This window comes from Amycolatopsis sp. NPDC004368 (genome assembly GCF_053602515.1).
In genome coordinates, this window is sequence record NZ_JBSGDT010000024.1 from 1 (window position 1) to 111909 (window position 111909).

The window sequence follows — 111909 nt, forward strand, 5'->3', positions numbered from 1 at the left end:
AGCAACGGCTCGACCACCTGCCACTGCTCGTCAGTCAACTCATGCCTACGCACCACAACCCAAGATCAAAGCAGGTCGCACCGCCCACTTTGAGGACAGGCCCTAGCGGGCGCTCCGGAACGGCAGAGACCTGTACCAGATCTGGCCGATGATCGAGCCCACTTCCTGGATGCGCTCCGGCCTCGGGGTCACCGGCAGCAGTCCGATGTGGACGTAGGCCATCTGCTCGATCAGCGACCCCAGTGCCTCGGCGTGGAGCTCGTAGTCGGTTTCCTCGATGACGCCGCTCTCGTGCAGCCGGCGCAGCCAGCATTCGGTGCGGTGCACGAAGCCCGACCGCACCTGGAGCCACAGGCGCAGGAAACCCTCGTTCTCGCTGGCGGCCGCGGCTTCGCGCATCACGCGCAGGAGGTGGCGGTTGCGGGCGTAGGAGTGCAGGTACGCGATGGTCTGCTCCACGAGGTGGTGCTGCTCGTCCCCGGAGCGCGGGGCGGTGGCCGAGGCCGCCGCGAGTTCTTCCAGGGCCGGCTGCAGCGCGGCCAGGAAGATGTCGTCCAGGCTGGTGAAGTGGCGGTAGAAGTTGCCCTGCGCGGTGTCGGCGCGGTTGGTGATGTCCGAGACGCGCGTGCGGGTGTAGCCGTACTCCGAGAAGCACGCCGTGGCCGCCTGCACGAGCTTGTCCCGGGTCTGGGCGCCGCGCTTGTTCGGCCGTTTGTCGACGGCGTCGGGTTGCAGCGCGGCGATCAGCTCGCGCACGCGCACGCGCGCGGCCTCCGCCCGGTCCTCGCCGGTCGTCTCCTGCGCTGTCCTGCTCATGCTCTGCTCACCCAACCGGTCATTCGCGTCCGCCGAACCTACCGTGCACCAGCGCCAGCAGTTCGGGCAGCGCGCCGTCGGCGCCGGTGTGCGCCGCCGCCCATTCAGCGCGCCTCGGTGTCGCCGTCGCCCTGCCAGTCGGCCAGCGAAGCGCCGAACGCCTCCGGTGCCTCGGTGAGCGCCCTTGACCGAAGCGCACGCCATTCGCGCCAATCGTCCGCCGTCAGCACCCGGATGTCGGTCACGACGCCCACGATCGCGCCCGGGGCCGCCGCTCGGCAAGGAAATTCCGCCCGTCGACGGTGTCGGCCAGGAACGGTTCTTGCCCGTTCCTCTCGATCACCGGCCCGTGGTCTTCACCTTTTCCGGCGGCCGGCGCAGAGTTCCGTCAAGTGCGCCGCTTGATCGACTTCCCGCCAGCTGACTGTATAACGCCCTATACCGCGCCCCACGGCTCAGCGGACCTCGGAGGCGGCCTCGGGGGCGCTGCCGAGCGTGATGAACGTCTTCGTGCCCACCACGCCGCCCGACACGCGGATCGCGTCGATGACCTGCCGCAGGTGGGTCACGTCCTTCGCGCGGATGTGGCACAGCGCGTCCGGGTCGCCGGCGATGAGGTACACCGCCTGCACCTCGGGCAGGTCGCGCGCGAGCCGTTCGATGTCCGGCGGCCGGGTGCGGCCGGTGTAGCGCAGCTCGGTGAACGCCTCGATGTTCCAGCCCAGCTTCGTGTAGTCGATCTGCGCGGTGAAGCCGGTGATGACGCCGGCGGCCTGCAGCCGGTCGACGCGGCGCTTCACCGCGGGCAGCGAGAGCCCGACTTGTGCCGCCATGTCCGCGTACGACCGGCGCCCGTCGAGGCGCAGGAACTCGACGAGGCGCAGGTCGATGTCGTCGACGCCCGCCATGTCGCCTCCAGGCAAGAATTTAAGGTCGATACCAGGTCCACGTTACATAGTTGCGTCATCGTGGCCAGGCCGCGTACCGATCTTGCGCCGTGAGAGGCTGAGGTTTCTCCTGTGTCCCGCCCCACCCGGTCTCCCGCCCTCGAGAGGAGCGCTCACGTGCTCACCGATCCGGTTTCGCTGGACGACAAGTACGTCGCCGACCACGGGCGAGCGCTGATCTCGGGCGTCCAGGCGCTCGTGCGGCTGACGCTCGAGCAGCGCCGCCTCGACGAGGCCCGTGGCCTCGACACGCGCGTGTTCGTCTCCGGCTACCAGGGCTCCCCGCTCGGCGGGCTCGACCAGGAGCTGGCGCGCGCGAAGAAGTACCTCGACCCGGCCGGGGTCGTGTTCAAGCCGGGTGTCAACGAGGAGCTGGCCGCGACCGCGGTCGCCGGCACGCAGCTGCTCGGCAACGTCCCCGGCCGCCGCCACGCCGGCGTCACCGGCTTCTGGTACGGGAAGAACCCGGGTCTCGACCGCGCGGCCGACGCGATCCGCCACGGCACGCTGGCGGGCACGGCCTCGCTCGGCGGCGCGGTGGCGTGGATCGGCGACGACCCGGCGTGCAAGTCCTCGACCGTGCCCAGCTCGTGCGAGCCGATGGCGCAGAGCCTGGCGATGCCGCTGCTCGCGCCGGGCAGCGTCGCCGAGATCATCGAGTTCGGCCTGCACGCGGTCGCGCTCTCGCGCGCGAGCGGGCTGTGGACCGGGCTGAAGATCGTCGCGGACATCGCCGATGCCTCGGCCACCGTCGACATGGACGCGCTGACCCACGGCATCCCGATGCCGCCGGAGACCATCCGGCCCACCGGGCGCGCGCTGGTCGGCGCGCCGGCGCTCGACGCCGAGCACGACATGTACACCCGCCGCCTCGACCTGGCCCGCGCGTACGCCCGCGCAACCGGCCTCAACCGCGTCACGTTCTCCGCCCGCGCGGCCAAGCTCGGCGTGCTCGCGTCAGGTACCGGCTACGCCGTCCTGCTGCGCGCGCTGCAGGACCTGGGTCTCGACGAAGCCGCGATGGAGGCCGCCGGCCTGCGCCTGATCCGCCTGGCCATGCCCTACCCGGTCGACGCCGACGCGCTGGCCGAGCTCAGCGAGGGCCTCGACGAGGTGCTCGTGGTCGAGGACAAGGTGCCGTTCCTCGAAGGCCACCTCAAGGAAGCCCTCTACCGCCGCCCGGGCGCGCCGAACGTCGTCGGCCGCTTCGCCGAGAACGGCCGGCCGCTGCTCACCGGCCGGGGCCAGCTCGTGGCCGAGGACGTGGCGAATGCGCTGGTCGCGCGCATCGAGACCGTCGTCGGCCCGGATCGGCTGCCCCGCTCGGCGGCCACGCACCTCGCGGCGATCACCCCGCCGCGCCCGCCGCGCATCGCGCTGCCGACGGCGACCGCGCCGCGCACCCCGTTCTTCTGCTCGGGCTGCCCGCACAACGTCTCCACGCGCACGGCCGACGGCACGCTCGTCGGCGTCGGCATCGGCTGCCACGCCATGGTCGCGATCGACGGCGCGGGCCGCGGCGACCAGATCGGCATCACGCAGATGGGCGGCGAGGGAGCGCAGTGGCTCGGTCTCGCGCCGTTCACCGACGACCGGCACTTCGTGCAGAACCTGGGCGACGGCACGTTCCACCACTCCGGCTCGCTCGCGATCCGCGCCGCCGTGGCCGGCGGCGTGACCATGACGTACAAGCTGCTCTACAACGACGCCGTGGCGATGACCGGCGGCCAGCGCGCCGAGGGCCGTCTCGACGTCCCGTCGATCACGCGCCTGCTGGCCGTGGAGGGCGTGCGGCGGATCGTGATCACCACCGAGAGCACCGCCGACTACCGCGGGATCACGCTCGATCCGATCGCGTCGGTGCGCCACCGCGACGACTTCGCCGACGTTGAGGCCGAACTCGCGGCCACCGAGGGCGTCACCGTGCTGATCCACGACGATCGGTGCGCGGCCGAGGAACGCCGGCTGCGCAAGCGCGGTCAGCTGCCGACGCCGGCCGAGCGCGTGGTGGTCAACGAGCGCGTGTGCGAGGGCTGCGGCGACTGCGGTGACGTGTCCACCTGCCTGTCGGTGCGGCCGGTCGAGACGGAGTTCGGCGCCAAGACGCGCATCCACCAGTCGTCGTGCAACAGCGACTTCACCTGCCTCAAGGGCGACTGCCCGTCGTTCCTGCTCGTGACGCCGGGCACGAAGAAGCCGCGCCGCGACGTACCGGAACTGCCGGTGGCACTGGCGGAACCGGCCGCACGGCTGTCCGAAGTGGACACTGTACTGATGCGGATGCCCGGCATCGGCGGCACGGGCGTGGTCACGATCTCCGCGGTGCTGCAGATGGCCGCGCACCTCGACGGCCGCTTCGCCGCGGGCCTGGAGCAGACCGGTCTCGCGCAGAAGGGCGGCCCGGTCGTCTCCGACATCCGGATCTCGAAGACGCCGGTCACCGGCTCGCTGCGCGCCTCGCGGGCGACCGCCGACGTGCTCGTGGGCTTCGACCTGCTGGGCGCGGCCGACGCGGCCAACCTCGCCACCGCGCGGGCGGACCACACCGTCGCCGTGATCAACACGGCGCTCGTGCCCACGGCCGCGATGGTCACCCACCGCGTGGTGCTGCCCGGCTCACCCGACGACGCGCTGGAGAAGATCGCCGCCGCGACCCGCGACCTCGTCGCCCTCGACGCGATCGAGCTGGCCGAGGCACTCTTCGGCGACCACATGCCGGCCAACATGCTGCTCATCGGCGCCGCCTACCAGCACGGCGTGGTGCCGATCTCGGCCGACGCGATCGAGGCCGCGATCCGCCTCAACGGCACCGCCGTGGACAAGACACTCGCGGCGTTCCGCTGGGGCCGCGCCGCGGTCGTCGACCCGGCCGCGGTGCGTGCCGCCGCCATCGCACCGCCCGTCGCCGCGGTCGCGGTGGACGCCGTGGCCGCGACCATCGCCGCCGGCGACCTCGAGCAGGTGCTGTCGCCGCGCGTCGCGGACCTGATCGGCTTCCAGGACGAGACCCTGGCGCGGCGCTACGCCGCGCAGGTCCGCTCTCTTGCCGCCGAGGCCACCGAACGCACCGACGCCGACACCGGCGCCCGCATCGCTGCCGCCTACGCGCGTGGCCTGCACAAGCTGTTGGCCTACAAGGACGAGTACGAGGTCGCCCGCCTGCACCTCGACCCGGTCGAAAAGGCCCGCCGCGAAGCCGAATTCGGCGCCGACGCGGATGTCGCCGTGCTGCTGCACCCGCCCGTGCTGCGTGCGATGGGCATGAAGCGCAAGATCCGCCTGCGCGGCCGCACGGCCACGGTGGCCTTCCGCGCCCTGCGGGGGGCCCGCCGGGTGCGGGGCACGCGGGCGGATGTGTTCGGCTACGCGCGGGTGCGCCGCGTCGAGCGTGCGCTGCCGGGGGAGTACCAGCACTTCGTGGAGCGCGGCCTCGCCCACCTCACGCCGAAGACCGCCGAGGCGTTCGTGGAGCTCGCCGCACTGCCCGATGTGGTGCGGGGCTACGAGGACATCAAGCTGGCGAACGTGGAGACGTTCCGCACCCGCGCGGCGGAACTGCTGGCGACGATCACGGCCTGAGGGTTCCGGGGCTCGGGTCGATCGTGGACTCGAGCCCCGCCGCCGTTCGCTTGCCGCCCCTCACTCCAACGCCACGATGTCCCGCCCCGTGCGGTCCGGCGCGATCGCCGAGAACACGATTCCCGCCAACGGCCCCAGAATCCCCAGCGCCAACGCCAGCGGAATCCCGCCACCCGCCAATGTCAGCGCGAACAGCGGATACACCCCGGCCCCCAGCCCGCGGCCGACGTAGTAGCTGCTGTTCGCGCCCGTCGAGCGGATGCGGGTCGGGTAGTACTCCGACATCCACACACCCAGCACGCCGAACCCGCCGCACGCCGCGGCCGACCACATCAGTGCCCAGAAGGTCGTGGAGCTCCAGAAAGACGCGCCGACGTGGTCGGTGCCCGAGAGCACCTGCGCCAGGAACCACGCGAAGCCCACGACGCCGAACACACACGCGGCCAGGAACGCGTACTTGCGCCGGATCGCGTCGGACAGCACCCCGGTCACCGAGTAGGCGGCGATGGTGAACACGTAGCCGATCAGCACGATCCCGCTCGCCGTGCCCAGCGGCAGGTGCTGCACCTTGAGCAGGTACGTCGACAAATACACACCGACGGAGTTGGTCGTGAGGAACATGGCCGTCGACAGCACCATGAAGATCACGCTGCCGTACACCACCTTCGAGCGGAACACGTCCAGCAGCGGCACCCGCGTGCGGCGCAATTCCGGTGGCACGGTGCCCTCGCGCAGCCGGCGCTGGTACTCCAGCCAGTGGCGCGACTCAGGCAGCAGCCGGAAGGCCGCGAGCCCGATCACCACGCTCACCGCGCCGATCACGACATAACCGGTGCGCCAGCCGAGATCCTTGCCGAACCAGGTGAGGCAGGCGTAGAGCACGCCGACGGTGAGGATCTCGCCGAGGAAGTACATCGACTGGATCAGCCCGCCCATGCTGCCGCGGCGGGTGGTTTTCCAGCACTCGGTGAACATCGAGAACGACAGGCCGAACAGCCCGCCCATGCCGAGCCCGGCCAGCAGCCGGGTGACGAGGAACGTGCCGAAGTTCGGCGCCAGTCCGCCGAGCACGGCGGCGACGCCGAACGCGAGCACGGAGATCGCGTACGTGCGCCGCCGCCCGAGCGTGTCGCCGAGCCAGCCGAACAGGAACCCGCCGGCGATCGAGGCGAAGCCCTGGAACGTCGCCACGCTGACCAGCGCCACCGTGGACACGTGCAGGGAACCGGACAGGTAGGTGAGCGGATAACCGACGAGGTTGATCTCGGCGCCGTCGAACAGCGAGCCGAGGAACGCGAACACGAGGATGAACCGCAGCTCGCGGCGGCTCCCGGTGCGCGGTGCTGCCTCTGCTGACACAGCGGTCATTGGTGTGCCTTCCGAAGCGGAGCGAAACGGTGGGGGAGGGGAGCTTGGGTTGGGGAGGGAGATGGAGTGAGAGTGGGAGGGGAGGGAACTCAGAGCACCTTGCCGAGACCGGCGTGGGCGAGGGCGGCGGCGACCTCGTCGTCGGCTTCCGGCGCCAGCGGCAGCAGGGGCGAACGCACGTAGGCGTTGGGGATCACGCCGCGCTGCACCAGGCCCAGCTTGAGCGCGACGCTGCCTTCCATGTGCGAACCGCGGTGGTACACGGCCTTGGTCAGCGGCAGCAGCCGGTCGTGCACGGCGCGGGCGGCGGCGTAGTCACGGCGCTTGCCGGCCTGCAGCAGCTCCCACATGCCCTCGGGCGCGAGCGCGCCGTAGCCGACGAGCGCGCCGTCGACGTCGAACATGGTGTGCAGCAGGTACTCGTCGTGGCAGGTGAGGATCTGCAGGTCCGGGAACTCCTTGCGCAGCACCGGGACCTCGGTGTCCCAGCGGCGCATGTTGCGCACACCGTTCTTGATCGCGAACACCGAGTCGAGCTCGGCGATCTTGAGCTGCTCGGTGAGGTCGTAGCTGGCTTTGGTCACGTCGGGGTACTGGAACAGGATCTGCGGCAGGCCCGAGATCTCGCCGACGATGCGGTAGCGGTCGGCCGCGGCACCGGGCTGGAACCCGAAGCGCAGCCAGCTGTGCGCGGGGTAGAGCAGCACGCCCGCCGCGCCGGCCTCGCCGTAGCGCTTGGCCTCTTCGCCCGCGACGCGGCTGCCGTCGCTGATCACGCCGGTGATGATGGGCTGCTTGCCCTCCACGGCGTCGACCAGGGTTTTCACCACGGCACCGCGCTCGGCCTCGGTCATGCTCGCGCCCTCGCCGGCGTGGCCGTTGCACACGATGCCCTTCACGCCCGGCAGGCCGGCGAGCCAGCGCCCGTGCACCGCCAGGGCCTCGTGGTCGACGTCGCCGCTCTCGGTGAACGGGGTGACGCAGGCCGGGACGAGGCCGCGCAGATCCAGAGACTTCATGACACTCCCTTGGCTCAGGCTGTGCAATCGATGAGGGAATCGGTTGCACAACGGTAGGCTGCGGGTTGTACGAGAGTCAAGGAGCGGCATGAGTGAAGGAACACCGGACGGGGTCCGCCCGACGATCAGCGACGTCGCCTCGGCGGCCGGTGTCAGCAAGTCGACGGTGTCGCGCGCGCTCAACCCCGAGCACCGGTTCTTCCGCAGCCCCTCGGCCGCGCGGATCCGCGAGATCGCCGAAGGCGTGGGATACGAGCCGAACCCGGTCGCGGCCAACCTGCGGCGGCGGCAGACCAACACGTTCGGCGTGCTCGTGCCCCGGCTCACCGACACGGTGATGGCGATGTTCTACGAGGAGGTCGCCTCGGTGTGCACGCGCCGCGGCTACCACGCGCTGGTCGCGACCTCGCACGACGAGCCGGAGCTCGAACGCGAGAACGGCCGGATGCTGCTCGGCCGACGCGTCGACGGGCTGATCCTCACCACCGCGCGCACCGAGGGTGGGTTCTGCCAGGAACTGCTGGACCGCGGGGTTCCGCATGTGCTCGCGATGCGCACGTTCGGCGACAGCGCCGCGGCGGTGGGCGACGATCGGCTGGGTGGCTACCTCGCCACCCGGCACCTGTTCGACCTCGGGCACCGCCGCATCGCGCTGGTCGCGGGCCCGGCCTACGCGTCGAGCGCGCTCGGGCGCCGGGCCGGGTACGAGGACGCGCTGCGTGAGGCCGGCCTGCCCGCGGTCGTGCTGCCCTCCACGTTCAGCATGGAAAGCGGCGAGGACGCGGGCCGGGCGCTGCTCGCCCTGGACCCGCGCCCGACGGCCGTCTTCGCGGTGAACGACAACACCGCCGTCGGCCTGCTCTCGGCCGTGCAGCGTGCCGGGGTGCGGGTGCCGGACGAGCTGTCCGTGGTGGGGTACAACGACATTCCGCTCGCCGCGCGCCTGCCGGTGCCGCTCACCACGATCCGCGTGCCGTTCTCGGAGATCGCCGGCGCGGCCGTCGACCTGCTGATCGACGCGGGTGCCGGGGTGCCGGCGACCACGCGCCGGTTCGCGCCGACGTTGATCCCGCGGGGGACCACGCTGCGCGTGGGGTGAGCCGGGTCCCGTCCGTCCACAGGGGGCTCGATCGTGCGGAACCGGTGCGGGGTTGTTGCAGAGCCATGACACGACGAGGGCCCGCAGCGGACGAAGCGCGGGCAGTCTCGACAGGGTGAACAACCGAGTGCTGAGCATCGCCTGGCGGCTGACGGCCGCCGCTCTGCTGGTCGTCGCCGTCGGGCTGACGTACGTGCTGCTGGTCCGCACGGAGTCCGGTCAGGAAGCCGACCAGCGGATCCTGGAGACGTTCGACCCGTCGTTCACCCGTGCGTCGGGCGAGGTGCCGCTGCCGCTGGAGGTCCCGGTGCCGGCGCTGTTCGCCCTCGCGCTCGTGCTGGTCGTGGTGATCGGCCTGGCGCGCCGCGCGCACCGGCGCACGGCGGCGGCCGTCGGGCTGATGGTGGTGGTCGCGGGTTTCGCGCAGCTGCTCAAGGCCGCGCTGGAGCGGCCGAACCTCGCCGAGCGCATCCATTCCACCAGCAACAGCTTCCCGAGCGGACACGTGACGGTGGCCGCGATGAGCGTGTTCGCGCTGCTGCTCGTGCTGCCCCGTGCGGCGCGGTTCGTGGCGGCGCCGCTCGGGCTGTCCTGGATCGTCGCGGTGGGGGTGTCGACGCTGACCGTGGGCTGGCACCGCCCCAGCGACTGCCTCGGTGGGTTCTTCCTGGCCGCCGCCGGCTACGCGCTGGCCTCGGCGTGCGCCCTCGAGCGCCGCCCGCAGCGCCTGCCCGCCGATGCCACGACCGTGGTCCTCACCGCGCCGCCGGGGCACCAGGATCGCGCGCGGTTCTCCGTGCCCGGCTGAGGAACCGGCGCGCGGTGGTGACGATCGGGCCGCGACGGAGAACGCGAATCGTGAAAACAAATCGGCCGCACCCTCGAAGGCGGGGACAGCGAGCCCTCTCCGGACACGAGAGGTTCGTGATGGATGAGGTGACCGTGCGGGATTCGGGCCAGGTGTAACTGATCGGCATCGGTGAGGGCGACGCTCGCGGGCCGCACCCATCGAGGCACTGCACGAACGCCGAGTACCTAATTGCGTGGCCGGTGGGAGCGGGTTCGTGCTACGACTTTCGTTCCCGCCGAAAGGACGCTCATGCCCGTTTCCGCGCCGCACCTCGAATTCCTCGACTCCGTGCTCCCGGAGATCCGCCGTGACGCGCGGGTGGCCGGGGTGGCCGTCACGGGTTCGATCGCCCACGGTGAGCCCGACGAATACTCCGATGTGGACATCGTCGTGGCCGTCGACGACCGCGCGTTCGATGCGGTGACGGCCGAGCGGTTCGCGTTGATCGGCTCGTGGGTCGAGCTCCTCGCGGCCTTCACCGGTGAGCACGTCGGCGAACCGAGGCTGATCATCACCCTCACCGGGCCGCCACTGCTGCACGTGGACTTCAAGTTCGTGCGCCTGAGCGACTTCGGCGAGCGCACGAGCGACCCGAAGATCCTGTGGGAACGCGACGGCGCGCTGACCGCGGCCCTCGCCGCGCGACCCGCCGAGCGGGTACCGCTGGACGAGCAGTGGCTCGAGGACCGCTTCTGGGTCTGGGTCCACTACGCGGCCACCAAACTCGGGCGCGGTGAGCTGTACGACGTGCTCGGGTTCCTGGCGTTCCTGCGCGAAACCGTGCTGGGGCCGCTCATCGCCGCCCGCCGCGGCTTCTCGCCCCGCGGGGTGCGGCGCCTGGAGTTCCTCGCATCGGAGGAAGCCCGCGCGCTGCGGGCGACCGTGTGCGGTTACGACGCCGAGCAGGCCGGTGCCGCGGTGCTGGCGAGCGTGCAGCTGTACCGGCGCTGGCGCGGCGACGTCGAGCGGCGGCAGCGGGCGGAGGAGGCCGCGGTGGGGTATCTCGCCGAGGTGCTGGCGGCCGGCAGGTAGCGGACAACCTCGGGAGGGCTCCCGCGCGCCGCGGTTACCGATCCGGCGATCCGGCGGAAGGAGTGGCGGGGTGCGGGTCGCGCGGTGGGTGATGGCGGTGCAGGCCGTGGCGTCGGCCGGGATCTGGGTGGTGCAGCTGCTCACGGTGCGGGCGCGGCTCGACCACGGCCAGGACGTGCCGGGGGCGGGGTGGCTCGTCCTGGTGCTGAACCCGGTGATCGCGGTGCTCGTCGGGGTCGCCGCCGTGTTCCTGCCGCGGGAGTGGGCCGTCACGCTGGCGGTGGCCATGGAAGTGGTCGGCGTGGTGTGCGCGCTGATCAGCGTCATCACCGGCTACGACCAGGCCGTGGTGGCGATCTGGCTGGCCATCGATGTGATCACGCTGGTCGTGCGCCGGCGGCCGGCTGTCGTCTGAGGGGGAGGAGCCCGCCGTGTCCCGTCTGCGTCCGGTTGCCGTGGCCGTCGCTGTCGTGCTGTTCGCTGCCGGCTGTGCGGGTCCGCCGCCGGAGCAGTGCGACGAATTCCTGTGCGAGACCGTCGGTTACAGGCCGAGCACCGGGACCCAGATCGAGAACGGGTTCGTGGCCGTGCTCGGTGCCTTCGGCGTGGTGCCCATCGTGCCCCGCAGCGCCAACGGGCCGGCGCGCCGCACCGTCGGCGAATAGCGTCACGGCCAGGTGGCCGCGCCGCCGCGGCGGCCGCGCACGGCCTTGCCCGTGCCCGGGGGGTAGCCGTGCCTGGCGAGGCGGACTTCGGCCAGCTCGTCGGCGCTGCCGAGGGTGAGGAAGAGACCCAGGACGAGCGCCATGAGCAGGCCGAGCGCCACCAGGCCGGCCGGCAGGGGCGTCAGGAAGACCAGCAGCAGGAACCCGGCGACGAGCCACGGCAGCGCCTCGACCACCACGCGGAACGCGAACCGCAGCACCCACGTCGGCGCGGTCGCGTCGTGCAGGACCCAGGGGCGGTAGCGGTCGGGCAGCCGGGCGCCGTAGACGTAGCGCAGCCACCGGATCGGACCTGGTCGTGGGCTGACCATGACCCCAGTGTGCGCCGGTCGGCGCGGGGAAGCACCCGGCCACGCAGGGTGTTCGTCCGCCGGCACTTCCGCTACGAAGCTTGTCACGCCCGCTAACTAGCATTACGTTACTAACAAATCGCTAGTTAGGAGCCAGTGTGGGCTGCAACGAGCACCCGGACCCCCGGTGGGTCCGGCCGGGACCGCACCGCGTGGTCACGGGCGAAGTCGACGAGTGGGCGACCGCGGACGGGCAGCGGGTCGCCGTTTTCGAGCGGAAACCAGATCATTCCGGGGAAAAGCCGGTGATCGTCCTGTGCCACGGGCTGGGCGGGAGCCACCGCGGCTACGCGGGCCTGGGTCACCACCTCGCCTCGCACGGGTACGAGGTGTTGCACCCGCAGTTCCGCGACGCCTTCGAGATCGCGGGAACGGAGCTCGGGCTGTCCGGTGTGGACGAACAGTCCTGGGTCGCCGATCCCGTGGCGAGACAACGGATGCACGCCCTGCTGTTCGATCCGGAACACTGGCTGTCGCGAGTGGACCGGGTGCATGCGGTGCTCGACGCACTCGCGGACAGGACCGACCGCGTGCTCGTCGCGGGACACTCGTTCGGCGCCTACACCGCGCAGCTGCTGCTGGGCACGCGGCTGACCGGGCACGAAAGCCTCGCACACCCCGCCGTGGCGGGCGGAATCCTGTTGTCACCGCAGGGAAGTGGCGACCGCGGGCTGACGCCGGACTCGTGGCGCGAGGTCGAGCTGCCCCTGCTGGTCGTCACCGGGACCCGCGACTTCGGCGCCGGCGGTGAGGGTGTCGAGTGGCGCCGCGAGCCCTACGACCGGGCGCGGTCACGCTCCAAGCACCTCGCCGTGGTCCACGACGGCGACCACCAGCTCGGCGGAATTCCCGGCCACGGCACCGAAAACAGCCCGGTCGCCGCCGCGATCGCCGCGGTCGCCACGGCGTTCGCCGACCGGGTGCGCGGCGACGAGGTCGCGGGTGAATGGCTCGCGACCGGTCCGTTCCCGAAGATCCTCGCGCACACCCACCAGGAGGAGGCCGCATGTCCGACGTCGTGATCAGCGCGACGGCCGTGGAGCGGACGTTCGTTTCCCGTGGCCACGCGGTCCACGCGCTGGGCCCGGTCGACCTGACCGTCGAAAGAGGACAGTTCGTCGCCATCGTCGGCCCGTCCGGCTGCGGGAAGTCGACGCTGCTGCGCATCGTCGCAGGGCTGGCCGCGCCCTCGGCCGGCGAGATCGTGATCGACCGCGCCGACACGGACTCGCCGCTGTGCTCGATGGTCTTCCAGGACTACGGCATCTTCCCCTGGAAGACCGTGCTCGCCAACGTGCGCCTGCCGCTCGACATCGCGGGCGTCGCGCGGCCCCGGGCCAATGAGGTGGCGCGCGACTGGATCGATCGCGCGGGCGTGGCCGGCTTCGAGTCCGCCTACCCGGCCACGCTGTCCGGCGGCATGCGCCAGCGGGTGGCGCTGGCGCGGGCGTTCGTGGCCAACCCCGAGATCCTGCTGATGGACGAGCCGTTCGCCGCGCTCGACGCGCAGCTGCGCCTGGTTCTGCAGCAGGAGCTGCTGCGGGTGTGGGAGGCGCACCGGCGCACGATCCTGTTCGTCACGCACGCCATCGACGAGGCCCTGCTGCTGGCGGACCGCGTCGTCGTGATGTCGTCGCGGCCGGGCCGCGTCCTCGACGACATCGAGGTGCCGTTCGCCCGGCCGCGCACGCGCGCCGCGCGCTCGGAAGCGGAGTTCGGCGCCCTCGAAGACCACATCTGGCGACTCCTGAAAGGCGAGGTGGAAGAACGTGAGCACGCTCATGACGTCGCGTGACCGGCTGCCCGGTCGCGAGCTCGTGCGGCGCACCCCCGGCGCCGCCGAGCTGGCACCGCAGCGCCACGCCCGGCGCCGCCGCGCGCTCACCCTCACCCTGGCCTGGGCCACGCCGATCGTCATCGTCGTGGTGTGGGAGCTGACCGCCCGCCTCGGCGTCCTCGACACGCGCTTCTTCCCGGCCCCCAGCGTGATCTGGCAGGCGGGCGTGAAGTCCTTCGAGGACGGCACGATGACCGACGCCACGCTCGACACCGTCCGCAAGCTGCTGATCGGCTACGGCACCGGCGTCGTCGCAGGTGTGGCACTGGGTGTCCTCCTGGGACTGTCGTGGCTCGTCCGGGCCGCGCTGGAACACACGCTCGTCGCGCTGTACACGCTGCCGAAACTCGCGCTGTTCCCGGTGTTCCTGCTCGTGTTCGGCCTCGGGTCGCTGCCGCAGATCGTGCTGGTCGGCGTGTCGGTGTTCTTCATCGTCGTGCTCGCGTCCACCACCGCCGTGCTCTCGGTCGAGCAGGGCTACCGCGACGCCGCCGCCGTGCTCGGCGCGAAACGCACGCAGCTGCTGCGCCACGTGATCCTCCCCGCCGCGCTGCCCGCCATCGCGACGTCCATCCGGCTCACCGCCGGCATCGCGATCCTCGTGATCGTCGGCATCGAGATGGTGTCGGGCGACAGCGGCCTCGGGTACCTGATCTTCCAGCGTTCCCAGGTGTTCGACCCCGCCACGATGTACGCGGGTGTGATCATCGCCGGCGTGATCGGCGTGGCCTTCACCGGTCTCGTCACCCTCGCGCTCAAGTTCGCCGTCCCCCAGCAGCGGCCGCGCCTGCGCCGGTCCTGAGTCCCACCCCGTCTCCCCACCCCTTCCTCAGGAGAGCCATGTCCAGAACCACCCGGGTCCTCTGCGCCACCGCCGTCACGGCGGGCCTGGTGTTCGCGAGCGCGTGTGCCCCGTCCGCCCAGCAGAACCAGGCCACCGACGCCAAGCAGGTGTCCGTGCTGCCGGCCGGCCTGAGCCTCGCCGCCGGAAAGACCGGCACACCCGCGCCCAAACCGTTGGGACAGAAGGCCTCGCTCAAGGTCGGCATCCCGTCCAAACTGGAGCTCGAAGCGCCGGCGCTGCTCGCGCAGACCTACGGCGAGTTCGCCAAGGAGAACCTCGACGTCACGTTCGTCACCGACACCGTGCCGAACCTGCTGACCCTGCTGGGCCAGGACAAGATCGACCTCGTCTACGCGGGCGCGCAGGCGCTGGTGTTCAACGCGCTGCGCCACGGCGTCCCGATCCGCTGGGTCTCCGGCGTCGCCTCGTCGTCTCCGGACAGCGGGGTGTACATGAGCACGAAGTACGGCAGCAAGGCAGCCGACTTCAACCCGGCTTCGTTGAAGGGCAAGAACATCGGCGTCAACCCGGGTGGTCTGGCGGCGCCGTCGGAGTACGGGCTCTACGAGCTCATCACCAAGGGCGGCCTCAAACCGAGCGACGTGCGGATGACGCCGTTCAGCGACATCTCGGCGATGGTGCAGGCGCTGAACAACGGCTCGATCGACGGTGCCACCGTCGGCCCGCCGTTCACCGCGGGCATCCAGCCGGGCGTGGCGTTCAACGCCGAGGGCGGCTACCCGGACACGATGCAGATCGCCGGGTACTTCTCGACCACCGATCTGCTCTCCGCGCACCGCGACGCCGGTGTCGCCTTCTTCCGGGCCGTGGAGCGGACCGTGAACACCCACCTGAGCGGCGACTACCACCAGGACGACGAAGTGATGTCCAAGATGGCTCAGCAGCTGGGCACGACGGTCGAGAAGCTGCGGGTGGCGCCGTCGGTGCCGTTCGACTTCAACGTGCCCGCCGAGTCGGTGGCGAGCCTGCAGAAGATGTACCAGTCCGTGCCCAACACGCTGCAGGTGGACTCGCCCGTGAAACCCGAAGAGCTGATCGACCTGTCGCTCGTGATCGACGCGGCACAGGGCAAGTGAAGCAACTCGCGAACAGTACGGAGGACAACCACACGATGAGCGACGCGCTGGCCGGTGTCCGGGTCCTCGACGCCGCGACCGTCCTCGCCGGACCGGTCTCGGCGACGATCCTGGGCGACTTCGGCGCCGAGGTGGTCAAGATCGAAGACCCGAAGGTGGGCGACTTCACCCGCTCCGGCGGGAGGTCCCCGGGCTGGTTGCAGGAGGGGCGCAACAAGAAGTCCGTGGCGCTCGATCTGCGCACGCCCGAGGGCCAGGCCGTGTTCCACCGGCTGGTGCCGCACTTCGACGTGGTGGTCACGAACTTCCGCCCACCCACGCTCGAGCGCTACCGCATGCTGCCCGAGCACCTGCAGCCCCTCAACCCGAGCGCGATCCTGTTGTACCTCACGGGGTTCGGGCTCACGGGGCCCTACCGCGACCGTGGCGCGTTCGACCGGATCGCGAGTGCCTACAGCGGACTGACCTACGCCACGGGTGAACCCGAGCGCCCGCCCGTGCGCAGCGGGTACTCCGTGATCGACTACATGAGTGCCTACCTCGCGGCGTTCTCCGTGGTGTCCGCGCTGTACCACCGCGATCTCGGCTCGGGCTCGGGACAGGTCATCGACCTGGCGCTGTACGAGGCGGCGCTGCGCTCCAGTGAGGACTCGGTGACCGCGTACGGCCTCGACCGCCAGGTGCGCGAACGGCTGGGCAACAAGAACCCGGCCATCGTTCCGGCGTCGGACTTCGTGACGTCCGACGACCGGCGCGTGTCCCTGCACGCGGGCACCGACTCGCTGTTCCGGCGGTTGTCGGTGGTGATGGGGCGCCCGGAGCTGGCCGACGACCCGCGGTTCGCCGACCGGCCGGCGCGGATCCGCCACCAGGACGAGCTCTACCCGCTCATCGGCGCGTGGGTCGCGCGCCTGAGCGCCGACGAGGTGGTGAAACTGCTGAGCGACGCCGACATCCCGGCGTCGCCGATCATGAGCGTGGCGGACCTGATGAACGATCCGCACTGCCGGGCCCGCGGATCCGTCGTCACGGTCGAGGACGAGGAGTTCGGTGAGGTCCCCATGGTCGCGCCACTGCCGCACCTGAGCGCGACGCCCGGCAGCGTGCGCTGGGCCGGGACCACGCTGGGCGCGCACACCGACGAGGTGCTGGGCGAGCTGCTGGGGCTGTCCGGCGCGGAGCTCGCCGCGTTGCGGGACAACGGTGTGGTGTGAGCGGATCACTAGACTGCGGGGGTGCACAGGGGAGATGACGTGAACGACACCGCCGGGCCGGCGTCGAACCGGCGCGGGCGCGACCGGGCCCGCACCGAGGCCGACCTGTTGCAGGCGACTTTCGACCTGCTTCAGCGCGACGGCATCTTCGCCGGGCTGAACCTGCAGGAGGTCGCCGACCGCTCCGGCGTGAACCGCGGCCAGATCTACCAGTACTTCGGCGACCGCCGGTCGCTGCTGCGCGCGGCCGTGGCGCACCGCGCGCGCGAATGGGCGGCGGGCGCGAAACGGCACTGGGAGGCGTCGTTCCTGGGCCGGCGCAAGGCGATGTTCCGCAGCGCACTGGCCAACCCCGCGCCCACCTTGGTCGAAGCCCTCCTCGCCATCGACGGCGACCCGGACTACCACGCCCTGCCCGAGATCGAGAGAACCCGTGCCGCCCTCGACCGCGACCGGGCCACCGGCGCCCTGCCCGCCGCCGGCGACGCCATCGCGATGCACGTGTTCATGGTCGCGGCCTACAAGGGCTACCTGATTTTCCGCGAGGCGCTCGCCCGTGACGTCGGCGTGCCGGTCGAAGAGCTGGACCAGCGGGTGCTGGCGGTGCACGATCAGGTCGCTGCGTCGATGACGGAGGGGGACTGATGGATCTCTACGGCTTCCCGGTGTGTTCGCGGCCGCGATGAATTCGGCGGCGGAATACTGATTGACACCGGGCCGCGGGTTCGCGACCATGTAATGGAACTGAACGGGAAAACGCACGGCGGAAACGGCACCGAAGGAGTCATCGTGGCGAGCAGGAAGATGCGAGCAGCGCAGCGCCGATATCTCGGCGATCTGCGTGCTGCGCTGTGCTCGTCGGATGAGCGACGATCACTTCGGCCGCTCCGTGAGTCGGTGCTGACTGCGTCGGTGCTGCCTGAGCAGCAACTGCTCAGCAACGGGGGCTCCCCACCGTGACGTCGCCGACGTCGTGACCGGGAGCCGCCCATCGGGAAACTGATTCGGGCGGCTTTCTCTATTTCGAGCATCCGAAGTTGATTTATTGGCCTGGATTTGTCGCGCCCATTTATCGCGCTCGTTCTTTCTCAACTGCACAGCGGAGCAGAGACAGGCTCGCCGGCCGCGGCGAGCACTGGTGGGGCTGGGCAACGGTGAGCCCACCCGGCTGTAACCCGGACGCCCCGACGCGGGCTTTGACGGTTCGACTCCGTCCCCCACCACGTCGAGGCCGATCCCCGGATCGGCTGCCACACCCCTGTAGCTCAGCGGGACAGAGCGCCGGACTACGAATCCGGAGGTCCCAGGTTCGACTCCTGGCAGGGGTACGCAGGTTTTCCCGGCTCACGTGGCCCAACTGGCAGAGGCACCGGACCCAGGCTCCGGACAGTCCAGGTTCGACTCCTGGCGAGGGCCCGCTGTGTCGGGTGGTGATTCCCGCGAACACGGCGGACTTCGGCTCCGCAGAGCCAGGTTCGAGCCCCTGGCCCGGGAGCGCCCCCGATGCCCGTTCGTCGAGCGGCAGGCCTGGCGGACAGCCGTTTCTGAAACGGTGGTCGGATGTGGCGAGCACCCGCGCGGGTTGGGCTCCTGCATCCGCCACGACCCCCCGGCCGGGGGTGAAACCGGCCGAAGCCCTCGTGGTCCAACGGACACGACTCCGGCGTCCGAAGCCGGGAACGCAGGTTCGACTCCTGCCGGGGGCACAGCGCCCGCACGGGGCGCACCACGCGCGTGGCCCAGCGGCCGGCCGGGGCTCATATCCCCGGCTCGCCTGGATCGACACCAGGACGCGCGACCACGCTCTGCTCCGCTGTGCGGCCGGGGGCCTCGGCCGTGCGACCGAGGCCGGCGCGGGCCCGCTCGGTCGCAGGTACGAACTTCGCCTTTCCGTGCTGCGGCAGGGAAAACCCGCTCGTAGCGTCGCAGTCATGAACGAATACGACAACGCCCCCGCCACCGTCCTCGGGGCGTTCTGGCTCTACCTCGTGTCCACCGTCGTCGCGATCGCCGGGGCGGGGGTGCTGCTGGCGAACAAACAGACGATCGTCGACGCCGTGCGCGGCGGCGGCCAGGGGCAGCTCACCGAGGCGCAGATCGAGCAGACGGCGAACGTCGGGCTGTGGGTCGCGGTGGCGGTCGCCGTGGTGATCGCGCTGGTGTACCTGTGGCTGGCGGTCAAGCTCAAGGCCGGCCGGAACTGGGCGCGGATCGTGCTGACGATCCTCACGCTCCTGCAGATCGTCTCGCTCGTCGCCGGGCGCGGCGGGAGCCTGCTCGGCTACCTGAGCGCCGGGGCGGCCGTGGTCGCGCTCGTGCTGGCGTTCCTGCCGCCGTCCAACGCCTACCTCGCGGCCCGGCGCTCCTGACCCGGCTGCGGCGCGGATAGTCTTTGCCCACCATGACGAACCTCGACACGATCCGCGCCGAGCTGATCGCCGACCCGGACAACGCGTGGGCTGCGGAAGCCGGCTACGCGCCGCTGTACACGGCGCACCCCGCGGCGAAGGTGGCGCTCATCGGGCAGGCGCCCGGGCGCAAGGCGCAGGAGACCGGCGTCCCCTGGAACGACGCGAGCGGCATGAAGCTGCGCGGGTGGCTCGGGGTCACCGACGAGGAGTTCTACGACCCCGAGCTGTTCGCGATCGTGCCGATGGACTTCTTCTACCCCGGCAAGGCGAAGTCCGGCGACCTGCCGCCGCGCCGGGGCGTGGCGGAGAAGTGGCACCCGCGAATCTTCGCGGAGCTGCCGGAAATCCGGCTGAAGGTGCTCGTCGGCAGCTACGCGCAGAAGTACTACCTGCCCGGTGGCAGCCTCACGGAGAACGTCCGCGCGTACCGGGACTTCCTGCCGTCGGTGATCCCGCTGGTGCACCCTTCGCCGTTGAACGTGGGGTGGCACCTGCGGAACCCGTGGTTCGAGCTGGAGGTGCTGCCGGAGCTGCGGGCGCTGGTGGCGGCGGCGCTGAAGTCCTGACGTCGGTCAGAAGATGCTCAGGCCCGTGACGTCGCCGAACTTCTCGAGCGCCAGCGCGGCCGACACGGAGTTGCCCTTGTCGTCGAGCCCCGGCCCCCACGCGGCGACCGCGCACCGGTCGGGCACGATCGCGAGGATCCCGCCGCCCACGCCGCTCTTGCACGGCAGCCCCACCCGATAGGCGAACTCGCCGGCGGCGTCGTAGGTGCCGCAGGTGAGCAGGATCGCATTGATGCGCCGGGCGTCCTGCTTCGACAGCAGGCGTGTGCCGTCGGCGCGCACGCCGTGGCGCGCCAGCACGAGCCCGGCGCGGGCGAGCTCGGCGCACGAGGCCATGATCGAGCACTGCCGGAAGTAGTGGTCGAGCACCTCGTGCACGGGGTTGATCACCCTGCCGAAGTCGGCCATCAGGTAGGCCAGCGAACGGTTGCGGTTGCCGCTGCGCGTCTCGGACTCCGCCATCTCCGGATCCCACGTCAGCCCGGGGTTCCCGGTCTCCGCGGCGAGGAACGCGCACAGCGAACCGCACGCGTCGCCCGTGTCCGCCAGCAGCTGGTCGGTGACCAGCAGCGCGCCCGCGTTGATGAACGGGTTGCGCGGCACGCCCCGCTCGACCTCCAGCTGGATCAGCGAGTTGAACCGCGTCCCCGACGGTTCGCGGTGCACCCGCCGCCAGATCGACGCGTCGTCACCGCCGAGCACGTGCGCGAGGGCGAAGACCTTCGAGATGCTCTGGATCGAGAACGGCACGTCCGCGTCACCCGCCTGGTGCAGCTCGCCGTCCACGGTCGCCACGGCGAACCCGAACTGGCCGGGGTCCACGTTGCCCAGATCGGGGATGTAGTCGGCGACCTTGCCGGTCCCGATGTGCGGGCGCGTCGCCGCCAGGACTTCGCGAACCGCGCGTTCGTAGTCCACCGGGAGCCTTTCGAGAGGTGGTCGCCGCCGGGTCGAATGATGCCACGGTGGCGCCGGAGCGGTTACAGTCGATCACCAGGAGGTGTCGATGAGTGTTCCCTTGCCGCCGTCGTTCCGGTATCGGCGGGTGGACGTCGGGGGTGTGCGGATCAACTGTGCGGTCGCCGGGAGCGGGTCGCCGGTGCTGCTGCTGCACGGGTATCCGCAGACGCACCTGATCTGGCACGAGGTCGCGCCGCGGTTGGCGCGGGAGTTCACCGTGGTTCTGGCGGATCTGCGGGGGTACGGCGACAGCGACAAGCCCGCCGGGGACGAGATGTACGCCAAGCGCGCCATGGCCGCCGACCAGCTCGCACTGATGGCGGAGCTCGGGTTCGACCGGTTCGCCGTGGCGGGACACGACCGCGGCGGCCGGGTGGCGCACCGCCTGGCTCTCGACGCGCCGGACGCAGTGAAGGCGTTGGCCGTGCTGGACATCGTGCCGACGAGGTACGCGTTCGCTCACGCGGACAAGGACTTCGGGCTCGGGTACTTCCACTGGTTCTTCCTGGCGGCCGGCAACGGGATCCCCGAACGCCTGCTCGCCGGCGACCCCGAGTTCTGGATCACCTCGCGGATGAACTCCCGCCACCGCGGCGGCGCGCCGTTCGACCCCGCCGCGGTGGCCGAGTACGTGCGGTGTTTCTCGACGCCGGAGGGGATCGCCGCCTCGTGCGCGGACTACCGGGCGGCGGCGGGGATCGACCTCGAACACGACGAGGCGGACGCCGCGGCCGGCCGGGTGGTCACCCGTCCGCTGCTGGTGATGTGGGGGGCCGCCAGTTTCGTCGGCCGGACCTACGACGTGCCGGCCGTGTGGCGCGAGTACGCCGCCGACGTGCACGCTCAGGAGGTCGAAAGCGACCACTACCTGCCGGAGGAACAGCCACAGGTCGTGGCCGAGGCGTTGCGGGAGTTCTTCGCCGAGGCCTGAGGTCGCGGCGGCCACCTCGGGGCCCTTGGGCGAAGCCGGCCCGACCCTGATTGACTCTGCGGCGTCGGGTACCACGAACACCCACCACGATTCTGGAGGACCCATGCCGGTCTCGAAGGCGCACGCGAACTGGAAGGGCGACATCCCCACCGGAGCCGGGCAGTTCAGCACCGGGGGAGGCAGCATCAGCGGCGGCGTGACGTTCAAGTCGCGCTTCGAGGACGGCCCCGGTTCCAACCCGGAGCAGCTCATCGCCGCCGCGCACGCGTCGTGCTTCTCGATGGCGCTCGCCAGCACCCTCGCCGGCGCGGGCTTCCCGGCCGAATCGATCGAAACGGACGCCTCGGTCACCCTCCGCCCCGTCGACGGCGCGCCGACGATCATCAAGATCGAGCTCGTGACCGAAGGTCGCGTGCCGGGCGTCAACGAGGAGCAGTTCCGCGAGTACGCCGCCCAGGCGAAGGCCGGCTGCCCCGTCAGCCGGGCTCTGGCGGGCGTCCCGGAGATCACCCTCGAGGCGAAGCTCGCCGGCTGAGCAGGCGATCCGGCCTCGGTGGATCGGCGCGCAAGCGTGCCCGATCCACCGGGCAGCCGGTCCCGAGTCGGCGGAGCTGGCTACCGACCCGCTTCCGCCGCTTGTGACGACAGCCGCGGTGCCTCCGTGATGCCCGCTGCCGCCAGTTCCGCAGCGATGCGTGAGCGCAGCCGGAACTTCTGGATCTTCGTGCCCGACATGGGCCACTCCGTGACGAACCGGACGTAGCGCGGCACCTTGAACGTTGCGATGCGCCCCAGGCAGTGGTCGATCAAGGCGGCCTCCGACGTCGACGCGCCGGGGGACAGCTGGACGAACGCGGCGGCCACCTCGCCGAGGCGGGCGTCCGGGGCGGCGACGACCTGGACGAGGCCGCAGGACGGGTGGGTGGCGAGGCAGTCCTCGACCTCGGCGGCGGAGACGTTTTCGCCGCCGACCTTGAGCATGTCCTTCAGGCGGGAGACGAAGGAGAGGCGGCCGGCGGCGTCGGCGACGACGAGATCGCCCGTGGAGAACCAGCCGTCGGCGTCGACGCGGGCGGCGGTGAGGGCCGGGTCGCGGTGGTAGTGCGAGAACCGGGACGTGCCGCGGAACTGCAGTTCGCCCCTGGTGCCCGCGGGGACCGGCACGCGGGTTGCGGGGTCGACGACCCGGACTTCCATGTGCCGCAGGACTTTGCCGCTCGTGGTGGCTCGGACGTCGGGTGGGTCCTCGGGTGAGCCGACGCAGCAGAAGCCCAGCGACTCGGTGGAGCCGAGGGACGACATCTGCACGGCGGGCGCGATGCGGGCCTGCATGGCGCGCAGCCGTTCGGGCGCGCCGACGTTGAGCACGAGCCGCAGCGCGCTCAGGTCGGTGCGGGAGAAGTCGGCGTGGTCGAGCACGCGCAGCCAGATCGTCTCGAACGCGGGAAAGGCGACCGTGCACCGCTCGGACGCGAGCTGGCGCAGTGCGGCGCCCGGTTCGAACGGTCCTGTGTGGACCATCGCGCACCCCGCGGCGAGGGCGGCGAGCGCCACGTCGTAGCCGCCGCAGTGGAACATCGGCAGGGCGGTCCAGAACCGGTCCTCCGGTCGCAGCTCGAGGCGCGCGGCGACGGCTTCCCCTTCGGCGACCAGGGAAGCGTTGTCGTGCACGCAGCCGTTCGGCTGGGCGGTGGTGCCCGAGGTGTAGAGGATCAGCGCGGGATCGCCGGCCCGCACGTCGGCCGGTGCCAAGGAGAACGCGGCCGCGGAGAACGCCGCGAACGACACCCAGCCGGCCGGCGCGACGCCCTCACCCATCGCCACCACCGTGCGCAGTGCGGGTGCGGCGCGCACGCGGGGCAGCCCGGGCAGCGCCTCGGCGAGAACAGGACCCAGCGCGGGATCGGCGAACAGCAGCCGCACGTCGGAGTGCTCCACGATCGACGCGAGCTCCGCCGCCTTGAGCCGCGGGTTCACGGGCACGGTCACCGCGCCCAGGTACGCCGCGGCCAGCCAGGTCGTCATGCTCGCGATCCCGCCCGGCAGCAGCAGGCCGACGTGGTCACCGGGGCGAACGCCGTACGCCCACAACGCCCCGGCGAGCCGCCGCGCGGTGGCCGCGAGCGCGGCGTAGGTGAGGCGGCCGTCGGGGAACACGACCTCGCGCTCGCCGGCTCGGGCGGCGCACCGGTCGAGCAGGTCCGGGATGGTGGACATCGCCCCTCCAGAAATCACGACCGACGCTCTATCTAACGACCGTTTGACAAACTAGCGTCGGTACTCGAAGGTGGACAAGACCCAGGCCCGCCGCGAAACGACACGAAAACGCCGGAACCGCCGGGAAATCGCGACCGCGGCGAAGAAAGGTGATGCCGTGCCGAGCTACGACGTCGTGGTGATCGGGGCCGGGGCCGCCGGCCTCTGCGCGGGCGCGCTGCTCGCGCGCGAAGGCAAACGGGTCGTCGTGCTCGACCGCAGCCCCTGGCTCGGCGGGCGCGCGATGGCCGTGCCGGACGAGGGCTTCACCGTGAACCTCGGCGGGCACCTGATCGAAGACGGCGGATCCGGCCTCACCAAGGTGTTCGAGCACGTCGGCAAGGAGCTGGTCCACGGCGAGGTCAGCAAGGAGATGCCGATCTGGGAGAACGGCTCGGGCTGGGGCTCGATCCGCGACCGCTACACCGACCGCGCCGAGCTCAAGAAGGTCGTGAAGGCGCTGGCCGAGACCCCGTACGAGGCGCTCGACGACTGGGACGACCGCTCCCTTCGGGAATGGATTCACCAGCACACCTCCGACCAGGGGGTGGTGGACCTGTTCGAGTTCATCTCCGTGCTCGAGTGCATGACCGACAACTGGTACGACCACTCCGCGAGCGACAACCTCTACGTGCGCAAGATGCACTACGAGGAACGCGGCACCGCCGCCTACTCGTGCTGGCCCGGGCAGGGCTGGGACGGGCTGTGGCACGACCTCGCCGACGCGATCACCGGCCACGGCGGCGAACTGCGCCTCGGCGCCTCGGTCGAGCGCGTGCTCATCGAGGACGGCGAGGTGAAGGGAGTCGCGGTCGCGCGCGAGCCGAAGGTGTTGCCCAACGAGTTCTTCGAGGAGGAGATCCTCGAAGCCCCGGCGGTGATCTCCACCCTGCCGGTCTGGAACGTGCTGAACGTCGTGCCCCGCAAGGCGTTGCCCGAGTGGTACGCCTCGCAGATCGAGTTCCTGGCGCAGGACAAGTTCCGCATCGCCTGGCTCGGGCTCTACCTCGCCACCGACGAACCGGTCACGCGCTACGACCCGCGTGAGCTCTCGACGTGGACCGCGACTCCCTCCACGGACTGCTCCGGGTTCATGTTCGACCAGTCCGCGATGGACCCGACGTGCTCGCCCGAAGGCACGCACCTGCACGTGCTGGGCGCGATCATCCCCGGCGCGAAGGGCCGCGACCGCGACTGGTGCCGCGCCACGATGGAGGCGTTCGAGCGTGACGTCGAGACGATGTGGCCGGGGCTGGCCAACCCCCTCTGGCGGCGCCGGCACCTCGTGTTCGAACCGAGCTTCGGGGTGATCCAGATGCCCGGGCTGGTCGGGAAGTACCGGCCGCACTGGCGGGCGCCCAACGTGGAGGGGCTCTGGTTCGCCAGCGAGACCTTCCGCAGCCGCGGCGTCGGCACCGACCGCGCGGCCCGCGCCGCGCTCACCTGCGTCGAGGACTACCTCGGTGCGCGGATCCCCACGTTCGGCGAAGGATGGAGGTACTGAGTGGAGCGCCTGCAGCTCGGTGTGCCCGGCCAGATCATGCCGCCCGCGGACGCCGCGGTGAAGTTCGCGCGCCGCAGCGAGGCCGAGGGCTTCGACGCCGTGTGGTGGCCCGATCACCTCATGGGCTGGCACGCCGACACGATGTGGACGCCGGACCTGACGCCACTGGCCGCGGTGCAGCCCACTCCCCACGCGTACTTCGACCCGATGATCATGATGGGCGTGGTCGGCTCGCAGACCGAGCACATCAAGGTCGGCGTGGTCGTCACCGACCTGATCCGCCGCAACCCGGCGATGGCCGCGGCGAGCGCGCTCACGCTGGACCACGTGACGAAGGGCCGGGCGATCATCGGGCTCGGCTCGGGGGAGCGGCTCAACATCACGCCGTACGGGATGTCGTTCGACGAACCGGTCGCGAAGCTCGCCGAGGGCATCGACGTGATGCGCCTGCTGTGGGAGGCCGACGGTCCGGTCGCCTACCGCGGCAAGTTCCACACCCTCGACAACGCGGTGCTCGGATTGCAGCCCTATCAAGGGAAACCGCCCGAGATCTGGACCGCCGCGCACGGTCCGCGCATGCTCCGGCTCACCGGGAGCAAGGCCGACGGGTGGCTGCCCACCAAGATGTCGGCCGCCGAGTACGCCCGGTCGTTGACGACGATCCGGCAGTCGGCGCAGGACGCGGACCGCGATCCGGCCGCGATCACGCCCGGCATGCTCGGGTACCTGCTCCTGGGGCCCGACGAGGAGACGGTGCAGCGGCTCACGGAAGCTCCGCTGGTGCGGGCGTTGTGCGTGCTGCTGCCCGCCCAGGTCTTCCGTGACCTCGGGGTGGCGCCGCCGCTCGACGGCGGGCCGGGCGGATCCGGGTTCCGCGACTTCATCCCGACCGCCGCCTCGCGGGCCGAGTCGCTGCGGATCATCGACGCGATCCCGCCGAAAGTGGTGCGGCACTACGCTTTCTGCGGCACGCCGGCGCAGGTGGCCGAGCAGCTGGTGGAGTACCGGGAGGCCGGGCTGCGCCACCTCGTCATGTGGAACATCACCGCGTTCGGCGACCCGGCGCTGGCGAGGTGGTCGTTCCAGGCGATGACCGAGCTGAAAAAGCTGGTCGGCTCGTGAGAGAACCGGTGGCGGAGTACTTCGCGGCGATCAACGCCGAACGCTTCGGCGACCTGGCCGGGGTGTTCGCCGCCGACGTGGAGATCCACACCGTCGGCGCGGCACCAGTGGTCGGCCGCGACGCGGCGATCGCTCACTTCGAGAACCTGCTGGCGAACTACGCCGAACACGAAGATCGGGTGACCCGCCGGCTCGAAGCCGAGGGCGCCGTCGTCACGGACATCGACTTCACCGGCCGCCTGCGCGACGGCCGGCCGATCGCGTTCGCCGCGCTGGACGTGTTCGACCTGAGTGGCGGGCGGATCACGAAAGTCACGACGTGGTACGACACCCGCGACGTCCGCCGCCAAGTCCTGGCCGGGAGTGCCACGCCGTCATAGGGCCCGGCCTTTCGCGGTCTGCACCATCTCCATCGGCTCGATGCCGGAGCCGAACGCCGCGGCCTGCGGGGCGAGGCTCGCCAGCGCCCGGGTGTAGGCGGCGACGAGCGCGTCTTCGGCCGCGTAGTCGAACGGATCGGTGGTACGGGAGGCCCGCAGGTGCGGTTCGTTCGCGAGCATCCACTCCACCGTCTCCGCGATGCCGTCGGGCACCGACACCACGTCCCGGTAGCCGAGGTCCTCGCGCAGCCGCGCCGTGTCGACGACACACGTCGGCGACTCCTGGCCGCCGAACGCGGACACCGCGAGCCCCGGGTTCGGCAGTTCCCGCGGCAGGGAGCGGATTTCCAGGTCCCGGCCGGCCGCGCGGGCGACGAGCTGCACCCACTGGCGGACCGTGAGCAGTTCGTCGTCGGCGACGTTGTACGCCTCGCCCGCCGCGGTGTCCGGCCGGTCGGTTGCCAGCAGCACGGCGTGCGCGGCGTTGCGGGCAGCGGCGCGCGAATGCACGCCGTGCCCGCCGTCGGCGAGGATCAGCCACGGCCGCCCGTCGAGCACGCGGCGTACCACGTGCCATTCCCACGCGTACGGGTTGCGCGGCCCGTAGACGGTGGGGTAGCGCAGATAGGTGGCGGCGAACCGGCCCTGCGCACCCAGGGCGAACACGTGGTCCTCGGTGCGCCGGATCGGGCCCGTGCTGTAGCCCGCGAAGCGCGGTTCGTCGGGCGCCACGAGCGGGTGCGAGTCCTCCCGCACCGGCAGCCGCACGCCGTAGGGGAAGCGCGAACCGGGGTTGACGTAACCCTGGTACACCGGCACCCCGCCGATCACGACCAGGTGCCCGCAGCGGCCGGCCACCGCGTCGGCGATCAGCCGGACCCGGCCGTACGCCGCGACGACGACGTCCCACTCGCCTCCGCCGACGGCGTGCGCGATGTCGGCCGCCTCGAACGGGCTGCCGTGCACGTGCGGCACGTCCGGCAGCTCCGCGACTTCGTGCCGGCCGGTGTGGAACACCGTCACCTCGTGCCCGCGGGCCAGCAGCCCCGCCACGATCGGCGGCCCGGTCGGACCGGTGCCGCCGACGACCAGCGCACGTGTCATTCCCGGAGCATGACAAGCGGGGCCCTTCACTGTCAAACAGTCGTTTGACAGACTCTTGTTGGTGCCTCGGTGTGGTGCTAATCTCACCGCTACCAAACGGCCGTTAGTCAATGTTGACGACGTCATGGAGGCTTGCTCGTGACCGCACGCGCCGAGATCGAAAACGTCCTGGGCAAGGCTTCTTGGGGCTACGACGAGAACGACGTCGACCTCATCGCCGACCAGTTCACCGAAACGGCCACGATGACGATGCAGATCGGCCGTGAGGGCGACCCGATCGGTCCCTTCGAGGGCCGGGACGCGATCCGGAAACTGCACGCCGACTCCCTCGCCGCGCAGACCGACCAGCGCCGGCACAACCTCTCGAACCTGGTGATCACCAAGGAAACGCCGGACAGTGCGGCGACGACCGCGAACCTCACCCTGCTCTCGATCGAGAACGGCGCTATCCAGGTGCTCTCCAGCGGCTGGTACCGCGACGAGCTGGTGAAGCAGGGGGACCGCTGGCTGATCACGACCCGGCACATCTACCTCGACCTGCCGTACTGATCCCCGTTCCCCCTGAGCCAGAGGACACCCATGGTCAACATCGGACGGATCCCGGAGAAGTGGGCTGCGCTCACCCCCGGCCGGGACGCGATCGTCGACGCCCCGAGCGGGCGGCGGATGGACTGGCGAACCCTCGACGAACGCGTCCGGCGGCTCGCCAACGGGCTGGCGGGCGAGGGCGGGCTGGGCCTGGCGAAGGGTGACCGGGTCGCGATCCTGGCCAAGAACTCGATCGAGTACCAGGAGCTGTACTACGCGGCGGGCCGCGCGGGGCTCGTCACGCAGCCGCTGAACTGGCGCCTGGGCGCGGGCGAGCTGACCCGCATCGTCGCCGACGCGGCGCCGAAAGCGGTGATCACGTCCGACGAGTGGCTGGACACCGCGAAACAGCTGCAGGCCGCGGTCGACGTGCCGAACTGGCTGCAGTACGGGGCTTCCGGTGACGGCAGCTACGAGGACCTGCTGGCGCGCAGCAGCACCGACGAGCCGGTGCAGTCGTCGTCGGTCGGGGACGCCGACCCGTTTTTCATCCTCTACACCGGCGGCACCACCGGGGAGTCGAAGGGCGCGCTGCACAGCCACACGAGCGTGTCGTTCGGCATGCTCAACCAGACGGTGGCCGAGCGCGTCGTCGCGACCGACGTCTACATGCTCACCGGGCAGATGTACCACATCCCGGTGGTGCTCTCGATGAACTACCACCGCCACGGCTGCCCGCTGGTGCTGATGAACTTCGAGGCCCGCACCGCACTGGAGCTGATCCAGGAGGAACGCGTGTCGGCGTTCCTCGGGATCACCACCATGCTCAACTGGATGATGGCCGTGCCGGGCTTCTCGTCCTACGACATCTCGGCGCTGCGCAACATCCAGTACGGCGGTGGGCCCATGCCCTCGTCGGTGGTCAAGGCGGCGCTGGACCAGTTCCCCTGCACGCTCATTCAGGGTTACGGCCAGACCGAGGGCACCACGATGTGCTTCCTGTCGCAGGAGGACCACCTCGACGCCGTGCGTGGAATCCACCCGGAACGGCTGATGTCGTGCGGGCGCGAAGGGTTCGTCACGCAGGTGCGCGTGGTGGACCCGGACGCGCGTGAGGTGCCCAAGGACGGCCGCACGGCGGGCGAGATCATCGTGCGCTCCGAGGCCAACATGCTCGGCTACCTCAACCGGCCCGACCTCACCGCGAACACCGTCCGCGACGGCTGGATGTGGACCGGCGACATCGCCACGTGGGACGCCGAGTCGTACGTGTTCATCGTGGACCGCGCCAAGGACATGATCATCTCCGGCGGTGAGAACATCTACTCGATCCAGGTCGAGGAGGCGGTGAACAAGCACCCGTCGGTGCTGGAGTGCGCGGTGATCGGCGTGCCCGACGACGAGTGGGGCGAGGCGGTGAAGGCGTTCGTGGTGCTCAAGCCCGAGACCACGGCCACGGAAGCCGACATCATCGCGACGGCCAAGCAGCACCTGGCTTCCTACCAGAAGCCCCGGTCCGTGGAGTTCGTCGACGCGCTGCCCAAGGCGCCCACCGGGAAGATCCTCAAGCGGGACCTGCGCCGCGCGTACTGGGCGGATCGCGGCCGGTCGGTGTGACGGCGGGGTTGCACCACCTCGGCGTGCGCGTGGCGGAGCTGGAGAAATCCGTGGCGTTCTACCGCGCGCTGGGGGCCGAACCGCTCACGCCGGCGTTCCCGCTCGGCCGCGGCGGGGTCGCGCTCGCGATGAACACCGGACGCGAAACGGTGGCGCGGGTCGTGCTGCTGGAGTTCCCGGACGGCAGCGGGATCGAGCTGTTCGAGTTCGGCGATCCCGCGCCGGCATGGTGCGCCGAGACCGATCCGGCCGCGCGGCTGCCGCACCTCGGCATCCGGGTCGCCGACGTCGACGCCGCACTCGCGCGGGCCGAGGAGGCCGGCGGGCGGCGGCTGTGGGACGAACCGAAGCAGTGGGGTCCGGTGCGGGTGGTCTACCTGCGTGATCCGGACGGGACCGTGCTCGAACTGCTCGACGGACCGGTGCGCGCGGTCGCGGACGTGGTCGCCCGGTGAACGCCCGACCACAGGAGGAGGGTCCTTGTCCCACGACGTGATCGTGCTCGGCGCCGGCGTGTCCGGTCTGGTCACGGCGTCGCTGCTGGCCGCTCAGGGGAAACGCGTGCTGCTGCTGGAAAAGCCCGCCCACCTCGGCGGGCGGGCGCGCGAGTACCGGTACCGCGGCCACCAGCTCGGGCTCGGCAGCCACCTCGTGGAGGACCCCGGTGACTCGCTCACGCGGGTGTGCGCGGTGATGGGGCTGGACCTCGTGCACTCCGAGCGCAGCGACTCGATGCCGTTCTGGACCAACGGCCAGGGCTGGGCGCCGATCCAGGAACAGTACGCGGGCAGCGCGAAGCAGGGGCTCAAGCGCTGCATCCAGGCGCTGAACGACACGTCGTACGAGGAGCTCGAGACCTTCAACCACGCCTCGCTGCGGGAGTGGATGGCGCGCCACACCTCCGACGAGGGCGTGTACACGGTGTGGGAAGCCATTTCCGTGCTGGAGCAGATCACGCTGCGGCCGTGGGAGCACTCGGCGTCGGAGAACCTCTACACGCGCAAGCTGCACTACTCGACACGGCGCACGGCCGGGTACTCGTTCTGGCCGGTGGGCGGGTGGGACGCGTTGTGGCACACCATGGTCGCGGCGTTCGAAGCGCGGGGCGGGGAGATCCGGCTGTCCGCACCCGTGCGCCGGGTCGACGTGCGGGCCGGCGCGGTGCGCGGGGTGACCCTGCGCGACGGCGAGGAAATCGAGGCGCCGCAGGTGATCGTATCGGCGCCGGTGTGGGATCTGCTGCGGCTGTTCGACGACAACGTGCTGCCGTGGGACCTCACCGCACGCATCCGGATGCTGGCCGCGAACCGCAACCGCGCCTGCTGGATCGGCTACTGGATCGCCGCGAAGGAACCGGTGATCGCGATGACCGAGCGGGAGATGGCGTCCTTCCTGTCCACACCGCGGTGCGGGCTGCCCGGGTTCACGCTCAACTTCACCGGGTACGACGCCGGTGTCTCGCCGTCGGGGGAGTACCTGACGTGCGTGGGTGCCTCGTTCGACGCGACGGCCCACTACGGCGACCGGGCCTGGCTCGACCGGAAGTTCGCCGAGCTGTGGGCGGACATCGAGGAGATGATGCCCGCGGCCCGCGGTGCACTGTGGACGAAACCGCACGTCGTCACCAGCTACGGCGTGATCACCAAACCGGGTCTGGTCGGCCCGGTCCGGCCCGACGTCGAGGTGCGGGGTGTCGAAGGCCTGTGGCTGACCGGCGACACGACTCGGGCCCGCGGGATCGGGATCGACAAGGCCGCGCGAGCGGGCATCACGGCGGCGGAGGCGGTGCTCGGGCGGCGGCTGGACGCGTTCGCGGGCACGGTTCGGTACTGAAGTTCTTGCACGGTAATGGGTCTACGACGGCAGGAGGCGGACCATGGCGGGACGGGTCGAGGGGAAGGTCGCGTTCATCACGGGCGCGGCGCGCGGACAGGGCCGGGCGCACGCGGTGCGGCTGGCCGAGGAGGGCGCCGACATCATCGCGATCGACGCGTGCGAGGCGATCGAGACTGTCGACAAGTATCCACCGGCCACCGAGGCCGACCTGGCCGAGACCGCGGCTCTGGTGGAGAAGCTCGGCCGGAAGATCGTGGCGAGCAAGGTCGACGTCCGCGACGCGCAAGGATTGCAGGCCGCGCTCGACGGAGGCGTGGAGCAGCTCGGCGGCCTCGACATCGTCGTCGCCAACGCCGGCATCGCGACCTACGGCATGTCGTGGGAGATCACCGAGGAAATGTGGCAGCGGATGCTCGACGTGAACCTCACCGGCGTCTGGCACACCGCGAAGGCCGCGGTGCCGCACCTGATGCGCCGCGGTGGCGGGTCCATGGTGTTCACCAGCTCGATCGGCGGGTTGAAGGGCATCATGCAGGTCGCGCACTACGTGTCGGCCAAACACGGCATGGTCGGCCTCATGCGCACGATGGCCAACGAGCTGGCCGGGCACGCCATCCGCGTCAACACCGTGCACCCGACCAATGTGGACACCCACATGATCCAGAACCCCGGCACGTGGGGGATGTTCGCGCCCGAGGACCCGGACCCGACGCGCGAGGCGGCGATGCCGGGCTTCCGGTCGCTCAACGCGCTGGAGGTGCCGTGGGTCGAGTCGGTGGACATCGCCAACGCCGTGCTGTTCCTCTCCAGCGACGAAGCTCGCTACATCACCGGCGTGACGCTGCCGGTCGACGCGGGGGCCGCGGTCAAGTGAAGGTCGAGGGATCTGTCGGGCTGGTCACCGGCGGCGCGTCCGGCCTCGGCGCCGGCACCGCGCGGATGCTGGTGGCCGGAGGTGGCCGGGTGGGGATTCTGGACCTGCCCGGCTCGGCGGGCGCGCGGTTCGCGGCCGAACTCGGTGATGCGGCGATGTTCGTGCCGGCCGATGTGGCCGACGAGGCCTCGGTCGAGAAGGCCGTCACCGAGGTCGCGGACCGGTTCGGCCGGCTCGACGTGTGCGTCAACGCGGCCGGGATCAGCCCGGCCGCGCGGGTGCTGTCGCGCAAGGGTGAGCTGCATCCGATCGACCTGTTCCGGCGCACGGTCGAGGTGAACCTGGTGGGCGCGTTCGACGTGCTGCGCCACGCCGTCGCCGTGATGACGCGCAACGAACCGGGGCCGGACGGCGAACGCGGGCTGATCGTCAACGTCTCCTCGGCCGCGGCGCTGGAGGGCCAGGCCGGGCAGGCCGCGTACTCGGCGTCGAAGGGCGGCCTGGTCGCGCTCACCCTGCCGCTCGCTCGTGACCTCGCGATCTGGGGCATCCGGGTGATGACCGTCTGCCCGGGGATCATGGACACGGGCATGCTGGCCGGGGCCGACGAGAAGCGCCGGGCCGCGCTCATGGACCTGCACGTGTTCCCGAAACGGCTGGGCCGCCCGGAAGACTTCGCCCGGCTGGTGGCGAGCTTCATGGAAAACGAGCTGCTCAACGGCGAAGTGGTCCGGCTCGACGCCGCGACCCGGCTGTGACTCCGGCACCACAACCACCGCGCGACAGCGAGGAGAAGTCCGATGTCCCCCGACACCGCGCCACTGGCGAGCCGCGTCGCCCTCGTGACCGGCGGTTCGCGTGGCTTGGGCCGCGCGGTGGCGACGCGGCTGGCCGCCGAGGGGGCGGCCGTCGCGGTCAACTTCCGGCGTGACTCCGGCGCCGCCGACGAGGTCGTGGCGGCCATCGCCGCGGAAGGTGGCACTGCGGTGGCCTACCGCGCATCGGTGGACGACGAAGCCGCCGTCACCGCCATGGTCCGGCGCGTCCGCGACGACCTCGGCCCGGTCGACCTGCTGGTGAGCAACGCCGGCACGGCGAGCCGTGGCACCGCGATCGCGGATACCGAGGAACAGGAGTACCTGCGCCTGCTGCGGGTGCACACGCTCGGCCCGCTCGCGTTGATCCGCGCCCTCCTGCCGGGCCTGCGGGCGGCGCCCCGGGGCGACGTGATCGTGGTCTCGAGCGCGATCGTCGAAACCACCCCGGCCGGCGGCGCCGCGTACACGATGGCGAAAGCCGCGATGGAGGCCGCCGCGCGCACCCTGGCGTTCGAGGAGCGGCCGCACGGTATCCGCGTCAACGTCGTCGCGCCCGGTCTGGTGGCCACCGACATGGGGGAACGGCTGGTCGCGGCGTCCGGCGCCGCGGGGATCGCGCAGCTCGACGCCCAGTACCCCTTCGGCCGCGTGGCGCGGCCGGAGGACGTGGCCGGGGTAGTGGCGTTTCTCGCGTCGGCCCACGCGGATTACCTGACGGCCCAACGCATCCGCGTGGACGGTGGTGGGCCGGGTGTCCCGATCGTCGCCGTCGGGCCGGCGTGACCGGAGGGCTCAGGCGAGCGTGATCAAGGGCGTTCCGGCGGTGACGGAGGTGCCGGGGGACACCAGGACGGCCTCGACGACCCCGCTCACCTCGGTGCGCACCGGCAGTTCCATCTTCATCGCCTCCAGCACGGCGACGACGTCACCCGCGGCGAGCTGGAGCCCGGGTTCGACCGCGACCGTGACCACGGTGGCGTCCATCGGAGCGGCAGGCGGACCGCCGGCCACGGTGGCGTCGCTCGAACGGCTTTCGCGAGCCGGCCGCTGCGCCGGGGCGCCGCCGGGCCCGGAACGGGTGGCGCGCCCGTGGATCGCGATCTCGACGGGCCCGCGGTCCGTGGCGATCCGGACCCGGCGGACGGGCGCGGTCGCCGGAACCACCACTTCCGCGGCACTCACCTCCGGCACCCAGTCGCGCTCCACCGAACCCGTGTCGTGCCGGCCTTCCGCGAACAGCTCCGACTCCAGGATCGTGCGCAGGTACGGCGCTGTCGTCGGCACGCCCGAGACGCGCAGCTCGCCCAGCGCGCCGATGAGCCGCCGCCGTGCCCGGTGGCGGTCGGAGCCGTGGGCGAGGACCTTGCCGAACAGCGAGTCGTACACCGCGGGCACGGTGTCGCCCGCCTCGACGCCGAAGTCGGCGCGGATGCCGGGGCCGGCAGGCACGGACAACCCGGACACCGGGCCGGGCGCCGGCCGGAAGCCCGCCGCCGGCTCCTCGGCCGCGATGCGGGCCTGGATGGCGTGGCCGCGCACCACGACGTCGTCCTGGGTGAACGGCAGCGGCTCGCCGAGCGCGACCCGCAGCTGCGCCGTGACGAGGTCCAGCCCGGTGACCAGCTCGGTCACGCCGTGCTCGACCTGCAGCCGCGTGTTCATCTCCAGGAAGAAGAACTCGTCCGAAGCGGGCAGCACGAGGAACTCGACCGTGCCCGCGCCGACGTACGCGACCTCGCGCGCGAGCGCCACCGCCGAGGAGCGCAGTGCGGCTCGCAGCTGCGGGGACAGGTCGAACGCCGGCGCCTCCTCGATCAGCTTCTGGTGGCGGCGCTGCACCGAGCAGTCGCGGTCGGCGAGGTGCACGACGTGGCCGTGCGCGTCACCGAACACCTGCACCTCCACGTGCCGCACCGGATTCAGGTACCGCTCCAGGTGCACCTCCGAACGCCCGAACGCCGCACCGGCTTCGCGCGCCGCCGCGGCCATCGCGTTGGGCAGCCCGGCGGACGACGTCACCACGCGCATCCCGCGCCCGCCCCCGCCGAAGGAAGCCTTGACCACCAAGGGAAAGCCGAGCTGCGGGGCCTCGGCCGCGGCCTGCTCGGGGGTGACGTCACCGGTGCCCGGTGGCACCGGCACCCCGCACGCCTCGGCGACCGCGCGGGCCGCGACTTTGTCCCCCATGCGCGCGATGACCTCCGCCGACGGCCCGACGAACGTCAGCCCCGCGGCCGTCACCGCCTCGGCGAACCCGGCGTCTTCGCTGAGCAGGCCGTAACCCGGGTGCACGAGCGTCGCGCCGGTGGACTTCGCCGCGCCCAGCACCGCGTCCACGTCCAGATAGGACTCCCGCGCGGGCGGCGGTCCGATCCGCACGCTCTCGTCGGCCAGCCGGACGTGCAGGGCACCGGCGTCCGCGTCGCTGTGGACCGCGACGGACCGCAGGCCCAGCTCGCGGCACGCGCGGATGACCCGAACGGCGATCTCACCGCGGTTCGCCACGAGGACGGTCCCGTCTGGCATGTCGGTTTCCCTCACATCCGTGCGCATCGGGGGTCGGCACCGGCCCCGTGGAGACCTGTCTACCAACCGGTCGTCTGATAGTCTAGTGTCCGCCCGGTACGACGTGATCCGGTGTTGAGTGATCCGGTGTCAAGTGATCCGGTGTCAAGTGATCCGGTGTCAAGTGATCCGATGCGGCCAGGAGGTTCCGTGACGAGCAGGAGCACCGTGCACGACGGCTCGGGTGCGGACCGGGGTCAGGGCTCGGGCGAGCCGGCCGAGGTCACGATGGCCGATCGGCTCGCCGTGCTCCGCGAGAAGCAGGCGGCCGCGCACGCCAGCGGGGGCCCGGAAGGCCTGCGCCGGCACCGCGAGTCCGGTCGCTTGCCCGTGCGCGAGCGGATCGAGCTGCTCGTCGACGCCGGCTCGTGGTTCGAGATCGGCGCGCTCGCGCTGCCGGAGCTGCGCCGCGAAAAGCCGATCCCCGGCGACGCCGTGGTGACCGGGTTCGGGCTGCTCGACGGCCGCCGCGTCGGCGTGATCGGCATCGACTCCTCCGTGGTGGCGGGCACGACCGCCCCCGTCAGCATGCGCAAGCAGGGCCGCCTGATCGAGCACGCGCAACGCCACGGCTTCCCCCTGGTCCTGCTCTGCGATGCCGACGGCGGCCGGATGCCCGACGTGTCGGGCTGGCGGTTTTCGGGTCTGCCCCTGGACTTCACCACGTTCCTCAAGCCGCCGCCGGGGCAGCCGGTCGTGCCGCGGGCCGCGGCGGTCCTCGGCCCGAGCTACGGTGACTCGGCCCTGCACGCCTCCACCGCGCACTTCGTGGTGATGGTGCGCAGCGGGTCGATCGCGCTCTCGGGTCCGTCGGTGGTCGAGCCGGCCATCGGGGAGAAGGTGACCGACACCGAGCTCGGCGGCCCGGCCGCGGCGACCGAAGCCGGCAACGCCCACCTCGTCGTGGAGACCGAGGCCGACGCGATCGACGCCATCGCCGCGTTCCTGTCCTACCTGCCGCAGAACTCGGCGCAGCAACCACCGCTCGCGCCCCCGCGACCGCCGGCGCGCGACCCGCGTGAACTCGAGTCGATCGTCCCGCTCGGTCCGCGTTCCGGGTACGACATGCGCGACGTTTTCGCGTGCCTCGCCGACGAGGCGAGTGTGCTGCCGTGGGGCGACGGCTGGGGCCCCAGCCTCCTGTGCGCCCTGGCCCGGATCGAGGGCCGGGCGGTGGGGCTCATCGGCAACCAGCCGATCGTGCGAGCCGGCGCGCTGGAACCGCCCAGCCTGGCCAAGGAACAGGCGTTCGTGCGGCTGTGCGACACGTTCGGCCTGCCGCTGGTGTTCCTGCACGACGTGCCCGGCCTGATGATCGGCACGCAGGCCGAGCGCGGGGGCATCCTGCACGGCTACGAGGGGCTCGTCTCCGCGATCGCCGAGGCCGGAGTGCCGAAGGTCGGCGTGGTGCTGCGCAAGGCCTACGGCGGCGGCCACTTCGCGATGGGCGGGCGGCCGACCAAACCCGACTTCCTCTACGCGTGGCCGAGCGCGGAGCTGGGGTTCATGGCGCCCGAGACCGGCATCCGCACGATCCACCGGCGCCGGCTGGAACGCGTGCTGGCCGAGGAGGGCCCCGAGGCACACGCGGCGCTGGTCGCCGGGCTGACCGCGGAGTGGGTGAGCGAGGCCGAACCGTGGGAGGCGGCCGCGCACCTTTCGCTCGACGACGTGATCGAGCCCGCCCGCACGCGGGACGTGATCGCGACGAGCATCGAGATCGCTTCGGGAGGACTCGCGTGAGCGGCTGGAACTCCGCCTCGGCCACCACTTTGCGCGTCGAGACCGGCAACGGTTCGGACGCGGTGGCCGTGCTCACCATGGACACACCGGGCAAGCTCAACGCCATGGGCCGCGCATTCTGGCCCGAGCTGAGGGACGCGCTGGCGCACCTGGCCACCGACGGCCGCACCCGCGCGGTGATCATCACCGGCGCCGGGGACCGGGCCTTCTCGGCAGGTGGCGACATCGCCAGCTTCGCCGACCTGACCGACGTCGTCGCCAAGCGCGAGTTCCAGCAGGACTGCATGCGCACCTTCGCGGCGGTCGAGGAGTCGCCGCTGCCGATCGTCGCCGCGGTGAACGGGTTCGCCCTCGGCGGCGGGTGCGAGCTCGCGCTGGCGTGCGACGTGGTGGTGGCCGCCGACACGGCGACGTTCGGGATGCCCGAGTGCGCCGTCGGGCTCGTGCCGGGGTTCGGCGTGCTGCGCGCGCCCGCCGTGATCGGCCGGCACTGGACGAAGCTGATGATGTTCGGCGGCGAGCGGGTCGACGCGGCCACAGCGCTGCGGATCGGCCTGGCGCAGAAGGTCGTGCCGGCCGCGGAGCTGATGGCGGCCGCGCGCGAGCTGGCCGGGCGGTTCGCCGCGATGGCCCCGCTCGCCGTGGCCAGCGGCAAGAACCTGGTCAACCGCGGCGTGGACCGCGGCGAGTACGACCACTCGACGGCGGCGCTGACGACCCTGCACGCCACCTCCGACGCCGCCGAGGGCATCGCCGCCTTCCTCGGCAAGCGCGTGCCCCGGTTCGAGGGCCGCTGATGACCAGCCGCCCCGACCCGTTCGTGGCCCTGATGCGCCGCTACGTCAACGACTACACCAACCGCCACGACGTGTCGGTGTGCGCGCAGATCATGGAACCCGGCTACGTGCTGCGCATGGGACCGCACGAGGTCGCGGGCCGCGACGACGCCTACATCCCCGCGGCGCAGCGGCAGTTCGAGCAGTTTCCCGGGCTGTGCCTCACGGTCCACGAGATCGTGACCGACGGGCGCAAGCTCGCGATGCGGTTCTCCGAGCACGGCCGCCGCGCCCGCGACGGCCGGGTCGCGGTGTGGACCGGCCTCGGGCTCTACGGCTGGAACGGCAGCCGGCTCGAGACGAACTTCGTCGAGCAGGACTACTGGGCGCGTCGCGCTCAGCTGAGCTCGGGAAGCCCGGCCGAGGTCGGCCCACCCGCGCCGGCGCCGTGGGACACCGTCGCCGAACCGGTGAACCCCGAGGCGGAAACCGTGGTGCGCCACTGGCTCGACGCCGGCGGGGCCATCCGGCCGCGGGAATCGCCGGGGGTCCGCTTCGACGACGGCGACACCGGGTCCTTGCTCACCGACGTCTCGTCGCGCGTCGACGAACTGTTCTCCGCGGGCGAGCACGTCGCGTTCCGCGTCACCGCGTCCGGCAGCTACGCGGGCGGCCTGGGCGAGACCGAACGCGTCGGCACCCCCGCGACCCTGCACCTCGTCGGCCTGGTCACGGTCGATGACGGCCGGATCGGCGGCTGGATCGTGCGTGACCGGCTCGGGCTGGTCCGCGGTCTCGCCGCACCGGCCGCCGCCTCCTGAGAGGACACCATGGCAGTCACCGAAAACTCCGCCGACCTGCTCGCCCCGGCCGCGAGCGCCGACCCGTACCCGGTGCTGGCCGCGCTGCGCGAAGCGGATCCGGTGCACTGGAGCGAAAAGCACCGGGCGTGGCTGTTCACCCGCTACGAAGACGTGTCGGCGGCGTTCCAGAACAAGGCGTTCTCCAGCGACCGGGTGCGGCCGCTGCTCGCCGCGCGCGCCGAACGGCCCGAGCAGCCGGCCACCGCCGTGCTCGGGCTGATGGCCGACTGGATGGTCGTGTCCGATCCGCCCGCGCACACGCGGTTGCGCAAGCTGGCCGCGGGCGCGTTCAAGGGCCAGGGGATCGCCCGCATGGACGGCATGATCACCCGGATCGTCGACGAGCACATCGACGCCTTCCTTCGGGGTCCGGGAACGCAGGACCTCATCGAGCACATCGCGTATCCCTTGCCCACCACCGTGATCGCCACGATGCTCGGCGCGCCGCCCGAGGACCGCGACCGCTTCCGTGAGTGGTCCGACGAGCTCGCCCTGGTCGCGTTCGGCGCCGGCGGGCAGGCGCGCGCGGACCGGCACGAGCGGGCGCTGCGCGGCCTGCGCGAAATGGACGCCTACCTCCGCGTGCTCATCGAGCGGCGCCGCAGCGACCCGGGTGAGGACATGCTGTCCGCGCTCATGGCGCACGACGGCGACGCCGACCACCTGTCCGACGACGAGCTCGTGGCCATGTGCGCGCTGCTCTTGTTCGCAGGCCACGAGACCACCACCAACTCCATCGCCAACTCCCTGCTCGCCCTGCTGCGGCGCCCGGCGGATCTCGATCGGCTGCGCCGCCAGCCCGAGCTGATCGGACCCGCGGTCGAGGAACTGCTGCGGTTCGACGGGCCGATCAAGGTCCTGATCCGCTGGGTCGTCGCGGAAACCGAGGTGGGCGGCCGGAAGATCGTGCCCGGTGAGCGGGTGCACCTCGTGCTCGCCGCCGCCAACCGCGACCCGGCGAAGTTCACCGACCCGGACGCGCTCGACCTCGGCCGCGCGCCCAACCCGCACCTCGCGTTCGGCAAAGGCATCCACGCCTGCATCGGGGCGCAGCTCGCCCGCATGGAAACGCGGATCGCGGTGAGCCGGATCCTCGCGAAGCTGCCGGATCTCGCCCTCGCCGGCGATCCACAGTGGAAGGTGAGCCTGGCGTCGCGGGCCATGGAGGCGCTGCCGGTCACCCACGGCGCGGGGAGGACCTCGTGAAGATCGGCCAGGTGCCCGGCAGCTGTCAGGGACACGCGCAGTGCCACATCATCGACGCGGATCTCTTTCCCCTCAACGACGAGGGCTTCTCCGGTGTCGGCCCCGAGGACGAGGTGCCGGCGGGGGAGGAGGACATCGCCGAGCTGGGGGTCGAGGCGTGTCCGGTGGCGGCGTTGCGGGTGCTGCCGTGAGCCCTGTCCCGGACCCGGTGGAGGTGTTGTTCACGCCGATGCGGGTCGGGCGGGTCACCTTCGGCAACCGGCTGGTCATGGCGCCGATGGGCACCTGCCTCGACCAGGGCGGGTACATCACCGACGACACGGTCGCCTACTACCGCCGGCGCGCCGAGGGCGGCGTCGGCGCGATCACGGTCGAAGGCTGCCTCGTCTCCGCGGACACGATGGGGCCCGAGCCGCGCCTGAGCGCGCCGGAGTTCGTGCCGGGGCTGCGCCGGATCGTCGACGCGGTGCGCCCGCACGGCCCAGTCATGGGCGTGCAGCTCATGCACCCGGGCCGGCAGGTGGTGGCCGGGCCGTCGGTGGCACCGTCGCCGGTGCCGCTGAACTCGGCATCGCCGACCCCGCACGAGCTGACGGCGCCCGAGATCGACGGAATCGTGGCGGACTACGCGCGGGCCGCGCGGCTCGCGGCGGAGGCGGGGTTCGACTACCTGGAGGTGCACGGCGCCCACGGGTACCTGCCGTCGAACTTCCTGTCGCCCCGGCACAACCACCGCTCGGACGGCTACGGCGGGTCACTTGAGAACCGCGCCCGCTTCTCGCTGGAGGTGGCGCGCGCGATCGTCACGGCGGTGGATCTGCCGCTCGTCTGGCGGCTCAACGGCACCGACGCCGAACCCGGCGGGTTCGACCTCGCCTCGGCCGTTACCGTCGCGAAGCTACTGGAAGACGCGGGAGTCGCGGCGATCTCGGTGTCGGCCGGCACTTGGCTGACCCTGCACGAGACCCTGGCCCCGATGGCGGTCGAGCGCGGGCGGATGCGCCCGCTGGTCCGCGCCGTGCGCCAGGCCGTGTCGGTGCCCGTGATGGCGGTGGGGCGGCTCGACGACCCGGCCCTGGCCGCCGAGGTCGTGGCCTCGGGCGACGCGGATCTGGTGCTGCTCGGGCGAGGCCTGATCGCCGAACCGGACTGGCCGGATCTCGTGCGCGCCGGGCGGCTGGGCGAGGTGCGCCCGTGCATCGCGTGCAACGCCTGCGTGGACCTGGTCGGGCGCGGTGAGCGTGCGCGGTGCTCGGTCAACCCGGAAGTGGGGCGCGAGCGCACGTGGGCCGTCGAACCGGCCGAGGCGCGGCGACGCGTGATGGTGGTCGGGTCCGGGCCGGCGGGGCTCGAGGCCGCGCGGATCGCCCGGCTGCGCGGGCACGACGTGTCGCTCTGGGAGGCCGACGACACCCTCGGCGGCAAGCTGGCGGTGGCCGGTGCGGCGCCGAGCAAGCGGGAAGTGCTGCGGTTCCGCGACTTCCAGGCCCGTCGGCTCGCCGAGCTGGGGGTCGAGCTGCGCACGTCGGCGCCGGTCTCCGCGCGGACGGTGGCCGAGCAGCGGCCGGACGTCGTGGTCGTCGCGACCGGCGCCGTTCCCCTGGTGCCGCCCGTGCCCGGCATCGACGGACCCCACGTGCACGATGCGTTACGACTGCTGCGCGGCGAGATCGAGGTGGCTCCGGGGACGCGGCTGGTGGTCGTCGGCGGCAGCGCCACCGGCTGCGAGACGGCCGAGCTGATGCGCGCGGCGGGCGCCGACGTCACGATCGTCGAGATGCGCGGCACCATCGGGCGCGGCATCGAGGCGATCACCCGGCGGCAGCTGGTGAAACAGCTCGCGCGCGACGGCGTTCGCATTCTCACCAACGCCGTGGTCGTCGGGATCGAGCCGGGGCTCGTGCGCTGGCGCCCGGCCGGCGACGACCCGGCCGCGGAGGAGACCGTGGCCGAAGAGACCGTGGCCGCCGACCTCGTGGCTCTGGCCATCGGCTGGCGCGCGACGGGACCGCAGGTCGCGGCCGAGCTGGCGGCAGACGGCGTCGACGTCCGCGTCCTCGGCGACGCCGACAACCCGGCCGATTTCGTGCGCGCGGTCAATGCCGGCGCCGATGCCGGCCTCACCGTCTGAGGACCGGCCCGCTCGCCGACGGTAGCGTGATCGCCACGCCCCGGGACCTCGGTCGGTGGTTCGTTGATCGGTCGTTTGGTAGATTGAGGGCTTCCGAACGTCCGCTCGTGCCCAGTGCGCCCGGCGGCGAAGCTCACGAATGAGGGTGGTCCGGGTGCGGCAACCGGCGGGCAGGGCGGAGCGGCGCGGTGGTGGTTCGCGCAAGCCGCGCGAGGAGCGGTGGGCGGAGCTGTTCGCCGTGGCCACCGAGGTCTTCTACGAAAAGGGCTACGAGGGCGCCTCGCTGCAGGACATCGCCGACCGCCTGGGCCTGCTCAAAGGCAGCCTCTACTACTACATCCACTCGAAGGAAGACCTGCTCTTCGAGGTGATGAGCGAGGTCCACCGCCAGGGCCTGGCCAACATCGTGGAACTCGCGAGCCGCCCGGGCGACCCGCTGCAGCGGCTGCGCAACGTGATCGTCGGGCACGTCGACCACATGTGCCGCAACCTCACCGGCACCACCGTTTTCCTGCACGAGCTGGCCGCCCTGCCGGAAGCCCGCCAGGCCGAGATCCTCGGCGGCGAGCACGCCTACCGTTCGGTGTTCCTCGACCTGGTGCAGAAGGGCAAGGCGGAAGGCTTGGTGCGCCCGGACATCGACCCCAAGCTCGCGAGCCTGTCGATCCTCGGTTCGGTCAACTGGGTCTACCGCTGGTTCCGGCCCGGAGGCGAGTTCACGCCGAAGCAGATCGGCGAGCACTTCGCCGATCTGATCCTCCACAGCCTCGCGGCCGAGGGGGCGCTGCCCGCCGAGAAGCCGGCGAAACCCAAGCGGGCCAAGGAAACCAAGGCCTGACGGCACAGGCGGGGGAGACACCATGACGGGCGCGACGAAGGGTCTCGGCCTGGCGGCGATCGTCGCGATCACGGTCGGCGCGGTGGTGCTGTCCGTCGGATCTCTCAGCTACCAGGCCGATTCCGGCTCGGAAAACGGGGCGAACATCGGCGCCGGTGTCGCGTTGACGTTCGGCCCCTATTTCGTCGCAGTCGGCCTGCTCTTGGGAATCGGCGCGGCCGTAACCCACTTCGCCAGCCGGGCACGCCGACCCCGTCCGTGAGCCGCGCTCACGCGTCGAGGAACTTCCGCAGTGCCGTGTCGAACTGTTCGGGCTGTTCCAGGAACGGGCAGTGCGCCGCGTCCTCGATGATCTCCAGCCGGGATCCCGCGATGTGCTCGTGCAGGTAGGGGGCGTTGCCCGCCGGCACGGCGATGTCGTCGGCGCCGGTGATGATCAGCGTCGGGACCGTGATGAGGTCGAGCACGTCCCGGTAGTCCTGGATGATGAAGTCCCACGATGCCAGCGCCATCGCCGCCTGGTCGCAGCGGCTCATCTCCGCCAAGGTGGCGGCGCGGTCGTCGTCGGAGAGCTGCGCGGCGAAGAAGGCCGGCAGCAGGCTTTCCGCTGCGGCGCCGAAATCGCTGCCGACCAGGCCCACCCAGCCCAGCAGGCCGTCGAGGTCCGCGAAACCCAGGCCCCAGCCGTCGGACTTCAGCAGTTTCGGGCTCGCGCCGACCAGCGTCAGCGTGTGCAGGCGGTCGGTGCCGAAGAGCTCCACGTACTGCAGGGCCGTGGATCCGCCGCCGGACCAGGCCACGAGGTGCACCGGCTCGGCACCTGTCCACGCGATGACCTCGTTGAGGTCCGCCGCGAGCCGCGCCGTGCGCTGGCCGCGGGTGGTCTTGTCCGACTCGCCCTGCCCGCGCGGGTCGTAGGACACGACCCGGAACGAGGGGGTGAGCGTCTCGAACTGCTTGCGGAACCACCACGTCGAAACGCCCCAGCCGGGCAGAAGCAGCACCGTGGGACCGGCTCCCTCGTCCCGCACGTGCAGCCGGGTGCCGTCGCGCATCGTCAGGTCGGGCATCGTCGCCTCACTCTGTCTACCGGTCGTTTGGTGGCTGTTCGTTGGTGGCAGAGCGTAGCAGTGGGCCGCGCCACAGCCAAGACATCCGCGCGGCTCACAATCCCAGTGAGCGACCGATGATCTCCTTCATGACCTCGGTGGTGCCCGCGTAGATCGTCTGGATCCGGCCGTCGACCCAGGCCCGGGCGACGGGGTGCTCGCTCAGGTAGGCGGCGTCGCCGTGCAGTTGCACGGCCCGGTCCACGACCCGCTTGCACAGCTCGGTCGTCCACCACTTCGCCTGCGCCGCCTCGACCGCGTCCAGCTCGCCGCGGCTGTGCGCCAGCAGCAGCCGGTCCACGTAGGACTGGGCGATCTCGGTCTCGGTCTTCAGCTCCGCGAGCACGAACCGGATGTGCGGCAACGATCCGCCTCCGTCGCCGAACGCTTCGCGGCTCTTCGCGTGTGCCAGCGACAGCTCGTACGACCGGGCCGCTTGCGCCGTGGCCTGCACTGCGACGGCGAGCCGTTCCTGGCTGAGGTGGTTCATCATGAGGTAGAAGCCGCGGCCCTCTTCGCCGAGCAGGTTGGTGGCGGGCACGCGGACATCGTCGAAGAACAGCTCGGCCGTGTCGGCGGCGTGCTGCCCCACCTTGGCCAGCTTCGCGCCGCGGCGGAACCCCGCGCGGTCGGTTTCGACCACGAGCAGCGAGATGCCCTTGCGCCCGGCCGCGGGGTCGGTCTTCACCGCGGTGATCACCAGGTCGGCGTTGAGGGCGTTGGTGATGAAGGTCTTGCTGCCGCTGACGACGTAGTCCTCGCCGTCGCGGACGGCACGCGTGGTGATCGCCGCGACGTCGGAGCCCGCGCCGGGTTCGGTCATCGCCAGCGCGAGGATGGTCTCGCCGGCGACCACGCCGGGCAGCCAGCGGGCGGCCTGCTCCGGTGTGCAGTGGTCGAGCAGGTACGGCAGCGCGATGTCCGCCTGCAGCGACAGGCCCAGCCCCACGCCCAGCACGTCGGCGGCCGCGAGCTCCTCGTTGAGGACGGCGTTGAAGCGGAAATCGGTGGTCCCACCACCACCGTGCTCCACGGGGGCGGCAACGCCGAGCACGCCCGCTTTCCCGGCGGCGGTGAACAGCTCGCGGTCGACGCGGCCGGCGGCCTCCCACCGCTGTCGGTGGGGCGCGACCTCGGTCGCCACGAACCGGCGGACGCCGGCGCGGAAAGCCTCGTGTTCGCCGTCGTAGACCGAGCGCTGCACCGTTCGCACCTCGTTTCTGCCGGGTGAGGCAGAAACTACCTGACGGTTGTTTGGTGAGTAAACCCGCGGTGGGGACGAGCGGGGTAGGCGAGCTGGTGTTCCCACAACGGAGCCCGCTTACCCCGCGCGCCCCTCACACCGCGTGGCGCCTTCGATGCCCGAGCGCACCGGCGGCGGGGGATCCGCGGTGGCTCGCCGGCCGCGTCCGCGGCGCCCGGGGGAAAGCGGCGCGGACGCGGCCGGGGGTCACTTCGTGGCGATCTTCTGCCCGACCAGGATCAGGTCGGCGTTCGGGATGAAGGAGGCGTTGAGCTGCTGCAGGTGCTGCCAGCCGCCGGACGCGCCGGTGCGCGCCGCGATGCCCGACAGGGTGTCGCCCGCGACGACGGTGTAGTCGCCGTTGGGGTTCGACCGCGTCGCGCCGGTGGCCGGCGTGCTTCGGACCTGCGGCTTGGCCTGCTTGGCCTGCGCCTTGACCTGCGGCTTCGCCTGGGCCTTGAGCTTCGCCTTCGCCTCGGGCTTGGCGGCCTTGGCCTTGGCGCGGCCCGTGGCGGCTGCGGCCGAACCAGTGCCGCCCTGGCCCGCGAAGGACGCGAAGGCGGCCGGGCCCGAGCCCGTGTGGCACTCCCACGGGGCCGAACCCGAGCGGGCGTAGATCGTGTCCGCCACGATCTGCTGCTGCGCGGGGGTGGCCTTGTCCGCGGTCGGGGCGAACTTGCCGCCGCCGTTGGCGAGCCAGGTCTTCGTCACGATCTGGAACAGACCGGCCGGCCGTCCGGCGCGCTGGCCGGCCGCGGTGTTGTTGACCGCGGTCGGGTTGCCGGAGCTCTCGCACTTGACGAGCGCGGCCTGCCCGGGGAAGGCGTTGGCCGTGCCGCCGACGAGACCGATGCCGCCGAGCGTGGCGCCCGCGAGAGCCGCGGTGGCGCCGGTGCGTTTCAGGACGGTCTTGGTGTGGCTGGGTTTGCTGTGTCGTCCCACGGGGGTGGGCTCCTTCTTTGTTCTCACACCGCGCGCGTCCGGTTTCGCGCCCACGTTCGGGCCGCGTGTGCCGGGGTTCTCGCGGTGGCTTCCGGTCGCTGATCCTCGGGGTGGATCGCAGGTCACCGCGAAAGCACGAGAAGGTTAAGAACAAGCAACGACAGGTGTACAGGGTCCGTGGGAAGCGACACAGATCATCAACGTGAGTAGCGGGAGCACGACGTTGTGTCACAACATGTCTTCGCTGACTGGGGAAAAGATCACGGCTCAGTTGAACGGAAATCTGTGCCCCACAGCACTGAGTAACGTCTTGGCCGCCCAACTGGGGAAATTTTCCCACCTTCGTCACGGTTCGCCAATGAGCACGATTTTTTCCGACTGTCGCGGTTTCGGGCGATTCCTGGCCGTGATCGTGACGCCTGCGCCATGCTGATCGAATGGAGTTCTCCGAGGTTCTGCGCCACCGTCGGATGGTCCGCGCCTACCGGCCCGACCCCGTGCCCGCCGACGTCCTGCGCCGCGTGACCCGCGTCATCCGGCGCGCCCCGAGTGCCGGGTTCAGCCAGGGGCACCGGCTCGCCGTCATCACCTCGCCCGAGATCCGGGCGCAGATCGCCGACATCGCCGAGACGCCCTACCTCGACGCCGGCCTCCCGGCCTGGATTTCGAAAGCGCCCGTGCACATCGCCGTCGGCATCCGCGAGGCGTCCTACCACGAGCGCTACCAGGAACCCGACAAGACCAACGAAGACGGCACCGAGGGACAGTGGCCCGTTCCGTACTGGTGGTTCGACAGCGGTGCGCTGCTGAGCCTGCTGCAGTGCGCCGCCACCGACGAAGGCCTCGCGACGGGCTTCTTCGGCCCTGGCAACGAGACCCGGTTCGCACAGGTGCACGCCCTCACCGGCTTCGCGGACGACGTGCGGCTGTCGGGGATCATGACGCTCGGCTACTCGGCCGAGGCCCCCGACGCGCGGCCGAGCGGCAGTGCGGGCAAGCGCGCGAAGCTGCCCCTGGACGAGCTCGTCACCTGGCGCGCCTGAGGTCGATTCCGCCGAACCGGCCGTGGTGTGGTTTCCGCTGCCCGATGTATTGACTGACTCAGTCAGTCATTCAATACTGGTGCGATGCGAGGACGGGTGCCGGCCAGGCCGGTGGGGGAGGTCGCCGAAGCGGCCGTCGGCGTGTTCACGGCCAAGGGCTACCAGGCGGCCGGGATCTCCGACGTGTCCGCGGCCCTCGGGCTGAGCCACGGCGCGGTCTACACCTACGCCAAGAGCAAGGAAGCCCTGCTGTACCTGGCTTTGCTGCGCCTGATCCGCCCGGCGGCCCTCGACGGCCTCGCCACCCCGGTGCCCAGCCCGACACCGGAGGAGATCGTGGCGCTGGTCGACGGCTGGGCCTCCGACGACAGCGTCCTGCCCGCGCTGGCGGCGACGTCGGGCCGCCGGCAGAAACCCGTCGGCGAGGAGCTGGGGGAGCTCGTCGACGAGCTGTACGCCTTCATCGAACACAACCGGCGACTGCTGGCCCTCGTCGAACGGTGTGCGGCCGATCTGCCGGAACTCGCGCAGTACTACTTCGGCCGGCGTAGGCGGGGGATGCTCGACACCCTCGCCGAATACCTGCGCCGGCGCGTCCGTTCCGGTGCGCTGCGCCCGGTGCCGGACATCCCAGCGGCCGCGCGGTTCATCGTCGAGACCATCGCCTGGTTCGCCTGGCACCGCACCGGCGACCCCGACTCCGCCCGTCTGGACGACGCCGCCTGTCGCGAAACCGTGCGCCACCTGTTGCTGTCCGCGTTCCTGCCCTGAGCGGAAGGACGAAAACCCATGCCCGACACCGCAGAACCGGACAACCGCCCCGTCGCCCTGGTGTGGCGGCCGCTGCTCGCGGTGGTGGCCGTCGCCGGGGTTGTCCACCTGGTGGTGGCAGCGCGGTTCGGCTGGCACCGCGACGAGTTCTACTACGTGATCTCCGGCCGGCACCTCGCGTGGGGCTACCCGGACCAGCCGCCGTTGACGCCGGTGCTGGCGCGGCTGGCCGCCGAGCTGCCCGGGGGCGTGCTGTCGCTGCGGGTGCTCGCGATCGTGGCACAGCTGGGATGCGTGCTGCTGGCCGCGAAGCTCGCGGCCGAGCTCGGTGGCCGCCGCCGCGCCCAGGTCCTCGCCGCCGTGGCGACGGCGGTGTGCCCGGTGTTCGTCGCGGGCTCGATGTTGTTCGGCACGACGGTCACGGACCAGCTTGTCTGGGCGGCGGTGTTCGTCACCGTCGCCAGAGCGCTGCGGCTGGGCAGCGTGATGGCCTGGCTGGTGGCGGGGGCGGTGGCCGGCGTCGGGCTGGAGAACAAGGACACCGTCGGGGTGCTGCTGCTGGGCATCGTCGTGGGGCTGGTGGTGTTCCGCCGCCCGGTCCTGCGGACACCGGGGCCGTGGCTCGCCGGTGGGCTGGCCGCACTGCTGCTTGCGCCGAACGTCGTGTGGAACGCGCAGCACAGCTGGGCGCAGCTGCGCATGGCCGGTGTCCTTGCGGACAAGCAGGGCGGTGCGCTCGGGGCGTTGCCGAACGTGCCGCTGCTGCTGCTCGTCCTCGCCGGGCCGCCGCTGATCGTCCTGTGGGTCTTCGGTGTGAGGTGGCTCTGCTCGGCCGCCGGCCGCGACCACCGCTGGGTGCTCGTCGTCGCCGTGACGGCCCTGGTCGTGTTCACCGCCGGCGGCGGCAAGGTCTACTACTCGGCACCGGCATTGCTCGGGCTGTTCGCCGCCGGCGCGGTCCACGCCGAATCCCGCGCCGCCGGCAGCCGGTGGCGCTGGGCGACGGCGCTGGGCCTGTCCGGGGTGTTCGCGGTGCTGATCGGCCTGCCCGTCCTCCCGCTGCGGGCCGAAGCGGTGCCGGCCTCGGTCAATCCGCAGCTCGTGGAAACCGCCGGCTGGCCCGAGTTCGTCCACCAGGTCACCGCCGCCGCCGACACCCAGCCACCCGGCACGACGATCTTCACCGGCAACTACGGCGAAGCCGGCGCCCTGACGATCCTCGGCCCCGCGGCGGGCCTGCGCAACCCGGTTTCCAGCGCCCACAACGGTTATCTCCTGTGGGGCCCGCCGACGGGCACCCCGGACTCCGTGTTGTGCGTGGGCGAGTTCGGCCCGGACTACCTGCACCGCTTCTGGTCCGACGTCCGGGAGCTCGCCCCCATCAGCGCCCCGGACGGCATCGCGAACGAGGAAACCACCCACCACGCGGCGATCTACGAGTGCCGCCGACCCCGCGGCAGCTGGGCCGCGCTGTGGCCGGGACTCAGCCACCTGGATTGAGCAGGCCCCAACAGTCCTCAGTGGACCGCCGAGCTCACTGGTCCAGATACGTCCGGATCACCGAAAACCGCAGGTAATCGTCGTTGACGTGCACCACCGTGACCGCCACCGGCAGCTCGTCGGCCCGGATGTGGGTGTGGCGCAAACGCAGGACGGGGCTCGTGGGGGCGATGCCGAGGGCCGCCGCGACCTCGGCCGGCGGCAGAGCCGGCCGGATCTCGGCGACGGAGTAGCAGACCGGCATGCCGGTGTCGGTCTCCACGAACTCGAAGGTCGAGCGGCCCGGGTCGCTGTCTTCCGGGTGCTCGCCGAGCAGGGCGGCCGGCACGTGGTCGACGCTGTGCACCGCGGGCCGGCCGTCGGCCTCGAAGACCCGCTCGATGCGCAGCGCGGGCCCGCCCGCGGGGACTTCGAGGGAGCCCGCGAGCTCCTCGTCGAGGGCGATCACGCGCTGGTCCAGCGTGCGCACGCCGGGCCGGTAGCCGGCCTGGGTCAGCAGGTCGACGAAGGGACTGGCCTCCGCGAGGTTGGCCGCGAGGCCGATCGTGTGCCGGTTGATGAACGTGCCGCTGCCGTGCAGCCGCCGGATGCGGCCTTCCTTCTGCAGCGACTGCAGCACCGAACGCAGCGTCGCGCGGCTGACCCCGAGCGCCGTGCTGAGCTCCTCCTCCGACGGCAGGCGGTAGCGGCCCTCGGCGGCGTAGCGCGTGATGGCCTCGCGCAGCTGCTCCTTGGCCTGCCGATAGGAGTCCGCGGCGACGCTCCGGATGGAGACGGGCGTCAGCTCCGGCTCACGCATGGTCATCGGTCGTCCTCCCCGGTGCGGCCTCACGGCCTGTCGTACGGCACGGTACCGACCCGCTGCGTTCGCCGGCCCTTACGACGAGCGTAATGACCTTGCCCCGCGGACTGAACACCCGTGGCCCGCTCAGCGGGCGGCGCGCCACCTCGGTTCCCACTCGGCCAGCTGGTCCAGGGTCTCCTGCTCGCTCCAGCCGGAGAGGCCGGCGAAGCGGGCCCAGTTGCCGCCCACCAGGTTCGCGAGGTCGAGCCGTGAGATCGGGGCGCCGGGGTCGGCGACGTCGTTGATGAGCGTGAGCTTCGGCAGCAGGACGGCGGGCTTGCCACCGCCGGGGTAGTCGGTGCCCCAGCAGATCCGCGACAGGGGGCAGCCCAGCTGCTGGGCCCGCAGCAGGAAGTCGTACAGCCCGCGCTGCGTCGACTTCGTGGCGAACATGCTGATGTCGAGGTACGTGTTGTCGTGCCGGGCGACCATGGCGAGGCATTCGTCGACCCAGGGGAACCCGGCGTGGCAGACCAGCAGCGGCAGGTCGGGGAAGTACCGGGCGACCTCGTCGAGCGCGCCGGGCCGGCCGTAGTCGAGCACCGTGTCCTTCGCCGACGACGTGCCCATGTGCACCATCACGCCGATGCCGAGTTCCACCGCCCGCTCGTAGATCGGGAACGCGAGATCGCGATCCGCCGGCGCGTAGTGGTCGTACATCGGGTACAGCTTGAGCCCCTGCAGGCCCAGCTCGCCGACCGCGCGGGTCAGCTCGTCGCGAGCCCACTCGACGCCGCGGAACTTCGGGTTCACCGCGCTCATGCCGATCAGCTCGGGGTGGCTGCGGGTGAGCGAGGCGATGTAGTCGTTGCTCTTGGCCACTTCGAGTGGACCGTCCACATCGGTCACCCGGCCCAGGTCGATCGTGCCGCGTTCGCCGTAGGTGGTGTAGGTCGAGGGCGCCACGGCGAGCACGGTCGCGCGGTCCACTCCGGCCGAGAGGTGGTCCTCGACGAGGGTGCCGGGGTCGATCGGGTCCAGGTCGCCCTCCAGTCCGGCCCAGTCCTCGTCGGTGGCCGGCCGGTACGCGGGCAGCCGGCCCGCCCGCCGGTGCCCGGGCGCGCGCATCTCGCGCACGAACCGCTCGTGCCCGGGCGGCAGGGCGGTGGCCAGCACGTGGTTGTGGCAGTCGATGATCACGCGTCGAACTCCTCGGCGAGGCTGCGCCAGATCGCCCGTTGCAGGCGCTGGAACTCGGGTTCGAACCGGACCTCCTGGAAGTGCCGCGGCCGGTCCAGGGAAATGCGGAACTCCTCCTTGATCGTGCCGGGGCCCCGGCTCATCACGAGCACGCGGTCGGCCATCGCCACGGCCTCCTCGACGTCGTGGGTCACGAAGACCACGCTCTTGCCGAGGTTCTCCCAGATGGACAGGAACTCTCCGCCGAGGCGGATGCGCATCTGCGCGTCCAGCGGTCCGAACGGCTCGTCCATCAGGTACACATCCGGGTCGTAGGCCAGCGCGCGGGCGATGCCGACCCGCTTGCGCATGCCGCCGGAGAGCTGGTTGGGATAGCTCTGCTCGAACGAGGCGAGCCCGACCAGCTCGACCAGCCGCGCCACCTCTGCGCGCTGCTGCTCGGCGGGAACTCCCTTCAGCGCCAAGGGAAACCGGATGTTGTCGGCAACCGTGCGCCAGGGGAACAGTGCGTCGGACTGGAAAACCAGGCCCACGCCTTCCGGCACGCCTTCAGGCACCGGTTGCCCGTCGAGCCGGATCTCGCCCGTGGTGGTGGGCAGCAGGCCCGCGATGAGCTTCAGCAGCGTGGACTTCCCGCAGCCGCTGGGGCCCACGAGCGCCACGAACTCGCCGGGGGCGAGGTCGAGGGTCACGTCGTCGAGTGCGACGAAGCGGCCCTTGCGGGTGCGGTAGCTGAGCCCGACCTCGCGCAGGCTGAGCTTCGGGGTGGCCGCGACGGATTCGGGGGAGGAGGTCAGGGTCTCGGTCATGTGGTCCTCCCGGCTACTTCGCGGGCAGCAGGCTGTAGTCGAAGATGTCCCCCGTGGACGGAACCGGCTCGGTGAGGAAACCGGTGCGCACCAACAGGTCCGTCGAGGACTTCACCACGGCGTCCTGAGCTTTCAGGTCGCCGGGCACGCTCTTGACCGCCTCGGTCACGATCGTCTTGAGGTCGGCGTCGCTGATCTGGTAGCCCTGCTTCTTCATCCACGTCGTCGCCTGGTCCGCGTTGGCCTTCGCCTGCGTGGACGCCTCGGTCATCGCGGCGAGGAACGTCTTCATGAGGTCCTGGTGCCCGGAAACCCAGTCCTGGTCGGCCATCGCCACGATGTCGACGTAGCGGTAGTCCGGCTCCTGCCACAGGACCTTGAACTTCCCCGTGCGCAGCAGCTGCAGGGTGTCGGGCTGGCTCGTCATCCCGGCCACGACCTGGCCGCCGCCCAGCTCGGCCTGCATCGTCGCGCCCGCACCGCCGCTGACGACCGTGAGGTCCTTCTTCGGGTTCAGGCCCGCGTCCAGCGCCGCCTTCTGCATCTCCGTGTCCGACAGCGTGCCCGGCGCGGTCACGGCCACCTTCTTGCCGGCGAGGTCCTTGACCGACGCGATGTCGTTGCGGGCGACCATGAGGTAGGAGAAGCGGTCGTTGGCCACGGCGTAGGCGCGCATCTTCACACCCTTCTTCTGCGCCAGCACGACGTGCCCGATGTCGCCCATGAACACGTCGGCGCTGCCGCCGATGAGCGCGTTCGTGGCGGTGGAACCACTGGTGACGCACATGGGCTTGATCGTGATGCCCTTCTGGGCAGCGATCCCGCTGTTCAGCGCGAGCTCGGCGGCGATGGGCGCGAGCCCGCTGCAGAACAGCTCGACCCGGATCGTCTTGGCGTCGCCGCCGCTGCCGGCCGAGGAGCTGTTGCACGCGGTGGCGGTCGCGGCCAGGGCGAGGGCGGCGACGGTGGCCGTCACGCGGGAGAGGATGGTCATCGGTGTGTCCTCATCTGTGAAGTCCGTGCGGTGGGGGAGCTCAGCGGGTGGCGCGGTGACGCAGCACGCGTCGCTCGACGAGGGCGACGAGCTGCTCGGCGAGCATGGCGATCACGGTGATGATCACGAGGCCGGCGAAGACCCCGGTGGTGTCGAGCACGTTGGCGGCGTAACCCATGTAGTAGCCCAGGCCCTGGCTCGCGCCGACGAGCTCGGCGATCACCGCGCCGATCAGCGCCAGCGCGATCGAGAGCCGCAGGCTGGTGAGGATCCACGGCGCGATGGAGGGCAGGATGGCCCACCGCAGCCGGGCGGTCCACGGCGCGCGGAAGCTGCGCGTCATCTCGAGCAGGTCGGGTTCGATGCCCCGCATGCCCTGGTAGGTGTTGTAGAAGGCGACGAACACGACCATGGTCACGACCATGAAGATCTTCGACTCGAGGCCGATGCCGAACCACACGATGAACAGCGGCGCGAGCGCGACCCGGGGCAGGCTGTAGAGCGCCATGATGTACGGGTAGAACCAGCGCCCGACGGTCTGCGACGGCGCGATCAGCACCCCGAGCGCCACGCCGATCACCATGCCGATGGCCAGCCCCGCGAAGGTTTCCGCCAGCGTGGTCCCGAGGTTCGGCCACAGCGTGCCGCCGGTGACCAGCTCGCCGATCCGCTGGACGATCAGCCACGGACTGCTGACGGTGAAGGCCCCGAAGACCTCCCCGGCCAGCTGCCACAGCGCCACGATCAGGACGCCGACGCCCCACTGCCCGCCCCGGACCACCCGCCGGTGCCGGCGATCGGCGCGGCGGTCGCGTTCGTCCTGGGCGTCGGCCCGCGAGTCCTGGGCGCGGTCACCCCGGTCGGTTCGTCCTGCCGGGGACTCGACTCGGTCGGCCACCATCCGCTGCCTCCTCAGACGTCAGACGTCTGACGGACCATAGGAGGCCGATTCGGCGGGCACAAGGTTTCTCAGGTGATGGGACTACACGCGTTATGTTCGTTAATGTGATCGCAACAATCGTTGCCGCGCAATGGAAGCGCCGGACTGGCCGGCGCAAGCGGGTGACCGAAGTTTCCGGGAGGACCAGGCCCTGTGCGGCGAGAAGGCGCGGCCGGCGGGCAACGATCTTGGAAGCGCCGTGCTGAACAGCTTCACCGAGCCGGTTTACGCCCGTGGACGAACCAGATCGCCTCGGCCGGGCCGTCGCCGCGGTTGGTGAGGCGGTGCGGGGTGGTCGAGTCGAAGGCGATGGAGTCGCCGGCGTGGAGCTCGTAGGTGTCGAAGGCCAGGGCGACCTCCAGGGTGCCGCTGATGATGTAGCCGTACTCGATGCCGGAGTGGCGGGTGAGCTTCTCGCCGGGCACCGAGCTGCCGTCGACCTCGTAGCGCACGTGCAGGAAGTCCACCGTGCTGTCGTGGATCGACGAGAGCTGCTCCCAGGTGACACCGGAGTCGAGGACGAGCTGCCGGCGTTCACCCGGGCGCAGCATGGGGCTCTGGTGTTCTTCGGGTTCCTCGTTGAGCTTCGCCAGCGCGCCGTGGAAGCTGTGGCGCTCGACGCCGGCGGCCGGAGCGGGGGCGGGCGGCACAGCTTCCGCCCCCGCTCCGGCGAACAGTTCGTCGATCGAGACGTTCAGCGCGGTGCACATCGCGTACAGCGTCGCGACCGACGGCTGCGACTTGCCGTTCTCGATCTGCGACACGAAAGCGGCCGAGTAGCCGAGGTCGCGCGCGAACTGCCGCAGCGTCACGCCGACCTCTTGGCGGCGGGCGCGCAGCTTCGAGCCGAGGTTCGCCGCCTCGGGGTGCTCCGCCGGCTCGTGTCTGGCTGCCACTGCTCGCTCCTCGTGCTGTCGTTCAGTCAGTGTTCACTGTAGCTTGACGTCAAGCTGTGAGCCGTCCGCGGACGAAGTCCAACTCCCGCACCACGTAGTCGGTGATGTCGCCGGTCTTGAGGTCCTCGGGCAGCACGTCCCAGGTGTAGGTCTCGATCTCCAGGTGCGACGACTGCGGCTGCGCGCGGTGCCGGTCCAGCGCCTGCTCCACCGCGAACCGCGTGGTGCGGAACGGGCCCAGGTCGTCGAGGAACACCGGCACGTGGAAGTGCGTGCGCCACTCGCGCGTGCCGCCGGGTTCGCGCCGCCACGCGGCGATGGCGTCGGAGAGGTTGAGGTGGCGGGTCACGGTGCCCTCGCGCAGCTCCGAGGTCTGGCTCAGGTAGATGGTGCGGGTGAACCGTTCCAGCTCGCGCACCACGTCGTCGGTCACCTCGGGCACCCACAGCGCGGCGGCCTGCTGCAGCTTGAAGATCGGCACGCCCGCGGCGGCCAGCAGGTCGAGCGAGGCCGGGATGTCGTCGAACTCCACGGCCTGGTGCCCGATGTCGAACACGATCCCGACGTGACGGCGCAACGCCCCGAACGCTTCCGCGAGCGGCAGGTCGGCGAGCTCGGACAACGTTTCGGCCGCCGTCCGGCAGTAGAGCCGCGTGGTGAAGTACTCCACCGTTTCCGCGATGGTTTCCAGGTAGCAGAACGGTTCCGGCTCGATCGCGAGCTTCACCCGGCGCCCGGTGCGGCGTTCGAGCGCGACGAGGTGGGCGACGACCCGCAGCACGTTGCGGGTGAACAGCTCCACGTACGCCTCACTGGTGACCTTCGGCCGGTAGGCCAGCGGCACCGTCTGGATGGTCGGCTCCACGCCTTCGCCCGCGATGTCCGCGAGCACGTCGGCCACGCGGTTCGTGTAGGCGACGCGCTCCTCGGTGCTCCAGTCCGGCTCGTACACGTCCTCCATCACCGAGCGGCCCTTGAACGGCCCGTGTGGGAACGCGTTCACGGTGTAGACGTAAAGATCGTTCTCCGCCAGGTACTTCTTCAGCCGGTCCCGCTCGTCGCCGTCATCGGCGAGGCGTGCGGAGGACGCGCCCGAGATGCGCAGCGACACCCCGAACGGCGCGTCGGGCGACACCCGCCGCTTCACTTCGGGCACGTAGGTCTCGAGGCTGGCGTTCATCTCCTCCCACGTGTCGCCGGGGTGCACGAGGGTCGAGTAGGACAGGTGGCCCAGACGCGTGCCGAGGTCCATGGGTTCCTCCGGAGGAGAGCGGGAGAGCGGGTGCCGGAAGCGCTGCGGTGACGGAAAGCAGCGGGCGTTTGCTCGAAGTGAACAGCTCGGATGCCTGTGCTGTCAAGAAAGAACACTGATGACCTGGCGTTTGGCAGAACCTGTTCGCCGCCTCTTGACTCACCGGGCGGTTCATTGTTCACTATCGCTGTACAGCGTCGTCGAACGGGATCGCACCCGGCGAACAGCGACGCCGCGTCCGCGCCCGGATCCCGGCCGCGCGGGCTTCTGATGAGGCCAAGAGGAGTTGAGCATGCGCGCCGCGGTCTTCCACGACAAGCACGACATCCGGGTCGAGAACGTGCCCGAACCGACCGTGGTCGGAGCGCGGCAGGTGCGAGTTCGGCCGTTCCTGTCCGGGATCTGCGGCACCGATCTGCACGAGTACGCGGCGGGCCCGATCGTGATCCCCACCAGCCCGCACCCGCTGTCGCACGCCGCGGCGCCGCAGGTGCTCGGGCACGAGTTCTCCGGCCAGGTCCTGGAAATCGGCGCAGAAGTCACGGGGGTGCGCGTCGGCGACCGCGTCTCGGTGATGCCCCTGGTCTACTGTGGACACTGCTACTACTGCCGCCGCGGGCTCAACCACCTGTGCCCGCGGATGGCCTGCACCGGGCTCAGCTGGGACGGCGGTGGCATCAGCGAGCAGGTGGTGGTGCCGGACTACCAGATCGCCGTGCTGCCCGAATCGGTGTCCGACGTGCAGGGCGCGCTCGTCGAGCCGGCGGCGGTCGCCGCCTACGGGGTCGACCGCACCGGGTTCCGCACCGGCGACAGCATTTTCATCACCGGTGCCGGCCCGATCGGCGCGCTCGCCGCGCTGTACGCCCACGCGTCCGGCGCGGCGCAGGTCATCGTGAGCGAACCGAACGCCCGCCGCCGGGAACTGCTCGGCGCGCTCGGCGTCGCGACCGTGCTCGACCCGCTGACCGAAGACGTGCCCGAGGTCGTGCGCGGCCTCACCGAGGGCGTCGGGGCCGACGTCGCCGCCGAGTGCTCCGGCTCCGAGGCCGGCCTCGCCACGGCGCTGGGCAGCCTGCGCTCCCACGGCACCGCGACCCAGGTGGGCCTGCACGTGCGGCCCGCGACGATCGACCCGATGGCGCTGTCCCAACGAGACCTGAGCCTGGTCGGCACCTGGTGCTACCCGGTGTACGACTTCCCGCGCATCATCTCGCTCGTCGCCACCGGCCGCTTCCCGGTGGAGCGGGTGCTCACCGAGGTGATCGCGGTCGACGACGTCGTCACCGGCGGCTTCGACCGGCTGCTCGACCCCGAGGGCGACGCGCAGAAGCTGCTCGTGCGCGTCGGCTGACCCCGGCGGGAAACCCGCCGCCACAACGCAACACCACTGTCCGAAGTCCACAAGTCCGTTGTGGACCTACTTCGTCCTGCCCTGCGAACCGGTGCGCGTGGCACCCGAGGAGCAAACCGATGAACGACACGACAAGGAGTTCCGTGGTCGTCGCCCAGTCGGCCCCGGCGCCCGCCCCGGAAGAGGCGACCGGCCGGCCGGCCCGGCCCTCGCTCTGGCAGCGGACGACGGCCCGCACCGCTTCCCGCGGTCTCGTCACCATCCTCGTCGCGACCGTCCTGCTGTTCGCGGTCAGCCTGGTGCTGCAGCCCGAAAGCCTGGGCCGCAGCTCGCTGCAGGGAATGCTGCCGTTCGCGGCCGTGCTGGCCGTGGTCGCGATCGGACAGACGCTGGTCGTGCAGCAGGCCGGGATCGACCTGTCGGTGCCCGGCACGGTGTCGCTGAGCGTGATCATCGTGACCCACTACCCCGCGGGAGACAACGGCAAGCTGCTGCCCGCGGTGCTGCTCGCGTACGTCGCCGCCGTGGCCGCGGGGCTGCTCAACGGCCTGGTCGTGAGCCGGCTCGGGATGTCGGCGATCGTCACCTCACTCGGCACCAACGCCCTGCTCTACGCGGTGGTGCTCGGCATCTCGGGTGGTTCGCCGGTCACGACCACCTCGGCGCTGCACTCGATCGTCACCGGCCGGTTCCTCGGCCTGCCGTACGCCGTGTACATCGCGCTGGTCCTCGTCGCGGTGACCGGCTTCGCGATGAAGCGGACCGTGCCCGGCCGCCGCTTCGAGGCCGTGGGCGACAACCCGGAAGCCGCCGGCCTCGCGGGCCTGCGGGTGAAGCGCCACCAGCTGTCCGCCTACGTGTGGGCATCACTGCTCTACGGTACGGCCGGCATCCTCCTGGCCGGCATCGTCACCACGCCGGGCGCGTTCCAGGGCGACACACTGCTGCTGCCCTCGGTCGCGGCTGTCGTGCTGGGCGGCACCTCGCTGCTCGGCGGCAAGGGCAGCCCGGTCGCCAGCGCCGTCGCCGCCCTGTTCCTGTCGCAGCTCGACCAGTTCGTGCTGACGCTCGGCGTCAGCGCGGCGACGAACAACATCGTCCAGGCGCTCGCGCTCGCCGCGGGTGTCGCCGTCTACACCGTGAACTGGGCCGCCGTGCGCGGCTGGTTCCGCCGTGTCCCCTCCCCCCGGACCCAGCAGTAGGAAGGGTTTTCCCATGCCACTCCACCCCCGCCGCCGGTCGTTGCTCGCCGGCCTCGCCTCCCTCGCCCTGCTCACCTCCGCGTGCGCGGTGGACGACGGCGGCTCGACCGGTGCCGAAGGCAAGCCCGCCAACCCGAACGGCCCGTCGTGGTGCGGTTCGAAGCAGGTGACGCTCGGCCTGGCCGACGGTTTCGGTGACAACAACTGGCGCAAGGTCACCACGGCCGAGGCCAAGGCCGAGGTCGCCAAGTGCCCCAGCGTCACGTCCTTCACCTACACCGACGGGCAGGGCAACACGCAGAAGGCCATCTCCGACATCCAGGGTCTCGTCGCCAAGGGCACGCAGGCGATCGTCGTGTTCCCCGACGCGGGCCAGGCCGTGCTGCCCGCGCTGCGCAGCGCGCACAAGGCGGGTGTGATCACCGTGCCCTACCGCGTGAACCCGGGCGGCACGGCCGGCCAGGACTACGACGCCTTCGTGAGCACCAACTTCGAGCAGGCCGGTGTCCTGTGGGGACAGTGGCTGGTGAAGGCCTTGAACGGCAAGGGCAAGGTGCTCAACCTCGGCGGGCCGGCCGCGAACTCGCAGAGCCTCGACGAGTTCAAGGGCATGCAGAGCGTGCTCAAGGACCACCCGGGGATCCAGTTCGTGGGCACCACGCCGTACGAGGTGACCAACTGGGACGCCGCGCAGACCCAGCGCGTGATCACCGCGGCGCTGGCGAAGAACCCGGAGATCGACGCGATCACCACCGACTTCGGCGCCGCGCTGGCCAGCTCGTTCTCGGCGTTCACCTCGGCCGGGCGCAAGATCCCGGCGATCGCGACCGAGGACGCCAACCAGCTCGCCTGCAACTGGCAGCAGCAGAAGGACGCCGGCAACCCGTTCCAGCTGTTCACCGTCTCCTCGCAGAACGCCATGTCCCGCCTGGCGATCGACGTCGCGGTGGCCAAGGCGACCGGGGGTGTGGTGCCGAAGGACCTGGTGTACCCGCAGTCGGCGTTCGAGGACTCGATCTCCGGCCAGCCGCACCCCGTCACGTGCGACAAGGCACTGCCCAGCGACGCGTTCGTGTCCAGCTCACTGTCCAAAGCGGACCAGATCGCCGCGCTGAAGTAGAGGAGGCGAACCGATGACCGAAGCAGCGGCCCTGAGCCTCAGCGGGGTCTCGAAGAGTTACGGCCCCGTGCGCGCGCTGGCCGAGGTGTCGCTCGACGTCTTCGGCGGCCGGGTCCACGCGCTGCTGGGCGAGAACGGCGCGGGCAAGTCCACGCTGATGGGCATCGCCTCCGGCTCGACCCGGCCCGACGAGGGCACGATCACCGTGGCCGGCGAGCCGATCGCGGCCCTGACCACCGACCGGGCGAGCCGGCTCGGCATCGCGATCGTGCACCAGCACCCGGCGGTGGTGGCCGACATGACGGTCGCTGAGAACATCCGGCTCGCGGTGCCGGCCGAGCGGATGCCGGCGGGCCCGCCGCGGATCTGGATGACCGAGCTGCTGCGCCGCGTCGGCGCGGATGTGCGCCTGGCCGATCGCGTGGCCGACCTGGGCGTGGCGCAGAAGCAGCTGCTCGAGCTGGCCAAGGCCGTCGCGCTGGAGCCGAAGGTGCTGATCCTCGACGAGCCGACCGCGCCGCTGGGCGCGGAGCAGTCGGAGATCCTCTTCGACCAGGTGCGCCAGGCCACCGCCCGTGGCACGGCGGTCGTGTACATCACCCACCGCTTGGCCGAGGTCCGCGAGATCGCCGACGAGGTCACGGTGCTGCGCGACGGCCGGGCCCGCGGCCACGCGAAGGTCGCCGACCTGACCGACGACGAGATGCTGCGGATGATCGTCGGGCGCGAGCTCGCCTCGACGTTCCCCGCCAAGCTCGGCGACCCGGCCGGCGCGAAGGTGGCGCTGGAGGTCGAAGGCCTTTCGGGAGAAGGGTTCTCCGGCGCGCGGCTCGTCGCGCACCACGGGGAGATCGTGGGCCTGGCCGGCATCGTCGGCAACGGTCAGAGCGAGTTCCTGCGCGCGCTGGCCGGGCTGCGGCACTCGACGGGCGAAATCGTGCTCGACGGCACCCGGCTGCGGGGCCGCGCCCTCGTCGGCGCGACGGCGTACATGCCGGCCGACCGGCACCGCGAAAGCCTGCTGCCGGCGATGTCGGTTCGGGAGAACGCGGCGGTGAGCGCGCTGCCGTCCTTCGCCGGCGGGGGAGTGGTGTCCCCCGAGCGCGAACGGGCGGCGGTGGACACCGAATTCGCCAAGCTGGCGGTGAAAACCGCTTCGCGCGAGACGAACGTGATGGCGTTGTCGGGCGGCAACCAGCAGAAGGTGGTGATGGCGCGGGCGCTGCTCGCGGCGCCACGCCTGCTGTTGGCCGACGAGCCGACCCAGGGGGTCGACGTCGGTGCCAGGTCGGAGATCTACACGATCATGCGCGACGTGGCCGCCTCCGGCGTGCCGGTGGTCGTGGTGTCCTCCGACGCCAAGGAGCTCGAAGGCCTGTGCGATCGGGTCGTGGTGTTCTCGCGTGGCCATGTCGTCGCGGAGCTCACCGGTGGGGACGTGACGGAGGAGAAGATCACCGGCTCCGTCGTCAACGCCACGACCCTCCGGTCGGAGGCGCCATCGGCGCGCAAGGCTCCCGAAGCCCGCCCGCCGCGGAAACCGAGGACACCGACGGCACCGACAACGCCGATGGCCCAACGGTTGCGCGACCTCGCCAAGGGCGACTACGCGCCCAGCATCGTGCTCGCACTGGTGATCCTCGCCCTCGGCGGCTACACCTTCGCCCACAACGTGCGGTTCCTGGCGCCGTTCAACATCACCTCGCTGCTCACGTTGCTCACCGCGCTCGCGTTCATCAGCCTGGGCCAGACGATCGTGATCATGACCGGCGGCATCGACCTGTCCGTGGGCCCGCTGGCCGGGCTGCTGGTGGTGATCGCGTCGTTTTTCGTCACCGACGGCAAGTCGCCGGTCCTCGTGGTGCTCGCGTTCGTGATCATGCTCGTGGTCGCCGTGGCGAGCGGGCTGCTCAACGGTGTGCTGATCCGCTTCGGCGGGTTCACCGCGGTGGCGGCGACGCTGACCCTCTACATCGGACTCCAGGGTGTTTCGCTGCTGCTGCGCCCGTTCCAGGGCGGGTTCATCAGCACGTCGATCACCGACGCCATCACCGCGACGGTCGGGTTCGTGCCGATCGCGTTCCTCGTGGCGGTGCTCGTCGCGGTGGCGCTGGAGCTGGCGCTGCGCTTCACCGCGTGGGGCCGCGGCCTGCGGGCGGCGGGGTCGAACGAAGGATCCGCGCGGCGGCTCGGGGTGAAGGTGAACCGGGTCCACGTGCTCGCCTACGTCGGCGCGGCCGTACTCACGTTCTTCGGCGCGCTGCTGCTGATGGCCCAGATCGGCGTGGGCGACCCGACCCAGGGCGTGAGCTACACGCTCTCCAGCATCACCGCGGTCGTGCTCGGCGGCGCGAGCCTGGCCGGCGGGCGCGGGTCGTTCATCGGCACGCTGCTGGGCGCCACGCTCATCCAGGAGGTGCTGAACGCGACGACGTTCCTCAACCTCAGCCAGAGCTGGCAGTACTTCTTCCAGGGAATCCTCATCCTCATCGCGGCCGCGATCTACACCCGCGTGCGCCGCCGCACGCCGGCCCTGGCCTGACCCGCACCGAAGACAAGCAGAAAGAGGAGACAGTGAGCGGAACAGCACTCGTCGTGGGCGTCACCGGCATCGCCGGGTCCGCGGTGGCCACCCGCCTGGTCGAGCGCGGCTGGGCGGTGACCGGGGTGTCGCGCCGGAACGAGTCCGGGATCGCCGGGGTCGAGTCGGTGCGCGCCGACCTCGAGGACCCGGCGGCACTGAGCGCGGCGCTCGCGGACACCAAGCCGACGCACGTCTTCCTCACCGCGTGGTCGCGCCGCCCGACCGAGGCGGAGAACATCGAGGTCAACGCCGGCATTGTGCGCAACGTGCTGGCGGCGGCCACGGCGGGCGGCACCGTGCGCCACGTCGCCCTGATGACCGGGCTCAAGCACTACCTGGGCCCGTTCGAGGCCTACGCCGCCGGGGTCACGCCGGACACGCCGTTCCACGAGGACGAGGCCCGCCTCGACGTGCCGAACTTCTACTACGCGCAGGAGGACGAGCTCTTCGCGGCGGCCGAGCGCCACGGTTTCACCTGGAGCGTGCACCGCGCGCACACCGTGATCGGGCACGCCGTCGGCAACGCCATGAACATGGGGATGACACTGGCCGTCTACGCGGCCGTGTGCCGCGAGACCGGCCGGGACTTCCGCTTCCCGGGCTCGGCGGTGCAGTGGAACGGCGTCACCGACATGACCGACGCCGGCCTGCTGGCCGACCAGCTGGTGTGGGCGGCCACGAGTGAGAACGCGCGAAACGAAGCGTTCAACACCGCCAACGGCGACGTGTTCCGCTGGCGCTGGATGTGGCCGCGCATCGCGGACCTGCTCGGCGTGAAGCCAGCCGGGTTCGACGGCGAGCCCGCGCCGCTGGAGGAGCAGATGGCCGACGCCGCACCGGTGTGGCGCCGCATCGCCGAACGCCACGGGCTGCGCGAGGCTGACGTCAGCCGCGTCGCGTCGTGGTGGCACACCGACAGCGACCTCGGCCGGCCCATCGAGTGCCTGACCGACATGAGCAAGAGCCGCAAGGCGGGCTTCACCGGCTACACCAGCACGCTGGACTCCTTCGCGCGGCTGTTCGACACCCTGCGCGCCGAGCGGATCATCCCGCCCGCGGAGGACCGGTGACCCCCGTGTCAGCCCTCGTCGCCGGACGCCGGGTGCCGGTCGGCAAGCAGCCGCAGCAGCTCGGCCGGTGGCCCGGCGATCCGCTCGCGGGCTCGGCCGGCGCCCGCGCGGCCGACCACGAACCACAGCCCGCGCGCGTTCGTGGTGGTGTGGTTGACGTAAAGGTGCGGCCGGTCGGAGCGGAACGAGATCGAGTCGCCCGCGCGCAGCACGTGCGACTCGGCCTCGAACCGCACGGTGAGCTCGCCGTCGAGCAGGTAGGCGTGCTCGATCCCCGGGTGGCGCATCAGGCCGCCGTCGGCGGAGCTGCTCGCGCCCGGCCGGTAGGTGACCAGCAGCGGTTCCACCGACTGCGCGTCGTGCACCGCGAGGCGTTCCCAGCGCACGCCGTTGTCCATGTCCAGCACGGGGTTGTCGGCCGCGCGCTGGACCGGGGCGCCGTGCGGTTCGGCGAACACGGGCGTCTCGGTGGTCTCGGCCGCGGCCCGGCGATCGGCGAGGTCGAGGCCGAGCAGTTCGTCGAGCGAGAGGCCCAGGTGGCTGACCAGCGCGTACAGCGTGCTCACCGAAGGCTGGGACTTGCCGGTCTCGACCTGCGACAGCAGGCTCGCCGAAAGTCCCGTGGCCAGTGCCACGCCCCGCAAGGTCTGCTTCTTCCTGATCCGCGCCTCGCGCAGGGCAGGACCGATCCGATCGTCCACGGTGCCGCTCCCGTTCCGTTCGCGGCGCCATCGCCGAGGGGTTCAGTGGAGTTTAACAATCCGACCAAAAGCAGGCCGACCCCCACGCGGCACGTAACCGTTGCTGCGAAGTCATTCGGCCGTGACGGTGGTCGGATTGTCCACCATCAGCACAGTACGTTCGTGCGCTCTGGGTGTACATCGGCCCCGGTGCGACCTGCGCTACACCCCCGAAAGGCCGCTCGCTGTTCAGCGAGGGCGAACGACTTGAGTCCGACGAGAGGAGCTTGCTCATGCCTGATCGGCTGATCGGCAGGACCGTGGTGGTGACCGGCGCGGGCCGGGGGATCGGTGCCGCGCTCGCGCGGGGGATGGCCGACGAGGGTGCCGCCCTCGTCGTGACCGACCGCGACGAACCCGAGGCCGCCGCCGTGGCGCAGTCCATCCGCGACCGGGGTGGCCGGGCGGTGCACCGGCGCGTCGACGTCGCCGAACGCACCGAGGTGCGGGCCGCGATCGAGCTCGCCGTGAGCGAATTCGGCCGGCTCGACGCGTACTTCAACAACGCGGGCTTCAACGAGCCCGAGAAGTTCCTCGACATCACCGAGGAAGTGTGGGAGCGCATCTTCCGGGTGAACGCCTTCGGGGTGGTGCTCGGCAGCCAGGAGGCGGCCGAGCAGTTCATCCGGCAGGGCACCGGCGGCAAGATCGTGAACACCGCCTCGATCGCCGGCCGCCAGGGCTTCCCCAGCTTCGCGCCGTACTGCGCGAGCAAGGCCGCGGTGATCTCGCTGACCCAGTCCGGCGCCCGCTCGCTCGCCGAGCACGGCATCACGGTCAACGCCTTCGCACCCGGCGTGGTGCGGACTCCGTTGTGGGACAAGCTCGACCGCGACCTCGAACGCATCGGGAAGGGCGACGCCGGGTTCGCCGCGATGTCCGGCGACATCATCCTCGGCCGTCCGGCCGAACCCGAAGACCTCGTCCCGACGGCCGTGTTCCTCGCCGGCCCCGATTCCGACTACATCACCGGGCAGGTGATCCCGATCGAGGGCGGGATGGTCCTCGTCTGAGCCCGCCACACACCCGCTCGTCCAATGCCCGGTGAGGCCGCAGCACACCCGCTCGTTCCGGGGGCCACCCCGTCGGCGAGATCGCGCCGGTTTCTTCCGTCCCGATTTCGCCCCGCCGCCGGTCGCGCGGAATCGGGACGGAAGGAGCCGGCTTGAGGCGATCTCGCCCGCCCCGGCGAAGCCGGGGCAACAAATCCAGAAAGGAAAACTCATGCCGATCGCCACGTTCGGGCCCAACGCCGTCGACTGGGAGACCCGGATCGACCACGACCGCCTGCGCACCCAGCGCCTGCAGCGCCTGCGCGAGCAGTTGGACAAGTCGAGCCTCGGGGCCGTGCTCGCGTTCGACTTCTCGAACATCCGCTACATGTCCGCGACCCACATCGGCACGTGGGCCATGGACAAGCTCATCCGCTTCTCGCTGCTGACCCGCACCAGCGACCCCATCGTGTGGGACTTCGGGTCCGCGGCCAAGCACCACCAGCTCTACAACCCGTGGCTCGCGACAACCACCGCCGAAGCCGACGCCGACCCGCACGCGCCGCACCACGGGGCCGTGCGGCCGCGGGCCGAATCCGGTGCGCGCGCCGGGATTTCCACGCTGCGCGGCGCGTTCCACCCCGACGCCGGCATCGCCGACGAGGTCGCCGCGAAGATCAAGCGCGAGCTGGAGAAGTTCGGGCTGCTGAACGAACCGCTCGGGGTCGACGTGATCGAGCTGCCGATCCTCGCGGCCCTGCAGCGCGCGGGCGTGACGGTGACCGACGGGCAGCAGGTGTTCATGGAGGCCCGGCGCGTCAAGACCGCCGACGAGATCTCGCTGCTCACCCAGGCGTGCTCGATGGTCGACGCGGCGTATGACAGCCTCTACCAGTTCCTGCGCCCGGGCGTGCGGGAGAACGAGTGCGTGGGGCTCGTCTCGAAGTCCTTGTACGACCTGGGGTCCGAGTACGTCGAGGGCGTCAACGCGATCTCCGGCGAACGCTGCTCGCCGCACCCGCACGTGTTCTCCGACCGGCTGATCCGGCCCGGCGACCCGGCGTTCTTCGACATCCTGCACAGCCACCAGGGTTACCGCACCTGCTACTACCGCACGTTCGCGGTCGGCTCGGCCAGCAGCGCCCAGCGCGACGCCTACGTGCGCGCCCGCGAGTACATGGACCACGCCATCGCGCTGGTGCGCCCGGGCGCCACCACCGCCGACATCGTCTCGGTGTGGCCGACCGCGCGCGAGTTCGGTTTTCCCGATGAGGAAGCGGCGTTCGGCCTGCAGTACGGCCACGGCGTGGGACTGTCCATCTGGGAGAAGCCGATCTTCTCGCGGCTGGTCTCCCTGGACCACCCGGAGGTGCTGGAGGTCGGGAACGTGTTCGCGCTCGAGACCTACTGGCCCTCGGCCGACGGCATCGGCGCGGCCCGCATCGAGGAAGAGCTCGTGGTGACGCCGGAGGGGTGCGAGGTGATCACGAAGTTCCCGGCCGAGGAGCTGCTGGTCGCCGGGCCGCGCTACGTCGGCGTGAACGGTCCGCTGGCCACCGCGCGCGAGTCGCAGTCGCACCTCAACACGCCGGCCGGCCGCGGCGAAACCACCGCCTGAAGGGAAACCCGATGAAAGCCCTGAGGTTCACCGCGCCGGACACGGCGTCGGTCGACGAGCTGGACGTACCGCGGATCGCCGCCGACGAGGTGCTCGTCGCGGCCCGGTCCGTCGGCATCTGCCACTCCGACATCGAGCTGCTCGAAGGCCGCTACATCATCCCGTTCAGCTACCCGATCGTGCCGGGCCACGAGTGGTCGGGGGAGATCGTGGAAACCGGCGCCGCCGTCACCGAGTTCGCCCCCGGTGACCGGGTGGTGGGTGAGTGCGTGATCGGCGACGACCACTTCGGCTTCTCGATCAGCGGCGCGGCGGCGGAGTTCTTCGTCGCGAAACCCGCGTGGCTGCACCGGTTGCCGGACTCGCTGTCGTTCACCGACGGCGCGCTGGTGGAACCGTTCAGCTGCGGTTACCACGCGTTGATGAAGGCCGGCAACGTCAACGCGAGCGACACCGTGGTGGTCTTCGGTGCCGGCCCGATCGGCCTCGGCGTCACGGCGGGCGCCGCGGCGCTGGGCGCGCGGACCATCACCGTGGAGCCGTCGGCCGCGCGCGCCGAGGCGGCGCGCAAGCTCGGCGCCGAACTGGTGCTCGACCCGGCCGCGGCGCCGATCGCGGAGCAGGTGGCGGAGGCGACCGGTGGGGTCGGCGGCACGGTGGTGATCGAGGCGACCGGGCGGCCCGCGGTGATGGCCGACGTCCTCGACGTCGCCGCGCACGGCGCGCGGGTCGTGTACGTGGGCATCGACGTCGGCGGCAGCGCACCGGCGAAGCTGGGCCTGATCCAGTCGAAGGAGCTCAGTATCCGCGGCATCATCGGGTCGCCGGGAGTGTGGCCGGACACGCTGCGCTTCCTCGACCGCGCTCGCGTCGACCTGTCCGGCCTGGTGACCAGCCGGTTCCCGGTGTCGCAGTCGGTCGAGGCGATCGCCGCCTCGCGCGACACCGCGCGCAACATCAAGGTGCACCTCGAGTTCGGAGCGAAGCGATGACCGAAACCATGCGCGCGGCCGTCTACCACGGCCGGCGCGACGTCCGGATCGAAGAGGTGCCCGTGCCGCGGCCCCGCGAGGGTGAGGTGCTGCTCGCCGTGCGGCGCAGCGGGATCTGCGGCTCGGACGCCACCGAGTGGGCCGCCGGACCGAAACAGGTGCCGTTCACCAGCCCGCACCCCGGCAGCGGCCACGTCGGCCCGATGATCATCGGGCACGAGTTCGTCGGCGAGGTCGTCTCGGGCGGCTCCGGGTTCGCGGCCGGCGACCTCGTGGCCGCCGGCGCCGGTGTCTCGTGTGGACAGTGCGACCGCTGCGGCGAGGGCCGCACCAACCTGTGCCGCCGCTACTACACCCTGGGGCTCAATGCCCCGGGTGGCCTGGCGGAGTACGTCGCCGCCCCGGCGAGCATGCTCCGGCGCGTGCCCGACGGCATCTCCCTCGACCACGCCGGGCTCGCGCAACCGCTTGCGGTCGGCCTGCACGCGGCGCGGCGGGCGGGCGTGCGGCCCGGCGACTCGGTGGTGGTGATCGGCGCCGGGGCCATCGGGTCGTTCGTGCTCGCGGGGCTGCGGCACCTGTCCGACAACGAGGTGACGGTGCTGGACTTCGCCGGCGACAAGCTGGACCGTGCGACCCGGCTCGGCGCCGCGCACGTCGTCGACGCCGCGGGCGACGTCGTGGCGGCCGTGCGCGACCGCACGGGCGGGCGAGGTGCCGACGTGGTGATCGAGGCGAGCGGGGCGCCCGGCCAGTTCGAGAACGCCCTGCGGATGGTCACCGACGGCGGCCGGGTGCTGGCGGTCGGCCTGCCCAAGCAGGCGCCGACCGTGGACCTGTTCAGCCTGGTGCTGCGCGAGATCACCGTCGAGTCGACCGTGGCGCACGTCTGTGGCGAGGACGTGGCGCCGGCGTTGGAGATCCTCGCCGAGGGAGTGCTCGGCGCCGAGTTGCTCGACTCCGTCATCGGACTCGACGACCTCACCGAGCACGGCCTCGCGCGGCTGGCCGCCGGGGGCGTGGACGGCAAGGTCCTCATCGACCCGGGGAGGCGCGCGTGAAGGTCGCGGTGCTGGGGCTCGGCGCGATGGGCTCGCAGCTGCTCCTGCGGCTGCTGGACGAGGGCGTCGAGAGCGTGGGCTGGAACCGCGACCCCGCGCGGGGCCCGCGGGCGGGCATCCCGGCGGAGCACCTCGCGTCGACGGCTTCGGCCGCGGTGCGGGACGCCGACGTGGTGATCACCATGCTGTCCGACGGCCGGGCGGTGACCTCGGTGCTCACCGACGTCCTCGCCGACCTGCCGGCCGGGGCGCTGGTCCTGGACATGAGCACCTCCGGCCCGGAGCTCTCACGTGCCGCGGGGAACCTGCTGACCGCGCACGGGTTCCGCTTCGCCGAGACGCCGGTCTCCGGGTCCGTCACCGCGGCCCGCACCGGCACGCTCACGCTGCTGTTCGGGGGTGGGGCCGACGAGCTGGCCACCGCGGAACCGGTGCTGCGGCACCTGGGCCGCCAGACCATCCACATCGGACCCGTGGGCACCGCGTCGGCGATGAAGCTGTGCGTGAACGCCCTGCTCCACACCTTTAACGCCACCCTCGGTGAGGTCCTGGGCGCCGCCGTCGCCGCCGGCATCGACCTGCGCACCGCCTACGACACCATCGCGTCATCAGCCATCGCGGCGCCGTTCGTCACCTACAAACGCGACGCGTTCCTGGCGGCCGACCTGCCCCCGGTCGCCTGCGCGGTCGACGTGGTGCGCAAGGACCTCGACCTGTTCCTGGCGAGTCAGCCGGGGCTTTCGGCGCCGACCGTGCGCACGGCGGTGGACGTCGTGGACCGGGCTCAGACGGCGGGGTTGGGTCCGCAGGACATGGCGACCGTGGCGCACCTCTACCGGTCGAGCTGAGGGGGCTGCTCCGGCCGGGCCCGGACGCTGTCGAGGACCAGGTCCAGCAACCGCTGGGCCTGGTCCTCGCCGTCGGAACCCGCCGGGGTGCGCCAGACGCAGCTCATCAGCATCAGCACATCGTCGGGGTCGAGGCCGGGGCGGACGGTGCCGTCGCGTTCGCCGGCGGACAGGATTTTCGCGATCGTGTCGATCACCGGGCCGTAGGACTCGCTGGTGATGGCGTCGTGGTTGGCGGCCGAGAGCGCGTCGCCGAGGCCGCGCTTGATGCGGATGTAGCCCGCGAGCCGCTCGAAGTACAGCCGCAGCGCTCGGAGCGGCGGCTGCTCGCGCAACAGGGCGACCGTGCGCTCGACCAGCCCCTCCAGTTCGGCGCGGTACACCGCCAGCACGAGGGCTTCGCGCGAGGGGAAGTGCCGGTAGAGCGTGCCCGGACCGACCTCGGCGCGCTTGGCGATCGAGTTGAGGGACGCGTCACCGTCTTCGGCGAGCGCCTCGCGCGCGACCTCGAGGATGCGCTCGCGGTTGGCCTTCGCGTCACTGCGCTGCGGCATGGCGGACGGCCCCCTTTCGTAACCCGTGTTGCGTACCGGAGAGCTCTCCGGTACCTTCGATGAAGCGGAGAGCTCTCCGATTCATGGGACCACAGTTTCGAAAGGGTAGTCGTGGAGTACGTCAAGCTGGGCACAACGGGGCTGGATGTGTCGCCGATCGCCATCGGCGCGATGACCTACGGGGAGCCGGACCGCGGCCACCCGGTGTGGTCACTGGGGGAGGAGGAGTCGCGGCTGCTGGTCAAGCACGCGCTCGAAGCCGGGATCAACTTCTTCGACACCGCGAACATGTACTCGCAGGGGTCGAGCGAGGAGATCCTCGGCCGCGCGCTGAAGGACCTCGCCGACCGCGACGACGTCGTGATCGCGACCAAGCTGCGCCACCCGATGCGCTCGGGCCCGAACGGGAAAGGCTTGTCGCGCAAGGCGATCATGACCGAGATCGACCACAGCCTGCGTCGGCTGGGCACGGATTACGTTGACCTGTACCAGATCCACCGCAACGACCCGGCGACGCCGCTGGAGGAGTACCTCGAGGCGTTGCACGACCTGGTGAAGGCGGGCAAGGTCCGCTACCTGGGCGCGTCGTCGATGCACGCGTGGGAGTTCGCGAAGGCGCTGCACACCCAGCGCGCCCACGGCTGGGCCCGGTTCGTGTCGATGCAGGACCACTACAACCTGCTCGCCCGCGAAGAGGAGCGCGAAATGCTCCCGCTGTGCGCCGACGAGGGCGTGGGCACCATCGTGTGGAGCCCGCTCGCGCGCGGCCGCCTCGCGCGCCCGTGGCAGGACGCGAAGGCGACCACGCGTGGCGAGAACGACCCGTTCGCCGACCTGCTGTACCTGGAGCAGACGGCCGAGGGCGACCGGCGGATCGTGGACGCGGTCGGTGAGGTGGCGGGGGAGCGCGGGGTGCCGCGGGCGCGGATCGCGCTGGCCTGGCTGCGGACCAACCCCGTGGTCGTGGCGCCGCTGGTGGGTGCGAGCCGGACGAGCCAGATCGACGACGCCGTCGCCTCGCTGGACATCACGCTCACCGACGACGAGATCACCCGCCTGGAACGCCACTACACCCCGCGGTACGACTTCCAGGGCATCTCGGACGATCGGGAACTGCAGCGGATCATGGACCGGATGCCGAACTTCACCACGGCTTCCTGACCTGCCCCCGGGTGCGCCGGGTTCAGCGGGCCGGCGTTACGCCGTTGAACCAGTTGCGCGTCCCGACGGCGGTGAGGTGCTCGCGCTCGCCCGCGACGGTGATGCGGTCCAGCGCCGCGACCTGCCGGGCGGTGAGTGCCAGGTTGCCGGCCAGGCTGTTCTCCTCGAAGTAGGCGAGTCGGCGCGTGCCCGGGATCGGCACGACGTCGGGGGCCTTCGCGAGCAGCCAGGCGAGCGCGACCTGCCCGGGTGTCGCCCCGACCTCGGCGGCGATGCCGCGGACGACGTCGAGCGTCGACAGGTTGCCCTCGATGTTCTCCTCGGAGTACCACGGCATCCCGCGGCGGTGGTCGCCGGCGTCGAGGTCGGCGCGAGAGGTCACGGCGCCGGTGAGCGCGCCGCGGCCCAGCGGGCTGTAGGGCACGACACCGATGCCGAGCTCTCGCGTGAGCGGCAGCACCTCGGTCTCGATCCCGCGCTCCCACAGCGACCACTCCGTCTCGATCGCCGTGATGGGGTGCACGGCGGCCGCCCGGCGGATGGTGTCGGGTGCGGCTTCCGAGAGGCCGAGGAAGCGGACCTTGCCCTCGGCGACGAACTCGGCCATCGCGCCGACGGTGTCCTCGATCGGCACCGTCGGGTCGGCCCGGTGCTGGTAGTACAGGTCGACGTGGTCGGTGCCCAGCCGGCGCAGCGACCGCTCCAGCCGCTCCCGCGCGTACGCCGGGCTGCCGTCGATCCGGGCCTCGCCGCCACCGAACGGCGCCGCGACGATCCCGAACTTCGTGGCGACCACGAACTCGTCGCGTCGCCCGGCGAGTGCGCGGCCGAGAACCTCCTCGCTGGTGCCGTACCCGTCGGCTGTGTCGATCATCGTCACGCCGAGCTCGCCGGCGCGGTGCAGGATCTCCCGCACCGCGGCGTCCGGGTCGTATCCGCTCTGCCCGTAGGGATTGGCGAAGCTCATCGCGCCGTAGCCGACGGCGCCGACCTCGAGGCGACCGGCGCCGAGGAACCGGGTGGGAATGCTCATCGTGGGTGTCCTTTCACGGCGGAACACTTAAGTCCGCACTTGTGGACCACCGTAGTCCACAAGTGCGGACTTGTCTCGCGCCGGTGTCGAGGAGTCGCGAAAGCCTTGCTGTCCAGGGAGAATCGACGCGTCGGGGAAACCCATCTCGAGGAGCCGGGCCCATGAGTTCGCGAGAGCTGCACTTCAACGCGTTCGTCTGGCCCCACGGGTACCACGAGTCCGCGTGGCGCGTGGTCGACGACGACATCCGCGACGTGCTGGGCCTGCCGTACTACGCCGGCCTCGCGCGCACCGCCGAACGCGGCTTGCTCGACGCCGTGTTCCTGGCCGACGACATCGCCATCTCCGAGTACCGCGTGGCGCACCTGCCGCAGACGGTGTTCGACCCGATCTCGGTGCTGTCGGCGCTGGCGGCGGTGACCAGCCGCATCGGCCTGGTCGGCACGGGGTCCACGACCTACAGCGCGCCGTGGGAGCTGGCGCGGCGCTTCGCCACGCTCGATCACCTCAGCGGCGGGCGCGCGGGCTGGAACGTCGTCACCACCGTCACGTCGCTGGCGGCGGCCAACTTCGGCGTGACGGCGCACCCCGAGCACGCCGACCGCTACACCCGTGCCCACGAGTTCGTCGACGTCGTCACCCGCGCCTGGGACAGCTGGTCCGACGACGCCCTCGTCGGCGACCGCCCCCACGGCGTCTGGGCCGACCGCGCCAAGCTGCACGCGCCCCGCTTCCACGGCGAGTTCTACGACGTCGAAGGCATCCTGCCGTTCCCGCGTTCCCCGCAGGGCCGGCCGGTGCTCGCGCAGGCCGGCCAGTCGGCGGCCGGCATCGGCCTGGCCGCGCGGCACGCGGAGATGGTGTTCTCGGGCCCGCCGTCGTTGGAGGCGGCGGTGAAGTTCCGCACCGATCTCCACGCGCGGGCCGCGGCGGCCGGCCGCTCGCCGGAGCAGGTGCTGGTGCTGCCCGCGCTGATGATCACGCTCGCCGACACCGAATCCGCCGCCCAGGCCAAGGCCCGCCGCCTGGAGGCGCTGGCCGCCCCGGACTTCCGCTGGCAGAACTTCCTCTACACCGCCGGCCTCGACCCCGACGGCTTCGACCCTTCGGCGCCCCTGCCCGCGGCTTTGCTCGACGCCCCTCCCGCGTCGAGCCGCGCCGCGCAGCTCGTCGAGGCCGGCCGCGCGCGGCCGAACGCCTCCTTGCGCGAACTCACCACCCACTTCGAGAGCGGCGCGAGCCAGTACCACTTCGTCGGCACCCCCGACCAGCTCGCCGACCACATCCTCACCTGGCAGGCCGCCGGCGCGGTCGACGGCTTCACCATCATGGGCTCCACGTTGCCCTACGAGCTGACCACCTTCGTCGATCACGTGGTTCCCTTGCTGCAACGGGAGAACCGCTACCGCACCGCCTACACCGGCACCACCCTGCGCGACCACCTCGGCCTGCCCCGGCCCGGCGTTCGGTGACCACCGGGTGGTGGCGAGCCGCCGCGGCCGGCCGGGAAACCCGTTCGCGGGCCGCCGCGGCGGCTGGTAGGTTCGGCGGCGCCGTGCCGGAGATCGAGGAGGTGGTACCCGTGAACGCAACGACGTGGGTGCTTCCTCCCGTGGTCACGGTCGGGCGATAGGTCGTCCGGGAGCGCCGTTCGCTCCCGAAAGGCACGACCATGCACTTCACTTCCGAACAGCGCTTCGCCGACGGCGTCCTCGAACGCGAGTTCACCCTCGGTGAGATCCCGGGCATCCTGTGGACACCGCCGGCTTCGCCCGCCCCGCTGATCCTGCTCGGCCACCCCGGTGGCCTGCGCAAGATGCACCCCCGACTCGCGGCCCGCGCCCGCCACTCCGCCGCGCGGGGCTACGCCGCCGCCACCATCGAACTCCCCGGCAGCGGCGAGCGGCCGCGTTCCGCCCCGGCCGAACAGGCCCGAGCCGACCTGCGCCACGCCTTGGCGACGGGCGAGCCGGTCGACGAGATCGTCGACCGGCTGATCCTCCCGCTCGTCGACGCGGCCGTCCCGGAATGGCAGGCCACCCTGGACGCCCTGCTGTCCCTCCCCGAACTGCGGGGTCCGGTCGGCTTCGCCGGCGGCGTGATCGCCGTCGCCATCCGCCTTGCCGCGGTCGACCCGCGCATCGCGGCGGCCGTGCTGTTCGCCGGGAGTTTCGTGCCCCGCGCGATGTTCGCGGACGCCCGCGCGCTCACCATCCCCCTGCACGTCCTGCTGCAGTGGGACGACGAAGGCAACGATCGCCAACTCGCCCTCGACTTGTTCGACGCCTTCGGCTCCCGGGAGAAGACGTTGCACGCCAACATGGGCGGGCACACCGGCGTGCCGGCCTTCGAGTCGGAGCCGGGGGACCGGTTCTTCGAACGGCACCTGAAGTGATGCGGAAGTAGCGGTCGTGTCACCGCTCGTCGAGGACGTCGGTCGACGAGCGGTGACACAATCGCCGTGCCAAGGCGGGGCCGATTGTCCTCTCCGATCAACGGGTACCCCTGGCCGATGCAGACTTTCCTGCCCCTGCCGGACTTCGTCGCCAGTGCTCGCGCCCTCGATCGCCGGCGGCTGGGCAAGCAACGGGTCGAGGCGTTGCAGGTCCTGCGGGCGCTCGTGGTTCCGGGGTACGGCTGGCGCCACCACCCCGCCGCGAAGATGTGGACGGGCTACGAGGAAGCGCTCACCCGCTACGGCCTGGACGTGTGCGAGACGTGGTGCGCCACCGGCGCCGCCGACACGTGCGCGGTGAAACTCGTCGACCAGTACGCGAACGGCGAGGTGCGGACACAGGCCGAACTCGCCCAGGCGGGTGAGCTACCACCCTGGCTGGGCGACGACGCCCTGCACCGCAGCCACCGCTCCGCCTTGGTGCGCAAGGACCCGGCCCACTACGAGCCCCTGTTCCCCGACGTCCCGCCCGACCTGCCCTACGTCTGGCCCGACTCGGACCGCACCGCGGCACCGAACCGGTAACCAAGCGCGGAAGTGTGCTCAGTCCTCTCCGCGGAAATTCTCCGAACCACCCGGGTGCCCTCTCCGGGCTCGCCCTTCGTCGTCTTCCAGGGGCGTATCCCGCGGCGGCGCCTGCCCACCCGGCCGGTTCCCGCTGGAATCCTCTTCCCCGGCCGGCGGCTGCACTCGCTCGCGCTCGTCCTCCACCACAGCGTTCAGTCCTCCCCGGGCCACTCGCCGCCGGCCTTCTCGAACCCCACGGCGCCGGCTCGCTCGGCCGCCGCCTGCACCGCGCCGAACACCGCCCCCTGCACCGCCGCGGCGATGAGGATCTCCGGCCACCCGCGGTGCTTGTCGGTGGCGTTCGGGGCGTCGTCCTCGCCGGTGGCGCGCTGCCAGATCATCTTGAAGATCCGACCGGCGAGCAGGCCACCCAACGCACTGACGGCAAAATTCAACGGTTTGTAGAACATCTTCTTCATGTCGTCCGGATACCCACTCCGGCGGCAGTTACGCGACCTGACAGCTCGGCCGCGGCTCGGTGTACTCGGTTCAGAACAGCAGGATCGGCTTGATCGTGGCACCGGACTTGGCATCGGCGACAGCTTTGTCGATTTCTTCGAACGGGTAGGTGCGCGTCAGCCGCTCGATCGGCAGCGTGCCGGAGCGAACGGCGTCGACCAGCCAGGGCACGAACGTTTCCGGCTCGCTGGAGCCGAGTGTGATGCCTTCGATCCCGCGGCCGGGAATCATGAAGTTCACGTTGAACTGCGCTTGGGCACCGGCGGGTGGGGCGCCGATGATGCCGAGCCGGCCCCTCGGCGCGAGGTGCGTGACCAGCTGCTGGATGAGGCCGATGTTCCCGGTCGTCTCGACCACGAAGTCGAGCCCGCGCGAGCCGCAGATCCGGTTCAGCTCGGTCGGCAGGTCCGAGACCGAGGTGTCCACGACGTGAGTGGCGCCCAGGTCGAGCGCGAGCTCGAGGCGAGAGGCGACCCGGTCGACGACGATGACCTCGGCCGTCGGCGCGAAGCGGCAGGCCATCAGGGCGGACAGTCCGACCGCCCCCGCTCCAGTGATGGCGACGGTGTCACCGGGCCCGGGGCGGAAGGTGTTGAGGATCGCCCCCGCCCCCGTCTGCACCCCGCAGGCGAGCGCCGCATAGGGCGGGAGGTCTGCGTCGGCCAGCTCCGGTGGCAGCACCACCAGAGACCGTTCGTCGACGAGGGCGCGTTCGGCGAACGACGACTGGCCGAAGAAGTGCGCGTTGATCTCCTGGCCGCGGACGGACACGGTCGCGCTGCCGTCGAGCCGGCGGCCGCCGATGAGGTTGAGCTGGTTGTGCTTGTCGCAGTAGGCCGGGGCGCCGCCGCGGCAGGTTCGGCAGGTGCCGCAGGAGGAGAACGTCATCAGCACCCGGTCGCCCACGGATGCGCGGCGGACCGCCGATCCGACTTCCTCGACCACGCCGACGCCTTCGTGGCCGAGGACACCGGGCAGGGGAAAGGGAATCACCCCTTCGGAGGCGCTGATGTCGGTGTGGCAGATGCCCACCGCGATCAGCCTGACGACGACCTCGTCCGGCCGCGGCCGGTCGAGGTCCACCTCCTCGATCGAAAACGTTCCGGCCTCACTCCATCGAACCGCTGCACGGGTCACCGTCGCACCTTTCGTCAAGCCGATCGGGGCCAATCCCCTGGGCACACAAGGATTTTCGGAATTTGTCGCGGCACGGCTCAGAGCGGGAAGCGGCGATGTCCGTCCTGCACGGTGATCCAGCGCAGGTCGGTGAACTCGTCCACCCCGGCGCGGCCACCGAACCGGCCGTAGCCGGAATCGCCGACGCCGCCGAACGGTGCCTGAGGCTCGTCACCCACAGTCTGGTCGTTCACGTGCACGATGCCCGTCCGCAGCCGCCGCGCGACGGCCAGCGCCTCGCTGAGGTTTTCGCTGAGGACGCCCGCCGTGAGTCCGTACGGGCTGTCGTTGGCGATCGAGATCGCCTGCTCGGTGTCGGAGAACGTGAGCACCGAGGCGACGGGCCCGAACGTTTCCTCCCGGTAGATCGGCGCGGCACCCGACACTTCGCTGAGCACCATCGGGCGGAGCAGGCTTTCCGCGGGCCCCTCGGGTCGCGGGGTGCCGCCGTGCAGGACCGCGCCCTCGGCGGTCGACTTCCGCACCAGGTCGGCCACCCGCCGGGCCGAACGGGCGTCGATCAGGGGGCCGATCTGGGTCGCCGGGTCCGACGGGTCGCCGCACACCAGGCTCCCGGCGCGATCGGCCAGCCGGGCCACGAACTCGTCGTGGAGCCGTTCGTGGACCAGGATCCGGTCCGCCGACATGCAGATCTGACCGGAGTTGAGGTACGCGCCGAACGCCACGGCGGACACGGCGTAGTCGAGGTCCGCCTCGCCCAGCACGATCAGCGAGTTCTTCCCGCCCAGCTCGAGCAGCACCGGCTTCAGGTGGTCGGCGGCGAGGCGGGCGATGGTGCGGCCCACGGCGGTGGACCCGGTGAAGTTGACCCGGCGCACCCGCGGGTCGGCGATGAGCGTGCGGGTGACCTCCGCGGCGTCGGCGGGAGCGTTGGTCACCACGTTCACCTCGCCGTGGTCCAGGCCGGCCTCGCGCAGGACGTCGGCGATGACCAAGCCCGCGGTGAAGGGCGCCGACTCACTCGGCTTGACGACCACGGTGTTGCCCAGCGCCAGCGGCATCGCGATCGCGCGGGCGCACAGGATGAGGGGGGCGTTCCACGGCGTGATGGAGGCGACGACACCGACGGGCTGCCGGACCGACAACGACAGGCAGCCGTCGAGGTCGCTGGGCAGCACCTCCCCGATCGCCGACGCGGTCACGGTCGCGGCGTGCCGCAGGATCTCGGCCGCCATCGACACGTTGAACGTCGCCCACTCCGCAGTGCCGCCGGTCTCGGCCGCCATGAGCGCGACGAGCTCCGCCTTCCGGGCAGCGAGCCGGTCGGCGGCCGACAGCAACGCATCGCGGCGTTCGTGCGGTTTGGTCCGCGACCAGTCCGGGAACGCCGCGTCGGCGGCGTCGACGGCCGCGGTCACGTCGGCGGGACCCGCGGCGGCGACCTCGCCGAGCACCTCGCCGGTGTAGGGGGAGTGGTCCTCGATCACCCCGCCCCCGCGGGCTGGCACCTCCTGTGAGCCGATCAACAGCCCTCGGCTGGTTCGCATGGCGTTCTCCTTACTCGTCGCGCTCAACGGTCGAACAGCTTGCGGGCGTTGCCGCACATGACTTCGGCGCGCAGCCGTGCGTCGAGCAGGTCGGTCGTGTCGAGGATCCCGGCGAGCTTCCGGGCGGCCGGGTCCGGCGTGAACGGGAAGTCGCTCCCGTAGTGCAGGTGGGCCGGATCGGCGACGTCCAGCAACGCCGTGAGCAACTGCGGGACCGGCGCGCCGGCCAGATCGAAGTGCAGTCGCGACAGGGTCTCGTGCACACTCGGCGGCTCTTCTCCGCCGGGCGGGGTCAGCAGGGGCAGCAGCAGCTCGATCCGGCTCGCCAGGACCGGCAGCGTGGCGCCGGCGTGCGGGACGATGACGTCCACGTTCGGGTGGCGTTGCAGGACACCGGAGAGCGCGAGGTCGGTCACCGCGCGGGTCGTGTCGAACAGGAACTCGAGCATCGGACGCGGGTAACCCAGCGAGAGCTCTTCCGCCGAGCAGTGCGGCGAGGTGGGGTGCAGGAACACGACGGCGCAACGCCGGTCGAGCTCGGCCCACAACGGTGCCAGCGAAGGATCGGCGGGGTAGACGCCCCGGGTGTTGGTCTGCAGGACGATGCCGTCCGCGTCGAGCTCGTCGAACGCCCGGCGGGTTTCGGCGACCGCCGCGTCGACCTCGGGCACCGGAAGGCAGGCGAAGAACCCGAACCGCCCGGCGTGGTCTCGCTTGAGCCGGGCGCTTTCGTCGTTGCAGCGCGCTGCCAGTTCGACAGCGGCACCGGCGTCACCGAAGTGCACGCCCGGCGAGGAGATCGAAAGCACGGCGCGCTCGATGTCGAGCCCGTCCATCAGGTGCAGGGCGGCGGATTCGCTCCATTCCGGAATGCCTTTGATGCCGTCGGGCCGGTGCTGTCCGGCGGCTTGCAGAGCGTCGCGGTAGAAGCCGGGAACGAAGTGCGCGTGAACGTCGATGCGGCTCATCACGCCTCGCCTCCCCGCTTCGCCGCGTGGGCGCGCAAGGGCGAACCCTCGGGAATTCCGCGTACGACGCCCTCGGGGAGCGCGAGTTCCAGTTCGGCGGGCACCCATTCGTATTCATCGCCCACCCGGCGCAGGTGGCCGCGGCCGGGGAACGGGAAGTGGTAGGCGAACACTTGGTGGCGGTTGCGTTCGACGTAGTCGTAGATCCGCACCCGTTGCGCGGTCGCGGCCGGCTTGTCGTGGTCGAACTGGAAGCTCCACTCGGGCCGTTTGAGCAGCAGTACCTGGTGGTGGCACAGGTCGCCCCAGCAGATGAGGGTCTCTCCGCCGGACTCGATCTGGTACACGACGTGGCCTGGGCTGTGCCCGTGGGTGGCGATCACCTTGACGCCCGGGGCGATGGTGACCCCGTCGGACGCGTCGATGAGCCGGTCCCGGTAGGGCAGGAGGTTTTTCGCCCCGCCGGTGAAGTGGTCGGCCGCGTGCCGGCTGGGAGCCGTCGCGACCTTGTCCAGGTCCGTCCAGAACTCGAAGTCCTCCGGGCTGACGGCGACTTTCGCGTTGGGGTAGACGAGTTCGCCGTCCGCGTCGACGAGACCCCAGACGTGGTCGGGGTGCGCGTGGGTGATGGCGACGATGTCGATGTCCGCGGGCTTGATTCCCGCGAGCGCGAGGTTGTGGACGGTCAAGCCGGTCTGCGAGCCGAACGTGGCCCGTCCGAGCTCGGGATCGACGCCGACGCCGCTGTCGAAGAGGATCAGCTGCTCACCGTTGTCGACCAGGAGGAGGTTCTGGTTCAGGACGACGTTGTCCGGGTCCAAGTGGTAGTCGGTGAGCAACCGGTCGACCTCGGCCGGGTCGGCGTTCGGGAAGTTGTCGCGAGCGGGCCCCATCTCCAGCACGCCGTCGCTCACGACCGTGCAGACGAAATCTCCGAGCGCGAACCGGGTCCAGCCGCCGGGCCGTTCCACGGGGTTTGACATGACGTCACTCCTTGCTTCGTTGCGAGGCTTCCGGATCGGTGCCGCTCCCGCGGCACCAGGGCGAACAACCCGTCAGGACGGTTGGTGCGCGTCCTCGACCGGCGGGGTGCCGTGGGTGTGGAACGTGGGAATCGTCTTCAGTCCCCAGGCTTGACCCTTCGCGCGTTCGGTCTGGGTCCAGCTGACGACGGGCCATTCGGGGTCCAGCAAGAGCCGCGCGCCGGCGTTGCAGAGCTCGATGCGGTTGCCGCCGGGTTCCCAGACGTAGAGGAAGAACGTCTGCTGGATGCTGTGCTTGTGCGGCCCGGTCTCGATGTGGACGCCGGCTTCGAGGAACACGTCGGCGGCGCGGAGGATGTCCTCGCGCGTGTCGGTCGCGAACGCGAGGTGGTGCAGGCGACCGTGAGCCGCCGTCCAGTCCGATGTGTACACGAGGTCGTAGGATTTGTCGGACACCGAGTACCAGATCGCGCTGGGGTTGCCGTCGTCGAGGACGATCTGCTCGGTGGGCCGCGCCGCGATGGAGCGCGTGACGAACTCGGCGTTGCTCCGGACGTCGGCGGTCAGGTAGTTGACGTGATCGAGCCGGCGCACATTGGCCCCACGCCCGGGAAACGGCGAGGCCTGGTTCTTCAACGCCGGAACTCGCCCTTCCGGTGCCACGTGGCGAGTCGTTTCCCAGTACAGGCCGTACCGGTGGCCGCCGGGTTCGACGAAGTGCCAGACGTCACCCAGCCCCCATTCGCCGGCGTCCCACCACCCCTCGATGCCCGCCGCCTGAATGGCCGCTACTCGCCGCCGCAGGGCCTGCGGCCCGCTCGCCCGCAGGTAGGTCGTGCCGATCCCGGGCTGCTCCCGCGCGACGACTTTGACCGTCCAGGCTTCGTAGTCGTCCCAGGCGTGCAGGTACACCGCCGGACCGTCGGTGTGCACCACGTCGAGGGACATCAGGCGGACGAAGAAGTCCACGGTCTCGTCGGGAGTCGCGGTGTAGAGCTCCACCCCGCCGACGTGCGCTACTTCTCGTACCCGATCGACGAATTCCATGATGCGCTTCCTTTCTGGTTTCCGACGGGCTCAGGCGTCGACCGGCTCGGTCCGGGTGCGTGGCCACCCGTTGTCCCAGCCGAACGCGTTGTCCAGCGACAGACGCCCGGGACCTGTTGCGAGGAGGACGAGCAGTGCCGCGACGAGCATCAGCGGGATCTGCATGCCGCCGCCCTCGCGCGGCGCGAATCCTTCGGCCGAGTCGATCAGCAGGGCGCCAAGGGTGAGGTGCACGATCGACGGGACAGCCACGATCCGCGTGAACAGTCCGAGGATGACCAATCCGCCGCCGATGAACATCAGCAGCGTCACCGCCCAGCCGATCAACCCGGACAGCGGGAGGCCGAAGTGTTGGCGGACCACCTCACCGAACGCGGCCGGCGTGAAATGCGTGCCGTGGCCGATCATGACCGTGCCGGCGACGAGGCGGACGAACAGCGGCACGACGGGCCGCAGATACCGGGATGGGGGCAGGGACACCAACGTCGAGAACGTCATTGCTCACTCCAGGGGGTCCACGGGCGGGAACCGGGGCTCGGCCCGGGTTGCGGTCGCAGCGGCATCCGGGAGGTCTTGCCGTTCCCGGATTCCGGCGGCCCTTGGTTCTTTCACCCTGCCCGCTGCGCACCCCAGGCGTCCATCGCGTCGTACTCAGCTTCGTTATGCGAGAGACGCATGCGGGTGGCGTGATCCCCGGATCCGGCTGGAGGCCGCGCGGGCACACCCCGCACGATCACAGGTCCGATCCGGTGCCAGGCTCAAGAGCCGAGTGCGGAGCCTGCCTGTACCAGCAACGAGCGCAGCCAGCGGTGCGCCGGATCGCCGGTGAGCCGCGGGTGCCACAGCATCGGGTAGTCGAATGAGCCGAACTCGGGCGGCAGCTCTGCGACGTGCAGGCGCTCACCGCGGTGCCGGGCCGCGAACCGGCGCGGCAGCAACGCGATCAGCGGCGTGCCGGGCAGGGCGGCGAGCGCGGCGCTGAAGTACGGGACGAGCAGTTCGGGCGTCGAGCTGATGCCCACCGCCGTCAGCCTGCTGGTGACGAGCATCTGCTGGCTGTGCATGGCGGCGACGCGCACGTGCGGGTGCCCGGCGAGTTCGGGCAAGGTCAGCGCCCGCCCCGCCAGCGGGTGGTCAGCGGCCATCACGCACACGAAGTCGTCGGTGAACAGCACCTCGCGCCGCAGCGGGGGTGGCGGGGTGATCGGGCTGAGGATGAGATCGACTCGCCCGCGGTCGACGTCGTCGAACGTGGTGGGCACCACCGGTTCCACCACCAGCGACATCTGCGGCGCTGCGCTGAAGAACGCCGAGTAGAGGACATCGGCCAGCATCTCCAGACCGTAGTCGGTGGACGCGAGGTGCATGGTGCCGGTCGCCGTCGCGGGGTCGAAGGTCGTCCCGCCGACCAGGGTTCGCAACCGCGGCATGATCTCCGAGAGCTCGTCCTTGATCGCCCGGGCCCGCGGCGTCAGCACGTAGCCGTCCGACGTGCGCACGAGCAGCTCATCGGCGAAGGTTTCCCGCAGTCGCGCCAGAGCCCGGCTCATCGCCGACTGGCTCAGGTGAAACCGTTCAGCTGCTCGGGAGACCTGCCGTTCCTCCAGCAGCACGTCGAGTGCTTTGAGCAGGTTCAAATCGACGTTCTCTAAAGGCACGGAACACATGCTAACTGCGTCGGCCATGCATTCACCGCTGCATGATCGACGAAGGCGAGTTCATGACGGCTCAGGTCCGGTCGAGCCGGGTGAAAGCGACTTCCTTGAGCAGAAGCAATGCGGCTGCTGCCGCGGGAACAGCAACCAGCGCACCGACCACACCGAGCAGCGTGAAGCCGAGCAGGACCGCGAGCACGGTGACGAGCGTGGCGAGCACCAGCGGGTACGGAACGGCGGACGCGCACAGCCAGACGAACGCCAGCGTCCCGGCGATCAGCGACACGATGAAGTTGCCCAGCAGGTAAGCGCCGACTTTGGTGAACACCGCGGCGCAGATGAGGATCACGCGGGGACGCCGTGAGTGTGGGGCGAGCCGGTAGAGCGCGGAGCGGGATCGCGCGGAACCGGGCTTCGAGCCCGAAGCGCTGGTTGAGCCGGCCGAGGGTCGTGTTCTGGTCGTGCAGCTGGGCGAGGTACTGCGGAACTTGCTCGCCCAACCGGCCGAGCTGCTCGACGCGCGGCGCCACCACCGCCGCGACGCTGCCCGCCGTGACCGCCGGCGCGGCCAGGACGACCACCGTCGCCGCGAGGGGCCGGGGCCTGCGCCGCGCCGGCCACGCCGTGATCGGCTCCAGGCCGACAGCGGAAGAACGCGACGCCAATGGGGTGCAGGACGCCGCCGGCGATGAGCAGCAGTTCCACTAGTCCGGCGGTGATGGCCACGCCTGCGGCTCCAGCCAGGCCGACGAAAAACGGAGACCGGCGGTCGAGCGGTTTGCCGGGTCGCCCCAAGGGTTTCTCGTCGTCGGCTGCGGCGTGCTCCGCCGTACCCTCCACCGCTTCGACAGGGTGGTCCAACCGGTGGGAGCCTGGGGCGGACGGTTCTGCCATGCCGGGCGCTACCCGGGTAGGGCAGCGAAAATCCACTCGATGGCGGCAGCTTCACGCTCCGGGAGGGGTGCGGCGCGGTTCGACGGGTGGGTGGGTGTCCGCCGGTGGGGTGCGTGCGCGCCGGGTCGGCGGCCGGGTGACCCGCCCTCGCATCCGGCTGGGGGCCGCGGCGCAGCAGACCTGCGAGCCCGAGGAGGTCGACGAGGCCCAGGAGGCCCCACAACCCGTTGTCGCCGGCTCGATTGTCGTCGCCTGGTGTGGTGTGGTTCTGGTCCTGCGCCTGGTGGACGACCGCGGCCTCCGCCTAACAGGAAGGAGCAGCCATGCCTACGGCAGGCACCGGCAGCGGTGCGAGCTCTCGGGGAAGCAACTCACCCTGGTCACAATCCCGTGTGGACCGCTTGTCGCGTTCTGGACTTCCCGCACCGCTCTCCTGGACAGCTGGCCAGGGTTGTTCGCCGCAGCGGGAAAGCTCCTGACCGAGCACGACGACCGGCCGAGTGTTCCTGATGTTCTTCGTGCGATCGGCTTGGTCTCGTGGCCGCAACTCGTGGCGGCCACCCTGGCGGCTCCTGAAGGTCTGCCCCGTCCTGATCACAGGAGCGCGATCCAGTTCCTGGACTGCGTACTGTCCCGGCAGCCGGGCATACGCTCGGCGAGGAAGTTTGCGGTGACACCACACGAAGAAGCCGATCCGCTCCCGGTCCTCGACAGTGTTTCGGTTTCAGTTGATCTGACGAGCAGTGGGCGTCCATTGAGGCTCTGCTACCGGTCCGGACGCGGAAATAGAAGCAATCGTGCGGAGCTGCGAACGAGTAGGTGCACAACCTCGCACATGCGAATGCGCTCAGCGTGCCTTGCCGTGAAGAAACGGTGGGCGGACATTCTTCATAACCCAAAGTGCACCGCGTACCAAATCTTCAACCGGTGCGCCGTGCAGCCGGCACACAGCCGGTTCAACGATCCGTTGAAATAGGTCTGGTCGTGTCGAAGTACGACTGCCGGCCGACGATGAGGTAGAGATCGGTATCACCCTGCCAGCAGAGAGGTCCCGGCGGTGGCCGAGTGACGGAGAGGATCACCGACGCACAACGCGGCGTCTGCCCCTGACAGCCCGAATCCTGTGTAGATGTTGTCCGTTCCACGTGATCTTCACCTGGCGTGGGCGCTGTACCTGGCGCGGAGTGGGTGGCCGGTGTTCCCGCTGCGCCCGGGCACGAAGAACCAGCCTGCGGTGACGGCCCGGCCGGGGTCCGGCTGCGCAACTCGGCGGGGCGGATCGCGCCGCGCGTCGACATCCGCGCGGGCGGCGGCTACGTCGCCGCCCCCGGATCCGCGACGACCAACCAGAGTGCCTACCGGGTCGCCGACGACACCGACCCGGTCTGACCACCCGCCCACGACAATCGCCGAGCGAGCAGTGCGACGGGCGACTGTGCCGTTCCTGTTCACGTTTCTCCGTGCTGACTGGGGATCGTCCGTAGGGATGTCAGATTCCGATGGGGATTGCGTCGATGGCGCAGGTGAAGTGGGGGTAGCGACCGTCCATTTGTTGCCGTCGCCGTTCGGCTTCGTCGTGGGTGAGGAACGCCCCAATGGCATGGGTGTCTCCGTCCTGCGTGCCCATAGTGAGGACGTAGATGTAGCGGTAGCGGGAGCGGTCTTCGGTGGGCAGGTCGCCGGTGGTGCGGATGGCTTCGACGAGTTCGTCGATGGTGGCCATGGGACTGCCGAGCCCGCCGGTTACACCGTTGAGCGCGGTCTGCGCCCACCGGGGCTTGGCTGGAGACGACCATGGGGCGCTGCCGCCGGAGGGGTCGGCGAAGTAGCTGGGCTCGCCGAGGTCGCGGTCCTCGTGCCAGCCGACAGCCCGGGCGACGATGTAGTCGACCCCGCCGCCTGCTGGCTGCAGGACGAAATAGCGGTGTCCCTCGCCGAATTTGTTGTCCGCTGGGTCTTGGTAGCTGACTTCGGGGGTCTCAGCCTGGATCTGGGTCTGCTCGGCTGGGGTGGCGCAGCGGATGCGAAGCCCCTGGTAGTGGCTGCGGACCTTGATCACGTCGACGGGTTTGAAGAGCACGTCGACGCGCGTCCGGTCAGTGCCGCCTTCGCTGCGCAGCAGCAGCTGGCCATGGCTGGGGGTGTAGTCCCACCACTTGAACGTCCGGTCGGAGCGGTAGAGCTCCTTGCCGGGGGTGAGCTGGTCGCTGTTGTTGAGCCAGGCATGTGCGGTCACAGGGCAGATCATCCAGGGCGCCGACGAGACGGATGGGGGTGGGCTGCCCCCGAGTTAGTGCAGTCAACGGTGCAGTGGGGCACCTGGCACCCGGCCGGAAGCGAGGAAGCAGCAGAGCGCGTCCACTACCTGAACCGTGGTGAGGCTCGATGAGCGCGACACGACGATCGAACGGACCGACGCGACCTGGAACCCCGTCACCGGCTGCACCGAGGTCACCGACGGCTGTGATCACCGCTACGCCGATACGTTCCCCGAACGCCGGCGCGGCACCTTCGGGTCCCGCTCGGAGAGGAACCCGGGGTCAATACCGGAAGCGGGCTGTGTTCTGGTCGATCCGCAGCTGAAAGTCCGTGAGGGGGACTCCACTCCCACTGGGGATCAGGACGAGTCCCACGGCTTGGATCACCTCATCCGCTTCCAGCGCAGCCTCTGTGGCATCCCGTTTCCATGCGGCACGCGACGCCTCGAACAGTGGACGAAGTTCGGCCCATGCGGCTTCGGGCTCAAACCGGCATTCCGACCAGAACATGTCCTGTTCCTGGAAGAACAGTGTCCCGATAACACGGGTTCCCTGTCTGAGTTGCCAACTCTGCTCGGTCATTCGGTCCCTCCGCTGCGCTGACGGGAACCGTAGCGCGCACTGGCTGGGGCTGGTCGTCGAAGGGACAGCATCACCGCCGACAGCCGGCCTGGCAGGCCGGTGGGCTACCGCGAACTCGGGCCCGACGCCTGTCCGATGGTGTGCGTCGGCACACAGACCGCCGGCCGCACCACGTCCAGTACCGCTGCTGGCCGCCAACCGCGATCCGCTCGGCGTGGAAGTCCACGGGATGAACTTCCGGGGCGCGGATCACTACTGCGGAGACAGCGCGAAGGCAGACATCGAGGGCTTCCCCGCGCGGACCTGTTCTGTGCCTTGCCCTGTCCCCGCCCCGAAGCCCGCACCGGCTTCACCATCCCGAACCTGGACAGCTGGTTTCTCGACCCCGCAACCGGGCCACGGTGCTGTGTCACGTGCTGTCCCTCGTCCTGGCCTGGACCGCGAAAGGAGCTCCCACCGCCAGTGACGTACTGCAGATGCGCCAGTTCACGCGCTGGGCCCCGTACCTCGGGGGATTCCTTCAGCACCACGGAATCGAGGGCTTCCTCGGCAACGCCGACGCAACGGCCAGGCACGGTCGGACACAAGCAGACCGGCCCCGCACCAGTTTCGCTGGTCGCGGGGCCGGTCTGCGCTGGTCGGAATACGTGCCCCCGGTGAGATTCGAACTCACACTGGACGGGTTTTGAAGCGGCCCAAGTGGATCATGGCTTTGAACTGGCGTTTGTCGAGGTCACGGTATCGCGCCTGGCAATGGTGATCGCTGCTGGGGGTTGCTGGCGTTCGTTCGCATCCACTCACAATCGCCGATAAACGCTGGGTAAGTGATGGAACTTCTACCGCCGGAGAGCTCTCCGAAATAGATCAAGCGGCCCGCAGCCTCATCGGTCTGCGGGCCGCTCGACGGCTCGGGATGTAACACCAGTCTTGATCATCGCGACCCTCACCCCGACATCATCCGAGGGGGACCAACAGCCATGACCTACCCACCCCAGCACAGCCCGTACCCCGCGCCACCCCGGCCACCGAAGAAGCCGGTCTGGCCCTGGGTCGTCGGACTATCGGGACTCTTCGTCGTGGTCATCGTCGTCACGGCCGTGCTCACTGCCGGCATCCAGGCCGCCCGCGATCGAGCCGTCGCGCGTGGAACGAGCCCGACGCCCACCTCTGCGGCGGCCAGTGAACGGGCGCAGGCCCAGGCGCCACCGTCGACTTCGACCACGGCGCCACCCACAACTACCGGGCCGGTTACGCAGGTCACCGAGGGCACGTTCGAGGCAGGCGTGGACATCGTCCCCGGCAAGTACAAGGGCCGTTGCGACGGCGCCGGCTACTGGGCGATTCAGCGATCGACGGACCCCACCGACATCGTGTCGAACGAGTTCAGCCCGAAAGGCGGGCTGATGCAGTTTGAGGTGAAGAAGGGCCAGTACGTCCGCACCCACGGCTGCACCTTCGACAAGGTCTGACCGGGTCAGAAGATCGTCAAGGTTCCGAAAGGCGCTGCTGGTCGCTCGGTGACGTCGTCTGGGCGGCACCAGGTGGTGTATTCGCCGCGGGCGAGCACCAGCGCGCCCGGGCCAACGAGCACTCCGTAAACGTCGTCTCGGAGGTGCTCCGCGGAATGCCAGTCCGCGTCGCCTGGCTCGAGCTGACCGGCCATGAACGCGAAGGCCACGACGAGTGTGCTCGGATCGACGGGTACGCCGTCGGGGGTCTTGGCCGATACCCGACCCTCGACGAACTCGCGCGAGATGAACGCCTGTCTGCGCATCACACCTCCGTGAAGGTCCAGCGGGACGTGAGCAGCTCGGTGGAGTAGCGGCTCGGGAGCAGCTGGGCGCTGACCGTGATGTCTCGGACGCGTCCGGGCACGATGGGCTCGGTGAGCACGCTGGCCAGAACGACGACGATGAGCGCGGCCGGTGCGTCACGGATCGGCGACAGGACGAACTGCGACGTCGCGATCCCGCCGAGAGCGGCGGTCGCTGCGCGGAAGCCCGCGAGGAGCCCCTGGGCCGTGGCCACAGCCGTCAACGCCACCGACGTCGCACTGCCCGGAACCAGCCCGGCGCTTGCCCGCGACGCAGCGTCGAGCACCGCCAGTTTCTCGCGCGCCGTCGCGAGCGCTGTCTCAGCGCGAGCGGAGACAGCGAGGGTGGCTGCTCGGTCCTGGACGTTCGCCAGGCCGGCGGTTGCGACCGCGGCCGCGGCGAGCGCGACGGGCTGCTCACGTGCTGCGGCGAACAGGACCTGGGCGGATGCCGAGCTGACGAAACTGCCGGCCGCGTCCCGGAACGCTTCGAGTTCCGCGCGTGCTGTCGCGGAGACTGCGAGGACGGCCGACGTAGTGCGCGTGGGGGTCAGCGTTGCGGCCGGCACAGCGACCACTGGGAGCGCGGTCGGCTGCTCGTGCACCGGCGTGAGGGCGGCCGATGCGGTGGCCGCCACGGCGAGGGTCCTCGGGCGAGTGCTGAACGCGCCAAAGCTTGCCCAAGCCGTGGCACTGGAGGACAGCACGCCCTGCTGGATGCCGCCGGTCGGCGGGTCAGTATCCGGGGTGAGGGCCGTGGTCCCGGCGGTGAAGTCGCGGTGGTTGCCGGAGACGTCGGCCAGCGACGCGGCCGCGAACGGCACGCTCGTCCAGAGACCCGAGGTTCGAGCCGCGGGGGCCGACAGGCTCGGTGTGATCAGGCTCTCGGCTGCGATCTCGGCGTCGGAGAGCACGGCCGTCCAGATGCGGTCGTGCGCCATCGAGCCTTCGAGCCACTCGGAGGCGTCCGAGGGCGAGCGGCCGAACAGTGTGATCCCGCTCGGCGTGCCGTTGGTGTTCACGGTGCCGGTGACCTTGGTCAGCGATCCCGGGGTCGTGCCGTAGAAGAGCTGGGCGGCGCCGCCGGCGCTCATCGTGACCGCGAGGAAGACCCACGTCCCGAGCGCCTGCTCGGCACCGGAGATGCCGGCCGTGGAGGAGCTGGAGTAGAGCGTTGGGGTCCGGCCGTTGGCTCCGCGGAAGCTGAAGATCGCCGCTGTGCCGCCGCCCGCGTCCACCCTGAAGACGGGGTGGAACAGGTTCCCGGAGTGCACGGCGGCGATCTTCACCCAGCAGCAGAAGGTGAAGGCGGCCAGCGACGGCGCCGAGCTGATGCTGACGCGGTCGCTAGCGGCGTCCGAAGTGGCGGCCATCGGCTACCGCCTACGGCGTGTTGTTGAGCGCGAACGAGGCGGCACCGACGGCGAACGAAATGGTGTCGCCGGCGAGCGTGGTGATCGCGGTTCCGAAGGTGCCGTACCACGAGTAGCGCGGAGAGGCATTGGAGTCCTTCAAATTCGCTCCGACGATCGTGGCTGCCGGCATGCCGGTGAACGCGATCACCGCCGAGTTGGAGATCGACGCCGAGCTTGTGTCGCCGCTCGTCGTGAACGTCTGGTCGGCGTAGCTGCCGCCGGACACGGGCGTGCCGTTCGCGCTCGCCGACGGCGTCGTGGTCACCAGCTCGAGTTTCGAGCTACCGGTCGGCTCGACGTACGCTGTGCCGCGGATCGAGGCGTTGAGCAGTCTCGCCGCTTCGGCCGTCTTCAGTCCGCTCGCCATGGATCAGCCCGCCGTTCCGAAGGCCGTCGCCTTCTGCTCGTCGGTGAAGGCGTCGACCGCCGCCGCGATCTCCTCGGCGTGCTCTTCGAGGAAGGTGCGGAAGTCGTCACCGGTGAGGTCGCCGGCGCCGTCGCGCGCGACCTGGCACTGCTCGCATCCCTTGAGCGCGTGGCAGTCCATGTGCCACGCGACCTGGCCGCCTTCGCCGAGCACGAGCTGGTGGCGCGGGTGGTCGTCGTTCATCGCGCAGCCGGGGCAGGTGCGGTCGTCGGCCATGATCAGCCCTCCAGGTTCGTCACGACGTGGGCACCGTCGGACGCAACGGGAGCAGGGTGCAGCGGGCCGGGCAGGGCGTACACACCGATGGCGCCGAGCGCGGCGCTGGCGAGCTGCACGATCTCGTCGATGCTGAGGTGGCCGTCGGCGATGAAGCTGGTCAATAGGACGAGCACCGCGCCGAGCACCGCGAGCACGGCCTTGGCGTACCGGGCGACGCCGGCGGACAGGTTCGGAACGACGGCGACGCCGAGCGCGGTGCACCCGACGATGCACAGGTTGATCACGTCGACGGACGACAGGGCACCGTCGATGATGAACGGAAGGAGCGCGGTCAAGAGGGTGGCGATGACCTGCACGAACGCCTTGGCGTACTGCATGGATTTGCCTTTCTGGTGGTGGGGCTCGGGTTGGGTGAGGGTGGCGATGAGCGCCGTGAGCTTCTGCCCGATGGTGGGTTCGCCGATCGGGCCGGAGTGCTGGCCGATCAGCTGACCTGGCGACGCGCGAACTCGTCGTTGACGGCCTTGGCGAGCGCGTCCGCGTCGATCTGCGGTGCGGTGATCTTCAGGCTGATCTGCGTCGCGAGCTGATCGACGTCGATGCCGCCGGTCGTGAGCTTGTTCAGTTGTTCGGGCATGCCCTGGACGACGCGCAGGATCATGCGGGCCACCTCGGCGAAGTCACCGGACCAGACGCCGTCCTTCATTTCGCCGTTGGGCTGGTCGCCGGTGTACCGCTGCTGCTGGAGGTGCAGCAGGTCGGTGACTGGCTTGATCGCGTCGACCTTGGCGTTGATCGTGGCGATCGCGGTCAGGATCTGCTGTACCTGGGCGTCGGTCATGTCGTCCTCCTGGGCAGTGGGGAAGCGGTAGAGCTCGTTGATGTCGCAGGTGACGCCGCCGACCACGCGGACGGTGGGCGCCTTATTGCGCTGCCAGAGGTGCACCCACTGCTTGTCCGCTGCGGACGGCTCGGAGCCGCAGCGCCAGAAGCCGGACGCGACGCCGGCCTTGCGCACCGCGGTTTGGGTCTCGACGAAGCCGTAGTGGCCGGTGCGCCCGAGCCCGAGTACGTCGCGGAAGCCGCGGATGTAGTCGACGGTGTCGTCGATCTGCCACTGCGCCGAGGCGTGCGCGTCGCTTGCGCCGAAGACGAAGATCTCGTTGTCGGGCACGCCGCAGACACGGGCGTCGGCAAGCGCTGCCGCGGCGTTCGCGCGGCCGCGCGCGTAGTCGTCGTCGGTGCTGGAGCCCCAGCTGTCGTTCGTGCCGAGCTCGGCGACGAGGTACACCTCGAGGCCTTCGGCCACCAGGTTGCGGTACTCGGCGGCGGTGAGCCGTTTGCCGGCGGAGCCGAGGCCGATGTACCGGACAACGCCGCCGAACTGCGCCGCCTTGAGCTGGGCGCCCGTCGGCCGGCCGCTGGAGTAGTCCGCGAGCTGCATCAGTTCACCACCGGCACGACCGCGTCGCCGCTGTCGGCGAGGAGCTCGTCGTAGTCCTCCCAGCGGAGCCACGCGTAGCCGCTGTCGGCCCAGGACGGGCCCCAGGAGTTGCGGACGCGCACGGCCTCGCGCTCGACGTCCATGCCGACCATGCAGATCTGGTGGCCGCCGGCGACCTGCGAGTCGAAGTCGACCCGGATCGTGTGGTCGCTGTCGACGTCGAACATCGACTCGTACCAGGTGATTCCGGTCGAGACGGGGCGATCGAGCAGCAGATGCAGCACGGTCGACAGTCGGAACGCGTGGTGGTACGAGCGGATGAGGCCGGCGTTCTTCAGTGCCTTCATCGACCAGAGGCCGGTCGAGCCGGTGTCCTCGGGCTCCCAGGAGCCGGGGATCTCGGTGTCGTCGATGCGGGTTTCGGCGCGGTAGAGCGCCTGCGCGTCCTGCTCGTCGAAGTTGCGGTCGGAGGGGTTTGGATCGGTGTTCAGGCAGCCGAGTGCCGCGTTCGCTGTGCAGCTGCCGATGTTGCCCTGGTTCCACGGGGCGACGCGGGCCTTGTGCAGCACGTCCTCGAGCGGCCGCGGTCGCGCGATCTCGCGGGCGTCGTACGCGCGGGACCGCGGGTCGTGGAGGACGTGCCGTCCAAGCCGGTATCTGCCGCTGGCCTGGGGCAAATGGCGAAAGAACATGCGGTGCTCCTCAGTTTCCGGGGTTCGAGGGGGGCGGCTCGGTTGACGAGGTGGTCTGCGGTGGGGGATAGGTGGCGACGACGCACTGCCAGGAGTCGGCTGCGCCGCCGTCAGCCAGACGCCCGCGAATCTGGGTGAACGAGCCGCCGTACGGGCACAGGGCCTCTGGGTGGTCGATGAAGTACTGGGCGACCGCGGCCTCGATCTGGTCGGCGCTTGGGGGCGGGCCTGGCGGACCGGCCGGCCCGGTGTCGCCGTTCGCGCCGTTCTCACCAGGCTTCCCAGGCTCACCTGATGGCGGCGGGTTGGTCGCGAGGTAGCCGGCGAGCGCGCTGCTCAGCTGGCCCGGCGTCGGCTGCTGCGGCGCGATCGGGTTCGCCGCGACGTACTGGGCAACCGCCTGACCCAGCTCGCTGGTCGTGGGGTGCGAGTCCGGGAGCGACGCGAGCACCTTCGCGGTCGCGGCCGACACGATGACGTCCGTGTCTGGCGCCGTGCCCGGATTCGGGATCGGCACTGGCTGCTGACCCCGGGCCTGCAGCTCCGCGTTCGCCCGGTCACCGGTCCGCTTCGATTCCTCCGCCTGCTGCCGCAGTGTGGAGACCGCGGTGTCGGTCGCGGCCTGCCGCAGGTACAGGTTGGTGACGGCGAGGCCGCCGAGGATCACGATCAACGCCACGATGACCGCGTTGGCGACGATGAGCTTCGGCCACCAGCGGCGGATTTCAGCGCGCGCCGCGGAGCGGCCCTGCTGGCGGGCTTCCTGCGGCGCGGCCTCGCCGAGCGCGTGCACGCCGTCGCGGGCGGTCTGGAGCAGGTCGTCCTCAGGCCGATCGTCCACTGGTACCCCCGTCCCATGTCGGATCGCGGCGGATCAGTTCGGCGTTGAGCCGGCCGACTTCCCGGAGCAGCTCTTTGACTTGGTCTTGTGCTTCGTCTCGCTCGCGGTACGCGTCGGTCAGGCTCTGGGCCACGAGATCGAGAGCCTGATCAGTGCGCTGCACGATCGCCGGAGCCGGCAACGCGGGCGGATCAGATCCCTTGTCCTTAGCCGGTTTCCCGACCTTGATCCGCTCGACGAGTGCCGGACCCGCGGCGGTGGCGATGACGCCGAGAAGCGTGAGCACGGCGAGCACGACCGCCAGCCACGGTGGTCCGGACGCCGGCGCGTCGGCAGCGAGCAGCACGCGACCCCCTCGAACTCGGAATCACCTCTTCGCGGTGCGACGGTCGGCGAGACGGGCGCGCGATCGCTGCCACAGCGCGAACCCATGGACCGGCGCGATCAGCAGCAGCGTGTGGACCGGACCTCCCCAGCCCGTGGCTTCGCCGGTCACGATCGTGACGACGAGACCCAGGCCCCAGAACACCGAGGCGAACGCGGCCAGCGAATGCCCGACGGTCAGCCGGCGCACGGCAAGGAGCAGACCGGCCAGCAGAAACGCCGCGCCCCACACCCGGATCGGGACCCCGAGCCCACGGATGAAAGCGAAGCTACCGCCCGAAGACCAGCTGTCCGGCCCGAGCAGGTACCCGGCTCCGAGGACGATGGAGTGGACCGCGAGCAACCAGACCGGCACCGCGACGGCCGGCCGCGCCGCGCTACCAGGGCTTTCCTGCGCCACGATCAGCCCTCGGGAATTACGGTGTTGTGCGTGTTCGGCGTCCCGTCTCCATTGTGCTCGGACATCAGGAAGTAGCCGCGGAACGAGGAATCGTAAGTCCAGGCGTCGGGCCACCGCTTGCTCTGCCACACCTCCTGGCCGCTCACGATGTCCGTTCGCGCCTGCCACTCGCCGGGGTCGTTGGTGAGCGGGCTGAGGGCCTTGAACTGCAGCAGCAGCTCGACGATCCCCTTCGCGGTCTCGATGTTGGCGTCGGTGAGGTCGGCGTAGGTGCCGACGATCATGACGATCGCCGCGCGCACCGGGTCGGTGATGCCCTCGTGGTCAAGCTCGGCGATCGCGTGATCTCCCAGCGCCGTCACGAGGAGGCTCCGGTCTGCACCAGTGCGAATGACGCTTCTTCACCGATCTGGACCTTGGCGACGTCGACGCACTGCCACGCGCCGTCGGCATAGACGAGCCCGACGGCGTAGGCGCCGTAGCCGGTCACGACGGCGTCGACCACACTCGCGCCGACCGGGCCGTGCCGGATCACGAATTTCCCGTCGACGTCGCCGAGCACCACGCTCCCGTAGCCCGGCAGATCAGCGTCGATCGCCGCGCGCAGGTCTTCCGCGGTGGACGCTTCCTGGATGTCGACGAGCACGAAGATCTTGGACAGCTTCTGGTAGATCGGCATGCGGGCTCCCGTCTCACTGGATTCGGGTGAATTCGATGAACGTGGCGTGCGGCACGGACGTCAGGTCCCAGGTTCGGGCGACCGCAGAGTAGAAGTTCGCCGTCACCGCTCCGCTCGAGGCGGTTCCGTCGCTGATGACGGTGAGGCAGCACGAGCCGGAGTTGATCGGCACCGGGCCGACGACCCGGGCGCGCGACGCGGACCAGGCCACAGAGCCGGTTGCGATGCTGAGCTGGCCCATGTTCGCGAAAATCGTGGAATCGAGCACACGGCCGCCGAGGTTCACCAGCCAGGTTCCCGGCGCAAGCTGGAACGCGGTGTTGCCTGCGCCGCTGGGCACGACGTCGGCGTGTGCTGTGACGGCAGTGTCGAAGGCCAGCTGGTTGTTGCCGGCCGCGGTCGTTCCTGCGGTCTGCCGCTCATAGCGGGCGTAGCCGTCCTTACGGGCCCGCCGATGAACTCGCTCGATTTTGTTGTCGAGCATGCGCAGGGCCTGCTCGGTGGTGGCCGCAATGCGGATGTCGTTCAACGGCACGGCATCCCCCTCACGCGAGCGAGAGCTCTTGGATCTTCAGGGAGACGGTGCCTGCGTTCTGACCGTTGCTCATGCCCATGATCCGGCGGCGGTACTCGCCGTCGGCGATGACCGGGTGCTTGGTGTAGCGAAGCATCGGCATGTCGCCTTCGTCCCACTCGCCCAGGGCCGGGGAGATCTTCTTGCCGCTCGCGTTGAGGCCATCGATGCGGACCTCGGGACTCCACGTTTCCTTCGGAACCGAGTACTCCTTGAGGATCGCCGACGCGTAGCTGTTGAGCTTCGTCAGGTCCTTTTCGTCCGAGTGGCTGGTGTCCACGTAGTCGGCGTACGGAATCCCCTGGGCCTGCAACGCGGCGGTGTTTTCTGCGTACCCGATCAGCGCGGTGCTGCCGTCCCCGCTACCCTTCGCCCAGACTCGGTGGGGTCGGGGGATCGACAGGTTGTAGTCGACGTCGGTGTTCCCGATCGCAGCGCTGAGTTCCCAGACAGCGTTGAGGTTGAGGTTCCCGAGCGCTGGAGTTCCGAGCTTGAGTTCCCATCCAATCGACGGCGCCTGGCCGGTGAAGAACAGGTACGGCTTGAAAATGAACTCGGTCCCGTTGTCCGTCTCCGTCTCGTCGGACAGCCGCTTCCAGACCTCGGTGAGGTCCTTGCCGAGATAGGTGCGGGTCAGTGTGCCCGTCTCGCCGGCGCCGTCGTTCAGGCGGAATGGCAGTGCGGCGCCCGAGTCGCTGTCGCCCAGCGACTTCACCAGGATTTCGCGCATCACGGCGCGCTGGCTGGCGTTGCTGATCGTCCAGTCGTTGGCACTGTTCAGGATGGTGGCCGGTTGGCCGTTGGGCGTGCGGACCTCTCGGTTGTCGAAGATCGCCCCGACGCCGGCACCGCTGACGGAGAACGTGTTCTCAGACTGCTTGAAACCTGCCGACGAGGGGAATCCGGCCTGCAGTGGGTGCTCGTCGTGGAGCACCGCGAAGAAGTGCGCCCCGCCGAGCGTCCATCCGAGAATGTCGGTCTTGCTGTTTCCGCGCTGCCCGAGGTCGACGTTGAAGCCCCACTCGCCCTTCGTGCAGATTTCGGTGGACCACGAGGGTGCTTCCCGCGGGTAGATCTCGCCTTTGACGATCCCGGTAGTGGCCTCGCACGCCAAGACCCGGTAGGTCCCCATCAGATCAGAGCCACATCTTGATCGGATCGATGTTCGCGGGTTCGACGACTACCTGCAGCTGGTGCTGTCCCACGTTGTTGGTCTGCCAGCGGACGTTTCGTAGTGCGCTGGCCCCGGCGCCGCGCATGAAGACGTCGGCGGTGACCGTCTGGGCCGCGGTGAACGGACCCACTGTCATATCCGGACAGTTGGTGACCTGCGAGTAGAAGTCGTTGTCCGCCCCCAGGGAGTCAGCCCCGCCGAAGTTGATCAGGGTGGCGCCGATCTTGGTGCGGCACTCCCAGGTGAGGTCCCGCCCGGCATCGACGTTCACCCGCGCTCGGGGCGTGAGCACCACGGGGATTCCGAAAGCCGGGATGTCCACCGACACCATGTCCACAAAGGATCCGACCGAGGTGACTGACTTGAACCCGTCGGCGGCGGGCTGCGCGGTGTATATGAGCTTGCCGCCATCGCCCCGCCAGCCCGCGGTGATTCCGTCGCTGGCGATGTAGTAGGTCTGGGCCGGGAAAGGATGGCCGACCACGTATCGCGTGTCGCCGGCGTACGCCCCGGCTTCGACGAACGTGGCGCTGGTGATCTTGGCGTCGTTGCCGTACAGGATCCGGCGGCCACCGCGCGCGACCAGCCCGGGACCGCGTAAGTCCTGGATCGTGCCGATGACGCCGCCTGCCTCGATCGGGATCGCAGCGAGCGGGATCCACCCGTTGGCCGGGAGCGCGCCCGACGGGAGAACGGGCGTGCCGCTGGTGTTGTCGCCGGTGACGACCTGCACGCCGAAGTACCGCTCACCAGCGGTGCTGGCGATGGCGCTGTTGCGGTCGTCCCATACGCGCCCCACGACGAGATCGAGGCGTCGCTGTGTTCCGCTGGCCGCATCCAAGGGCAGCGTCTTCTGCGAGTCCAGACCGCACAGGTACGGCCCGTTGCTGGGTGTGTCGATGAGGCAGTTGCCGATCGCGACGACTGCGTTCATGCCGCTGGTGGTGACGCGTAGACCGCCGTGGCTGACGGTGCCGAGCGAGCCGGAGCCGCCGCCGACGGCGCCGCCAGCGAACACACCGGAGCGATAGCTCATGACCGAGCCTGGGGCCGGCGTCACGAGGCCGGCGAGCGCGTATCGCGCGTCCTTCTCGTCCATCTTGAGATGCACGGCGAACGGGTCGAACGCCGACTTTACGACGGCCTTGACGGTGGGCACGGGGTCGCCTCCTCCTACCAGTAGGCGGCACGAAACCAGCAGGTCAGCGTGCCGAGATCGGTCGATGGCCCAGAGTGTGCGAGGCCGATGGTCAGGGTTTCGCCCTTCGGCACCACGAAGGCGTCCCACTGCGCGGGGCTGGCGAGGTAACCCGCGGAGGTGGCTCCGTCGAGGAGGAAGCTGGGGTCGTCCGGGTTGATGTCGATAAACCGGCCGGGGTCCAGCACGGCGTTGTAGCGGATTGAGCCACCGGCCACCGCGAGTACGGGGGTGTCCAGACGGCCGTCGAGGCGCAGGATCGGCGCGCTCGGCGCGGTGCCACGGGTGTTGTCGAGCAGGATCGTGCCGGCGGACCCGGCCGGGCCGAAGTCGAGGCCGGCACCCCCGCCGGCTGCGAAGTCGAGGCCGCCACCGGTGACGAAGTCGAGACCTGTCGTCGAGTTCTGCGGCACCGTCGTGACGAGCTTCGTCCATTCGAGGTCGTAACGGCGCGGATCGGGTGCGTTGAACTGCATCGAGATTTCGAAGCCGGGATGCTGTGCGTCGATGATCTTCGGGAGGATCTCGCCCTCGCGGGTGATGTACTGCACCAGGCTGCCGCCGTCGCCGCGGTAGATGAGCGGGTAGGTCGTCGACACGTCGGCGCACAAGGCCATCGCCCGCAGCATCGCGCGGTCGCGCGCCGCCCAGTCGTCGCGGCGGGCGTAGCCGCGGATGACGAGCGTGCCGCCGCCCTTCTTCTGCTGTCCCGGAATCCAGGTCGACCCGATCCGTTGGAACTTGTCGGCGTACTCCGTCGTCGGTTCAGCCGACGCCATCGGTTCGCTGTCTTCGGTAAGGATCCACTGGATCCCCTCGGCGTCCCGAACCCCGCTGGTGTCCCGCGCGGTGTTGAGGATCAAGCCGTCGATCTCCCACACGGGCGGCAGATGAGCCGGCACGCCGCCCACCTCCTTCGTGGTCGAGGTGCGGTCAGACGCGCCGGAGGCTGTGGACGACGTACCGGCTCGCGGAGCGGCCCAGCGACGTCTCGTCCATCCCGGGCGATGGGTTGATGGTCTGCTGCACCACCACCGGCTCCCGCTGCTCTGATGGCTCGAAAGGTGTGGCGTAGCCGCCGCGCCCCAGCCGGTCCAGCGCCGATTCGAGTGCGCGGTTCTGGGCCACAGTGAGCACGCGCTCGCCGCCTTGCAGGACCGCCGGCACATCGTCGAGCGCCGAGCCGGGCACGCGGCCGCCGTCGTGGTACCAGTGCGGGCTCCGCGACAACCACGCCGCCCACGCCGCCGCCGGCGTACCGTACGCGTCCTTGATGTAGTTCAGGCCCCAAAGGGTCTGACCCTGGATCGTCGACTCGATTGGCCCGTGGACGCTCGTGAGCTTCTGGAACAGGCCGCGTGCCGACGACGTCGGATTCGCGGCGTTCGGGTCGAACCCCGATTCGCCGTTCACCAGGGACTGCAGCGCCGCCCATTGCGGCCCGTCGCCCCATCCGAACGTCGCCGCGACCGCGCGGACCGCGGCGATCACCTCCGGGGAGCCGCCGACCGCCGTGGTGAGCATCGCGGTCAGGCGATCCACGCCGACCTTCGTCAGCGCCGATGCGCCACTGCGAACCAGTCCCTGGCCGGCCAGGCCCGCCGCGTTCCCCGGCCACATCTGGTCGACGAAGTCGAGCTGCGACAAGGCATTTGCGAACGCGGCTGTCATCATCGCGACCGGGTCCGCGCCCGCCCCACCACCCGACACGAACCGACCGCCGACGACCGGAAGCGACGCCGTGCCGCTGAACTGGCTGCTGTCCGCCCCGGAGGCACGACCACCGACGAGCACCGGCACGCCGAAGTCGCGTGCCTCAGCGTTCAGGCCTCCGAGGGTCAGTGCGGTGTGGTGGCCGTTGAAGCCCGTCGCGAAGGCCGACGACAACCCACGTACGAAGCCTGCCCACGGCTGTGACGCCGCCACTCCCAGCCGCCGATACGGGTTCGCCTCACCGCGGAGGACGTTCGTCGCCGCGGACACGAGCCCCGAGCAGTCGTAGCCGTAGGGGCCGACACCGCCCCACACGTACGGCTTGCCGGCTTGAGCCCGCAGGAACTGCTGACCCCGGACGACCGTGGCGTTCAGCGCCGAGCCCGTGTCGGCCACGACCGCACCGCCCTGCGCGAACCGACGCGGGCTGAGCCCGGCTGCTTCGAGGGCCTCCGGCTGCCCGGAGTTCAGCGCCTCGAGGAACGGCTGCACGCGCTTGGCGATCGCGGCACGCACCACGAACTCGTTGTTCGACAGCAGCGCGCGGATGCTGTCCGAGGTGTCGGTGCCGGCGCCGCGCACGGGGCCGCCGGTGGCGAATGCGACCGGGACCGGGTTGACGTGCCGACCGAGCGCGAAGTCCGCATCCAGCTGGTTCCACGCGGCGATCAGGCCCTGGTTGAACGGGAATGTCAGCACCCAACGGATCGGGTCGGCTGCCGCAGTGCTCACACGACCGAACTGGGTGACTGCCCAGTCTGCGGTGTTCGTCATCGCCACTCGGAGCTGAGCCAAGCTGGCCATCAGGGTGTTGATGGCGGCCAGTTGGCCGTTGGTCGAAGCCCACGCCGTGGTCTGCATCGTGGCCCAGGCGATCGCGGTCTGCTGCTGGAGCAGCGTGTGCCGCGCCGAGATGGTGTCGTCGGCCGCCGTGGTCGCCGCGACGAGCTGTGACCAGTACGTCACCGTGTCCTGGACCAGCTCCGCGAGCTCGGCGTTGAGCGCGCTCACGAGAGCCGTCACAGTTTCCGCGACGTCGCCCAGGTTCGCGAGAGCGTCGACGTCGATCGTCAGGGACGTGTTGCTGCCAACCACGCGTGACGCCGTGCCCCCGCCGACGATCCCGCCATCGGCGAACTTCCCCGCGTTGATCCACTCCAGCAGGCCGCGGTTGCGCGCGGTCGCTGCCGCGTTCACCACGAACTCGCCGTTAGAGCCCCACAGCGGGACCGCGTCGTCTCGCGGACCACCCGGGCCGACGATCGGGCCACCGTCGGCCCGCCCGAACGGGTTGGCCCAGCCAGGCAGGAACAGGTTCGGGTTGTTGATCGCCGGCGAGCCCTCGCCGAACAGCCCGGCCAGGAACTTGCCCAGCGGGTTGTCTCGCACGAACTTGCCCAGCTTGCCCAGTGTCTTGTTCAGGCCGTCGATCAGGAACGCGCTGATCTTGTCCCAGTCGAGCTGGAACATGCCTTCGAGCAACGACTTGATCGGCGCCGGCAGCAGGTTCGTGATGATCGTGGAGATGACCCCGCCTACACCGTGAGTGAACCAGCCCCAAATCTTCGACCAGTCGACATCGAAAATCTTGTCGAAAAGGCCTAAGATACCGCCGCCGAACAGGGCTGTTTTGATGGCGTCGACGATGCTCGCGACGCCACTGCCGTACCGGTCGCTCAGGGCACCGAAGTCCAGGTTGAAGAAGTCCGAAACGACCTCGATCAACTTCTCGATCGTGTCGACGATGTCGATGAACAGCCCGATCGCGTACACGATCATGGACGCCATCCAGCCGATCGCGCCCCCCATGGCGTAGAAGAACTTCTGGCCCTCTTCCGAGTTGGCGAAGTCGATGAACTTTTGCAGCGTGTCCTCGACCATCGGGATGAACGGAGAGTCCTTCAGCCCGCCCGCCAACGACCTGATGATGTTCAGGAGCGCGCCGCCGAGCTTGACCGCCCAGCCCACGACGTCCTTGATCACTCCGACCGCGCCCGACATCCAGTCCTTGAGCTGACCAGAGGCCTTCATGTCGTGAATCCAGTCAGCGAACGACTGAGCCGCGTCCTCGACCGCCGGCACGACGTCTTCCTTCAGGACCTCGGTGCCCACGTCAGAGAGGTCGAGGAACGCGCTGATCAGGGGCTTCATGACGTCACCGATGCCCGCGACGATGTCCTTCGTGTTCTCGAGGACCCGGTTCACCGCGCCGGCGCTACCCGGGTCGTCGAGCAGGTCGACGATCTCCCCGGCCGCGGTGTTCGCGGCGTCGGCGATATCTACGAGCTTGGTGCGCAGGATCGGCAGGTAGATGTTCGACAGCTTCTGCAGCTTCCCGTCGAGACCGTTGAACAGCGCGTCCTGCACCGAGTTCTTGACCTCGTCGAACGCCGGCTTCAGCGCCCACACCTCGTTGACGAAGGCCCGGGCCTTCGGCGAAAGCCCATCAAGCGCCTGCTGCACGGCCTGCTGGCTGGCCGACAGCTGGTTCATCGAGTCGGCGGCGTTCTCGTTCGCCTGGGCGACTGCGCGCTGCGCGTCCTCGATCGCGCGCTGGGACTGCAACGTCGACTGGGCAGCAGCGTCCTCGGCGTCGTTCACCGCGCGCTGTGCGTCGGCGACACGCTCCTGGTTCTGCAGCTGCTGGTACGCCTGGTTGTCCCGCGCGTCCGCCAGCTGCTGCTCGGCGCGCGCAACCGCGTCCGTAGCGCTGGCGACCTGATCGTTGGCCTTCACGCCCTCGGTCGCGTACGCCTTCTGCTGCTCTGCCAGGTCTGCGTTGCTGGCGGTGGTCTCGTCGACGCGGAGCTTCGCGCGCTGGTACGCGATCTGCAGCCGCTGCAGGTCGTCACCGGTCACGCCCTGCTTCTGGGCGTCGTTCAGCTCGGTCTGTGCGTCCTTGAGGTCGAGCACGGCCTCCTGCGCGTCGAGCGCGCCACCGCGGACTTGCAGGTTTAAATCCCGCTGGGCCTTCTCGGCGTCACGCAAGGCCTGCGCCAAGTCGTCGAGCGCGTCGTCCCGCGCGCGCTCGGCGTCGAGCACCTGCCGCTGCGCCTGAACCTCGGCGCGAGCCGCGTCCCGGACAGCGCGCTGTTCCTGCTCGCGCGCCTCAGCGACCCGTTCGCTGGACTGTTCCGCTGCGGTGGCGGCGTCCGCGCGCGCTCGGGCCAGGCCAGTCTCCGCCGTCTGGACTGATTCGGCGGCCGCGCGCTGCCGCTTCGCGCTGTCTTCGGCGTCCTTCCCAGCGGTGGTCTGCGCCTTGTTCATGGCGTCGATCGCGTCAGTCACGCCCATGGTGCCGAGCGCGAGCACACCCAGCGCGGCGCCACCGGCAGCGATGCCTCCGGGGATCAGGAACACGGCGCCCGCTGCGGTCACGGCGGCGTCGGCGAGGCCGATCAAGCTGGCTGCCGCGAGCGTGCCGGTCACGGCGATCACACCGACCGCGACTCCGGCAGCCACCAGAGACACGATCGGGCCGCCAGCAGCCTCGGCTGCGCCGGCGAGGTTGCCCAAGGCCGCGACACCCTGGCTGCCGCCCTTCGCGACAGAGCCGCCCATGTCCGACGCCGCCGAAGCCAGCGAGACGACGTCCTCGAGCACGCCGCCCACAGCCTTGCCTATCGACGTGAGCGTCTTGATCGCACCGCCGGCGTCCTGCGTGAACTGGTTGATGTTCCGGGCGTTGAAGAGATCGGTGTCACGGTCTGACTTGTTGCCGCGCGCGCCGAGCAGTTTCGCTTCGGCGTTGCGCACGTCGTTGATCGCTGCGGCGGCAACGCGGCGCGCCTGCGACACACGGAGCTCGTCCTGCGCCACCTTCGACGCCGATGCCGACGTCTTCTCCCTGACCTCGGTCAGGGCCGTCTCGGCGACACTCACCCGAGCCGAGGCGTTCTCAGCGGCTGTCTTGGCTGCACCAAGCCGCCGCTCCGCCGCCTCAACCTGCGAGGTAGTCGACGAGGAGTTCGCCCGGACCTGCGCGAGCCGCTGCTCGGACGTCTCGACCAGCACCGCCGCAGCTGAAGACCTCTGCTTCGCCTCCGCGACGCGCTGCTCAGCAGCGGCGACCTGGCTCGCGCGGTTCGGCGCGCCGGCCCGCGTTTCGGCCAGCTGCTTCTCGGCGATGTCGACCTTTTTGGCCGCGTCCTCTGACTGTGCCCGCGCGTTCGTCAGGCCCTCTTCGGCCGCCTTGATGTCGGCCGCGGCCTTCGCGACCGCGGCTTCGGCGTTGCGGACCTTGACGTCCACGTTGATCGTCGGCGACTGGCGGGACAGTTGGTTAATGTTGCGCAGGGCGCGCGTGGTGTCGGCATCAACCTGGACTGTCGGGTTTACGCCCTTCAGCTCCGCCGCGAGTTTCTGGTGAAACCCCTTCAGGGACGGGAGGACGTCGAGCGTTGCGGTGCCCGCCGTGTACGTCGCCATCGAGGATCACCGCCTGTCCCTCGTGTTCGCGCAGCGTGCGTTCCCACTGCTCCTGGCTGACGAACTTGATCGCGGCCTCCAGCGCAAGGAAGGCCTTGCGGGTGTTCCGCGCGACGAACGCCTCGTGCGCGGTGACGGCGCGCGGCAGCCGCTCGATCTGGGGCTTGCCAGGTCGTTTGGTGAGGTAGAAGTTGTTGACCTGCAGCAGTTCGACGATCGTCTTCAGCAGGGAAACGACGGTGGTTTCCTCGACCAGATCCGGCGGCGCGGCCGGCTCGTCCATCTCGTCGACATGCTGCTCGTAAAGCTCGACGTCGGCGAGCATCGAGGCCGCGAGGTGCGTGGTCTTGTGCCGTTGGAAGCCCTCGGCGAGGTTCAGGAGCGTCTCCCAGTGCTCCTCGCCGCGCTCGAACATACTCAATCGGTACGTGGTGAGCGTCGCGACGTCGTACTCGATCTCCGAGCCGTACCGGTCGAGTAGCCAAGCGAGCTTAGCTTTCCTCGATCTCGTGGTCGCGAAAGTGGTCGGTCACGTCGTCCAGGATCGCCCGCAGCTCCCGGTTCTTCATCTTGCCCAGCGTGGGCCACGCCCGCTTGTAGTCGTCGACCGACAGCAGCTGCTGGTACGTGAACTTCACGCTGTTCCGCGTCGCGAGCTCGTCGGCGTCGTCGGCGGTGAGGTCCCGCGGGTCGGCGAACGTGATCGGGCCGTTCTCCTCGTCGCCGATGTCGAGCAGGTACGGCTCGACGGTGCTCGCGGCCTTGAGGAACTCGCCGATCTTGCGCATGGTGCTCTCCTTAGTGTGTTCCGGGTGGGCCCAACGACAACGTGGGCTGGTGGGTGTTCCTCTCGACCGCGCCGCGGGAGGAACACCCAACGGCTCACGCCTCCGTCTGGCTCGTTTCCGTGCCGGTCGGCTCGCGGCCGGGCTTGGCGGTCTTCGCGCCAGCGCGCGGCTTCGGCGCCTCGACGCTCGAGGTGTCGGTGGTGACGGCCTCGCTGGGGGCGTCGGGACTCGGTGGCTGCTCGACCTCGGTCCAACCAGCGGCGCGCAGCCGTGCCGCCTCGCTGGGGCTGCCGACGACGAGAGGATTGCCCGTTTCGGGGCTCTTGAGTTCCTGCCTGAAGTTGTTGTCCGACATGGACGCTTCCCTTCGATGGGTCCCGGGTGGACAAGCCAGCCGGTGGGGCCGCCACCCGGAACGAAGACGGCCCACCGGCTGACGATCAGGCGCCGCCGGACTCGACGGTGTAGCCCATGTCCTCGGCGTACTTCAAGGCGCCGGGTCCGAAGATGAAGTTCGTGCCCAACGTGCCGGTCACGTCGTCGGGCACCGCGCCCATGGTGACCTGGCGGCTCGTCGGGTTGTCTCCGTTGGCCTGGACCAGGTCACCGGTCTCGCCGACGGACGTCTTGTGGTAGACGGTGGCGAGGTAGATGAGGTTGTCGCCGCTGAGGTCGGACACCAGCTCGCATACGCGCCAGTACATGATGTCCGGCCGGTCCGGGATCTCGTACTTCAGCTCGCCTTCCGTCGAAACCTCGGCGGCGTCCAGGTCGATGCCCTCGTAGAGCTCGCGCGCGACCTTTCGGTCCTCGATCATCGTGAACTGCAGCGACTTCTCGTCGCCGGTGATGTCCTGGCGCAGGAAGCTCGTCGAGCCCCAGCCGCGGATCTGCGACAGCGTCCGGTTCTGCGTCTTCGTGCTGCCGTCCTCGGACATCCAGCCCACCGAGTTGTAGGTGGTGGGCATCTCGATCTGCCCGCTCGCGGCGACGAGCGTGGTGATCAGCGGCGCCGTGGCGTACTTGCCGACGAGCACCGCGCCCTTGTTGCCCTTGCGGATGAGATGCGCCTTGCGCTCGGCGATGCTCTCGAACGTTGCGGGGGCCATGGTTCCTCCTGTACTTCCTGAGTTGGTCCCCGAGCCGGGGAGCTTCCTGCAGCGGGAGAGGTTCCGGCTCATCCCTCGATCTGGCGACGTTCACGCCGGCCGCCCTGACGCGGCTACTGAATGCGCGACACCACGAGCCACGTCGACGGAACCCACCGGGTGTCCTCGTCGCCGTAGGGCATCTGGGCGGGCGCGCCGGCTTCTTCGATGCTGTCGATGAAGCCGTACGTGGTCTCGACACCGACTGCGCCGACCAAGCGCTGCCGGATGTGGCCGTTCAGGGTCATCGACTCGGGCCTCGTCACCGCCCACGTCGAGACCTCGATGAGCGCGACGTCCTGCCAGCCCTGGGCGTTCGCGGCGCTGCCTGGGACCCGCTGCACACAGATGAACGGGTTCGGGATGTCTGTCGGCACCGCAGTTCCCGAGTCAGTGCCCAGGTCAGACAGCACATCGAGAATGGCCTTCTCGACGTCAATGAAGCCGGCCATCAGACCCGCTCGATCGCGCGCGTGAGAAACCTGGTGGGCTTCGTTCGCTTGTTCCCGAACTGCAGCGGCACCGCCGCGCCGCCGAAGGCCACCGTCACACGGACCCGGTCCTTTCGCCGGCCGCCCGTGCCGTGCAGCAGCCGTCCGGACGCCGCGGTCTCCCCGGTGTCTTTCCGCACGATCGCGCGGGCCTGCGCGAGTACGCGCCCCGCCGCGAGCGTCGTGACCCGACGGGCGTCCGGCCCCCGCAGGAACCGGCCCATCCCAACGTAGTTCGCCCTATACTGCATCGGCATCACCCCGTCACACGTCGAATGTGGACCTCACCGCCCGGGGTCCAACCGGTCAACGGACTGGACCACGGCGACGGCTTCCCATCGACGTTCCACACCGAGCCGTCGGGGAACCGGACCTTGTGCTGAGCGCTGATCACCGGGTTCCCGGGCGGCACGTACAGCACCGCCATCGTGTCGACCTGCGCCTTCCGGTCGTTGTCCTCCCGCGACGCCCGCTGCGACGCTGACGCGCTCGGTGCGAACGCGACACCGTCGATCACCGCGAACACCCGTTCGTTCGATAGGTCACCGTCGGAGTCCCGGTCGTACGCGAGGACCTCGATCCGGATCCCGTACGGCGCCATCAGCAGTCCTCACCCGAGTGACGACGGTTCCCGACCCACCAGTCCCGCGGGCCCGGCCGTCGCGTCGGGTGCCGCAGCGCGTCGTCTTGCAGCTGCAGGCTCACAGCGCCCTGCGGCAGCCCGAGCAGCTGCCGATCATCCGGATCGATGAACAACCGTCCCGACGCCACCTGGGCATTTCGCGTGTAGCTGTACGGGCCCGTGGTCTCCTGCTGCATCCCGCTCGGGTTCCGCAGCCACCGCATCACCATGTTGCAGAGCACGATCTTCACGTCCTGCGCGGTGGTTCGGTTGGCCGCGATCGCCGCGGCGATGTCGGCGAGCCCGATCCTGCGGAACCGGGCGGCGACGAGTGCCTCGGCGTCGTCGAGCTTCGTCGCCACCGTGCCCTCCAGGGCATCAGTGATCGTCTGCTCGTAGCGGTTCCGGACGTCAAGCAGGCTGGCCCACTCCGACACCGAAGGCCTCCCGCCTACTCGCTCTGCTTTGCCGTGGCGCGCTTCGGCGCACGGGCCGACTTCGGCTCGTCGTCGACGTTGGCCGTGCCACCGGTCACGCTCGCGACGGTGTGCGCGTCCGCGGGCTCGTCGTGCGGGAGTCGCCCGACGTAGCCGTGCTCCGGTCCGTCAAGCGGGTGCACGAACTTGTCGTCGGTCTCGGCCGGGGTGGTCTCGCTCTTCTCGTCGGCCATGGCCGCTTCTCCTTTCAGGCGCGGGAGATCGTGACGCGCACGATCCCGCCTGGGTCAGTGATGCCGGTCCCGACGTGGAGCGACCGCCACTGCAGCGTGTCGCCCTCCGCGACGTTGAGGTTCGCCGGCGTAGCCGAGAGGGTGATCGGCTTCTCGTCGTTGGCGGTGGCGTTCACGCCGGCACCGAACGACAGCGACGCGACGGTCGCCGTGCCGGAGCCGTCCTGGCCCTTGTTCACCAGCGACACCGTCCGGTTGTTCGTGGCCGCACCCGCGACCGCGGACTCGGGCACGTACTCGACCTTCGTCACCTTGCCGGCGAACGGCACCTGGGCGAGGACGCTGTCCTCGTCGTTCGCGGCCGTGGAGACGGCTGGCACGTCCTGTTCGATGGTGCGAACGAGCGGAGCAGTCATCACGGCACCTCAGAACTTCAGCGCGGCGACCGGGTAGCGGGTCGCTTCGTCGGGGTTGTCGTTGTTGATCGTGTTCGCGACCTGCCAGCCGACCCGGAACTTCAGCCGGTAGGCGATCATGTCCTGCTGGGGCAGGTTGTAGACGATCGCGCCGGTGTTGTCCTGGATCACGGCCTCGGTCAGGAGCTTCATCTCGATGTCCTGGCGGACACCGACGACGAACTGGTCCCACTGGCCCGCGAAGAGCCGCACGTTCGTGCCCGCGCCCCCGTTCGCTGCCCACATGCCGCGCATCGGGTAGGAGATCGGGACGCCGTCGAGCTCCTTGAGGTCGGCGGAGAGCCGGCCCGGGTCGTTCTTGCGGCCCTGGGTGTCGCGGGCTGCGCGGAACTTGCGGCGAGCGCTGCGGGCGGCAACGTAGCCGTCGACGTCGTAGCCGTCCTCTTCGACGTCGCCGATCAGGTTGTCGATGTCGCCGAAGTAGCCCCCGGCCGCGGCATTCGCGGTGCCCTCGGTGACGACATTCCCGGCCGCGGTGGCGGCGTCAAGGACGTTCGTCGGGAACGAGGACGGCGCGTTGATCCCGAAGAACACCGCGGAGTCGAGGGTCATGCCGATGGCCTCGCGAATCAGGGGCTCCGCCGAGTCCCACACGTCGCCGTCGATGTCGTCGGCGACGTTCTCCGGCACCGGGAGGATCGTCGCGATCTCCTCGATGTGCAGGAACTTGTTGTCCCACGCCATCTTCGTGGTCTGCTTGAGGCCGGTGTCCCCGGCAACCCAGTAGGCCACGGGAAGGGCGCTGATGATCGGGAACCGGACGGCGTCGCGCGCGACCGGGATCCGGCGGAACATCGCCAGCGTCGCCGAGTCCTGGGTCAGCTTGCCCAGCATCGCCTTCGAGACTTCTTCGGGCATCAGCGCCTGGGCGTCGGCGCGCGTGGTGGCGTTGTTGTACGGCACGGTCTACCTCCATTGATCTGTGCTCAGCGGTCCGGCCGTGCCGCTGGCGGTCGATTTACCTGCGGTTACGCGCCATATGGCGCATGAAGTCGGCCATCGTCTGCGGCTGCTCGCCGCTCCCGTTCTGGCCCTGGTCCGGGTCGAAAGTGGCCCGGCCGGCGACGCGCGCGAGCCCGTTCGCGAACTTCGCGATCGCCTCTTCGTCCGGCTCGCCGTCCTTGAGCAGCTTCTTCTTCGGGTCGATGCCGTCGAGGACTTCCTCGACGTCCTTCTTCGGGATCCCGCGCTCCGCGAGCAGCGTCTGGACCGCCGACATCGCGAGCCGCCCGTTCCGCTCAACGTCCCTGACGTCGCGGTCGGACAAGCTCTTGCGGAGCTCGTTGAGCTGCTCCTGCAGCGGTTTCGTCGCGCTGTCCTTCGCCGCGGCGAGGTCGGCGTCGAACTTCTCCTTCGCGCGACCGAGCCGGTCGGCGATGATCCGGTCGACGTCGGCCTGGGTGAAGGCCTTGTCGGAGCCCTGCGTCCCCGAGCCGCTGCCTGTGCCCGCCGAAGCGCTACCCGCGCCACCGGTTCCCTGGTTCTTCCCGTCGCCGCCCTGGTTCTGGGCGCCGCCGTCGTTGTTCTGCTGGCCCTGGCCGCCGTTGCCGGCGCCGTTGTCGTCAGACATGGTTGTGCTCCGTAAGCCCGTCGGCATGACCGTCCTTGAGCGCGGACGTGGCGCTGACCCGCAGTTCGCGGGGGTCTAGAGATCACCCTCAGAGGTGAAGTGGTCGAGCGGCCGCGCGAGCATCGGCCCGAGTTCGCCGTGCTCGTGGGTCATCTCGACGATGATCTTTCGGTAGTCCGGCGCGCGGCCGCCCCGGTCCGCCGCGCCGGTCAGCTGGTGCACCGCGTTGTGGACTTTCTCCAGCAGCTCCGGCTCGATCACCTGGCCCGGGTCCTTGCCGTAGATCGGTTCGACCCGGCAGTCGCAGGCCGGATGGATCGGGTTCAGCGTCTCGACGTGGTACCGCTGCGTCGACGCGACGATGCACATCGCGCAGTTTTCTTCGCCCACCAGGACACGCCGCCACGATCGCGGCTGTGCAGCCGGCGGCAGCTCGCGCATCGCCGCGCGCGAGGCCTCGGCGTACGTCTGCTGCATGTCCAGCTCGGCGATCTCCCGCAGCCGTGTCTCGCCGAGGTCGACCGCCGTCGTCAGCGGCCGCCCTTTCGACAGCGCGGTGTAGATCTCCACGAA

General features: G+C 70.4%; 118 protein-coding genes and 4 tRNA genes (1 of these 122 only partly in view). 59 read left to right on the forward strand and 63 right to left on the reverse strand.

The genetic code is table 11. The features are described 5' to 3' along the window. Positions 1-102: 102 nt before the first annotated feature. The 3 genes from ACWEOE_RS28350 to ACWEOE_RS28360 all read right to left on the reverse strand — a co-directional run bounded on the left by ACWEOE_RS28350 (position 103) and on the right by ACWEOE_RS28360 (position 1724). Positions 103-816, reverse strand: coding sequence for a TetR/AcrR family transcriptional regulator (locus ACWEOE_RS28350; protein ID WP_452014374.1), 714 nt, complete (start codon positions 814-816; stop codon positions 103-105). A gap of 104 nt (positions 817-920) precedes the next feature. Further along, positions 921-1061, reverse strand: coding sequence for a hypothetical protein (locus ACWEOE_RS28355; protein WP_452014376.1), 141 nt, complete (start codon positions 1059-1061; stop codon positions 921-923). 210 nt (positions 1062-1271) lie between these two features. After that, positions 1272-1724, reverse strand: coding sequence for an Lrp/AsnC family transcriptional regulator (locus tag ACWEOE_RS28360; RefSeq protein ID WP_452014378.1), 453 nt, complete (start codon positions 1722-1724; stop codon positions 1272-1274). A 156-nt stretch (positions 1725-1880) separates the two neighbouring features. Here ACWEOE_RS28360 and ACWEOE_RS28365 point away from each other — a divergent pair, with 156 nt between their 5' ends. After that, positions 1881-5342 carry an indolepyruvate ferredoxin oxidoreductase family protein gene (locus ACWEOE_RS28365; protein WP_452014380.1) on the forward strand — a complete coding sequence of 1154 codons (3462 nt, stop codon included), beginning with the start codon at positions 1881-1883 and terminating at the stop codon, positions 5340-5342. A 60-nt stretch (positions 5343-5402) separates the two neighbouring features. On the opposite strand, the gene ACWEOE_RS28370 is transcribed toward ACWEOE_RS28365, so the two are convergent. Next, positions 5403-6710: an MFS transporter gene (locus ACWEOE_RS28370; protein WP_452014382.1), complete on the reverse strand. Its 1308-nt coding sequence runs from the start codon at positions 6708-6710 to the stop codon at positions 5403-5405. Between the two features lie 89 nt (positions 6711-6799). Further along, the gene (locus tag ACWEOE_RS28375) at positions 6800-7729 is read right to left on the reverse strand and encodes a dihydrodipicolinate synthase family protein (RefSeq protein ID WP_452014384.1); all 930 of its coding nucleotides are present in this window, start codon (positions 7727-7729) and stop codon (positions 6800-6802) included. Between the two features lie 88 nt (positions 7730-7817). Here ACWEOE_RS28375 and ACWEOE_RS28380 point away from each other — a divergent pair, with 88 nt between their 5' ends. The 5 genes from ACWEOE_RS28380 to ACWEOE_RS28400 all read left to right on the forward strand — a co-directional run bounded on the left by ACWEOE_RS28380 (position 7818) and on the right by ACWEOE_RS28400 (position 11375). After that, the gene (locus ACWEOE_RS28380; RefSeq protein ID WP_452014386.1) at positions 7818-8828 is read left to right on the forward strand and encodes a LacI family DNA-binding transcriptional regulator; all 1011 of its coding nucleotides are present in this window, start codon (positions 7818-7820) and stop codon (positions 8826-8828) included. Between the two features lie 115 nt (positions 8829-8943). After that, positions 8944-9636 (forward strand): phosphatase PAP2 family protein, encoded by a 693-nt coding sequence (locus tag ACWEOE_RS28385; protein WP_452014388.1) that lies wholly within the window; start codon positions 8944-8946, stop codon positions 9634-9636. A 291-nt stretch (positions 9637-9927) separates the two neighbouring features. After that, positions 9928-10710: a nucleotidyltransferase domain-containing protein gene (locus ACWEOE_RS28390; RefSeq protein ID WP_452014390.1), complete on the forward strand. Its 783-nt coding sequence runs from the start codon at positions 9928-9930 to the stop codon at positions 10708-10710. 70 nt (positions 10711-10780) lie between these two features. Beyond that, positions 10781-11125, forward strand: coding sequence for a hypothetical protein (locus ACWEOE_RS28395; protein ID WP_452014392.1), 345 nt, complete (start codon positions 10781-10783; stop codon positions 11123-11125). A 16-nt stretch (positions 11126-11141) separates the two neighbouring features. Further along, the gene (locus tag ACWEOE_RS28400; RefSeq protein WP_452014394.1) at positions 11142-11375 is read left to right on the forward strand and encodes a hypothetical protein; all 234 of its coding nucleotides are present in this window, start codon (positions 11142-11144) and stop codon (positions 11373-11375) included. Positions 11376-11377: 2 nt separating this feature from the next. On the opposite strand, the gene ACWEOE_RS28405 is transcribed toward ACWEOE_RS28400, so the two are convergent. Then, a complete protein-coding gene (locus tag ACWEOE_RS28405; protein ID WP_452014396.1) occupies positions 11378-11746 on the reverse strand; it encodes a DUF5313 family protein in 369 nt (122 codons plus the stop codon). 137 nt (positions 11747-11883) lie between these two features. Between ACWEOE_RS28405 and ACWEOE_RS28410 the strand changes: the two genes are divergently transcribed. The 12 genes from ACWEOE_RS28410 (at position 11884) to ACWEOE_RS28465 (ending at position 19754) form a co-directional block, all read left to right on the forward strand. Then, positions 11884-12807: an alpha/beta hydrolase family protein gene (locus tag ACWEOE_RS28410; protein WP_452014398.1), complete on the forward strand. Its 924-nt coding sequence runs from the start codon at positions 11884-11886 to the stop codon at positions 12805-12807. Further along, complete coding sequence (locus ACWEOE_RS28415; RefSeq protein WP_452014400.1) at positions 12792-13580, forward strand: ABC transporter ATP-binding protein; 789 nt, start codon at positions 12792-12794, stop codon at positions 13578-13580. The genes ACWEOE_RS28410 and ACWEOE_RS28415 overlap by 16 nt, the downstream gene beginning before the upstream one ends. Beyond that, on the forward strand, positions 13555-14424 hold the full coding sequence (locus ACWEOE_RS28420; RefSeq protein WP_452014402.1) for an ABC transporter permease: 870 nt from the start codon (positions 13555-13557) through the stop codon (positions 14422-14424). The genes ACWEOE_RS28415 and ACWEOE_RS28420 overlap by 26 nt, the downstream gene beginning before the upstream one ends. Positions 14425-14462: 38 nt before the next feature. Further along, on the forward strand, positions 14463-15563 hold the full coding sequence (locus ACWEOE_RS28425) for an ABC transporter substrate-binding protein (protein WP_452014404.1): 1101 nt from the start codon (positions 14463-14465) through the stop codon (positions 15561-15563). Positions 15564-15598: 35 nt separating this feature from the next. After that, entirely contained in the window at positions 15599-16777 is a 1179-nt protein-coding gene (locus tag ACWEOE_RS28430) for a CaiB/BaiF CoA transferase family protein (RefSeq protein WP_452014406.1), read from the forward strand. 39 nt (positions 16778-16816) lie between these two features. Beyond that, a complete protein-coding gene (locus tag ACWEOE_RS28435; protein ID WP_452014408.1) occupies positions 16817-17422 on the forward strand; it encodes a TetR/AcrR family transcriptional regulator in 606 nt (201 codons plus the stop codon). A gap of 492 nt (positions 17423-17914) precedes the next feature. Next, positions 17915-18000: transfer RNA gene (locus ACWEOE_RS28440), tRNA-Tyr, on the forward strand. Positions 18001-18031: 31 nt separating this feature from the next. After that, a tRNA-Arg gene (locus tag ACWEOE_RS28445) sits at positions 18032-18105 on the forward strand. Between the two features lie 14 nt (positions 18106-18119). Continuing rightward, positions 18120-18193 (forward strand) — tRNA-Leu (locus ACWEOE_RS28450). Positions 18194-18411: 218 nt separating this feature from the next. After that, positions 18412-18483 (forward strand) — tRNA-Arg (locus ACWEOE_RS28455). A gap of 225 nt (positions 18484-18708) precedes the next feature. Next, positions 18709-19146 carry a hypothetical protein gene (locus ACWEOE_RS28460; RefSeq protein WP_452014410.1) on the forward strand — a complete coding sequence of 146 codons (438 nt, stop codon included), beginning with the start codon at positions 18709-18711 and terminating at the stop codon, positions 19144-19146. Between the two features lie 32 nt (positions 19147-19178). Then, positions 19179-19754, forward strand: coding sequence for a uracil-DNA glycosylase family protein (locus ACWEOE_RS28465; RefSeq protein WP_452014412.1), 576 nt, complete (start codon positions 19179-19181; stop codon positions 19752-19754). A gap of 6 nt (positions 19755-19760) precedes the next feature. Here the strand turns inward: ACWEOE_RS28465 and ACWEOE_RS28470 are convergent, their stop codons facing one another. Further along, positions 19761-20672, reverse strand: coding sequence for a glutaminase (locus ACWEOE_RS28470; RefSeq protein WP_452014414.1), 912 nt, complete (start codon positions 20670-20672; stop codon positions 19761-19763). Positions 20673-20760: 88 nt separating this feature from the next. Between ACWEOE_RS28470 and ACWEOE_RS28475 the strand changes: the two genes are divergently transcribed. Both ACWEOE_RS28475 and ACWEOE_RS28480 read left to right on the forward strand, forming a co-directional pair. After that, on the forward strand, positions 20761-21645 hold the full coding sequence (locus tag ACWEOE_RS28475) for an alpha/beta fold hydrolase (RefSeq protein WP_452014416.1): 885 nt from the start codon (positions 20761-20763) through the stop codon (positions 21643-21645). 103 nt (positions 21646-21748) lie between these two features. Then, a complete protein-coding gene (locus ACWEOE_RS28480; protein ID WP_452014418.1) occupies positions 21749-22180 on the forward strand; it encodes an OsmC family peroxiredoxin in 432 nt (143 codons plus the stop codon). Between the two features lie 80 nt (positions 22181-22260). Here the strand turns inward: ACWEOE_RS28480 and ACWEOE_RS28485 are convergent, their stop codons facing one another. After that, positions 22261-23862, reverse strand: coding sequence for a class I adenylate-forming enzyme family protein (locus ACWEOE_RS28485; protein WP_452014420.1), 1602 nt, complete (start codon positions 23860-23862; stop codon positions 22261-22263). Positions 23863-24019: 157 nt separating this feature from the next. On the opposite strand from ACWEOE_RS28485, the gene ACWEOE_RS28490 reads away from it, so the two are divergent. Genes ACWEOE_RS28490 through ACWEOE_RS28500 form a run of 3 tightly spaced genes read left to right on the forward strand, consistent with a single transcriptional unit; the run spans position 24020 to position 26907 of the window. Beyond that, positions 24020-25405, forward strand: coding sequence for a phytoene desaturase family protein (locus ACWEOE_RS28490; RefSeq protein WP_452014422.1), 1386 nt, complete (start codon positions 24020-24022; stop codon positions 25403-25405). Then, positions 25406-26527, forward strand: a complete 1122-nt coding sequence (locus ACWEOE_RS28495) for an LLM class flavin-dependent oxidoreductase (protein WP_452014424.1) — start codon at positions 25406-25408, stop codon at positions 26525-26527. Continuing rightward, entirely contained in the window at positions 26524-26907 is a 384-nt protein-coding gene (locus ACWEOE_RS28500) for a nuclear transport factor 2 family protein (RefSeq protein WP_452014428.1), read from the forward strand. Before ACWEOE_RS28495 ends, ACWEOE_RS28500 begins: the two co-directional genes overlap by 4 nt. On the opposite strand, the gene ACWEOE_RS28505 is transcribed toward ACWEOE_RS28500, so the two are convergent. Continuing rightward, on the reverse strand, positions 26902-28011 hold the full coding sequence (locus ACWEOE_RS28505) for an NAD-dependent epimerase/dehydratase family protein (RefSeq protein WP_452014430.1): 1110 nt from the start codon (positions 28009-28011) through the stop codon (positions 26902-26904). The two genes, ACWEOE_RS28500 and ACWEOE_RS28505, sit on opposite strands and share 6 nt — an antisense overlap. Positions 28012-28149: 138 nt before the next feature. Between ACWEOE_RS28505 and ACWEOE_RS28510 the strand changes: the two genes are divergently transcribed. From ACWEOE_RS28510 to ACWEOE_RS28540, 7 genes are read left to right on the forward strand one after another with little or no spacing between them, the layout of a single operon-like run. Continuing rightward, complete coding sequence (locus tag ACWEOE_RS28510) at positions 28150-28560, forward strand: nuclear transport factor 2 family protein (protein ID WP_452014432.1); 411 nt, start codon at positions 28150-28152, stop codon at positions 28558-28560. A gap of 30 nt (positions 28561-28590) precedes the next feature. Then, a complete protein-coding gene (locus ACWEOE_RS28515; protein WP_452014434.1) occupies positions 28591-30156 on the forward strand; it encodes a class I adenylate-forming enzyme family protein in 1566 nt (521 codons plus the stop codon). Next, complete coding sequence (locus ACWEOE_RS28520) at positions 30153-30611, forward strand: VOC family protein (RefSeq protein WP_452014436.1); 459 nt, start codon at positions 30153-30155, stop codon at positions 30609-30611. The genes ACWEOE_RS28515 and ACWEOE_RS28520 overlap by 4 nt, the downstream gene beginning before the upstream one ends. A gap of 25 nt (positions 30612-30636) precedes the next feature. Then, complete coding sequence (locus tag ACWEOE_RS28525; RefSeq protein WP_452014438.1) at positions 30637-31989, forward strand: phytoene desaturase family protein; 1353 nt, start codon at positions 30637-30639, stop codon at positions 31987-31989. A 43-nt stretch (positions 31990-32032) separates the two neighbouring features. Beyond that, positions 32033-32866 (forward strand): mycofactocin-coupled SDR family oxidoreductase, encoded by an 834-nt coding sequence (locus tag ACWEOE_RS28530; RefSeq protein WP_452014440.1) that lies wholly within the window; start codon positions 32033-32035, stop codon positions 32864-32866. Further along, the gene (locus tag ACWEOE_RS28535) at positions 32863-33624 is read left to right on the forward strand and encodes an SDR family NAD(P)-dependent oxidoreductase (protein WP_452014442.1); all 762 of its coding nucleotides are present in this window, start codon (positions 32863-32865) and stop codon (positions 33622-33624) included. The genes ACWEOE_RS28530 and ACWEOE_RS28535 overlap by 4 nt, the downstream gene beginning before the upstream one ends. Positions 33625-33666: 42 nt before the next feature. Then, a complete protein-coding gene (locus ACWEOE_RS28540) occupies positions 33667-34467 on the forward strand; it encodes an SDR family NAD(P)-dependent oxidoreductase (RefSeq protein ID WP_452014444.1) in 801 nt (266 codons plus the stop codon). A gap of 9 nt (positions 34468-34476) precedes the next feature. On the opposite strand, the gene ACWEOE_RS28545 is transcribed toward ACWEOE_RS28540, so the two are convergent. Continuing rightward, positions 34477-36210: an acetyl/propionyl/methylcrotonyl-CoA carboxylase subunit alpha gene (locus ACWEOE_RS28545; protein ID WP_452014446.1), complete on the reverse strand. Its 1734-nt coding sequence runs from the start codon at positions 36208-36210 to the stop codon at positions 34477-34479. Positions 36211-36399: 189 nt separating this feature from the next. On the opposite strand from ACWEOE_RS28545, the gene ACWEOE_RS28550 reads away from it, so the two are divergent. The 8 genes from ACWEOE_RS28550 to ACWEOE_RS28585 all read left to right on the forward strand — a co-directional run bounded on the left by ACWEOE_RS28550 (position 36400) and on the right by ACWEOE_RS28585 (position 44068). Continuing rightward, positions 36400-37992 (forward strand): acyl-CoA carboxylase subunit beta, encoded by a 1593-nt coding sequence (locus ACWEOE_RS28550; protein WP_452014448.1) that lies wholly within the window; start codon positions 36400-36402, stop codon positions 37990-37992. Beyond that, on the forward strand, positions 37989-38789 hold the full coding sequence (locus ACWEOE_RS28555; RefSeq protein WP_452014450.1) for an enoyl-CoA hydratase/isomerase family protein: 801 nt from the start codon (positions 37989-37991) through the stop codon (positions 38787-38789). The genes ACWEOE_RS28550 and ACWEOE_RS28555 overlap by 4 nt, the downstream gene beginning before the upstream one ends. Continuing rightward, on the forward strand, positions 38789-39589 hold the full coding sequence (locus tag ACWEOE_RS28560; protein WP_452014452.1) for a nuclear transport factor 2 family protein: 801 nt from the start codon (positions 38789-38791) through the stop codon (positions 39587-39589). Before ACWEOE_RS28555 ends, ACWEOE_RS28560 begins: the two co-directional genes overlap by 1 nt. 9 nt (positions 39590-39598) lie before the next feature. Next, positions 39599-40837: a cytochrome P450 gene (locus ACWEOE_RS28565; RefSeq protein WP_452014455.1), complete on the forward strand. Its 1239-nt coding sequence runs from the start codon at positions 39599-39601 to the stop codon at positions 40835-40837. Continuing rightward, a complete protein-coding gene (locus ACWEOE_RS28570; RefSeq protein WP_452014457.1) occupies positions 40834-41028 on the forward strand; it encodes a ferredoxin in 195 nt (64 codons plus the stop codon). The genes ACWEOE_RS28565 and ACWEOE_RS28570 overlap by 4 nt, the downstream gene beginning before the upstream one ends. Then, positions 41025-42968: an oxidoreductase gene (locus tag ACWEOE_RS28575; RefSeq protein WP_452014459.1), complete on the forward strand. Its 1944-nt coding sequence runs from the start codon at positions 41025-41027 to the stop codon at positions 42966-42968. The genes ACWEOE_RS28570 and ACWEOE_RS28575 overlap by 4 nt, the downstream gene beginning before the upstream one ends. A 154-nt stretch (positions 42969-43122) precedes the next feature. Beyond that, on the forward strand, positions 43123-43806 hold the full coding sequence (locus ACWEOE_RS28580) for a TetR/AcrR family transcriptional regulator (RefSeq protein WP_452014461.1): 684 nt from the start codon (positions 43123-43125) through the stop codon (positions 43804-43806). A 22-nt stretch (positions 43807-43828) separates the two neighbouring features. Continuing rightward, positions 43829-44068, forward strand: coding sequence for a hypothetical protein (locus ACWEOE_RS28585; protein ID WP_452014463.1), 240 nt, complete (start codon positions 43829-43831; stop codon positions 44066-44068). Positions 44069-44075: 7 nt separating this feature from the next. Here the strand turns inward: ACWEOE_RS28585 and ACWEOE_RS28590 are convergent, their stop codons facing one another. From ACWEOE_RS28590 to ACWEOE_RS28600, 3 genes are all read right to left on the reverse strand, one after another. Beyond that, on the reverse strand, positions 44076-44876 hold the full coding sequence (locus ACWEOE_RS28590; protein WP_452014465.1) for an alpha/beta fold hydrolase: 801 nt from the start codon (positions 44874-44876) through the stop codon (positions 44076-44078). A gap of 94 nt (positions 44877-44970) precedes the next feature. Continuing rightward, on the reverse strand, positions 44971-46119 hold the full coding sequence (locus ACWEOE_RS28595) for an acyl-CoA dehydrogenase family protein (protein WP_452014467.1): 1149 nt from the start codon (positions 46117-46119) through the stop codon (positions 44971-44973). Positions 46120-46365: 246 nt separating this feature from the next. Then, entirely contained in the window at positions 46366-47100 is a 735-nt protein-coding gene (locus ACWEOE_RS28600) for a LysM peptidoglycan-binding domain-containing protein (RefSeq protein ID WP_452014469.1), read from the reverse strand. A 437-nt stretch (positions 47101-47537) separates the two neighbouring features. Between ACWEOE_RS28600 and ACWEOE_RS28605 the strand changes: the two genes are divergently transcribed. The 3 genes from ACWEOE_RS28605 (at position 47538) to ACWEOE_RS28615 (ending at position 50414) form a co-directional block, all read left to right on the forward strand. Then, entirely contained in the window at positions 47538-48143 is a 606-nt protein-coding gene (locus ACWEOE_RS28605) for a nitroreductase family protein (RefSeq protein WP_452014471.1), read from the forward strand. An 84-nt stretch (positions 48144-48227) separates the two neighbouring features. Continuing rightward, positions 48228-48914 carry a TetR/AcrR family transcriptional regulator gene (locus ACWEOE_RS28610; RefSeq protein WP_452014473.1) on the forward strand — a complete coding sequence of 229 codons (687 nt, stop codon included), beginning with the start codon at positions 48228-48230 and terminating at the stop codon, positions 48912-48914. An 18-nt stretch (positions 48915-48932) separates the two neighbouring features. Then, on the forward strand, positions 48933-50414 hold the full coding sequence (locus tag ACWEOE_RS28615) for a glycosyltransferase family 39 protein (protein WP_452014475.1): 1482 nt from the start codon (positions 48933-48935) through the stop codon (positions 50412-50414). Positions 50415-50448: 34 nt separating this feature from the next. Here ACWEOE_RS28615 and ACWEOE_RS28620 read toward each other — a convergent pair whose 3' ends face one another. The 7 genes from ACWEOE_RS28620 to eboE form a co-directional block, all read right to left on the reverse strand. After that, positions 50449-51219: a GntR family transcriptional regulator gene (locus ACWEOE_RS28620; protein WP_452014477.1), complete on the reverse strand. Its 771-nt coding sequence runs from the start codon at positions 51217-51219 to the stop codon at positions 50449-50451. 123 nt (positions 51220-51342) lie between these two features. After that, positions 51343-52398, reverse strand: coding sequence for an amidohydrolase family protein (locus tag ACWEOE_RS28625; RefSeq protein ID WP_452014479.1), 1056 nt, complete (start codon positions 52396-52398; stop codon positions 51343-51345). After that, a complete protein-coding gene (locus ACWEOE_RS28630; RefSeq protein ID WP_452014481.1) occupies positions 52395-53207 on the reverse strand; it encodes an ABC transporter ATP-binding protein in 813 nt (270 codons plus the stop codon). Before ACWEOE_RS28630 ends, ACWEOE_RS28625 begins: the two co-directional genes overlap by 4 nt. 13 nt (positions 53208-53220) lie before the next feature. Further along, a complete protein-coding gene (locus tag ACWEOE_RS28635; protein WP_452014483.1) occupies positions 53221-54201 on the reverse strand; it encodes an ABC transporter substrate-binding protein in 981 nt (326 codons plus the stop codon). A gap of 40 nt (positions 54202-54241) precedes the next feature. Then, on the reverse strand, positions 54242-55102 hold the full coding sequence (locus ACWEOE_RS28640) for an ABC transporter permease (RefSeq protein ID WP_452014485.1): 861 nt from the start codon (positions 55100-55102) through the stop codon (positions 54242-54244). A gap of 251 nt (positions 55103-55353) precedes the next feature. Next, complete coding sequence (locus ACWEOE_RS28645; protein ID WP_452014487.1) at positions 55354-56037, reverse strand: helix-turn-helix domain-containing protein; 684 nt, start codon at positions 56035-56037, stop codon at positions 55354-55356. 49 nt (positions 56038-56086) lie between these two features. Then, on the reverse strand, positions 56087-57289 hold the full coding sequence (eboE, locus tag ACWEOE_RS28650; protein WP_452014489.1) for a metabolite traffic protein EboE: 1203 nt from the start codon (positions 57287-57289) through the stop codon (positions 56087-56089). A 292-nt stretch (positions 57290-57581) separates the two neighbouring features. Here eboE and ACWEOE_RS28655 point away from each other — a divergent pair, with 292 nt between their 5' ends. From ACWEOE_RS28655 to ACWEOE_RS28675, 5 genes are all read left to right on the forward strand, one after another. Further along, entirely contained in the window at positions 57582-58643 is a 1062-nt protein-coding gene (locus ACWEOE_RS28655; protein ID WP_452014491.1) for a 2,3-butanediol dehydrogenase, read from the forward strand. A 119-nt stretch (positions 58644-58762) separates the two neighbouring features. Next, positions 58763-59845 (forward strand): ABC transporter permease, encoded by a 1083-nt coding sequence (locus ACWEOE_RS28660; protein ID WP_452014493.1) that lies wholly within the window; start codon positions 58763-58765, stop codon positions 59843-59845. A gap of 13 nt (positions 59846-59858) precedes the next feature. Next, positions 59859-60965: a substrate-binding domain-containing protein gene (locus ACWEOE_RS28665; RefSeq protein WP_452014495.1), complete on the forward strand. Its 1107-nt coding sequence runs from the start codon at positions 59859-59861 to the stop codon at positions 60963-60965. Positions 60966-60978: 13 nt separating this feature from the next. Continuing rightward, a complete protein-coding gene (locus tag ACWEOE_RS28670) occupies positions 60979-63507 on the forward strand; it encodes an ATP-binding cassette domain-containing protein (RefSeq protein WP_452014497.1) in 2529 nt (842 codons plus the stop codon). Between the two features lie 32 nt (positions 63508-63539). Further along, positions 63540-64619: an SDR family oxidoreductase gene (locus ACWEOE_RS28675; protein ID WP_452014499.1), complete on the forward strand. Its 1080-nt coding sequence runs from the start codon at positions 63540-63542 to the stop codon at positions 64617-64619. 8 nt (positions 64620-64627) lie between these two features. On the opposite strand, the gene ACWEOE_RS28680 is transcribed toward ACWEOE_RS28675, so the two are convergent. Next, positions 64628-65320: a cupin domain-containing protein gene (locus tag ACWEOE_RS28680; RefSeq protein WP_452014501.1), complete on the reverse strand. Its 693-nt coding sequence runs from the start codon at positions 65318-65320 to the stop codon at positions 64628-64630. A 272-nt stretch (positions 65321-65592) separates the two neighbouring features. On the opposite strand from ACWEOE_RS28680, the gene ACWEOE_RS28685 reads away from it, so the two are divergent. From ACWEOE_RS28685 to ACWEOE_RS28705, 5 genes are all read left to right on the forward strand, one after another. Beyond that, the gene (locus ACWEOE_RS28685; RefSeq protein WP_452014503.1) at positions 65593-66372 is read left to right on the forward strand and encodes an SDR family NAD(P)-dependent oxidoreductase; all 780 of its coding nucleotides are present in this window, start codon (positions 65593-65595) and stop codon (positions 66370-66372) included. A 211-nt stretch (positions 66373-66583) separates the two neighbouring features. Beyond that, positions 66584-67969 carry a M24 family metallopeptidase gene (locus ACWEOE_RS28690; protein WP_452014505.1) on the forward strand — a complete coding sequence of 462 codons (1386 nt, stop codon included), beginning with the start codon at positions 66584-66586 and terminating at the stop codon, positions 67967-67969. 11 nt (positions 67970-67980) lie between these two features. Continuing rightward, positions 67981-68961, forward strand: a complete 981-nt coding sequence (locus ACWEOE_RS28695; protein ID WP_452014507.1) for a zinc-dependent alcohol dehydrogenase — start codon at positions 67981-67983, stop codon at positions 68959-68961. After that, positions 68958-70022: a zinc-dependent alcohol dehydrogenase gene (locus ACWEOE_RS28700; protein WP_452014509.1), complete on the forward strand. Its 1065-nt coding sequence runs from the start codon at positions 68958-68960 to the stop codon at positions 70020-70022. The genes ACWEOE_RS28695 and ACWEOE_RS28700 overlap by 4 nt, the downstream gene beginning before the upstream one ends. Then, positions 70019-70870 carry an NAD(P)-dependent oxidoreductase gene (locus ACWEOE_RS28705; RefSeq protein WP_452014511.1) on the forward strand — a complete coding sequence of 284 codons (852 nt, stop codon included), beginning with the start codon at positions 70019-70021 and terminating at the stop codon, positions 70868-70870. The genes ACWEOE_RS28700 and ACWEOE_RS28705 overlap by 4 nt, the downstream gene beginning before the upstream one ends. On the opposite strand, the gene ACWEOE_RS28710 is transcribed toward ACWEOE_RS28705, so the two are convergent. Beyond that, on the reverse strand, positions 70855-71424 hold the full coding sequence (locus ACWEOE_RS28710; protein ID WP_452014513.1) for a TetR/AcrR family transcriptional regulator: 570 nt from the start codon (positions 71422-71424) through the stop codon (positions 70855-70857). The genes ACWEOE_RS28705 and ACWEOE_RS28710 overlap by 16 nt on opposite strands. Before the next feature lie 111 nt (positions 71425-71535). On the opposite strand from ACWEOE_RS28710, the gene ACWEOE_RS28715 reads away from it, so the two are divergent. Next, positions 71536-72585, forward strand: a complete 1050-nt coding sequence (locus tag ACWEOE_RS28715) for an aldo/keto reductase (protein WP_452014515.1) — start codon at positions 71536-71538, stop codon at positions 72583-72585. A gap of 22 nt (positions 72586-72607) precedes the next feature. Here ACWEOE_RS28715 and ACWEOE_RS28720 read toward each other — a convergent pair whose 3' ends face one another. Beyond that, positions 72608-73618 carry an aldo/keto reductase gene (locus ACWEOE_RS28720; protein WP_452014516.1) on the reverse strand — a complete coding sequence of 337 codons (1011 nt, stop codon included), beginning with the start codon at positions 73616-73618 and terminating at the stop codon, positions 72608-72610. A gap of 161 nt (positions 73619-73779) precedes the next feature. On the opposite strand from ACWEOE_RS28720, the gene ACWEOE_RS28725 reads away from it, so the two are divergent. From ACWEOE_RS28725 to ACWEOE_RS28735, 3 genes are all read left to right on the forward strand, one after another. Further along, complete coding sequence (locus ACWEOE_RS28725) at positions 73780-75090, forward strand: NtaA/DmoA family FMN-dependent monooxygenase (RefSeq protein ID WP_452014517.1); 1311 nt, start codon at positions 73780-73782, stop codon at positions 75088-75090. Positions 75091-75290: 200 nt separating this feature from the next. Next, a complete protein-coding gene (locus ACWEOE_RS28730) occupies positions 75291-76013 on the forward strand; it encodes an alpha/beta hydrolase (RefSeq protein ID WP_452014519.1) in 723 nt (240 codons plus the stop codon). A 117-nt stretch (positions 76014-76130) separates the two neighbouring features. Then, the gene (locus ACWEOE_RS28735) at positions 76131-76598 is read left to right on the forward strand and encodes an MSMEG_6728 family protein (RefSeq protein ID WP_452014521.1); all 468 of its coding nucleotides are present in this window, start codon (positions 76131-76133) and stop codon (positions 76596-76598) included. 194 nt (positions 76599-76792) lie between these two features. On the opposite strand, the gene ACWEOE_RS28740 is transcribed toward ACWEOE_RS28735, so the two are convergent. The 9 genes from ACWEOE_RS28740 to ACWEOE_RS28780 form a co-directional block, all read right to left on the reverse strand. Further along, positions 76793-77059: a DUF4235 domain-containing protein gene (locus tag ACWEOE_RS28740; RefSeq protein ID WP_452014523.1), complete on the reverse strand. Its 267-nt coding sequence runs from the start codon at positions 77057-77059 to the stop codon at positions 76793-76795. A 70-nt stretch (positions 77060-77129) separates the two neighbouring features. Then, the gene (locus tag ACWEOE_RS28745) at positions 77130-78236 is read right to left on the reverse strand and encodes an NAD(P)-dependent alcohol dehydrogenase (protein WP_452014525.1); all 1107 of its coding nucleotides are present in this window, start codon (positions 78234-78236) and stop codon (positions 77130-77132) included. Between the two features lie 77 nt (positions 78237-78313). Beyond that, positions 78314-79783 carry an aldehyde dehydrogenase family protein gene (locus ACWEOE_RS28750; RefSeq protein WP_452014527.1) on the reverse strand — a complete coding sequence of 490 codons (1470 nt, stop codon included), beginning with the start codon at positions 79781-79783 and terminating at the stop codon, positions 78314-78316. Between the two features lie 23 nt (positions 79784-79806). Further along, positions 79807-80751 carry an amidohydrolase family protein gene (locus ACWEOE_RS28755; protein ID WP_452014529.1) on the reverse strand — a complete coding sequence of 315 codons (945 nt, stop codon included), beginning with the start codon at positions 80749-80751 and terminating at the stop codon, positions 79807-79809. Then, positions 80751-81734: an MBL fold metallo-hydrolase gene (locus tag ACWEOE_RS28760; RefSeq protein ID WP_452014531.1), complete on the reverse strand. Its 984-nt coding sequence runs from the start codon at positions 81732-81734 to the stop codon at positions 80751-80753. The genes ACWEOE_RS28755 and ACWEOE_RS28760 overlap by 1 nt, the downstream gene beginning before the upstream one ends. Before the next feature lie 72 nt (positions 81735-81806). Further along, positions 81807-82781 (reverse strand): VOC family protein, encoded by a 975-nt coding sequence (locus ACWEOE_RS28765; protein WP_452014533.1) that lies wholly within the window; start codon positions 82779-82781, stop codon positions 81807-81809. Between the two features lie 30 nt (positions 82782-82811). Next, on the reverse strand, positions 82812-83279 hold the full coding sequence (locus tag ACWEOE_RS28770; RefSeq protein ID WP_452014535.1) for a DoxX family protein: 468 nt from the start codon (positions 83277-83279) through the stop codon (positions 82812-82814). 260 nt (positions 83280-83539) lie between these two features. Further along, a complete protein-coding gene (locus tag ACWEOE_RS28775) occupies positions 83540-84439 on the reverse strand; it encodes a LysR family transcriptional regulator (protein WP_452014537.1) in 900 nt (299 codons plus the stop codon). Between the two features lie 70 nt (positions 84440-84509). Continuing rightward, on the reverse strand, positions 84510-84785 hold the full coding sequence (locus ACWEOE_RS28780) for a hypothetical protein (protein WP_452014539.1): 276 nt from the start codon (positions 84783-84785) through the stop codon (positions 84510-84512). An 83-nt stretch (positions 84786-84868) separates the two neighbouring features. Here ACWEOE_RS28780 and ACWEOE_RS28785 point away from each other — a divergent pair, with 83 nt between their 5' ends. Further along, complete coding sequence (locus tag ACWEOE_RS28785; RefSeq protein WP_452014541.1) at positions 84869-85144, forward strand: hypothetical protein; 276 nt, start codon at positions 84869-84871, stop codon at positions 85142-85144. Positions 85145-86491: 1347 nt separating this feature from the next. Beyond that, the gene (locus ACWEOE_RS28790) at positions 86492-86719 is read left to right on the forward strand and encodes a bifunctional DNA primase/polymerase (protein ID WP_452014543.1); all 228 of its coding nucleotides are present in this window, start codon (positions 86492-86494) and stop codon (positions 86717-86719) included. A gap of 100 nt (positions 86720-86819) precedes the next feature. On the opposite strand, the gene ACWEOE_RS28795 is transcribed toward ACWEOE_RS28790, so the two are convergent. Then, on the reverse strand, positions 86820-87566 hold the full coding sequence (locus ACWEOE_RS28795) for a hypothetical protein (protein ID WP_452014545.1): 747 nt from the start codon (positions 87564-87566) through the stop codon (positions 86820-86822). 139 nt (positions 87567-87705) lie between these two features. On the opposite strand from ACWEOE_RS28795, the gene ACWEOE_RS28800 reads away from it, so the two are divergent. After that, positions 87706-88191 carry a DUF5131 family protein gene (locus ACWEOE_RS28800; protein WP_452014547.1) on the forward strand — a complete coding sequence of 162 codons (486 nt, stop codon included), beginning with the start codon at positions 87706-87708 and terminating at the stop codon, positions 88189-88191. Positions 88192-89246: 1055 nt separating this feature from the next. Next, positions 89247-89639 carry a hypothetical protein gene (locus ACWEOE_RS28805; protein WP_452014549.1) on the forward strand — a complete coding sequence of 131 codons (393 nt, stop codon included), beginning with the start codon at positions 89247-89249 and terminating at the stop codon, positions 89637-89639. 5 nt (positions 89640-89644) lie between these two features. Here the strand turns inward: ACWEOE_RS28805 and ACWEOE_RS28810 are convergent, their stop codons facing one another. The 30 genes from ACWEOE_RS28810 to ACWEOE_RS28955 all read right to left on the reverse strand — a co-directional run. Further along, positions 89645-89944: a hypothetical protein gene (locus ACWEOE_RS28810; RefSeq protein WP_452014551.1), complete on the reverse strand. Its 300-nt coding sequence runs from the start codon at positions 89942-89944 to the stop codon at positions 89645-89647. After that, positions 89944-91356: a LamG-like jellyroll fold domain-containing protein gene (locus ACWEOE_RS28815; RefSeq protein WP_452014553.1), complete on the reverse strand. Its 1413-nt coding sequence runs from the start codon at positions 91354-91356 to the stop codon at positions 89944-89946. The genes ACWEOE_RS28810 and ACWEOE_RS28815 overlap by 1 nt, the downstream gene beginning before the upstream one ends. A gap of 10 nt (positions 91357-91366) precedes the next feature. Continuing rightward, positions 91367-91765 carry a phage tail fiber protein gene (locus tag ACWEOE_RS28820; RefSeq protein WP_452014555.1) on the reverse strand — a complete coding sequence of 133 codons (399 nt, stop codon included), beginning with the start codon at positions 91763-91765 and terminating at the stop codon, positions 91367-91369. 3 nt (positions 91766-91768) lie between these two features. Continuing rightward, positions 91769-92041, reverse strand: a complete 273-nt coding sequence (locus ACWEOE_RS28825; RefSeq protein WP_452014557.1) for a hypothetical protein — start codon at positions 92039-92041, stop codon at positions 91769-91771. 2 nt (positions 92042-92043) lie between these two features. Next, positions 92044-92421: a hypothetical protein gene (locus ACWEOE_RS28830; RefSeq protein ID WP_452014559.1), complete on the reverse strand. Its 378-nt coding sequence runs from the start codon at positions 92419-92421 to the stop codon at positions 92044-92046. A gap of 107 nt (positions 92422-92528) precedes the next feature. Further along, entirely contained in the window at positions 92529-93488 is a 960-nt protein-coding gene (locus ACWEOE_RS28835) for a glycoside hydrolase domain-containing protein (RefSeq protein ID WP_452014561.1), read from the reverse strand. Then, a complete protein-coding gene (locus ACWEOE_RS28840; RefSeq protein WP_452014563.1) occupies positions 93488-94180 on the reverse strand; it encodes a C1 family peptidase in 693 nt (230 codons plus the stop codon). The genes ACWEOE_RS28835 and ACWEOE_RS28840 overlap by 1 nt, the downstream gene beginning before the upstream one ends. Positions 94181-94190: 10 nt before the next feature. After that, complete coding sequence (locus ACWEOE_RS28845) at positions 94191-94973, reverse strand: hypothetical protein (RefSeq protein ID WP_452014565.1); 783 nt, start codon at positions 94971-94973, stop codon at positions 94191-94193. Between the two features lie 31 nt (positions 94974-95004). Beyond that, positions 95005-95367: a hypothetical protein gene (locus tag ACWEOE_RS28850; RefSeq protein WP_452014567.1), complete on the reverse strand. Its 363-nt coding sequence runs from the start codon at positions 95365-95367 to the stop codon at positions 95005-95007. Positions 95368-95388: 21 nt separating this feature from the next. Then, complete coding sequence (locus ACWEOE_RS28855) at positions 95389-95805, reverse strand: hypothetical protein (protein WP_452014569.1); 417 nt, start codon at positions 95803-95805, stop codon at positions 95389-95391. 2 nt (positions 95806-95807) lie between these two features. Continuing rightward, positions 95808-96167 carry a hypothetical protein gene (locus ACWEOE_RS28860; protein WP_452014571.1) on the reverse strand — a complete coding sequence of 120 codons (360 nt, stop codon included), beginning with the start codon at positions 96165-96167 and terminating at the stop codon, positions 95808-95810. Continuing rightward, on the reverse strand, positions 96164-96484 hold the full coding sequence (locus tag ACWEOE_RS28865; RefSeq protein ID WP_452014573.1) for a hypothetical protein: 321 nt from the start codon (positions 96482-96484) through the stop codon (positions 96164-96166). Before ACWEOE_RS28865 ends, ACWEOE_RS28860 begins: the two co-directional genes overlap by 4 nt. A 13-nt stretch (positions 96485-96497) precedes the next feature. Continuing rightward, entirely contained in the window at positions 96498-97019 is a 522-nt protein-coding gene (locus tag ACWEOE_RS28870; RefSeq protein WP_452014575.1) for a hypothetical protein, read from the reverse strand. Between the two features lie 10 nt (positions 97020-97029). After that, entirely contained in the window at positions 97030-98190 is a 1161-nt protein-coding gene (locus ACWEOE_RS28875) for a hypothetical protein (RefSeq protein WP_452014577.1), read from the reverse strand. A 4-nt stretch (positions 98191-98194) separates the two neighbouring features. Then, positions 98195-99391, reverse strand: coding sequence for a hypothetical protein (locus ACWEOE_RS28880; RefSeq protein ID WP_452014579.1), 1197 nt, complete (start codon positions 99389-99391; stop codon positions 98195-98197). Positions 99392-99405: 14 nt separating this feature from the next. Then, positions 99406-100332, reverse strand: coding sequence for a hypothetical protein (locus tag ACWEOE_RS28885; protein ID WP_452014581.1), 927 nt, complete (start codon positions 100330-100332; stop codon positions 99406-99408). 31 nt (positions 100333-100363) lie between these two features. Beyond that, on the reverse strand, positions 100364-105571 hold the full coding sequence (locus ACWEOE_RS28890; RefSeq protein ID WP_452014583.1) for an aggregation-promoting factor C-terminal-like domain-containing protein: 5208 nt from the start codon (positions 105569-105571) through the stop codon (positions 100364-100366). Next, positions 105459-105986 carry a hypothetical protein gene (locus ACWEOE_RS28895; RefSeq protein WP_452014585.1) on the reverse strand — a complete coding sequence of 176 codons (528 nt, stop codon included), beginning with the start codon at positions 105984-105986 and terminating at the stop codon, positions 105459-105461. The genes ACWEOE_RS28890 and ACWEOE_RS28895 overlap by 113 nt, the downstream gene beginning before the upstream one ends. A gap of 76 nt (positions 105987-106062) precedes the next feature. Continuing rightward, positions 106063-106359 (reverse strand): hypothetical protein, encoded by a 297-nt coding sequence (locus ACWEOE_RS28900; RefSeq protein WP_452014587.1) that lies wholly within the window; start codon positions 106357-106359, stop codon positions 106063-106065. Positions 106360-106453: 94 nt separating this feature from the next. Further along, a complete protein-coding gene (locus tag ACWEOE_RS28905) occupies positions 106454-106714 on the reverse strand; it encodes a hypothetical protein (RefSeq protein ID WP_452014589.1) in 261 nt (86 codons plus the stop codon). A gap of 85 nt (positions 106715-106799) precedes the next feature. Continuing rightward, positions 106800-107468 carry a hypothetical protein gene (locus ACWEOE_RS28910; protein WP_452014591.1) on the reverse strand — a complete coding sequence of 223 codons (669 nt, stop codon included), beginning with the start codon at positions 107466-107468 and terminating at the stop codon, positions 106800-106802. 113 nt (positions 107469-107581) lie between these two features. Further along, on the reverse strand, positions 107582-107959 hold the full coding sequence (locus tag ACWEOE_RS28915) for a phage tail termination protein (protein ID WP_452014593.1): 378 nt from the start codon (positions 107957-107959) through the stop codon (positions 107582-107584). Next, positions 107959-108249: a hypothetical protein gene (locus tag ACWEOE_RS28920; RefSeq protein ID WP_452014595.1), complete on the reverse strand. Its 291-nt coding sequence runs from the start codon at positions 108247-108249 to the stop codon at positions 107959-107961. The genes ACWEOE_RS28915 and ACWEOE_RS28920 overlap by 1 nt, the downstream gene beginning before the upstream one ends. A gap of 5 nt (positions 108250-108254) precedes the next feature. Continuing rightward, the gene (locus ACWEOE_RS28925; protein WP_452014596.1) at positions 108255-108599 is read right to left on the reverse strand and encodes a hypothetical protein; all 345 of its coding nucleotides are present in this window, start codon (positions 108597-108599) and stop codon (positions 108255-108257) included. Continuing rightward, positions 108599-109057 carry a Gp19/Gp15/Gp42 family protein gene (locus ACWEOE_RS28930; protein ID WP_452014598.1) on the reverse strand — a complete coding sequence of 153 codons (459 nt, stop codon included), beginning with the start codon at positions 109055-109057 and terminating at the stop codon, positions 108599-108601. Before ACWEOE_RS28930 ends, ACWEOE_RS28925 begins: the two co-directional genes overlap by 1 nt. Positions 109058-109071: 14 nt before the next feature. Continuing rightward, a complete protein-coding gene (locus ACWEOE_RS28935) occupies positions 109072-109290 on the reverse strand; it encodes a hypothetical protein (RefSeq protein WP_452014600.1) in 219 nt (72 codons plus the stop codon). 14 nt (positions 109291-109304) lie between these two features. Next, a complete protein-coding gene (locus ACWEOE_RS28940; protein ID WP_452014602.1) occupies positions 109305-109706 on the reverse strand; it encodes a hypothetical protein in 402 nt (133 codons plus the stop codon). Positions 109707-109715: 9 nt separating this feature from the next. Beyond that, entirely contained in the window at positions 109716-110669 is a 954-nt protein-coding gene (locus ACWEOE_RS28945) for a phage major capsid protein (RefSeq protein WP_452014604.1), read from the reverse strand. 55 nt (positions 110670-110724) lie between these two features. Continuing rightward, entirely contained in the window at positions 110725-111336 is a 612-nt protein-coding gene (locus ACWEOE_RS28950) for a hypothetical protein (protein WP_452014606.1), read from the reverse strand. A gap of 75 nt (positions 111337-111411) precedes the next feature. Then, positions 111412-111909: the 3' portion of a hypothetical protein gene (locus ACWEOE_RS28955; protein WP_452014608.1), read on the reverse strand. The gene runs 300 nt beyond the window's last position; 498 of the gene's 798 nt are visible here — the last part of the coding sequence; its start codon lies off the right edge, out of view; the stop codon is at positions 111412-111414.

Bases quoted from the DNA above. Each gene is read 5' to 3' on its own strand.
- ACWEOE_RS28585 (WP_452014463.1), top strand. From the start codon at position 43,829: ATGACGGGCGCGACGAAGGGTCTCGGCCTGGCGGCGATCGTCGCGATC.
- ACWEOE_RS28895 (WP_452014585.1), bottom strand. From the start codon at position 105,986: ATGTTCGAGCGCGGCGAGGAGCACTGGGAGACGCTCCTGAACCTCGCC.
- ACWEOE_RS28820 (WP_452014555.1), bottom strand. From the start codon at position 91,765: ATGGCGAGCGGACTGAAGACGGCCGAAGCGGCGAGACTGCTCAACGCC.
- ACWEOE_RS28915 (WP_452014593.1), bottom strand. From the start codon at position 107,959: ATGGCCGGCTTCATTGACGTCGAGAAGGCCATTCTCGATGTGCTGTCT.
- ACWEOE_RS28695 (WP_452014507.1), top strand. From the start codon at position 67,981: ATGAAAGCCCTGAGGTTCACCGCGCCGGACACGGCGTCGGTCGACGAG.
- ACWEOE_RS28765 (WP_452014533.1), bottom strand. From the start codon at position 82,781: ATGGAATTCGTCGATCGGGTACGAGAAGTAGCGCACGTCGGCGGGGTG.
- ACWEOE_RS28755 (WP_452014529.1), bottom strand. From the start codon at position 80,751: ATGAGCCGCATCGACGTTCACGCGCACTTCGTTCCCGGCTTCTACCGC.
- ACWEOE_RS28635 (WP_452014483.1), bottom strand. From the start codon at position 54,201: ATGACCATCCTCTCCCGCGTGACGGCCACCGTCGCCGCCCTCGCCCTG.
- ACWEOE_RS28620 (WP_452014477.1), bottom strand. From the start codon at position 51,219: ATGACCATGCGTGAGCCGGAGCTGACGCCCGTCTCCATCCGGAGCGTC.
- ACWEOE_RS28835 (WP_452014561.1), bottom strand. From the start codon at position 93,488: ATGCAGCTCGCGGACTACTCCAGCGGCCGGCCGACGGGCGCCCAGCTC.
- ACWEOE_RS28485 (WP_452014420.1), bottom strand. From the start codon at position 23,862: ATGTCCACCATCCCGGACCTGCTCGACCGGTGCGCCGCCCGAGCCGGC.
- ACWEOE_RS28665 (WP_452014495.1), top strand. From the start codon at position 59,859: ATGCCACTCCACCCCCGCCGCCGGTCGTTGCTCGCCGGCCTCGCCTCC.
- ACWEOE_RS28830 (WP_452014559.1), bottom strand. From the start codon at position 92,421: ATGCAGTACGCCAAGGCGTTCGTGCAGGTCATCGCCACCCTCTTGACC.
- ACWEOE_RS28950 (WP_452014606.1), bottom strand. From the start codon at position 111,336: ATGTCTGACGACAACGGCGCCGGCAACGGCGGCCAGGGCCAGCAGAAC.
- ACWEOE_RS28940 (WP_452014602.1), bottom strand. From the start codon at position 109,706: ATGACTGCTCCGCTCGTTCGCACCATCGAACAGGACGTGCCAGCCGTC.
- ACWEOE_RS28375 (WP_452014384.1), bottom strand. From the start codon at position 7,729: ATGAAGTCTCTGGATCTGCGCGGCCTCGTCCCGGCCTGCGTCACCCCG.
- ACWEOE_RS28760 (WP_452014531.1), bottom strand. From the start codon at position 81,734: ATGTCAAACCCCGTGGAACGGCCCGGCGGCTGGACCCGGTTCGCGCTC.
- ACWEOE_RS28920 (WP_452014595.1), bottom strand. From the start codon at position 108,249: ATGCAGTATAGGGCGAACTACGTTGGGATGGGCCGGTTCCTGCGGGGG.
- ACWEOE_RS28710 (WP_452014513.1), bottom strand. From the start codon at position 71,424: ATGCCGCAGCGCAGTGACGCGAAGGCCAACCGCGAGCGCATCCTCGAG.
- ACWEOE_RS28390 (WP_452014390.1), top strand. From the start codon at position 9,928: ATGCCCGTTTCCGCGCCGCACCTCGAATTCCTCGACTCCGTGCTCCCG.
- ACWEOE_RS28720 (WP_452014516.1), bottom strand. From the start codon at position 73,618: ATGAGCATTCCCACCCGGTTCCTCGGCGCCGGTCGCCTCGAGGTCGGC.
- ACWEOE_RS28590 (WP_452014465.1), bottom strand. From the start codon at position 44,876: ATGCCCGACCTGACGATGCGCGACGGCACCCGGCTGCACGTGCGGGAC.
- ACWEOE_RS28560 (WP_452014452.1), top strand. From the start codon at position 38,789: ATGACCAGCCGCCCCGACCCGTTCGTGGCCCTGATGCGCCGCTACGTC.
- ACWEOE_RS28380 (WP_452014386.1), top strand. From the start codon at position 7,818: ATGAGTGAAGGAACACCGGACGGGGTCCGCCCGACGATCAGCGACGTC.
- ACWEOE_RS28685 (WP_452014503.1), top strand. From the start codon at position 65,593: ATGCCTGATCGGCTGATCGGCAGGACCGTGGTGGTGACCGGCGCGGGC.
- ACWEOE_RS28430 (WP_452014406.1), top strand. From the start codon at position 15,599: ATGAGCGACGCGCTGGCCGGTGTCCGGGTCCTCGACGCCGCGACCGTC.
- ACWEOE_RS28890 (WP_452014583.1), bottom strand. From the start codon at position 105,571: ATGGCGACGTACACGGCGGGCACCGCAACGCTCGACGTCCTCCCGTCC.
- ACWEOE_RS28900 (WP_452014587.1), bottom strand. From the start codon at position 106,359: ATGCGCAAGATCGGCGAGTTCCTCAAGGCCGCGAGCACCGTCGAGCCG.
- ACWEOE_RS28605 (WP_452014471.1), top strand. From the start codon at position 47,538: ATGGAGTTCTCCGAGGTTCTGCGCCACCGTCGGATGGTCCGCGCCTAC.
- ACWEOE_RS28540 (WP_452014444.1), top strand. From the start codon at position 33,667: ATGTCCCCCGACACCGCGCCACTGGCGAGCCGCGTCGCCCTCGTGACC.
- ACWEOE_RS28545 (WP_452014446.1), bottom strand. From the start codon at position 36,210: ATGCCAGACGGGACCGTCCTCGTGGCGAACCGCGGTGAGATCGCCGTT.
- ACWEOE_RS28910 (WP_452014591.1), bottom strand. From the start codon at position 107,468: ATGGCCCCCGCAACGTTCGAGAGCATCGCCGAGCGCAAGGCGCATCTC.
- ACWEOE_RS28415 (WP_452014400.1), top strand. From the start codon at position 12,792: ATGTCCGACGTCGTGATCAGCGCGACGGCCGTGGAGCGGACGTTCGTT.
- ACWEOE_RS28875 (WP_452014577.1), bottom strand. From the start codon at position 98,190: ATGGGGACCTACCGGGTCTTGGCGTGCGAGGCCACTACCGGGATCGTC.
- ACWEOE_RS28425 (WP_452014404.1), top strand. From the start codon at position 14,463: ATGTCCAGAACCACCCGGGTCCTCTGCGCCACCGCCGTCACGGCGGGC.
- ACWEOE_RS28465 (WP_452014412.1), top strand. From the start codon at position 19,179: ATGACGAACCTCGACACGATCCGCGCCGAGCTGATCGCCGACCCGGAC.
- ACWEOE_RS28655 (WP_452014491.1), top strand. From the start codon at position 57,582: ATGCGCGCCGCGGTCTTCCACGACAAGCACGACATCCGGGTCGAGAAC.
- ACWEOE_RS28825 (WP_452014557.1), bottom strand. From the start codon at position 92,041: ATGGCCGACGACCGCACCTGCCCCGGCTGCGCGATGAACGACGACCAC.
- ACWEOE_RS28660 (WP_452014493.1), top strand. From the start codon at position 58,763: ATGAACGACACGACAAGGAGTTCCGTGGTCGTCGCCCAGTCGGCCCCG.
- ACWEOE_RS28925 (WP_452014596.1), bottom strand. From the start codon at position 108,599: ATGGCGCCGTACGGGATCCGGATCGAGGTCCTCGCGTACGACCGGGAC.
- ACWEOE_RS28475 (WP_452014416.1), top strand. From the start codon at position 20,761: ATGAGTGTTCCCTTGCCGCCGTCGTTCCGGTATCGGCGGGTGGACGTC.
- ACWEOE_RS28700 (WP_452014509.1), top strand. From the start codon at position 68,958: ATGACCGAAACCATGCGCGCGGCCGTCTACCACGGCCGGCGCGACGTC.
- ACWEOE_RS28360 (WP_452014378.1), bottom strand. From the start codon at position 1,724: ATGGCGGGCGTCGACGACATCGACCTGCGCCTCGTCGAGTTCCTGCGC.
- ACWEOE_RS28640 (WP_452014485.1), bottom strand. From the start codon at position 55,102: ATGGTGGCCGACCGAGTCGAGTCCCCGGCAGGACGAACCGACCGGGGT.
- ACWEOE_RS28935 (WP_452014600.1), bottom strand. From the start codon at position 109,290: ATGGCCGACGAGAAGAGCGAGACCACCCCGGCCGAGACCGACGACAAG.
- ACWEOE_RS28735 (WP_452014521.1), top strand. From the start codon at position 76,131: ATGCAGACTTTCCTGCCCCTGCCGGACTTCGTCGCCAGTGCTCGCGCC.
- eboE (WP_452014489.1), bottom strand. From the start codon at position 57,289: ATGGACCTCGGCACGCGTCTGGGCCACCTGTCCTACTCGACCCTCGTG.
- ACWEOE_RS28865 (WP_452014573.1), bottom strand. From the start codon at position 96,484: ATGCCGATCTACCAGAAGCTGTCCAAGATCTTCGTGCTCGTCGACATC.
- ACWEOE_RS28670 (WP_452014497.1), top strand. From the start codon at position 60,979: ATGACCGAAGCAGCGGCCCTGAGCCTCAGCGGGGTCTCGAAGAGTTAC.
- ACWEOE_RS28810 (WP_452014551.1), bottom strand. From the start codon at position 89,944: ATGCGCAGACAGGCGTTCATCTCGCGCGAGTTCGTCGAGGGTCGGGTA.
- ACWEOE_RS28370 (WP_452014382.1), bottom strand. From the start codon at position 6,710: ATGACCGCTGTGTCAGCAGAGGCAGCACCGCGCACCGGGAGCCGCCGC.
- ACWEOE_RS28770 (WP_452014535.1), bottom strand. From the start codon at position 83,279: ATGACGTTCTCGACGTTGGTGTCCCTGCCCCCATCCCGGTATCTGCGG.
- ACWEOE_RS28725 (WP_452014517.1), top strand. From the start codon at position 73,780: ATGAGTTCGCGAGAGCTGCACTTCAACGCGTTCGTCTGGCCCCACGGG.
- ACWEOE_RS28740 (WP_452014523.1), bottom strand. From the start codon at position 77,059: ATGAAGAAGATGTTCTACAAACCGTTGAATTTTGCCGTCAGTGCGTTG.
- ACWEOE_RS28815 (WP_452014553.1), bottom strand. From the start codon at position 91,356: ATGGCCGCCACTTCGGACGCCGCTAGCGACCGCGTCAGCATCAGCTCG.
- ACWEOE_RS28610 (WP_452014473.1), top strand. From the start codon at position 48,228: ATGCGAGGACGGGTGCCGGCCAGGCCGGTGGGGGAGGTCGCCGAAGCG.
- ACWEOE_RS28840 (WP_452014563.1), bottom strand. From the start codon at position 94,180: ATGTTCTTTCGCCATTTGCCCCAGGCCAGCGGCAGATACCGGCTTGGA.
- ACWEOE_RS28480 (WP_452014418.1), top strand. From the start codon at position 21,749: ATGCCGGTCTCGAAGGCGCACGCGAACTGGAAGGGCGACATCCCCACC.
- ACWEOE_RS28905 (WP_452014589.1), bottom strand. From the start codon at position 106,714: ATGTCGGACAACAACTTCAGGCAGGAACTCAAGAGCCCCGAAACGGGC.
- ACWEOE_RS28565 (WP_452014455.1), top strand. From the start codon at position 39,599: ATGGCAGTCACCGAAAACTCCGCCGACCTGCTCGCCCCGGCCGCGAGC.
- ACWEOE_RS28515 (WP_452014434.1), top strand. From the start codon at position 28,591: ATGGTCAACATCGGACGGATCCCGGAGAAGTGGGCTGCGCTCACCCCC.
- ACWEOE_RS28505 (WP_452014430.1), bottom strand. From the start codon at position 28,011: ATGACACGTGCGCTGGTCGTCGGCGGCACCGGTCCGACCGGGCCGCCG.
- ACWEOE_RS28350 (WP_452014374.1), bottom strand. From the start codon at position 816: ATGAGCAGGACAGCGCAGGAGACGACCGGCGAGGACCGGGCGGAGGCC.
- ACWEOE_RS28405 (WP_452014396.1), bottom strand. From the start codon at position 11,746: ATGGTCAGCCCACGACCAGGTCCGATCCGGTGGCTGCGCTACGTCTAC.
- ACWEOE_RS28750 (WP_452014527.1), bottom strand. From the start codon at position 79,783: ATGCGAACCAGCCGAGGGCTGTTGATCGGCTCACAGGAGGTGCCAGCC.
- ACWEOE_RS28460 (WP_452014410.1), top strand. From the start codon at position 18,709: ATGAACGAATACGACAACGCCCCCGCCACCGTCCTCGGGGCGTTCTGG.
- ACWEOE_RS28615 (WP_452014475.1), top strand. From the start codon at position 48,933: ATGCCCGACACCGCAGAACCGGACAACCGCCCCGTCGCCCTGGTGTGG.
- ACWEOE_RS28630 (WP_452014481.1), bottom strand. From the start codon at position 53,207: ATGACCGAGACCCTGACCTCCTCCCCCGAATCCGTCGCGGCCACCCCG.
- ACWEOE_RS28730 (WP_452014519.1), top strand. From the start codon at position 75,291: ATGCACTTCACTTCCGAACAGCGCTTCGCCGACGGCGTCCTCGAACGC.
- ACWEOE_RS28690 (WP_452014505.1), top strand. From the start codon at position 66,584: ATGCCGATCGCCACGTTCGGGCCCAACGCCGTCGACTGGGAGACCCGG.
- ACWEOE_RS28530 (WP_452014440.1), top strand. From the start codon at position 32,033: ATGGCGGGACGGGTCGAGGGGAAGGTCGCGTTCATCACGGGCGCGGCG.